Genomic DNA, 84,668 nt, shown 5'->3' with positions numbered 1-84,668 from the left:
ACGCTGGAGAACGGCAGCCTGCTTCCCAGCTGGCTGAACTTCGACGCAGCCACGCGCACGTTCTCAGGCACGCCACCGCAGGACTACAACGGCAGCCTGGCCCTGCGGGTCACCGCCAGCGACGGGACGCTCAGTGCCGCCTCCAACTTCACCCTGACGGTCACGCCGGTGAACGACGCGCCTGTGGTGGCACAGGCGCTGACGAACCAGTCAGTGGCTGAGGACACGCGCTGGAGCTACACGGTTCCGGCCAGCACCTTCACGGACATCGACGCGGACGCCCTGACGCTCTCGGCAACGCTGGAGAACGGCAGCCTGCTTCCCAGCTGGCTGAGCTTCGACGCGGCCACGCGCACGTTCTCCGGGACGCCACCGCGGGACTACAACGGCAGCCTGGCCTTGCGGGTCACCGCCAGCGATGGGACGCTCAGCGCCGCCTCCAGCTTCACCCTGACGATCACCCCCGTCAACGACGCGCCTGTGGTTGTCAGCCAAATACCGGACCAGTACGTCCGCCCAGGTACTGCCATGACCCCGTTCCGAGTTCCAACCGGAACCTTCACAGACGTGGACGGAGACGTCCTAACGCTCTCGGCGACGCTTGAGGACGGCAGCGCCCTTCCTGCGTGGCTAAGCTTCAACGCGACCACTGGCATATTCTCGGGTACGCCCACCGGCACCGGAGACCTCGTTTCGGTTAAGGTCAAAGCGAGTGATGGCAGCCTGTCGGTCGCGGACACCTTCGAGTTCCGGATCGGCCGCGTGCTAAGTGGCGGCAACGGTGCCGACACCCTCGCGGGAGGCGTGGGCGAGGACGTCATCTCTGGTGGCAATGGTGACGATCTGCTGCGCGGTGGCGAAGGTCGCGATCAGCTGTTCGGCGACAATGGTGCCGATCGCCTCGAGGGCGGGGCTGGCAACGACGTTCTGACCGGGGGGAATGGTGACGACTTGCTGATCGGCGGGAGCGGGCACGACCTGTACGTATTCGGAAAATCGAATGGTGCGGATCGGATCCAGGGAGGGTTCACGCTGGGCGAAGATTACCTGAAGCTGATCGATGGGGTCGCGATCCGGAGCGTGGCCACGGTGGGCGGGGACACGGTCGTACAGCTCACCAATGGATCGGTGACGATCGAGGGGCTGACGGGGGCGAATGCGGCGGCGCTGCTCGTCCCGAGCGGCGCACTCGGGGCGGACGGCTTCCTGCTGTGATGCCGTCGCCGACCTGATCCCCGTCCGGGCAACCCCACGGGTGTGGGCGTCCAGCGCGACGCCCACACCCGCCGGGCTTGGCTCAGGTGAGCTCGTTGCCGGCCTCGCACCGTGCGAAGGGCTGGCGTCCCCTCACGCGCTCCCCACTGGCCACCAGGCTCAGCCGCGTAACGTGCGGCTCGCCGAACACGTCCGCGTAGGTCAACAGGCCGACCACGTGCAGTCCCATCTCTCCCGCCAGCAGCCGCTCGGCCAAGCCGGAGCTGGCCTGCAGGTCCAGGCGCTGCAGGATCACCTGCCCGTCGCGGGCCGCCAGCACACTGGGCATTGCGTCAGCCGGGGAGCTCTGCAAATTCGGCAGTTCCGAGGCGGGGAAGGGCAGCACTGTGAGCTCGAGCCGGGCCGTCAAGTCGAGGGCAGGCGTGAGGCCGTGGTTGCGCACCTCTGCCCGCACGACGATCTCCTGACCCGGGGCGAAGCGCTGGAACGTGACCGAGCTCACGTCCACGTAGGCGCGCAGTTGCCGCGCGCTGGTGGCGCGCTGCAGGTCGGCGGTGGCGGCGGCGGCCCGGGCTAGATCGGCGGTAGCCCCGGCCTGCTTGGCGGCGAGGCGGCTAAGCCGGCTGGCCAGGCGCAGGACCAGGATGCACAGCACAACCAAGAGCAGGACTACCCAGATCAGGAGGGCGTCGTGGAGGCTGAGTTGGCGCAGGGCCGCGATGCCGTCCTCGATGGCAGCCGTGATAATGCGCCGGAGAGCCGGCCAGTCGAGGAACTGGTCAAGGAGAGCGAGGGCGCGGCGAGAAAGGTCGGAGAGGTCAGGCATGCGGGCGCGGGGCGTGAGGCGGATAGGCCAGGGTAGGCCAAAGACCTTGACGCTCTCACTCTGGAGCAGGTGGGCTCGATGGAGCGGTTCGGTCCGCTGCGAGGCATCGTGCGGAGCGGCAGGGTGCGTGAGGCGCTCCAACGGGTTGGTCGAGTGCAACTTGGCCCGGTGTGCTGCCGGGAAGCCCAGTGGGCCAGGACGTCGGTGTCCGTGGCGTCCATCAAGGCTGCCAGCTTCGGCACCTTGGGTCGGAGCTGATCGGATACCCGTCGCCACTGCTGACGAGCCGCCTCGGCGTCCTCCTGGGTGAAAGCGGTGACGATGAAGGCCGAGACGAGGCACCAGCCCTAGCGGCCGGCTGCCGCCAGCACCATGGTTCGTTTTGGGCATGCCCTTCGTGAACCAGCTCCCGATTGGTTCAATAAATATCACTTGACCATTTAAGACGAACCAGCATGATGTAAACCATCCAAACTGAACCGATGGGATCAGGGATGTTTGTTCGGGCCTACCTTCGCGCCAGCACTGACGAGCAAGACGCCACGCGCGCCCGTGCGCAGCTCGATTCCTTCGTGGAGGAACGGGGTTTGCGGATCGCGGCCTACTACGTGGAGAATGAGAGCGGTTCGAGCCTTGACCGGCCCGAGCTGTTCCGACTCCTCAGAGACTCGAGGCCCGGTGACGTGCTCCTGATCGAGCAGGTAGACCGCCTGTCGCGCTTAGACGAGGCTGACTGGAACACGCTCAAGGTCGAGATCACGGCGCGGCGCGTTCGCGTCGTCGCCCTGGACTTGCAAACATCGTACATGATGTTGACCGGGGCCGCGGTTGATGAGTTCACGGCCCGCATGTTCGAGGCCATCAACAGCATGCTTCTCGACATGCTGGCTGCGATCAGCCGTAAGGACTACATGGACCGGCGTCGCCGGCAGGCGCAGGGGCAGGCCAAGGCGAAGGCCGCGGGCCGCTACAAGGGCCGCCCTGAGGACGTGGAGCGCAATGCGTCGATCGCCGCGATGCTCGGCAAGGGGCTGTCTTGGTCTCAGATCCAGGCCGCCACCGGGTGCAGCCGGGCGACCATTTCCAAGATCGCGAAGCGGGCTGCCTGAACGCGGCGGGCTGGGCCGTTCCCTCCGAAGAGACCCAGCCCGCCGATGACTCAGGCGAGTGGCAGCTGGCTGATAGGGCTGCTGAGCTTACGTTGTGAGCGCTTGCGGTTTCCTTTAGGGTTCGCTTCGTCCTGCGGTAGGGAGCCGCTGGGTCAGACGTCCACTCAAGCGCACGATTCCTTGAGCCGCCGCAATGCCTCGCTACTGCTTTAGCTTGAAGATTGGCGACCGCTGTCTCGATGGAGGTGGTATCGAGCTTGCCGACGACACAGCTGCTCTCGCTCATGCTTGGCAGATCGGTCGTGTATTGCTGAGACTCCCTGATCGCTCGGATGATTGGGCTGAGGGGATCCTGATCATCGAGGCTGCGGACGGCGGAGACAGCTTTGCCTTACCGCTGTCAGATGTCGCGGCTGGGCGATGTCGCGCAAGAGCCCATTGAGTAGTGGCGGGCCGCGGCATGCCCTCGGGGGAGGATGCCCGGCCCGCCGGCCTCGCTGACGGTGGGCGCGCAGCGAGGCGGCTCGGTTTCTAGATTGTTACAGATTGCACGCAATTCGATCGTATGAGCTAGGCCGAACTGGCGTTTGTACGTGCCTTGTTCCCGCATGACTTGGGAGGGCGACCGCGACCGCGGCGAACCTGATCAGGGCCGCGCAGAGGATCGTGGTCCGGGTCGCAACTCTCACTGTCGTCGGTGGCGGTGAGACGGGCGACGCTGGCGGTGTGCTCCGCCATGACTCGGGCGATCTCAGCTCGCACCAGCTCCGCAACGCCAGGATCGGCAGACGCCTCGACAGGCGCGGTGACCGGCACCGGCACCGTCTCGTCGGAGAGAAGCGCGCCGACGCGATCGGCACCGAGCGACCGGATCAGATTGCGAACCATCCGGTCAATCTCACCCCGATGATGGGTGCCGGTGTGGCAGCAAGGGCATTCGGTCCGGGCCGCAGCCTCCTCCTGAGGCCGACGACGCGCCTCTTCGCTCGCCTGGAAATCGTCTAGCGCGGCACGCGAGCGGGCTTGAATCTCCGGGTCGTTCATCATCGCCTGCCAGCGCGCCCTCTTCTCGGCGGCGGCCTTCTGTCTCGCAAGAAGAGAGGTCATCGGGCACCTCCGACTCGAGCGTTGAGCGCGGCGAGGGCAGCGTTGTCACCAGATCGAGCGGCAACCATCAGCTCGGTCATGTTCGGAATAGTCTTCGCGTTACCGAGCGGGTTGCTAGCGAAATGGGCTCGAATTTCGGGATTTTCTCTCGCAAGCCTCATCACTTCGCTCGGAGTGAGCTTGCTGAGATCGGCCGGAGACTTGGGAACAACAGGCGTGGGCGGCCCGGCATTCGTCTCAGGCGCAGGGATTCCGACACCGAACCGAGCGGGATTGGCTCGCACCATGTTGCGGACAGCCGTGAACGGCGAAGTGAACGCGCCGTCACGATAATCAAACTCGCCGTCGTCACCCTTCCACAACGTGGAACCGTCCGAATTGACGATGACGCGGGAAGCAATGTCGTTGACGAGCGCGGTACGAGCGCTGTCTGAGAGTTGAGAATTCTTACCGGATAGAGCGGACCGAATGGCTTCAATCGCTACGGTCGTTGAAAAATCATTGTTCATTGAATTGCTTGATGGTGTTGGGGTTGTATAGATCGATGCCGCAGCGGACGACGCGCTTCACATATTCTGCGACGGACAGACCGCTCCTGGCAGCCTCCTCCTCGATACGTTTCGCGAGTTCAGGACCCGCAGAGAATGCGACCAATAGCGGTCGAGGATCATCGGTCATGCCGGCGCCTTGCCTTCGACACGGTGGCAGTACCGCCGAGATCGGCGAGCAATTTCATGATCGCGGCGCGGGCTATGGCTGATCGGCTGATGCCGAGCAACGCGGCGGCTGTGTCCAATCGGGCTACGGTGCCACTCGGTAATCGGCTGGTACAGGATTCAGGTAGGGCAGGGATCATGCAGCGGTCGGGGCCTTCCGCTGATCAGTGAGAGCGCCGGTTTCGCGTAGGCGGCTCAAGACAGCCCTGCGCATCCAAGCTGCCCGGGAAATTAGTTCGTCAGATGCGGCCTTGTCGATCGCCGCGACGAGGTTCGTCGGCAGATTCAGGCCGACGACGCGTTGTACGGTGTCGGTAGGTGTGGTCATGGTGATTCCGAAATGATTTCGTTTTTTGGAATGTGGGAGTGCTCAAAATGGATTAAGAAGAAACGTATTTGTTGACCGCAGCTTCCCATTACAGGAAGCCCACGCGGGTCGGATCGCCTCACGCCCTTGCGCCCCCGATTACTGGGGGACCCCGGAAACCCGCCGGGGAGGGGAGGCCGTTGCCGTTAGCGACGTGGCATGGGGCAATGCCCCCAGAGCCTCGTTCGGGTCCCCCGTGAGGGACTTTCGACCCCATGGGCGTCGCTAACCGCCCGGCCGCCGTGAGTGGGTTTCCCCACCCGCGGAAGGTACTCCTTACGGAGCACCCCACGCAGAATGTATAATATCTTTGTGGATGAATGTCAAATCTACATCAGCAATTACCGGGAAATATCGTTTCTTGCCGGCTCGTTCTCTCTCTGCATCCCTTCGAGAGGTAGGCGGCAATTTCAATGATTTTCTAGCAGGAGGATGGTCGAGATCGTCCCGGCCGTTCCGCCTCATCCTGTCGATCATCGATGCGTCACACGAGACGCACCGCGATCAATCCGGCCACCCACCCAACTCCCCAAACGCCAGGATCGCAGCCGGGGCGTTGGCGACCAGTCGGGCGTAGATCTCGGCCTCGCGATCGTGCGCTCGGATCGGCATCACGCGCGTGTCGGCCGCATCGTCGTCGGGATCGTTGGCGGCCATCAGGTAGAACGGAACGATGGATGGCGGGACGGGGACGGCGAGGTCGGCGCAGATGTCGTTGCCGTTGTCGTTGGCCGGCAGACGCGCACCCTGGTCCGGGGAATCGCCTGCCATCTCGGTTTCAATGACCGCGAAGGAGGCGTGGGTTTCGGCCGTCGCGACATTCACGAGAGAGGCCGAGACATCGATCCCGTTCTCCCCGCGGTCAGTCTCAACCGTGGTCGCGGTCGCGGTGCTGGACGCGATGTCGAGACTGTTCGTCGAGGCCGATGCCTCTTCCTCGTGCTCGGCGGGCTCGGCCGTGGTCGAGGGTTCAGCGCTGGACCCGATGTTGAGACCGATCGTCGGGGGCGGTGCTTCCGGGCTGCAAATTTCCGTCGGGAACAAGAGTCCCCCTATGTCTGTACCTGTCACCGACGAATTTTGGCAGGCAGCCGCAGCGTCCAGCTTGGCTATCTCGGCAGCAAGGTCGATCACGCTGGTACGGATGAGGTCGCGAGCCTTCTTGACCCCGATCTTGAGGGCTGCCGCTACTCGCTTCGTGTCCCGCGTGAGCGTGCGCGACGATTGCGGCTTGGCGCCTGCACCGCGACGACGGTTCTCGGAATAGGCCCGGTCATACTCCCGATCGTCAGAGGCCCGCACATCCGGCGGCCGGTCGATCGACACCAGGGAATTGAGTACGTTCGCCCTCACCTCATCCTCACGGATCTGGAGGGCTTCTGCGATCGTATCGACCCGAAGCACGGGCGTGGAGAGATCGGGCGTGCCACCGTACTCCGGCACGAACTCTACCGCCCACGCACGCACCAGCTCGCCAGGATCGTCACCGTAGCGAGCGGCCTTGAGGACCAACGCCCCGACCGCACACCGGACGTACTGCCCAGGCTTCACTACATCGAACGACCCCATGGCTCGGCGGTACGTGATGAGCCGTTCGAGGTCGTTGAGCCGGATGCGGATGTGGGGCTGAACCCACGGTCCCCAACCGCCGTCTAGGCCGTCGTTCCGGTCGAACGTGCGGTGGAGGCGTTCAGCGAAACGCCGTGCGCTATAGAGGCCGATCGCGGCGCCAGCGTCCGGAGCGGCGGGCGGCTGGCATTCGATTCCGTGATCAACCGCTTGTCCGTCATCAAAATCGGTGATATCAGGGATGTAGCTCAACTGTTCTGCGGCTCACCCGTGTTTGCGCCACGGGGAGCCGTCCTTTTTCATGTTGTTGATGATGGTCCTCCGAGGCAGTCAGGCCCCGGGGGCGATTTGTCGTGCCCGAAATTCAAGGAAAATCCCTGGAAATTCGAAATTAATTCGGCTTTTAAGTAGGCGGCAATTGAGTTATGGCAGGCATTACAGCCCGCTTGCACCGTCACCCCAACATTCCGAACCAACTCACGTCCCGACAACGCTGCTTCATGACGCTCAGGCCTTTGCATTCAAAACGTCGAAGTTGCGACCGCGGTCGGCGAAAATCTGGCGCAAGGCGTTTTCCAGAATCTTCTGGTTTGAGACGCCTTCCATCGCAGAGATAATGTTCAGCTCGCGCAGCGCAGCGCGGCTCATCCGGACGCTGGTATGAGGCTTTGTCGTTCTCGTCATCCTTCTCACTCCCGTATCAATCTCACTACGACATGACGTCATCTCAGGCATAGTACAGATCGGGAACAAATGCAAATCGACCCTCGATGTTTTGAATTGGGTCGGGACTTCGGCATCAGGATCCGTTCGAGTCACCGTAATGCTGCTTGACGAACCCGGTAGTAAGTCGGCTATCAGGATCGTGCGAAACAACGCATGACTTGGATCGTTAGATGAACGAGAGCACCCGACAAGATGCCGGTCACATCGGCCTCGCTGCCGATATCGTCGGCGCCTACGTATCGAGAAACAATGTTCCAGCTTCCGAGTTGCCGGCGCTAATCGCAGCCACGCACGCGGCCCTGGCGAAACTCGGCACACCCCCCGAACCCGTAGTCGAGAAGCCCACGCCCCCCGTCCCGATCCGCAAGACCGTCACCCCGGACCACATCATCAGCCTGGAGGACGGCAAGCCCTACAAGTCGCTCAAGCGGCACCTGACCACCCGCGGCCTCACCCCGGACCAGTACCGCCAGAAGTGGGGCCTGCCGCACGACTATCCGATGGTCGCCGCCACCTACGCCGCCCAGCGCTCCGAACTCGCCAAGAGCCTCGGCCTCGGCCAGATCCGGCGCGAGCGTGCGGCTGCCAAGCGTGCTGCCGAGATGCGGTCAACCCCTGATCCAGTCGTTTCCGCTCCGGCTCGTGGGCGCGGTCGGCCGAAGAAGGCCACCGCCTCGTAAGACCGATCATTCCCAGTTCTGCACCGTGTGCGGCAGTGAGGCTGAGGAACGAAAACCTCATGACAGCATTCCTAACAGCCTCTAGCTCGGCCGTAAGGACTGCCCGCCCATGACCCTTCTGATCATACTGATCCTCCTTATCCTGCTGTTCGGTGGCGGTGGCAGCTTCTACGGCGGCGGTCGGTACCGGACAGGCGGTCTCGGTATCGGCGGCATCTTGCTGATCCTCCTAATCGTGCTACTGCTCACGGGACGGATCACCGTCTGACTCCGAGTGACCAGTCGCCCGCCACAGTCTTGCGCCTCGGCGGGCGGGTGGTGTCAGTCAGCGCTCTAGACTTCTAATCTGCCCAGGAGTTCACGTCGTTTAGAAAGGCAGCTTGTCTGAAAGCTGCATCATGCGCTCATATGCGGCACGAAGGTTAGGATCTTTCGAATTACTTTCCTCCTTAATCCTATTCATAGAATGTTGAATCCATCTTTTTCCTTGTATATCAAGCTGCTCAGCCAGCGAGAGGAGCTTCGGCTTCTCAGGTTTGTTCTCACTTTCTGGGGCAAATATATTAGGCAGTTCATCAGTCTCGCTGGTGCCCGCTGAAGCTTCATTGCTGCACCGGGGCTGATTGATGGCGCTTGCTCGCGATAGATTCGACCTTGATGCGGCGTAGTTTTCGGCAATCATCGGGTAGTCGTGGGGAAGGCTCCACTTCTGTCGATATTGCTCGGGGGTAAGGCCGTGCGCGGCGAGATGGCGAATGAGCGTCTTGTACGGCTTGCCATTCTCAAGGCTGATGATGTGGTCTGGAGTAACAGTCCGTCGAATAGGGACCGGAGGCACAGGCTTCTCAGCCATGGGCGTGGACTGCGTCTCAAGCCTGTTTAGCATCGTGTGGACAGCCGAGAGCAGTCGCGGAATCTCAGTCGCGGGAATATGGTTGCGAGTCACATACGCCGATACAATATCGGCAGAGATCCCAAGCAGTCGCATATTCATATCCAACCTCACTGTGCGATTAAAGTGTAAGCGCCGCTCGCATCAGCCGCACGTGCATCTTCGGCATAGAATCGATCAAGAGCAGTGATCGCTGCAAGAAGTGCTTCCTGTGCCTTGAACGCCGCGTCGGCAAGTGGTGCATCACCCTCGCATCGCGACAGCCGTTCCATGTCGGTTAGGTAGGAAAGTGGTTCTATCATCGCCACGATCAGCGCATCGTCAGCGTTCAGGAAGCGAAACTGGGCAAGATCCAGGTGGGACATCAGCGTTCTCCCTGCTGATTGGTTTGGCGGGACTACTCAGTGAACGGAGACGGCGCGGGTAGCCTTAGCGAGCTGCCATGTGGCCTTGAGGGTGACGGACAAGGCCTCACCCCAAGTGCAGCCGAAGCGAGCTTGGTGGTTCTTCGCGGCAGCAGTGGCAGCCGTCATGATCGCGGCCTTGTCGTAGGCGCCAGCGACCACGAGAGGCCGGCGCTTTGCGGAGGTTGCTCGGATAAGACCCTGAGCGGCGAGAAGTCCGACCGGGCGCTTTGCGCGATCGGCCTGCATCGCCTTCATGGCGGTGGCCCAATGGAGGGAGCGAGTGGAAGCCATGGATTCGATTCCTGTCGGAAACAGATAGGAATTTACCTTTTCGAAACCGACAATCAACCCTTTTTGCGAAATTCCTTGCGATTTCCGACAGGAGTGGTAGGCGTCGATCATGACGCCTGCCCAGTCCCGCGCCGCCCGTGGCCTTCTAAAATGGACCCAAGATGACCTTGCCCGCGAGGCGAAGGTCAGCGTGGTCACCGTTAGGAATTTCGAAAATGAGAAGTCGAATCCGCAGCGAGCCACCGTTGAGGTCATGAAGCGATGTATTGAGGCTGCAGGTATCGAGCTGATCTCAGCGAACGGCGGAGGTCACGGCGTTCGTTTTAGAGACCCGCTAGTTGGCTGAATCGCAGTTATTCGACAAGCGCTACGTCTTTCGCATTCTCGGCGGCGTTGTCCTTGGAGTCTAGAGATCTCAGCGCAGAGACAACATCCCACACGTTCGACGCCTTCAGCATCTCCATAAATCGAGGAAGGTCGTCTCCTAGACGCTCTGCCAGGAACAATGCAGTATCCTCCGCCGCACGCTCACGCTCCTCCCGGAGGCGGTTGATTTCTGCCTCTATCGCCTCTTGTCCTCGAGCCCTGCGCGCCTCCGCCTTTTCGAACTTCGCTTGATCCTCCGGCGGCAACTTCGCCACCTTCCGCTTGCGCGCGTCTCGCTTTGACTCCTCCTGCTTCGTGCGACGCGTTTCATCGATGCGCGCCACGATCTCGCGAGCGTTGAGCCGCTGTCCTGCATCGAATCTGGCTATGACATCGGTGCGAATGTCGTCTGGCGTTGATTTCGCGGCGAGCGCATAGACGGTGATCGGGGGCAAAACCGAAACGATTTCGGGTTTGTCGGCAAATGTCTCCGCCGCTCGCATGTAATTCTGCGCCGTGCGGTCGCTCATGCCGAACTCAGCCTCAATCCAAGCGCCGAACATACCGTGACCAAGCTTCTTTTTCATTAAAATGAGATCGTTGCCGGTCTCCATGATCTGAGCACGGTTCCTTCGGTGAACTCGCTCAGCAACCTTGCGCGCCTCAGATGCGAGATCGCTCGGCAGCTGCTCATAGCTGAAATTCGAAGCATCCGCAGGGTGAATTTCTGGGTTCATGGCCGACCTATTCCTTTGTTGCCAGATCTTCCGCATGATCCGAAAATCAAATCTCGGGCATCATGCTTGCTAATCCATCTGTAGAGCATCTTTGGGAGATTTAATTCTCAGGACCCATCCATCGCCCCACAGCTCACGAGCAGGGATGCTCGTCATCACGTAGCCCAAAGTTCCATTGAGTACAGTCTGCGAAGATATGTATACTTTGTCGCCGATAATTACGCCTAACTCTGATTGAGATAGCTGAAGGCATTTTTTTATTAGGAGCGGACGCCACTCTCTATCGCGGTAATCCTTGGTTTCGATGCTGATGCAGTTCTTGACTTGCAAAGGTGAGATTCGGCCGCGCCAATTGCGGGGATTGCTCCTGCCGAGCGCCCATCGCTCCAGCCTCTCGATTACCTGAGGAGTCCACTCTGGAAATGGCGCGACAACATTGGGCCAGATCTCAAAATCGCTTGCTTTGACAACGAAGCGCACCATCAAGGATAGGCCCTCGCGGTATCCTCGCATATTGCCCGCAGCGGTGCATGTATTGTCAATCTTGGGCTCTGTAGTAGCCCAGATGAGATCAGGATTCGCGTTATGTCCACGAGAATTTCTGCTTGGAAGCAGTCTTCCGCTATGAAAAATAAAGGGCAGATGAGCGGTGTCTGTATAGTGATAAACTTTAGACATTCTTGCTATCCCGCAGAATCGAGTTGCCGCGCGAATTCAGCCATTCGTGAACGACGATTCAATAACCCCGGCGACGGCGCGAGAGCTGAACAAATGCAGGTCCATCGCCAGCGTGAATCAGCCTGCCGAAGGTCGAGATTGGAATTGCGCAGGTAGCAGCGGCGTCCGTCTCCGATAGGACGCGCACGCTCTCGCGCTCGCTAAAGAGCGAGTGCATAGAATTTCTCCACATAATAAGACCAGCCCTGTGCGGGCACTGCGACTGCTAGGAGCGATACTGCGAGGTGGCTTGAGCGCTCCCGACGCCCACTGAGATTGCAGGGACGGTCGGCTTTCGCAAGGTGGCACCCAGATACCAAACCATGATACAAATGCGCGAACGGTTGCCGATTCGATGCAATGAAATCAATAACTTAGGGCGCTCAGCATCCAGCGAGGTGCTGGACAGCCCCGGCACGAAGCGGCTGCCGTCGCCGCAGATCGGGGTGAGGGCGCAGGCCGAGCTGTGGGCCCGGCCGACCGAATCGACGCTCCTCACCACGACCCTGATCGCCGGCACCGCCCGCTGGAGCGCCTGGGGCCGGGTGTCGTGGGGGATCAGGCTGCCCGACCTCGGCGAGGCCTATCTCGGGCCGGAAGCCGCGCTCTACGCCGACCGGACCGGCTACCGGAAGTGGAGCCTCGGCCTCCACGCTACCGATTTCGGGTTGCCACCCTTGATCGCGGCGCCGCCGGCCCTCTCCGAGATGCGCTTTCGCGTCTCAGCCGGCTGGGTCTACGAGGAACAGATCCGGCGCCCGGGCATCTACGGCACCGTCACCGCCTGGCTCCCCCTTTGAGGTGCTCAACGCATCGAGGAAGCTTGCCGCATCCGCCACGATGGCGCCCCTGCGCGCCGGCGGCATCCTGGCCAGCGTGCGGTAGGGCATCGCGAGGCGCGGATTGCGGCTCAAGGAGCCCTCGTTCGCGATCAGGAAGTTCCAGTACAGGTAGTTGAACGGGCAGGCGGCCGGGCCGGACTTCTCGCGCACGTCGTAGGCGCAGCCGCGGCAGTAATCCGACATCCGGTCGATGTAGGCGCCGGACGACGCGTAGGGCTTCGAGGCGAGGAGGCCGCCATCGGCGAAGAGCGCCATGCCGTGGACGTTGGGCAGCTCGACCCACTCGTAGGCGTCGGCATAGACCACCAGGAACCATTCCTCGACCTGGGCCGGCGCGATCCCGGCGAGCAGCGCGAAATTGCCGAGCACCATCAGGCGCTGGATGTGGTGGGCGTGGGCGTGGGCCTTCGTGTCGCGCACGCATTCCGCGAGGCAGGCCATCCGGGTCTCGCCGGACCAGTAGAACCACGGCAGGTCGCGGGTGGCGTCGAGCGCGTTGGTCTGCGGATAGTCCGGCATCTTCGCCCAGTAGAGCCCGCGCACGTATTCGCGCCAGCCGAGGATCTGGCGGATGAAGCCCTCGACCGCGTTGAGCGGCGCCGACCCGTCGCGCCACCGTTCCTCCGCGGCGCGGCAGACCTCCTCGGCGTCGAGGAGGCCGAGATTGAGGGCCGGTGCGATCAGGCCGTGATAGAGGAACGGGGTGCCGGCCCGCATCGCGTCCTGGTAGTCGCCGAAGTCCGGCAGGCAATCGTCGAGGAAGTGCCGGAGCGCCGCGAGCGCATCGGCCCGGGTCACCGGCCAGGCGAAGCCGTCGAGGTCGCCGAAATGGTCGGGGAAGCGGCGGGCGACGAGGGCCATCACCTCGCGCGTCACGGCGTCGGGCGGGAAGCGCCGGCGCTCCGGCACGGCGTGGCCCGGGGGCAGGCGGCGGCGGTTGTCGTGGTCGAAGTTCCAGCGCCCGCCCGCGGGCTCGCGCCCCTCCATCAGGAAGCCGGTGCGCCGGCGCATGGCGCGGTAGAAGGTCTCCATCCGCAAGGATTCGCGCCCCTCCGCCCAGCGGGCGAAGATCGGGCGCGGGCACAGGAAGCGGGTGTCGTCCCGGATCTCGACCGGGATTCCGAGGGCCTCCTCCCAGCCCCGCATCATCGCCTCGACCCGCCACTCGCCGGCTTCGGTCACCACGATCCGGTCGGGACGGTGGCGGGCGACCGCCCGGGTCAGCTCAGCGGTGAACGAGCCGGCATTGTCCGGATCCTCCAGGGCGACGTAGTCGACCGCGATGCCGCGGGCGCGCAACTCGGCCGCGAAGTGGCGCATGGCGGAGAGGACCAGCACCAGCTTCTGCTTGTGGTGGCGCACATAGGTCGCCTCGTCGGTGACCTCGACCATCAGCACCGTGTCGGCGCCGGGATCGAGGTCGGTGAGGGTGGCGAGCCGGGGATGGAGCTGGTCGCCGAGGACGAGGCGGAGCGTGCGCAGCGGAGGCGCCCCCAAGGCCTTACCCCTTCGTGCGCAGCCGCGAGCGGCCGCCATCGACGCCGATCACCTGGCCGGTGATCCAGCCGGCCTCGTCCGAGACCAGGAAGGCGGCGAGCGCGCCCGTATCCTCCGGCCGGCCGAGGCGCGGGACGGCGTGCATCGCCGCGATGCCGTTCGCCACCGTCTCGTTGGCGGTGAGCGAGCGGGCGAGGTTCGTCCGGGTGAGGGAGGGCGCCACGACGTTGACCCGCACCTGCGGCGCCAGCTCCGCGGCGAGGCTCAGGGCCAGGCCCTCGACCGCCCCCTTGGCCATCGCCACCGAGGCGTGGGCGGCGAAGCCCTGCGCGGCCGCGACGGTGGAGAACAGCACGACGCCGCTCGTTCCCTCGCCCGCCCCCGCCTTGAGGCCCGGGGCGGCGGCCTGCACCGCCAGGAAGGCGCCGAGCGCGTTAATGCGGAAATCGGCCTCGATCTCGGCCGGCTTCAGGCGCCCGACCGGCTTCAGGTTGATGGTGCCGACGGCGTAGACGAGGCCGCTCAGGGCCTCGCCGGCCTCGGCGCTCGCGCGGGCAAACAGGCCGGGATCGGTGACGTCGCCCGCCGTCACGGAGGTCTCGCCGAGCTCCGCCGCCAGGGCGTCGAGCGCGCCGGCATCGCGGGCGACGAGGTGCAGCGCGTGCCCGCGGGCGCGGAGCGCATGCGCCGTCGCCCGGCCGATGCCGCCGGTTCCCCCGTAGATTATCGTGCGCGCCATTGCGGCCCCCGTTCCGCTGCCCATAACTCTAGCTAGGGCGAACGGGCGTGCCGGCGCCGGGGGCGGGGCGGGCCGAACTGACGCAGGGGCCGGTGGGATTCGCCGGCGGGCCGGGCACGGCCGCGCCGGGAGTGGTCGGGTAAGGAGTCGCGACGTGAAATTCGCCTTCGCGGGGATCGACTTCCTCGGCGGTGTGTTCGAGGCGCTGGCGGGTGCGGGCTGGCAGCCGATCAAGCTGTTCACCCGTCCCTGCGACGGGATCTACGACCACAACGACGCGGTCGTGGCCCTGGCCCGGCGGCACCGGGTGCCGATCCAGCTCTCGCGCATCCGCGTCGCCGACATCGAGGCGCTCTCGGCCGAGCACGGCCGCGACTGGGCGCTCGTGGTGGCGGGCTACCCCTGGCTGGTCACCGGCTGGCCCGGACGGGTGCGCTACGCCCTCAACATCCACCCCTCGCCGCTGCCCGACGGGCGCGGGCCCTACCCGCTGTTTCGCGCCATCCTCGACTCCTACGAGAGCTGGGGCGTGACCGCCCACGTGCTGGCCGAGGAGGGGTTCGACACCGGCGACATCCTGGCCCAGGAGCTCTTCCGGCTCTCGCCGGAGGAGACGCACGAGACCCTGCTCTCCCGCTGCCAGATGGCGGCGATGCGGCTCGCCCGCGGGCCGATCGCCCGGGAGCTGCCGGCCCGCTGGCGGGCCGCCGAGCCCCAGGGCGACGGCGCCTACTGGCCGCGGGTGAGCGACCTCGACCGCACCCTCGACTTCCGCCAGCCGGTCGACGCGATCCTGCGCCGGGTCCGGGCCTTCGGCGCCATCGAGACCCTGGCGCGGGTCAACGACAGCCGCATCTTCGTCCTGGAGGCGCAGGGCTGGACGGAAGCGCACCGCCACGTCCCCGGCACCGTCGTGCACCATTACCGCCGCCAGATCGTGGTCGCGGCCCGCGACGGCTACGTGCAGATCACCCGCTGGAGCAACATCGCCCTTCTCGACGCGGGCCAGACCGGGCGCTGACCGATGCCGAAGATGCGCCGCAAGGGCGACCTGCCGCAGAAGGTCTGCGCCCAGTGCGGCCGGCCCTTCGCCTGGCGCAAGAAGTGGGAGCGGGTCTGGGACGAGGTGCGCTACTGCTCGGATGCCTGCCGTCGGGCGGCGCATCGCGGCGAGCCGGCCCGCCCGCCCGACCCGCGGCCGTCCCGGTGAGTCAGGCCTCGAGGTGACGGGCCGGGATCAGGCGCCAGACCAGGCCGCCGCGGGGGCCGAGCAGCATCGAGGCCAGGTAGAGCGCGCCGGCAGCGAGCACGATCGCCGGCCCGGTCGGCACGCCGCCGTAATAGGAGACGAGGAGCCCCGCGACGCTCGCGATGAGCGCCGTGACCACCGCCGCCGGCATCAGGCCGGTGAGGTCGAGGGCCCAGAACCGCGCCGTGATCGCCGGCAGCAGCATCAGGCCGACCGCCAGCAAGGTGCCGAGCGCCGCGAAGCCACCGACGAGGTTGAGCACCACCAGCGCCAGGAAACAATAGTGCACCGGCCCGCTCGCCCGGCCGACCGAGCGCAGGAAGAGCGGGTCGACGCATTCCATCACCAGCGGCCGGTAGGCGACGGCGAGGCCCGCCAGCGTCACCGTGGCGATGCCGCCGAGGAGCAGCAGGGCGTCGTCGTCGAGCGCCAGCACCGTGCCGAACAGGATGTGCAGGAGGTCGATCGAGGAGCCGCGGGCCGAGATCAGCAGCACGCCGGCGGCGAGCGAGATCAGGTAGAAGGCCGCCAGGCTCGCATCCTCGCGCAACACCGTCGAGCGGGCGACGAACCCGGACAGGAGCGCCACCGCGAGGCCGGCGACGAGGCCGCCCAGCGTCATCGCCGGCAGCGACAGCCCGGCCCACAGGAACCCGACCGCCGCGCCCGGCAGGATCGCGTGGCTCATCGCCTCGCTCATCAGGCTCATGCGCCGGAGGGTCAGGAAGACGCCGACCGGGGCGGCGCCGACCGACAGGGCGACGCAGCCGGCCAGCGCCCGGCGCATGAAGGCGAACTCGACGAAGGGGGCCGTCAGGAGGTCGATCACGCGGCATGCCCATGGGTGTGGTGATCGTGGCCCTGGTGGTCGTGACCGTGTCCGTCGTGTCCCGGTCCCTCGTGACCCGGTCCGTCGTGCCGGTGGGCGGCGGCCGGCGCGCGGCAGACCGGCGCCTCCTCGTCCCAGGCCTCGCAGAGCCGGCGGGCGCGCCGCAGGTTGTCGGCGGTCAGCACCTCGGGCGTCGCGCCCCAGGCCACCGCCTCGCGGGCGAGGAGCAGGGTCGCGGGAAAATGCCGGCCGACCTGGTCGAGGTCGTGCAGCACCGCCACCACGGTGCGCCCTTCCGCGTGCCAGCCATGCACCAGCCCGAGCAGCTCGTCGGTGGTGCGCGCATCGATCGCCGCGAAGGGCTCGTCGAGCAGGATCACCCGCGCGTCCTGCAGCAGGACGCGGGCGAACAGGGCGCGACGCAGCTGCCCGCCGGACAGGGTGCCGATCGGCCGGCGCTCGAAGCCGGTGAGCCCGACCGCCGCGAGCGCCGCCTCGACGGCGCCCCGGTGGGCCTTGAGCGAGCGCCAGGGCCCGACCCGGCGCCACAGCCCCATCGCCACGAGGTCGAACACCCCGATCGGGAAGGACCGGTCGATCTCGGCGGCCTGGGGCAGGTAGGCGATGTCCCGGCGCGACAGCCCCGGCCGCAGGACCTCGCCCTCGAGGGGGGCGATCTCGCCGATGATGCCCTTGAGCAGGGTCGACTTGCCGGCGCCGTTCGGTCCGACCACCGCGGTGAGCGACCCGGGCGCGATCGTGCCGTCGAGGTGATGGACTGCCGGATGACGGGCGTAGCCGAGGGTCAGGCCCCGGAACCCCAGGGCGCCGCCCGGCGCGGAGACGGGTGCGTTCACGCCATCGCCCACCCGATCAGGGCCCAGACGCCCGCCGCCAGCAAAGCCGCGACGGCGAGACGCGGCCCGATTCCCTGCCGCAGCAGGGAGAACGGCGCCGGCAGGCGGCGCGGGACGGCAGCGTCGGCCCGGGCGAGGGGGCCATGGTCATGCGGCATCGGCGAATCGTCGCTCGGGCCCGGTCGGCGCCGCGCCCTCGGCGGCGGGCATCCCGGACCCCATATGGAGGGCGGCCGGCGGCCGCCCAAGCGCCGATCGTTACACTGTAACAGGCAAGGCCTGTCAACCGCCGCCGGGTTGGAGTAGGCGGGGTGGAGCCGGATGCGGCGGGAGGTTATCGCATGGACGGGCACGATACCTGCGGGCACCACGGGCACGGCCCCGCGGCGCACGGCCCCGCCCGCACGGCGGAGCTCGTCGCGCGGGCCGAGCGGCTGGCGCAGGACCTCGGCCTGCAATTCACGGCGCTGCGCCGGCGCACCCTCGAGGTGGTGGCCGAGGAGGGCAGGCCGCTCGGCGCCTACGACATCGCCGAGCGCCTGAGCGCGCCCGGCAAGCGCGTCGCCGCGGTCTCGGTCTACCGCGCCCTCGACTTCCTGACCGAGCACGGCCTCGTCCACCGCATCGCCAGCCGCAACGCCTTCGTGCCCTGCGAGCACGGCCACGGCGCCGGCGAGAGCGCGGTCTTTCTCATCTGCCGCAGCTGCGGCAGCGTCGACGAAACGATCTCCGCCGAGATCGAGCGCAGCCTCGACCGCACCCTCGCGCAGGCGGGCTTCAAGCCGGCGAGCCGGATCGTCGAGATCGAGGGCGAGTGCGGAACGTGCCAGGGGCGGCAGGAGGCGGGATGAGCGTGCGCGCCGCGCCGCGCCGTCGGTCGCCCTGGCCAGTCGTGGACATCCGGCCGTGCGCGCGTCGCTCGCCGGCCCGCATCGCCGGCGGCTCGGACGCGTGGAAGCTCGGACGTCCGGGACCGGGCGCCGCTTGATCGGCGTCACGCTCTCCCATCCGCGACGGCAGAGCGCTTTCCCGGGCGCGCCGCTCAGGCCTCACGACATCCACAGCTACGGCCAGAGCCCGGTCGGCTTGCCGATGGGCGAAGGGCTGCCGAGATTGGAGATCGGGCCTCTTCCTTGAACCGACCTTGCCGGTCGCAGAAGCGCGCGACATGAGAGGATGCGGTCTCTCGAGCCGCAGCGAAGGTCACGGCACGACCCGCTCAACCACCGTGCCTCGGGTCATGCGGCGTCGCGGGCCTGTTGGGTCAGCGACAGGATCAACGTCTCGTCAAGTCGGTCCGCATCGGCCAGCTTCACGCCGAAATGATCGTGATCCGCGTGGACCACGGAGCCGTGGCGCGCACGACCATCCCCGAAATCGATCGTCACCACGCTGTCAGGCTGCAGATCCTGGCCGGGCAAGCACACCTTCGCACCACCCAGGGACACATTCTGGAGGCGGGCTTCGCGCAGCGTTCCCCGGACGGCCACCCGGATCGTGGCACCGGACTCAAGCCTCGCATCGGATCGACGCTCGGAGATGGCCTGCACGACCTCCTCGAGCTGCGTGCCGAACATCCCGGCTTCGGCCAGCAATTGCTCGGCGAGTTGGGAAACCTCGGTCGCGAGGCGGTCGGTCTCGCTCGCGGCTGCCGGTAGCGTACCCAGTTCCTCGATTGCCGAGTGCGTGCGGTCGGCGGAGATCTGGACGGTCCGGTTGATCTCCATCGTCGTCGCACTCTGCTCCTCGACCGCGCTCGCGATCGCCGAGGCCGCGACGTTGATGGTTGAGATCGTCTCATCGACGCGGCTCATCGCCGAGAGCACGTCGCCGGACGCCGTGCGCAAAGCCGCGACCTGTTGACCGATCTCTGCCGTCGCCTTGCTGGTTTGCTCGGCCAGGCCCTTCACCTCGCTTGCCACGACGGCAAAACCCCGGCCCGCACTCCCTGCACGTGCCGCCTCGATGGTCGCATTCAGCGCCAGGAGATTGGTCTGCGCCGCGATGTGGCTGATCAGGTCGGTGAAGCTGCCGATCCGTGCACTGGCTTCGTCGAGGAGCACCGCGAGCGAGCGGGCCGCCTGAACCTCCTCCTGTGCTCGCCGCACCACCGCGTTGGACTGGGCGGCCTGTGTTGCAATCTCGGCGATCGAAGTGGTGAGTTGCGTTACAGCGGCAGCAGCTCCGGAGATCTCCGAGATCGAGCCTCGAAGGCTGATGACGGATTGATCGAGCTGATCTCGGGTCGAGCCAGCATGACCGCGAACCTGCTTCGTCGAAGCCCCCATGACGTCGGCAAGCCCCCTGAAACGCTCCATGGCATGCTGGGTTGCCGATGTGATGCGATCCGAGATCTCCACCATGTAGGCGACCCAAGCGTCCCGCTCGAGCGCACGATCGGCACTGGCTGCCGCTACGACTTGAGCTGCAGTGCGGTCGCGGTAGTGAACGACCGCACGCGCGAGATCGGCGATCTCGTCGCGGCCGCCCGCTTCCGGCACACAGGCGGCGACATCTTGGTCCGCCAGGACGCGGATGCGGCGGGCGAGGTTATCGAGCGCCCGCACGATCGACCGGCTCAGGAGCCATGCGACCATGAAGGCTGCCGCCGTGATCGTGAAGCCGACGGCACCCGCGACCAGTATGGCGTTGTGGAAGCCATCGATGCGCGCCTTCAGGAGCCGGTCGAGCTCGTCGGTTCCAGCCACCTGCAGGCGATCGTTCGACGCGATCGCCGCGGCCATCGCGCTCTCGAAGACCGCTGTTTCGTTCTGCGTCTGGCGACCGGCCTCACGGGCCTGCATGAGGGCGTCGGATGCCGAGAACAGGGTCCTGGAAGCATCTTGGAAGCCGACCAGCGGTCCGGCGAGCGCTTGCTTGGTCCCTCCCGCATTCGCCGCGAATGCCTTGGCAAGGGAGCGTTCGACGCCTTCGAAATTGGCCCGGAGCTTGCCCAGATCGATGAGTGTCGCGGCATACTCGGCCTTGGAGAGACTGGCCGTCCCTCTCTGCTCCCGGGCGTGGCCGAGCAACCGCCAGCTCAGTTCGAGCATCTCGGGCAGCCGGACCACCGCCGCATCCATGACGTAGAACGAGTCGAGGTCGGGATCGAGCAACAGGTTCGACCCATCACCAATGGCGTCGATGAGGGCGTGAGCAGCCGCAATCTGAGCGTTACGGTCAGAGCCGGACAGGACCTTGCCGAGATCGGCAGCCACAGCCGCGGCCTTGTTCGCCTCGGCGAGAACGAGGCTCGTTGCGCGCTCGGTGCGCAGCTTCTGCGGATCGAGAGCCATGCCGGGAGGCCCGGCCGCGACATCCATCATGACGGGCCATACCGCTCTGATCTGCGTGACGCCGAGCCTCTCGGCGTCAGCGAAGCGAACGTTCGTCATCGCCTGCTGCACGTACAGCATGGCGAAGATCCCGATCGGCAGCAGGAACAAGCTCACAGTCGCGATCAGCTTACGTCGGATCGTGAACGGAATCATCAAAGGTATCCCCCCACCCAATCAGGCGTGAGTGCGCTATCGTGAAGATTGCACTGATGTGCTGAGCAACTATGAACGCGCACTTGATTATTTTTCGCCGCAGCCGCGCAAATGAAATAAAAAATATCACGCCCCTCGTTGCACAACAGGCAATCCGGCAAATTTGGATGATTTTACGTCAGGAGCACAGCAGCCGAGGGTGCCGATTGCCTCCGTTCGAAGGCAGGTTCCCGGCCGGCTCATCCGACCGGGAGGCGTCTGGGTCACCAAGCCCGACTGCACTCCGGGCCGGGCGATGTCACGCTCGAGCATCCCGTCACTGAAATTCATTCCTCGTCCACCGACAAGCCAGAGAGCGGACGGACGGGTCGTCGGCACCGGGTCGCAGGCCGCCGACCGGATGGTCAAGCTGACTGCGTATCGTCTGTGCCGACTTCGACCGGCCGGCGGGTGTCGCTGTGCCCAGAGCGGACGGGCTGCGTGGTCCGGCGCCGAGCGCCCAATCGTCCGGCCGATGCCCATGCCTCGCTCGAGTCGGAACCTGGCGTCATGGGCATGATTTCGGCGCTGCGCGCCGCCCATGGCCGCGCACGGCTAGATACAATTTCTGATTGATTTCTTGGCTGATGTTTGAGTCCGAGCCGAAAGCATCCTGACAAGTAATTTTCAATATGGATCTCCAAAATCTTGTCACAACGTACGTTAGGTTATGGAGTGTTTACTATTTATTGCATATTCTCATTTCTAATTTGATACTAAAATTCGATATACGCAAATTTTACGCGTCGAATATTGAACCAATACGCCGCCAGCTCGTTAGTAGGCGCACAAGACGTGATAACGGGGCCTCACGAATGCTTTGGAACAGCCGAGCGATGCGCATCCTCGTCGGTGTGCTGCTGCTTGGAGCGGCCACCCTGGCGATCCTGCCGGCCATCACCGGCTATACCAGCCTCGACGGGACGGTGAATGCCCGCTTCACCGTCGTCGCCGCCCCGATCGAGGGCGTGGTCTCGGCGACGCCGCCGAAGGTCGGCACGGCGGTTCCGGAGAGAGAGACGCTGTTCCAGATCAGGAACGAGCGCATCGCCCGCACGGCCGAGGCGCAGCTGGAGGCGGATCTCGGCGCGACCCGCGAGCGGCTGCGCGCCCTCGAGGGCCAGATCGGCGCGCTCGCCGCCATCAAGACCGACCTCGCCGGCCGGCTGAAGGAGTACCAGCAGGCCAGCATCATCGGCGTGCAGCAGGAGATCGTCATCCGCCAGCAGCGGATCACGGCCGCCCAGGCGCAGCAGGTCTCCGCGCAGGCGGACCTGGTCCGAAAGACGACCCTCGGGGCGACCGGCGTCGTGGCCGGAAGCTCCGTCGAGCAGGCGCGCGCCGCGTCCGTCGCGGCCACCAGCGAGCAGGCGATCGCCCGGGCCGACCTCGAGCGCCTGACCCGCCAGCTGGAGGCCCTGCGGAAGGGCACGTTCGTCGGCGAGGGCCGCAACGACGTGCCCTACTCGCAGCAGCGCCAGGACGAGGTGGCGATCCAGCTCGCTAACGTGCAGATGCAGGCACGGGCCGAGCGCGCCCGCCTCCAGCAGCTCGAGCGTCAGATCGATCTCGAGCGCGACCGCAACGACCGGCTCTCGACCGCCGTCGTACGCGTCCCCTTCGACGGCGTGGTCTGGCGCAACAACGTCGTGGCCGGCTCCAACGTGGTCGTCGGCAACGAGCTCATCCGGCTCCTCGACTGCCGGGACCTCTTCGTCGACATCCTGGTCAACGAGGTCGATTACGACGACATCCGCCCCGGCGTGGCCGCGGAGGTCCGCCTGCTCGGCAGCAGCCAGATCATCGCCGGCACGGTCCTCTCGGTGCGCGGATCGAGCGCGGCCGTCGAAGAGACGGTCCTGGCGGCCGTCCCGCCGGAGAGCCGCGGCAAGAGCGCCCGCATCCGCGTGGCGCTCGAGCCCAACGCCATGCAGCGCGATTTCGCCAATTTCTGCCAGGTCGGCCGCTCGGTGCAGGTCCGGATCGCGCGCGCCGCCAAGCGGTATCGTCTTCCAAACCTGGTGAAGAGCCTGTGGTTCAGTATCTCGTAAACTTCGCCCCGACCCTCGCCGTCGCGGCGTTCTTCTTCCTGTTCAGCCTGAACTGGCCGCGGCATGCGACGTGGTCGCGCGCGATCACCTGCATGGTCGTCCTCGCGGTCGCCGTGCGCTACCTCGTCTGGCGCTTCTTCGCCACGGTGCTGCCCTATCCGGCGGATGGGAGCTTCGGCTTCGTCTGGACGTGGTTCGTCTTCCTCGTCGAGCTGGGTGCCTTCGCCGACATCCTGCTGTTCCTCGTCGCCATGAGCCGGTACGTGGACCGCAGCGCCGAGGCGGACCGGCTCGAGCGGGAGGTCTTCGCGGCCGACGCGCTCGCCGACCTCCCCACCGTCGACGTCTTCATCCCGACCTACAACGAGCCCCTCGACGTCCTGGAACGCACCATCGTCGGCGCGCTCGCCCTGGATTACCCGAAGGACAAGTTCAAGGTCTACGTCCTCGACGACAAGCGACGCCCATGGCTGAAGGAGTATTGCGAGCAGAAGGGCGCGATCCACGTCACGCGCCCTGATAATTCGCACGCCAAGGCCGGCAACATGAACAACGGCCTGACAGTCTCGTCGGGCGATTTCATCGCGATCTTCGACGCCGATTTCGTGCCGTACCGCAACTTCCTGCGCCGCACGGTGCCGTTCTTCCGGGACCCGACGATCGGCATCGTCCAGACGCCGCAGCATTTCTTCAACAAGGATCCGGTCCAGTCCAATCTCAGCCTCGAGAAGGTCTGGCCCGACGAGCAGCGGCTGTTCTTCGACGAGATGGCCGCGAGCCGCGACGCCTGGGACGTCAGCTTCTGCTGCGGCTCCTGCTCGATCGCGCGGCGGTCGGCCGTCGAGGAGATCGGCGGCTTCCCGCACGATTCGATCACCGAGGACCTGCTCACCACCCTGGCGCTCCTCAACCGGGGCTACAAGACGCGCTACCTCAACGAGCGCCTGTCGATGGGCCTCGCGGCCGAGAACCTGAAGGGCTACTTCGTCCAGCGCGGCCGCTGGTGCCGCGGCGGCATCCAGACGATCTACCTGCACAACGGCCCGCTGCGCGGCCCCGGCCTGACCCTGTTCCAGCGGTTCATGTTCCTGCCGCTGTCCTGGCTCGTCCAGTACACGGTGCGCTTCGTGATCCTGGTGGTCCCCGCCGTCTATCTGTGGACGGGGGCCGCACCGATGTACTTCACGGGGACCGAGGACATCATCTGGTACCAGCTGCCCGTCCTGCTGGCGTATTTCCTGCTGATGGGCTGGCTCACCCCGACGCGATACCTGCCGCTCGTCTCCTCGGCGGTGGGGGCCTTCGCGACCTTCCGGATGCTGCCGGTCGTCGTCTCCAGCCTGGTCAAGCCGTTCGGCGTGCCGTTCCGCGTGACGCCCAAGGGATCCGGCAACGAGGACTCGCAGTTCGACGCCTACACGTTCTTCTCGATCGCCTTCTGGATCGCCGTCACGGCGTTCGGGCTGATCGTCAATGTCGTTCCTGAGTGGTCGCGGATCGGGGAGGGCGAGTTCTCGGTCGTGTCGGCCTACTGGGCGGTCGTCAACATCGCGGTCCTGATGGTGGCGTCCCTCATCTGCTTCGAGACGCCGCGCCCGCTCCTCGACAGCTTCGCGACCGACGAGCTGGCCAGGATCACGTACGGGGCCGCGACGCTGCCGGGGAGGGTCACCAGCCTGTCGCTCGTCGGCGGCATCGTCGAGCTGGATGCCGAGCCGGCCGCCGCGCCGAGCCATGAGATGATCGTCGAGATGGAGCGCTTCCCGCGCCTGCGCTGCACGATCGAGGCGGTGATCCGCCGCCGGGGGCGGGGCGTCGCGATCCGGTTCGGCTACACGCTGGAGGGCGAGTGCCGGGACGAGATGATCGTGAAGCTCTACACGGGCAACTACTCGCAGGACATCCACGAGCTCGACAAGTCGGCGATCGCCAGCGGCCTGTGGTCACGGATGTTCGGCCGCACGGCGCGCAAGGCAGCCTGAGGCGTGAAGGACCGGTTCGCGTCTCTCAATAGGCGTTCTTGAACGCGCTCCGGGCCATCACCGTCATCACCAGGATCCGGAGGTCGAACCACAAGGACCAGTTGTCGATGTAGAACAGGTCGTGCTCGACGCGCCGCCGCATGTCGGCGTCGGTCAGGGTCTCGCCGCGCAGCCCGTTCACCTGCGCCCAGCCGGTGATGCCCGGCCGCACGTTGTGGCGCCGCGCGTAGAGCGCGATGCGGCGCTCGAAGCTGCGGTCGTGGGCGACGGCGTGGGGGCGCGGGCCGACCAGGGACATGTCGCCCAGGATCACGTTGAGGAGCTGGGGCAGTTCGTCGAGGTTGGTGCGGCGCAGGATGCGGCCGATCCGGGTGATGCGGTCGTCGTTCCGCGTCGCCTGCCGGAACGCCGAGCCGGCCTCGACCCGCATGCTGCGGAACTTGAACACCCAGAACGCTTCCTGGTTGAAGCCGTAGCGCTTCTGGCGAAACAGGCTCGGGCCCGGGCTGTCGAGGCGGATCAGGACCGCGATCAGCAGCAGCAGGGGCGAGAGCGCCACCAGGCCGAGGGAGGCCACCACGACGTCGAAGGTGCGCTTGGCGGCGATCTCGAGGGCCGTGAGGGGCGCGCGGCCGACATTGATCCCGGTGAGCAGCCCGACCCGGCCGACCCGCACGTCGCTGAACCGGTCCATCACCCGGCCCGGCCGCAGATGCAGCGCCACCGGCACCCGCAGGAAGGCGTCGACGCAGGCCTCCAGGTCCTCGACCTCCGCCCAGGGCACCAGCACGAAGACGTCGTCGGGCCGCAGGAACCGCACCACCGACACGCTGAGATCGAGGTCCTCGGCGAGCTGGGTCCGGCGCGCCTCCGGCTCTGTGCCCGGGGCAGCCGAGCGCAGGGTGCTGACGCCGATCACCCGCAGGCCCAGGGCGGCCGTGTCGTGGGTGGCGTAGAAGCTCGCCACGTCCTCCTCGTAGCCGATCAGGTGGATGCGGCGGGCGGAATCGGAGCGGGGGCTGATCAGCCGGCGCACCAGCGCCACGGTGAGGAAGCGGGTCGCCACGAGAACCGGAAGCCCGGCCAGGAAGGTCGCGAGCGCGGCGGCGCGGGAATGGTCGCCGGTGGTCTTGCTCAGGAAGCCGAGGACCAGCACCACCGCCCAGGCACCGAGCCACAGGCTCACCGTCCGGCGCAGATGCGGGGCGCGGGCGAGGTAGTTCTCGATGCTGTACTCGCCCCGGGCGGCGTTCGGCAGCACCACGAACAACCCGAGAAAGAGCCCGACCGCGAGCGAGGGGCCGAGATCGGGCTGCTGCTCGTAGGAGACGAGGTGGTAGATCATCTCGCAGGCCAGCCCGCTGAGCGCGACGGCGGCGAGCTCGGCCAGCGCCGCGCCCCCGGCGATCGCGAGGCGCAGGGCGGCCCGGCCGCGGCGGGGCAGGAGCGCCGTCCAGACCGCGCGCGCCTCGGACGAGGCGAGGTTGGCGGTGCCGTCGTCGGAGAACCGTTCGTGTCGCATGGCGAGATGACCCGTGACCCCGTCTGTGCCGGCCTGGGACGGGGCGGGCGGATGGCGTGTCGTTTCCGCACGCATCCCGGGCCCTCGCCGGCTGGTTGACCGTTCGGCAGCAAGCCCGGGACCGGCGGCATCCCAGCCCTGCGGTCGCGGCGGGGACGCGCGGGTCGCGCGGGTGTATGGGAAGCTGGCCGAATCCCGGGTCTCACGGGTGGAACGGCGCGACGCGGCCGACGGGAGGGCCGCCGGGAGGAGCCCTGAAGCGATGGATGCGCGTGCGAGCGACGGCGGGATGGCCGTGGAGACGTCGGCCGGCGGGTTGTCGCGGGCGGAGCCGGCTGCCAAGGCCGTGGCGCCGGCCGGTCCGGCGGGGCCGACGGCGGTGGTGCTCGGGGCCTTGAGCCTGTCGCACCTCCTCAACGACATGATCCAGTCGCTGCTGCCGGCGATCTACCCGCTCTTGAAGCAGGCCTACAGCCTCGATTTCGGCCAGATCGGTCTCCTGACCCTGGCGTTCCAGCTCACCGCCTCGCTGCTGCAGCCGGTGGTCGGGCTGTTCACCGACAAGCGGCCGCTGCCGTTCTCCCTTGCCGCCGGCATGCTGGTGTCGCTCTGCGGCCTGCTGCTCCTGGCGAGCGCCGGGACCTACGGCCTCCTGATCGTGGCCGCCTGCCTCGTCGGCCTCGGCTCGGCGATCTTCCATCCCGAAGCCTCGCGGGTGGCCCGCCTGGCCTCCGGCGGGCGCTACGGCCTGGCGCAGTCGGTGTTCCAGGTCGGCGGCAATGCTGGCACGGCCCTCGGCCCGCTGCTGGCCGCCTTCATCGTGGTGCCGCGCGGGCAGGGCAGCGTCGCGGTGTTCGCGGTCGCGGCGCTCGCCGGCTTCGTGGTGCTCGGCCTCGTCGGGCGCTGGTACCGCGACCGCCTCCGGGCGGGGGCGGCGCGGGGCAAGAAGGGGGCGGCGCAGGGCGGCGCCCTGCCGCGGGGCAAGGTCGTCGTCACCATCGCGCTGCTGCTGGTGCTGATCTTCTCGAAGTTCTTCTACATGGCGAGCCTGAGCTCGTACTACACCTTCTACCTGATCCACCGCTTCGGCGTGTCGGTGCCGCAGTCGCAGCTCTACCTGTTCGTGTTCCTGGGCGCGGTCGCCGCCGGCACCGTGCTGGGCGGGCCGATCGGCGACCGGTTCGGCCGCAAGCTGGTGATCTGGGGCTCGATCGTCGGGGTCCTGCCCTTCACCCTGGTGCTGCCCCACGCCAACCTGTTCTGGACGGTGGTGCTCACCGTGCCGATCGGCCTGACCCTGGCCTCGGCGATGCCGGCGATCGTGGTCTACGCCCAGGAGTTGCTGCCCGGGCGGGTCGGCCTGGTGGGCGGCCTCTTCCTCGGCTTCGCGTTCGGGATGGGGGGGCTGGGCGCCGCGGTGCTGGGCGAGGTCGCCGACCACACCAGCATCGAGTTCGTCTACGGCGTCTGCGCGTTCCTGCCGGCCGTGGGACTGCTCGCGGCCTTCCTGCCGCGGCTCGATCCGCCCAAGGCCGCCTGACGATCAAGGCCGCCTGAGACCGGTTCGGACGGAGAGGCCCGGGGCGTCCTTGCGCCCCGGGCCTCGAGTCGTGCCCGACGTCCTACTCGGCCGCCTGATCCCGGGCCACGGTCTGGATCGTCTCGAATCCTTCGAATTGCGGATGGCCGAGATAGAGCGGCCGGGTCCCGGGGGCGCGGCTATGCGCCTTGCGGAACTGCTCAGACCGCGTCCAGGCCTCGAAGTCGCCCCGCGAGGCCCAGACGGTGTGCGAAGCGTAGAGCACGTGGTCCTCGGCCTCCGGTCCGCGCAGCAGATGGAACTCGACGAAGCCCGGCATCTCACCCAGGTGGCTGTCGCGCCCGAGCCAGACCTGCTCGAAGTCCTGGGCGGCCTCCTTGTAGACCTTGAACCGGTTCATGGCGATGAACATGAATGGCATCCTTCCGGCGCGCACGGCCCCGGCCGAGGAGATGGGGGCCGCCGCGCCGACGGCAAGGTGACGGGGCCGGTCGGCCCCGGAACCTTTCGGCTCCAAGCTGAGTGAGCCGCGCAACTCAGTATTTTTTTCACCTTTGTTCCCTTGGGGAATTCGCTCGGAGCGTGTAGACGGGAGTTGGGTTGCATGGCAGACCCGCATCCGCGCCTGCAGCGTGGCAGCAGCACGGCACGGGCGGGTGGGGAAGGGCGGCCTGCGGCGTGCGCCGGCCGGCTGGAATTCTCCGGCGAGGCTGGCGTGGCGTTCCGGATCGGGACGCTTGCGGGCCTCGGCGGCCGAGACCGAGACGGTCCTGCCTCGATGAGGTGGACGAGAATGGGGTGCGCGGGCAGGAGGCGAGGCTTCTTCGCCGCCGGCCCGAGAGGGACAGATCCGCGGGGTGGCCGGGCCGGGGCGCACCGGCCGTCGCGCGGGGCATGAACGACGCGGGACGGCGGCCCTCGGGAACCGGGGAGGGGGCTTCCGGCAGGCCAGAACGAAGACGTTGAGGACCGATGCCCAAGCAAACCACTGAGGTCGACCGGCTCGTCGGCGTCCGCATCACGGCCCTGCGCAAGGCCAAGGGTCTGAGCCAGACCGCTCTCGGCAACGCCGTCGGCGTGACCTTCCAGCAGGTCCAGAAGTACGAGAAGGGCCAGAACCGGGTCGGCGCCGGCCGCCTGCGCGAGATCGCCCGGCTGCTCGAGGTTCCGGTCTCGGCCTTCTTCGAGGACCAGACCGGCCCCGAGACCGGTGACGACAACGTCTTCGGCTTCCTGAGCGCGCAGGGCGCGATCGAGCTCCTGCGCGCCTACGTGCAGATCGAGGACGAGCAGCTGCGCCGCGAAGTCCTGGCGATCGTGCGCTCCGCCGCCCGCCTCGGCCGGGCCGCCGCCGCGAGCGGCGACGGGCCGGCCGCCGCCTAGCGACCTCGTCTGGCGGCCTCTTGGCCGTCATCTTGGCCGTCAGCGCAGCCCGACCAGGTGGAAGAAGCTGCCGCTGACCCGGCCGCGCCGGTGCCCGGCCGGCCCGAGGGGACGGCCTTCCGCGTCGGTCACCTCCGCCAGGGCCTCGGCCGGCCCGGGGACGCCTGTGACCTCGCTGGCATAGTGGAATTCGTGCCCGACGAGGCGCTGCCCGGCCGCGCCGAGCGCCCCGTCCGCGAGCAGCGTCGCGATCCGGTAGCCGAGATGCAGCCGGCGCTTGGCGTAGGAGGTCGCGACCGGCAGGAGGCCGGCCATGCGGTGGGTCGCGCCCTCGGCATCCTCCAGGCTCTCGCCCAGCACCATGTAGCCGCCGCACTCGCCGTGGATCGGCCGGGTCCCGGCGAAGGCCCGCAGGCCGTCGAGGAAGCGGGTCGCGGCGGCGATCCGTCCGGCATGGAGCTCCGGATAGCCGCCGGGCAGCCAGCAGGCGTCGCAATCCGGCGGCGGCACCTCGTCGGCGAGCGGCGAGAACGGCACGATCTCGGCCCCGGCCGCCCGCCAGCCGGCCTCGAGATGGGGATAGACGAACGAGAACGCGGCGTCGCGCGCGACCGCGAGGCGCCGGCCCGGCGGCGGCGGAAGCCGCCCGGGCTCCGACCCGCGCCGGGGCTCCGGCACCCGGCCGCCGGCGGCGGTCAGGACGGCGTCGAGATCGATCGAGGCCTCCGCCAGATCGGCCAGCCGGTCGAGGCGGGCCTCCAGGTCGTCGGTCTCGCCGGCCTGGATCAGGCCGAGATGGCGCTCGGGCAGGACGAGGGCGGCCTCCCGCGGGACGGCGCCGAGCACCGGGATGCCGATGCGGGACAGGCCCGCCTCGACCAGGCGCCGGTGGCGCGGGCTCGCGACCTTGTTGAGGATCACCCCCGCCAGCGTCAGGCGCGGGTCGTAGGACCGGACCCCGAGGGCGGTGGCGGCGGCCGACTGGGCCGCGCCCGAGACGTCGAGCACCAGCACCACCGGCCAGCCATAGCGCGCCGCGACGTCGGCATTGGCGCCGCTGCGGCCCTCCTCGGCCACGACGCCGTCGAACAGGCCCATCGAGCCCTCCGCCACGACCAGCTCGGCCGCGTCGCCGGCGGCGCCCGCCACGGCATCGAGGAGGGCGCCGTCCATCGCGAAGCTGTCGAGGTTGTAGCTCGGCCGGCCGGTGGCGGCGGCGTGGAAGGCGGGGTCGATGTAGTCCGGCCCGCATTTCGCCCCGGCGACCGCCAGCCCCCGGCGGCGCAGGGCCCGCAGCAGGGCGAGGGTCACGGTGGTCTTGCCGGAGCCGGAGCGGGCGGCGGCGACGAGGAGGCCGCGGGCGGGACGTGCGGTCACGGGGTGCTGTCTCTTCCGATGGCGCGCATTCACCGCGCCGGTCCGCGGTGATACCACGCCGCATGGACGCGACACGACCACGGGAGACCCTGCGCCGCGGCTGGACCACCGGCGCCTGCGCGGCGGCCGCCGCCAAGGCCGCCTATGCGGGGCTCGTGACCGGCGCCTTCCCGGACCCGGTCGAGATCCCGCTGCCGAGCGGCGCCCGGCCCGCCTTCGCCCTGGCGCGGGCCGAGGCCGTGGAGGGCGGCGCCCGCGCCGGGGTCGTGAAGGATGCCGGCGACGATCCCGACGTGACCCACGGGGTCCTGGTCCTCGCCACCGTGAGGCCGGGGCCGCCGGGCTCCGGCGTGACCTTCCGGGCCGGCCCGGGCGTCGGCACGGTGACCCGGGCCGGGCTGCCGCTGCCGGTGGGCGAGCCGGCGATCAACCCGGTGCCCCGGCGGATGATCGCGGCGGCGATCGCGGAGGCCGCCGCCGGCCTCGGCGGTCCGCCGGACGTCGTCGTGGAGGTCGCGATTCCCGGCGGCGAGGCGCTGGCGCTGAAGACCCTGAACCCGCGCCTCGGCATCCTCGGCGGCCTGTCGGTGCTCGGCACGACCGGGGTGGTGGTGCCGTATTCCTGCGCCGCCTGGATCGACACGATCCACCGCGGCATCGACGTCGCCCGCGCCGGCGCCCTCGACCACGTCGCGGGTGCCACCGGCTCGACCTCGGAGGAGGCGGTGGCGCGCCTGTACGGCCTGCCGCCCCAGGCCCTGATCGACATGGGCGACTTCGCCGGCGGCATGCTGAAATACCTGCGCCGCCACCCGGTCCCGCGGGTGACGGTGGCGGGCGGCATCGCCAAGATGGCGAAGCTCGGGCACGGCCTCCTCGACCTGCACTCGCGCTCGGGGCCGGTCGACCTCGCCTGGCTCAGCGAGCGCGTGACGGAAGCCGGGGGCGACATCGACCTCGCCCGGCGGGCCGCTGGGGCCAACACCGCCCTCGAGGTGCTGCGCCTGGCGCAAGGCCGCGACCTGCCGCTCGCCGACCTCGTCGCCCGCTACGCCTGGGCGACGGCGGCTCGTGCGCTGGCGGGCTCGGGCAGTTCGCTCGAGGTCGTGGTGTTCGACCGGGAGGGCGGGCTGGTCGGGCGGGCGCCGTTTCATCCGGTGGGGTGATGGCGCACATCATGCCAGACATCCGCCCTTGCTTCCGTGGCGACTCACGGACATTGGGATAAATCGATGGCGCTCATGCTTACTTCAGTGACATTCTCCAATCCCTTCAAACTTCGTCGACCGAAAAATATAGAGATATTTATTCAGATTATTCTTGTCGTTCTTTTGTTGGCATTGATATTTGAATTTTTTGAAGCGCATTCGTCATTCGATTGCCGGGATGTGTATCGCCCTGTGGGCAACGATTGCTATCCGTGGGGGATGACGGAAGGTCCGCTCGAAGGCGGCAGTTGGAATTACAGCAACAAGGAGATCTATCTCAAATCTCACATCATTCTGATCGTATCCGTCGCGGTCGCAATCTCCGCGCCATTCCTCCTGCGGAGCCTGTGGCACACGTTGTCTGCGATGGCGCTGATCGTCCTGTTCGACACCTATGCAGCGGAATGGGTGGCGGGACTGTTTTGAGCGTCGGCGCTTTCGATCGGCTCCGGGGTCGTTACGACCCGGAGCCCGGCCGAAACCGCCGGTCGTAATCCGCCGCGTAGAGCGCGCTCTCCCGGAACTCCGTCGCCCCGAGGGCCGGCCCGACCAGGATCAGGGCCGTCCGCTCCAGCCCGGCCGCTGCGACCTGCTCGGCGATGTCGGCGAGGGTCCCGCGCAGCACCCGCTCGTCCGGCCAGGTGGCGCGAAACACCACGGCCGCCGGGCAGTCCGGCCCGTAATGCGGCACCAGCTCGGCCACCACCGCCGCGATCACGTGGATCGACAGGTGGATGGCGAGCGTCGCGCGGGTCGCCGCAAAGGCGGCGAGGCGCTCGGTCTCCGGCATCGCCGAGGCGCGGCCGCTGGTGCGGGTCAGCACCACCGACTGGGCCACCTCCGGCACGGTCAGCTCGCGCCCGAGCACCGAGGCGGCGGCCGCGAAGGAGGGCACGCCCGGGGTGAGGTCGTACGGGATCCCGAGCCGGTCGAGGCGGCGGGTCTGCTCGGCCACCGCGCTCCAGATCGAGAGGTCGCCGGAATGCAGCCGCGTCACCTCGAGCCCGCCCGCGTGCGCCTCCGCCATCGTGGCGATGATCGCGTCGAGGGAGAGCGGTGCGGTGTCGACGATCCGGGCGCCCGGCGGGCACCAGGACAGGATCTCGGGCGCGACCAGGGAGCCGGCATGCAGGCAGACCGGGCAGCGGGCGATGAGGTCGCGGCCCCGCACGGTGATGAGGTCGGCCGCGCCCGGCCCGGCGCCGATGAAGTGGATCATGACGGGAGATCGTCTCCGCTGGCGGCGAGCGCGCAGGTGGCGCCCGCGCTGGCGATGCGGGGCAGGACGAGGCGGGCGTCCGGGCCGGCGGCGGCGAGCGCCGCGGCCTCGGCGAGCGAGCCGACGCCGCGCGAGGCCTCGATCCGCGCCGAGCGGGTGACGACCCGGCGGCCGGCCTCGCGCAGGGCCTCGACCGCGACGGCGACGACCGGCACGCCCAGGGTCTCGGCCGCGGCCCGGATGGCGGAATCGCCCGCGCGGTCGGCCGCCGTGGCGAGCGCCGAGAGGCGCGCGCCGGCGAGGTCCGCCTGCCGCAGGCCCGCCGCCACCAGGGTCAGGATCTCGTCCGGCGTCGTGGCGTGGCGGAAGCCGATGCCGGCGACGACGGGGCGGAGCGCCCCGGTGGCGGGCGAGCGGGCGGGACCGCGGAGCACCTGCGGCGGCGGGGCGGCGCCCGGCACCCGCGCCTGGATGGTGAGGGGCGTCACGGCTTCGTCAGCGCCCATTGCGTCACCGGCATTGCCGGGCGCCAGCCGGTGAGATGGCCGACCGGCTCCGCCCGGGCGACGGAGAGCCGCCGCAGGGTCCCGCCGCGCTCGGAATGGAGCCGCAGCAGCAGGGCCTCGCTCTCCAGCGTCACCGCGTTGGCGACGAGGCGGCCGCCGACCGGCAGGGCCTCAAGCACTGCCGCGACCAGCGCCGGGTCGGAGACGCCGCCGCCCAGGAAGGCCGCGTCCGGCGCCGGCAGCGCGGCGAGCGCCTCGGGTGCGCGGCCGACCACGACCGCGAGGTCGGGCACGCCGAGGTCAAGGGCGTTGCGGCGGATGCGGGCGGCGCGTTCCTCCCGCGCCTCGACCGCGACCGCGCGGCTCGCCGGATGGAGCAGGCACCACTCGATGCTGATCGACCCCGAGCCGGCGCCGACGTCCCAGAGGAGCTGGCCGGCGCGGGGGCGCAAGGCCGCCAGGGTGACGGCGCGGATCTCGGCCTTGGTGAGCTGGCCGTCGGTCTCGAACCAGGCATCGTCGAGGCCGGGGCTGAGCGGGATCACCCGGGCGTCCGGTTCCGCCACCACCTCGACCGCGATGGTGTTGAGCGGGTCGATCTCGCCCTCCGAAAACTCCGCCGCGAGGGCGCTGCGGCGGCGCTCGCGCGGGCCGCCCATCGCCTCGAGCACGGTGAGGCGCGAGCGCGGGAAGCCGCGCGCGGTCATCAGGGCGGCGAGCTTGTCCGGCGTCGCGCCGTCCCAGGACAGGACGAGGAGCCGGGCGCCGGGCTGGAGATGCGGGATCACCCGTTCGAGCGCCCGCCCGTGCAGGGTCAGGCAGGCGGTCTCGGCGAGCGGCCAGCCGAGACGGGCGGCGGCCAGGCTGAAGGCGGAGGCTTGCGGGTAGGCCGCGATCTCGCCGGCCGGCACCAGCCGGGCGAGCTCGGCGCCGACGCCGTAATGGAAAGGATCGCCGGTGGCGAGCACGCAGGTCGGCTGCCCGCGGCGGGCGAGGATCGCCGGATAGGCCTCGGCGAGCGGGCTCGGCCAGGCCAGGGTCTCGGCGGAAAGCGGCGCGGCAAGCTCCAGATGGCGGCGCCCGCCGACCACCAGCCCGGCGCGGTCGAGGGCGGCGGCGGCAGCGGGCGAGAGGCCGGCCCGCCCGTCCTCGCCGATGCCGACGATGAAGAGCCAGGGTGTGGCGCTCGACACGGAGCGGGCCTCAGGCGAGAAGGCGGCCATGCGCATCCTCCTCCTGGGCGGCACCACCGAGGCCGCCGGCCTGGTCCGGCTGCTCGCCGACCGTCCGGATTACGACGTCACCCTGTCCCTCGCCGGGCGCACGGCGGCGCCCGTCGCCCTGCCGGCGCGCACCCGCATCGGCGGGTTCGGCGGCGCCGACGGGCTCGCCGCGTATCTCCGCGAGCACGGCATCGCGGCGCTGGTGGACGCCACCCATCCCTTCGCCACGATCATCTCCCGCAACGCCGCGGCGGCGAGCCGGGCCGCCGGGGTGCCGTTGCTGGCCTTGCGCCGCCCGCCCTGGGCCCGCCGGCCCGGCGACGAGTGGCACGAGGTCGACAGCGTGGCGCAGGCCGTGCCGGCGCTGGGCACCGCCCCGCTTCGCGTGTTCCTGACCGTCGGCCGCCTGGAACTTCCCGCCTTCGCGGCGGCGCCGCAGCACCGCTACCTCGTGCGCACCATCGAGCCGGTCGGCGACGCGCTGCCGGGGATCGCCGTCACGGCGATCGAGGCCCGCGGGCCGTTCGGCGCCGAGGACGAGGCCGCGCTGATGCGGGATCACGGCGTCGCGGTGCTGGTGACCAAGAATTCGGGCGGGTCCGCGACCTACGGCAAGATCGCGGCGGCGCGGGCCCTGCGCCTGCCGGTGGTGATCGTGCGCCAGCCCGTCCCGCCGGACGGGCCGCATGTCGCCGATCCCGACGCCGCCCTGGCCTGGCTCGACGCTCATCGGGCGACCGACCGCGGGGTGTAGACGAAGGGCTCCCGGCCGTCGCGCGGGATCAGCCGGGTGGCGCTCGCCCCGATCATCACCAGGGTCGCCATGTCGGCCTCGGCGTGCCGCGCCTTCGCAAGCGGCAGGACGCGGACCGCCTCGTCGGGCCGGCCGACGGCGCGGGCCAGGATCACCGGCGTATCGGGGGCCCGGTGCTCGGCCGCGAGGTCGAGGGCCGCGCCGAGCTGCCAGGGCCGGGCCCGCGAGACCGGGTTGTAGAGCGCGACGACGAGATCGGCGGCGAGCACGGCGTCGAGACGCGCGGTGATGACCTCCCAGGGCTTCAGGTTGTCCGACAGCGAGATGGCGCAGAAGTCGCCGCCGAGCGGCGCGCCGACCCGGGCGGCCGCCGCCAGCATCGCGGTGATGCCGGGCTCGACCGTGATGGGAAGCGAGCGCCAGGCCGGGTTGCCGGCCTCCAGCGCCTCGAACAGGGCCGCCGCCATGGCGAAGACCCCGGGATCGCCCCCCGACACCACCGCGACCCGCCGGCCTGCCGCCGCGAGTTCGAGGGCGTGGCGGGCGCGGTCGACCTCGACCCGGTTGTCGCTGGCATGGCGCGTCAGGCCCGGCCGCTCCGGCACCCGGGCGACGTAGGGGACATAGCCGATCAGGTCCTCCGCCGCGTCGAGGGCGGCTTGCGCGGCCGGCGTCAGGTAGCGCGGGTCGCCGGGGCCGAGGCCGATCACCGTCACCGATCCGCTCACGGCCGGCGGCCCTCGCCCGGCACCAGCACCATCGAGAAGTAGGGCGCGCGGTCGTCCGGCTTCTGGCTGAGCGGCACCACGCACTCGCCCGCCATCGTGCCGCGCTCGACATAGACCGCGCGGGCGATCAGCCCGGCCTCTGTCAGCGCCGCGCGCACCTTCGGCAGGTGGCGGCCGAGCTTCATCACCACCGCGGCGTCGGTCGCGCTGAGGCGCGCGACCAGCGTCGCCCGCGGCAGGGTGGCGGGCAGCACGGTCAGCACGTCGTCGCCCCAGGTGATCGGGGTGCCGGCCCTTGTCCAGCAGCCCGACATGCCGGTGACGCCCGGCACCACCTCGACCCGGAAGCGGTCCTTCAGGCGCCGCCACAGATGCATGAACGAGCCGTAGAAGAACGGATCGCCCTCCGAGAGGATCGCCACGTCGCGGCCCGCCCCCAGCACCTCGGCGAGGCGCATCGCCGCATCGTCGTAGAAGGCGGCGAGCGCCGCCACGTAGGCCGGATCGTCCGGCGGCAATTCGGTGGTGTAGGGGTAGGGCAGCGGCCATTCCCGGGCGGGATCCTGCACGACCGCATCCGCGATGGTGCGGGCGTTGCCGCGCTTGCCGGCCTTGCAGAAATGCACGAGGTGGTGGGCGCGCTCCAGCACCCGCACCGCCCGCACGGTGAGGTAGTCCGGATCGCCCGGTCCCATCCCGACGCCGTAGAGGGTGCCGGTGACGGACGCCACCGGGGCGGCGGGGATCTCGGCCGGGTCGCTCGTCATGACGTCGGACGCGCCGTGCATCACTCGGCCTCGCTGGCCAGCGCGTTGACGGCCGCCGCCGCCATGGCGCTGCCGCCGCGCCGGCCGCGCACCACCAGGAACGGCACCCGGCCGTCCTGTGCCAGCGCGTCCTTCGACTCGGCCGCACCCACGAAGCCGACCGGCACGCCGATCACGGCCGCCGGCCGCGCCACGCCCTCGTCCAGCATCTCGAGCAGGCGGAACAGGGCGGTGGGCGCGTTGCCGACCGCCACGACCGCGCCGGCGAGCCGGTCGCGCCACAATTCCATCGCGGCGGCGGTACGGGTCGTGTCGAGGGTTTTCGCGAGGTCCGGCACGCGCGGGTCGGAGAGGGTGCAGATCACGTCGTTGCCCGCCGGCAGGCGTGCGCGGGTGACGCCGTCGGCGACCATCCTGGCGTCGCACAGGATCGGGGCACCGCGGCGCAGCGCGCCCTCCGCGGCGTCCGCGAAGTCCGGCGACAGGTCGATGTCGGCGGGCAGGTCGGTCATCCCGCAGGCGTGGATCATCCGCACCGCCACCCGCTCCGCGGTTCCGTGGAAGCGCGACAGGTCGGATTCGGCGCGGATCATCGCGAAGGAGCGCGCATAGATGGCGGCGCCGTCGCGGATGTAGTCGAGGCGCGGGTTCATGCAGGCTCCCGGAATGCGTCTCTCAGGCCGGAATGGTCTCGGACGCTCTCTAGCCGCTCCAGCACGGCATCGAAAGTGAGGGTCAGATCGGTCTCGGTCCCGGCGTGGCCCTCCGGCACCACCCCGTAGCGACCATCCGGCCGGCCGACCAGCGTCAGGGTGGCGGGCCCGGGATGGGCGCAGCCCTTCGGGCAGCCGGAGACGTGGGCGGTGGCGCCGAGCCGCGCCAGATGCGCGAAGGCGGCGGCGAGGCGGGGGGCGTCGCCCTGCGCCGGCGTGCCGCCGGAGGCGCAGGCCGGCGCCCCCGGGCAGGCGGCCACCGCCCGGCGCGGGTCGGCCGGATCGACGATCAGGCCGGCGGCCCCGGCCGCGCCCCGCTGCGCCTCGGCGGCGGCCTCGTCGCGGGCGATGAGGGCAACGCCGCGGCTCGGCGTGAGAGCGAGGTGGCCGTCGCCGTGGGACTCGCTCCAGCCGGCGAGGCGGTCGAGGAGAGCGGCGTCGCAGCGGCCGAAGGGGAGCTCGGCGAGGAGGGCGCGGGCGTGCCGGCCGGGGGGATGCGTGGTGGTGGCCGGGGCAGGCTCGCCCGGCGCGAGGCCGGAGAGGAGAGCGTCGCGCTGCGGCACGGGGAGCGCGCGCATGCGGCGGGCGCCGGAGGTGGCGAGGCCTAGCAGGAGGGTGCGCACGGTGGCGAGGCCGGTGGAGGCGGGCAGGGGCGCGAGCCAGGTCGGGCCGTCGGGGGTTGCGACGGCGAGTTGGAGCACGGTCGCCCGCGTCCCCGGCGCATCCGCACGCAGATTGCTACGTTGAGCCGAGCGCATGTCCCCTCTCCCCGCGGGCGGGGAGAGGGCTGTGTTCCCGTTCAGGGAACGCAGCGAGCCGCGAACCGCAGGTTCGCCGCGAGGGTGAGGGGGAGGTGCCGGAAGAGCCACATCCGTGGACACCCCCTCACCCTCGCGCTTCGCGCTTCCTTCGCCCCAGAAGGGGGCGAAGGCCTCTCCCCGCCCGCGGGGAGAGGGGAAATCCGGCGTTCCATCCGGCAGACATCGTCCATGCGGCGTAGTCGTCACCCGCACCCACAGATCCGCCTCGACCGGCCCGAGCCCGCCCGCCTCATCTTCCACCGCCACCAGCGTCTTGGCCGGCAGGCCTGGCACCTCCCGCCCGATCGCCTCCAAAGCCGCCACGACCGCGAGGCAGGCCGCCCCGGCGAACGGTGCGCTGAGCGTCAGGCGCTGCGGCCCGCCGTCGTGGCGCACGTCGCCGAGCCCCGCTTCGCCCAGGATCGCGACGACGTGGGCGTGGCTCTCCGCCGTCACCCCGCGGATCTGCAGGTTGCCGCGGGCCGTCACGTCGAGGAGGCCGTTGCCGCCCTCCCGCGCCGCCCGCGCCGCCGCCCGGGCCTGGGCTGCGGAGAGGCGCCCGGCGACCGGGTGGAGGCGCACCAGCATTCCGTCGCCGGTCGGCATCGGACGGGCGAGGCCTGGGCACCAGCCGCGCCGGGGTGCCGGCTTCACCGGGACGGCGCTCATTCGGCGGCCTCGCGCGGCTCGAGGGCCGCGAGGGAATTGCGCCGGCTGCGCCAGAGGCCGCGCCGGCGCATGTCGGCGAAGCGGTCGCGGAGCGCCTGGGCGACGCCGGGATTGGCCGCCTCGATCGCCGCGAGCGTCGCGGGGTCGCCCAGATAGGCGTCGTAGAGCCGGTCGAGGTCGGCATCCGCCACCGCGTCGGTGGCAGCGGCCATGACGAAGACGGCATCCAGCCCCTGCGCCAGCTCCTGGACACCACGCCAGCCGTGGCGCAGCTGCGCGGCGATCCAGCGCGGATGGGCGAGGCGGCCGCGCACCAGCCGGGTGACGTCCTCGCGGGCGGTGCGGGCCCGGGGCGCCTCGGGGCGGCTGGTGTCGAGGCTGTAGAGGACCGGCGCCGCGCCGAGGGAGGCGGCGGCCGCAGCGAATCCTCCCATCGCGTCGGCGCCCGCGTCGCCGTCGAGGAGGTCGCGCTCGGCGACGTCGAAGGCGTGGAGATAGGCATCCGCCGCCGCGACCCGGGCGGCGAAGTCGGCGTCCGGGGCGCCCGCGGCGTGCGACGGGCCCGTGGCCGCGGCGGTGGCGTCGAGATAGGCCCGGGCGAGATCGTCCCGCCCGGTCCAGTCGCCGTCGAGGGCGAGCGCGGCCGTGCCGGCGCCGTAGCGGCCGGGGGCGGCTCCGAACACCCGCCCCGGCGCCTCGCCCCGGCGGCGGGCGGCGGCCAGCGGGTTGTCGGCATCGTCCTCCTCGCGGGCGGCGACCGCCCGGGCGGCCCGGTCGAGGAGGGCCAGCGTGTCCGGGAACGTATCGCGGAAGGCCCCGGAGACCCGCACCGTCACGTCGATCCGCGGCCGGTCGAGGAGGGCGAGCGGCAGCACCTCGAATCCGGTCACCCGGGTCGAGGCATGGTCCCAGACCGGGCGCACGCCCATGAGCGCGAGGGCCTGGGCCACGTCCTCGCCGCCGGTGCGCAGGGTGGGCGAGGCCCACAGGTCCATGACGAGGCGGGCCGGGTACTCGCCCTCGTCCTGCAGATAGCGGCGCACCACCTCGGCCGCGGCCTTCTCGCCGAGCATCGCGGCGGCACGGGTCGGCAGGGCGCGGGGATCGAGGGTGGCGAGGTTGCGGCCCGTCGGCAGCACGTCGGTCCGGCCGCGGGCGGGCGAGCCGGCAGGGCCCGGTGGCACGAAGCCGCCGTCGAGGGCCGCGAGCAGGCCCGCCCGCTCGGCGGGGCCGCATTCGGCATGAACGTCCGGCGCTTGCCCGAAGACGTGCAGACCGTCGCGCGTGGTCACTTCGGCGAGGTCGCACAGATGCGCGTCGAGGGCGGCGAGGGCGTCCGGCATCGCCGTGGCGCGGTCGATCCCGGCGGCGGCGAGCAGCCCCGCATCCCCGGCCCGCTCCAGGATCCCGCGGGCGATGAGGGTCGCCCGGCGCGGATCGAGCACGGCGGCGGCGGAGTATTCCTCGACCAGCTCGCGCAGGGTGGCGGCCTCCGGGTCGAGCCCTGCCGCGGCGGTCTCCGGCGGCAGATGACCGATCGTGACGGCGCCGATCCGGCGCTTGGCCGGCGCCGCCTCGCCGGGATCGTCGACGATGAAGGGGTAGATCACCGGCAACGCCCCGACGGCCAGCGCCGGCCAGCAGGAGGGCGAGAGCGCCACCGCCTTGCCGGGCAGCCACTCGGTGGTGCCGTGGGTGCCGAGATGGATCAGCGCGTCGCACGATTCGCGCAGCGCCAGGTGGAAGGCGAGGTAGGCGTGGCACGGCACCGCGTCGGGGTCGTGGTAGCCGGCCTTGCGATCGCCCCTTTGGCCGCGGTCGGGCTGGAGCGCCACCAGCACGCGACCCGCCCGCACCGCCCGGAACCGGAAGGCGCCGTCCCGGCAGGCCGGGTCGTCGGCGGGCGCGCCCCATTCAACGGCCAGCGCCGCGCGGGCCTCAGCCGGCAGGCGGATGCGCCAGGCCTCGTAAGCCGAGAGCGGCACGGCGAGCGTCGGCGCGTCCTCGGTGAGCCGGCGCATGAGGGCGTCCGGCTCCGGGACGTCCGCGACCGCGTAGCCCTCGGCGGCCAGCAGGTCGAGGATCGCCCTGGCGCTCGCCGGCGTGTCGAGCCCGACCGCGAAGCCGGCCCGCCCGCCCCGGGCCGGGTAGTCCGACAGGACGAGGGCGAGGCGGCGCTCGCTGCGGGGCATCGCGGCGAGGCGGGCCCAGGCGGCCGCCCGGTCGGCGGTCGCGGCGATCCCGGCGAAGTCCGGCACCGCCCGGCGCTCGCGGAACCCCTCGACCTCCCGCGCCTCCTCCTTGTGGGAGATGGGGAAGCCGGCGAGCCGCCCGTCGAATTCCGGCAGCGCCACCTGCATCGCGAGGTCGGCGGCGTTCAGGCCCCGGTCGGAGGCCGCCCAGGCCTCCCGGCCCGAGCCGACCGTGAAGGCCTGGATCACCGGGCACGCGGCCGCGTCGAGGACGAAGCCGGCATCGTCCCGGGCCGAGAAGGCGGTGGCGGCGACGATCACGGCGGGGCGCTGGGCCATGATCGCCTCGCGCACGACGGCCACGGCCTCCGGGTCCTTCAGGCTCGCGACGGCGACGATGGTGGGGCTGAGCCCTCGCTCCCACAGGGCTGCCGCCAGGGCGGTAGCGGGCGCGGTGTCGCCGCCGAGGATCGCCGAGCGGTAGACGAGGACCAGGGCGCGGGGCAGGGGCGCGGCGGCGCCCGACCCGTCGCGGGCGCCGCAGCCGGGGCACCAGACGAAGCCGCGCGGCAGGGCGCGGGGCGGCTCCGCCGCGACCGGCCGGCCGAGCTCGGCGGCGATGCGGGTGAGCAGCCGTCGCAGGTTCTCGGCCCCGCCGGCGCGGAAATAGGCGTCGAGGGTGTCTCGGAGATCCGGCGCCACCGTCGAGACGGCGTCGAGGCGCGGATCCGGACGGTCGTCCCCCGGCAGCACCGCGAGCGGAATGCCATGCGCCCGGCAGGTCTCGGCGACGCGCTCGATGCCGTAGCGCCAGTAATCGAGCCCGCCGAGGCAGCGCACCAGCACGAAGCGGGCGCGGGCGATCACCGCATCGGCGTAAAGGTCGACGGAGAGCGGGTGGCGCAGCTGCGCCAGCTTGGCGAGGCGCAGGCTCGGCCGGTCGCCCGGCAGGGCGGCGTAGGCCTGGCCAAGGCCGGCGAGGTCGGAATCGGTGAAGGACAGAGCCACGACGTCGCCGGGCGCCTGGCCCAGATCGACCGCCGCCTCGCCCTCGTCGAGGGAGACCGTATCGATGCGCAGGAGGTGCATCGGCGGGTCCTAGATCAGCCTCATCCGGATCGGCACGCCGCCGACCAGCTCGTAGCGCTCGTCCTGGCGCTCCTGCCAGGCGAAGAACTCCTGCACGCTCCAGCGCCGCCGCGCGGGCTCCGACATGCGATGCCCTCCCGGGGCTCGGGTGTTTCTCTGGTTCTCGAACGACGTGGCGAGAACGATACGGCGTTTACAGGCCACGTTCCAAGACGAAGCACGTGTCTCTCCTCTCCCCGCGGGCGGGGAGAGGGCTGTGTCTCCGTTCAGGAGACACAGCAAGCGGAGGCACAGCCGGAGCGAGGGTGAGGGGGAAGTGCCGGAGGAGCCTCATCCGGAGGCACCCCCTCACCCTCGGCTGCCGCCTCGCTGTGTTCCCTAGACGGGAACACAGCCCTCTCCCCGCCCGCGGGGAGAGGAGGAATGCGCGCGTCTCTCGGTGTAGTCCGCTTTGATGTAGACCCGGCTCTAGCCCTTCAACGCCGCCGCCACCGCCTCCTTGTCGAAGCCGGTCAGCCCGATCACCACCAGCGTCCCGTCCTTGTGCTCGCCCGGGCGCCAGGGCCGGTCGTAGTGGTGCGCGATGCGGCGGCCGACGCCCTGGACCACGAGGCGCATCGGCTTGTCGGCGACGGCGCAGAAGCCCTTGATCCGCAGGACGCCTGCCACCTCGGCGGCTTTCGCCACCCGGCCGGCCAGGTCCTCGGGCGAGCCCGCGGCCCGCACCGGGAGCGCCACGCTCTCGAAGTCGTCGTGGTCGTGGTCCTCTTCCGTCTCGTGGTGCGAGGGACGGGCGGCGAGGTCGCTCTCGGCCGCCGCGTTGATCCCGAGCAGCACCCGCGGATCGAGGGCGCCGTGGGCCGTCTCGACGAGCTTGACGGCCCGCGGCAGGTGCGCCTCGACCTCGGCGCGGACCCGGGCCCGCTCGCCCTCGTCGAGGAGGTCGGACTTGTTCATCACCACGAGGTCGGCGCAGAGGAGCTGGTCCTCGAACACCTCTTCCAGCGGGTTCTCGTGCTCGACGCTGGCATCCGCCGCGCGCTGCGCCGCCAGCGCCTCCGGATCGTCCGCGAAGGCGCCCGAGGCCACCGCCGGGCCGTCGACCACCGCCACCACGCCGTCGACGGTGACCCGGGAGCGGATCGCCGGCCAGTTGAAGGCCTGGACCAGGGGCTTCGGCAGGGCGAGGCCGGAGGTCTCGATCAGGATGTGCTCGGGCGGCTCGGGCCGGTCGAGGAGCTTGTTCAGCGCCGGCACGAAGTCGTCGGCGACGGTGCAGCAGATGCAGCCGTTCGGGAGCTCGACCACCGCGTCGGCGTCGCAGCCCGGGATGCCGCACTCGGCGAGCAGGCTGCCGTCGAAGCCGACATCGCCGAACTCGTTGACGATGATCGCCAGCCGCCGCCCGTCATTGTGCTCGACGGCGTGGCGCACCAGCGTCGTCTTGCCGGCGCCGAGGAAGCCGGTGACGATGGTGCACGGGATCTTGTTCAGGATGGTCATGAGGCAGCCGGCGCGGGAGGGAGGCGGGCGACGACCCCTTTGCGGAATTCCTGCGGGCGCTCGCGCCAGGGCACGATCCCGTCGGGGGTTCCGGCATAGAGGCCGATGCCGTCGAGGATGATTGCGGCGGAGGCGGCCGGATCGAGGTCGCCGTAGACGTAGGTCCAGCGGCCCGGGCTCGCGACCGCGACGGTGCAGGGCCGCTTGCAGACCGAGAGGCATTCCACCGGCTCGATCCGGACATTCGCCCCGGGCCGCTCTGCGAGGGCCGCCGTCAGCGCCTCGTGCAGGCGGGCCCCGGCGCGGGGGCCGTCGCCTGAATCGGCGGCGTCGCGGCAGGTGGTGCAGACGTAGAGGATGACGGGCTCGCTCACGCGGTCACCCCTGTCTGGCGTGCCACGCCCTGACGTCCTTCGACCGCCCCCCAGGCCCAGCCGAAGGCGAGGCCGAGCACCGCCCAGAACGCGAAGGCGATCGCCAGCGAGCGGGCGGTGAACTGCGCCGCGAAGACGGGCGGCATGGCGGAGATTTCTTCCGGCCCGTGCGGCGCGCCCCAGACGTGCGGGGCGACGATGAGGGCGAGGCCGAGCGCCACCGCGGCCGGCCCGCGGCGGATCGCCACCAGGTAGAGGCCGGCGGCGGTAGCCAGCGCGGTCGCCACCCACCAGAGCTGGCGCGCTTCGAGAGCCGCGGCGGCCATGCCGGGCAGTTCCGGCGGCAGCCCGATCGCCGGGGCGAGACTGGCGGAGAGGAAGCCGCCGATGCCGAATGTCAGCGCCTCGGACGGCGTCACGGTGCGGCCGGCCGCCACCAGCACGGCGCCGAGCAGGAGCGCGTAGCCGACGCCGCTCACCAGGGTGGCGAGCGCCGTGAAGGCGAGGCGCGGCAGGCCGGGCGCCGGCTGCCACTGCGCCTCGTCGGCACCGTGGTCGTGCCCGGCATGCGCCAGGACGATCAGCGGGTTGGCGAAGGCGTGGACCGGTGCGGGAGCGGCCGCCGTCTCGTACTTCTCCGCCGCCAGGATCAGCGGCGAGGTAAGGGCGAATTGCAGGGCCGAGGCCACGCACGCGGCCAGGAAGCCGGCGACCAGGGCCGCGGCGAGCAGACGTTTCGTCATCGGGAGTTTACCTGCACGACCCAAGGGCCTCGGGCCCGCACCCCGGTCAGGGCGCAGGCCGCGCGGCTTCACACGGTTCGGCCCTGGTCAGTGGCAGGGGAAGTTGTGGGCGTGGCGCCAGTCGTGCGCGGCGTTGTGCAGGGCGACCACGGGCGCGAAGCCGGAGACGAAGAGCAGCCCGACCCCGAGGGCCGCGGCCAGCAGCACGGCGCTCAGGCGTTCGCCGGCGAGGGCGGGGGAGAGGGACCGGGTGATCGCGACCATGACGAACTCCTGCCGCCCCACCGGCGGCGTCGAGACACGAGGGATGACGGCAGGTCTCCTGGCTCACGGCCTCTCGGGGTCCACCGCCTTCCCGGATCGCTCCAGTGGCCGATGGCGGACCGTGTTCGACCGCTCACAGTTGCGGGGGCAGCCGCGGCCCGCCGGGCCGAGCCCGGTTCCCGCGTTCCCTTTTCACCTCGCTTGCGAGGCACCGTCGGGCGCGACCGTAGACGCAAGCCGGCGGGCTTGCAATCGGCGCCCTGCCCCGCGACACCTCCGGGCCCGACATTTCCCGGGAAGGAGACCCGCGTGCAGGATCCGGAACATGCCGCGCCGCGCCTGACCCTGGTGCTGGGTGGCGCCCGCTCGGGCAAGAGCCGGTACGCGGAAGGGCTGATCGAGCTGCGGCCCGGCCCCTGGCGCTACGTCGCGACGGCGCAAGCCTGGGACGACGAGATGCGCGCCCGCATCGCAGAGCATCGCGCCCGCCGTCCGGCGCCCTGGGAGACGGTCGATGCGCCACGAGACCTGGCCCAGGCGATCCGGCAGGGGCCGCGCGGGCAGCCGGTTCTGGTCGACTGCCTGACCCTGTGGCTCACCAACGCGATGCTGGACGAGGCGGCCGACCTCGCGGCGGAGGTCGACGCCCTGGTCGAGGCGTGCCGCGGAGCCGCCGGCCCCCTGGTGCTGGTCTCGAACGAGGTCGGGTTCGGCATCGTGCCGGAGAACGCGCTGGCCCGGCGCTTCCGCGACGAGGCCGGGCGTCTGCACCAGCGCCTCGCCGCCATCGCCGACCGGGTGGTGCTGGTGGTGGCCGGACTGCCGATGATCGTCAAGGGAGACGCAGAGTGAGCGACGACGAGGCGGCGCGCCACCGCGCCAAGATGGAGAAGCGCAAGGCGGTGCAGGACGCCGAGGTGGCGGGCAAGACGATCGAGAAGGGTCTGCTCATCGTCCATACCGGCCCCGGCAAGGGCAAGTCGACGGCCGCCTTCGGGCTGATGCTGCGGGCGCTCGGCCGTGGCTGGCGCGTCGGGGTGGTGCAGTACATCAAGGGCGCGTGGGAGACCGGCGAGCGCTTCGCCCTCGACCGCTTCGGCGATCAGGTGGAGTGGCACACGATGGGGGAGGGCTTCACCTGGGAGACCCAGGACCGCGACCGCGACGTGGCGGCCGCCCGGGCCGCCTGGGCGAAGACCGAGGCGCTGATGGCCGATCCGAGCATCCGGCTCCTGATCCTCGACGAGCTCAACATCGCGCTGCGCTACGACTACCTGCCGCTCTCGGAGGTGGTGGGCGTCTTGAGCCGGCGCCGGCCGGACCTGCACGTCGTGGTGACCGGCCGCAACGCCAAGCCGGATCTGATCGCCGCCGCCGACCTCGTCACCGAGATGGGCCAGGTCAAGCACCACTTCGCGGCGGGGGTGAAGGCGCAGGAGGGCATCGAGTTCTAGGGCAGGGGTTCCGATTGACGTCGACGGTCGTCCGGGCGTAGAGCGTTCCGCCATGGCCAGCACCCTCCATTCCGGACTCTATTACGCGCCGCTTACCTAGCGGCGGAGTGCGCGTCATCTCTCAACCGCTGCGACGTGTCGGCGGTTGAGGCTTCTGAGGAATTCCAGGCCCGCCGACCTCGCCCACCCCCGAGGTCTTCCGTGCCGTCCTCCCCCGTCCCGCGTCCCGCCCTCGGCCTGATCGGCTTCGGCGCCTTCGGCCGCCTCGCCGCCGAACACCTGGCGCCGCTGTTCTCGCTGCGCGTCCACGATCCCTTCGTGCCCGACGCGGCCTTCGCGGCTTTCGACCTCTTGCCGTGCGGCCTGGAAGAGGCCGCCGCCTGCCCGGTGGTGATCCTGGCGACCCCCGTCTCGACCCTCGCCGAGGTGGTCCGCGCGATCGCCCCGCACCTGCAGCCGGGCGCCCTCGTCCTCGATGTCGGCTCGGTGAAGGTGCGGCCGGCCGCGATCATGCGGGCGGGCCTGCCGCCGGGCGTCGACATCGTCGCCACCCACCCGCTCTTCGGCCCACAGAGCGCGCGGGACGGCCTGCGCGGCCTCAAGATCGCGGTGTGCGCCGTACGGGGCGACCGGGCGCGACGCGTCGGCGCCGTCCTGCGCCGGGCGTTCGGCCTCGACGTGATCCTGACGACACCCGAGGCGCATGACCGCGAGGCCGCCGCCGTGCAGGGCCTGACCCACCTGATCGCCAAGGTGCTGGTGGCGATGGAGCCGCTGCCGACCCGGATGACGACGCGCAGCTTCGACCTGGTGATGCAGGCGGTCGGCATGGTCCGGCACGACGCCCCGGAGGTCTTTCACGCCATCGAGCGCGAGAACCCCTACGCGGCCGAGGTGCGGCGGCGGTTCTTCGATCTGGCGGCGCGGATGGATGGGGGCTCGGCGTCCATGGCCGGCCCCGCCGAATGAGGCCGGTCGCCGCGCTCGCCGTTCCCGGTCGGGGGTCCGCGGGCTCGGCGACCACGGGACGCCGTCGTCGGGCCTGCTCTGTCGCCGGTGCCGGGACTGCTTCAATTCACGAGCTTCGGCTTTTTCGCGCCGTAGATGTTGTTGCTGCACTTTGCTGCGGGATTCGACGCATGGTATCTTGAATCGTTGTCGAGTTCCAGGCGCGCAACGACGATCCTTATGCACGGCGCCTCCCAGACTGTCTTGTTCTCGAATTCGACCTGGCTGCTGGGGGCGTAGATCGTGCCCTCGGCATACGCTCCGAAACGCGAATAGATGTCATGATCGTTCGTGTTCCTGCGGTCGGACCATATGACAATTCCGGCATATGGTCCGGTTTTCGAGGCCTTCAGTTCGAAACTCGTGTTTGAGTGGAAAAATATATCGCTTCCGGCGCCTTCAAGATATATTAGAACACTATCTCCGAATATCGAGGCGCCATTCGACAGGGTAAATTCGCCTTTTATGACATACACACCTGGCTTGAAGGTCACCCTGGCGTCATCGATCGTGAGGCCGCTGCAGAAGGCGAGATCCGGATCGATCGTGGTCGTGCCGCCTCTGATCAGTTTTTGACCACCACATTTGGCGTTCGTCGGGGGCGAGAGCGCAGCATAGGGATCGTCGACCGCCTTGGCGCCGGTGATCGGCGTCGGTGTCACCCTGGCCGAGCTGCTCTTGTGGACGCCGCCCGTCACCATGATGCTCTTGACATTGACGTAGGATCCACTCCCAAGCTCCAGGGCACCGGAGCTCTTCGAGTTGACCTGTATGGAACACTCGGGTGCGTCGATCTAGGCGCCAGGATCGATGTCGAGGGCATCGCTGTGCGTCGGATGAAGCACCAGTATGCAGAGCGGCTGACTCCCCAGCATCGCCACGGAGCTGCGGGACAAGCTCCAGTGGTCGGAGCCGAACATCTTCGCGAAGGCGGTGCGAAAGGCATTTCCCTTGGTCGGGGTCATCGATGCGGTCGCCCGGACCGCGTTGATCGAGCCGACTTCGGTGAAACGCCCGTTCTCCCAGTGTCCGAAGACGAGGTCGTCGCGGTTGATCAGACTCTTGGAGAGCGGTGCGTTTCTCAGCGCCAGATCTTGTGCGGCTGTCAGCGCCGAAGCGCGGTCCGTGCTGTCGATAAAGGTTGCCGCGGCGAGCGCGGCCGCTTCCGCGATCGTCAGAAGCCGGTTGTTCTCGCGGTAGGCGAAGCCCACGTCGATGACGAGTCCCGCCACGGCGGCAGCGATGAAGAGGAGCGGAGCCGCCATGACCGCTCCCGCGCCGCTGCGATTGCTCCAGAACGCGATCATGGCCGGACCCAGCCTGCTGCGATGATTTACAAGCTTCGCATGGCCGCCCTCGCGGCAATGCTGCCAGGAAACCATTCCGACATCGGGATTATCTTCTTGGCCTGCTCGACCGGAATGGTGATCGAAACGATGACATCCTTGTCCGTCGTCGCCGGGTCGGTTTGCGTCGTGATCTCGACCGTGACGGCAACCCCGAGATCCTTCAGAACATTGCGCTCGACGAAGGATTTCGCATCAGATATCGTCATGTAGCCGATCGATACACCTCGTGCGGCATCTCGCGCGTAACTGTCGATCATGTTCTGCGCCCTGAGATGCATTCCGACCGTGATGATGAACAACGATATCGCCAGAAACATCGGAGCGACCGCAGCGAATTCGACCGCGGCTGATCCGCCGTCCGCCTTGCGGAGTCCGGCGAGGCTCGCTTTCTGCCAATACAGGTTGCGCATGACGTTCCGCACCGTCCGACATCGGTGTTTGTCTGAATGAATGCTACGGTGTGTCGCAGAGGTTAAGTCATTATGAATGTCTTACCGTAGGGAATTTCATCTAACGGCAAGGTGAGCGTCGGATTGCAACTTAATGATTGCCTGCATTCTCCGGTTGATCGGTTCAGCTCAGGCATTGGCATGGTGTTTGTGCGGTGCCCGCGGACGCTCTTTCGTGATCGGATGATGTCGCGCCGATCGCTCAACGTGGCGCAAGGCGGTTCGACCATACGCTCCAGCTCGTCCAGGTCGGTGATGTGGCGGTCGACCACCGTCTCATCGGTCAGCGGCCACAGCGTCTCGGCTGGGTGCAACTCGGGTGAGCAGGGCGGCAGGGCCGAGTCTCACCGCTGCCGGCAGGACGTGCCCGCCTCGACCTCGTGACCGAAGTCGGCCCACAGCCGCTGCTCGAAGGACGGCTTGGACAAGGTCATGGAGAGAGACCGTCCTGCCCCGCAACGGGGCCGGCGCCCGGACCGGGTGACCGGCTTTCGCCCGGAGAGCGCGCGGGACGGCCTGCGCGACCTCAAGATCGCGGTCTGCGCCGTGCGGGGCGACCGGGCGCAGCGCGTCGGCGCCGTCCTGCGCCGGGCGTTCGGCCTCGACGGGATCCTGACAACGCCGGAAGCCCACGACCGCGAGGCTGCCGCCGTGCAGGGCCTGACCCACCTGATCGCCAAGGTGCTGGTGGCGATGGAGCCGCTGCCGACCCGGATGACGACGCGCAGCTTCGACCTGGTGATGCAGGCGGTCGGCATGGTCCGGCACGACGCCCCGGAGGTCTGTCGCGCCATCGAGCGCGAGAACCCTTACGCGGCCGAGGTGCGGCGGCGGTTCTTCGATCTGGCGGCGCGGATGGATGAGGAGTTGGGGGAGGACGAGGCCGTGCTGGAACGTCGGATCCGCGTCTCGCGCATTCCCCTCCCCAGGCGATCCCGGGCTTGCCCGGAATCGCTGCAAGTTGTGGGGAGGGGTTATGGGGATCGAAGATCCCGCGCCTTCTTGGTGTCCTGGTGAGAGCAACCTCGTCGTGCACCCGCGGGGGCGAACCTAATCCCCCGCTGCCTCCTCCGCCGCCCGCGCCCGCTCGCGGCGCCGCTCCATGGTGCGGACCGAGAACACCGAGGCCTCGTAGAGGAGCAGCATCGGGATCGCGAGGGAGAGCTGGCTGATCACGTCCGGCGGGGTCAGCACCGCGGCGGCGACGAAGACCAGCACGATGGCGTAGCGCCGGCGCTCCTTCAGGAACTTCGAATCGATGATCCCGACCTGCCCCAGCAGGGTCAGGATCACCGGCAGCTGGAACGCGATCCCGAAGGCGAAGATCAGCGTCATGATGAGCGAGAGGTACTCGTCCACCTTCGGCAGGAGCTCGATCGTGGCCTCGCCGGGCTGGCCGATCTGCTGCAGGCTGACCGAGAACCGGATGAGCAGCGGCATCGCCAGGAAGTAGACGACGAGGGCGCCGAGCACGAAGAAGATCGGCGTCGCGACCAGGTAGGGCAGGAAGGCCCGGCGCTCGTTGCGGTAGAGGCCCGGCGCCACGAAGGCGTAGAGCTGGGTGGCGACGACCGGGAAGGACAGGAAGCCGGCGCCGAACACGCTCAGCTTGATGTTGGTGAAGACCTGCTCGAGGAAGTGGGTCGCGATCAGCCGCGCCTTCTCGGCCCCGACGACGCTCACGTAAGGATAGACCAGCACGTTATAGATGTGCTGGGCGAAGAAGAAGCAGACGAAGAACATCACCCCGAAGGCGAGCATCGACTTGATCAGCCGCGAGCGCAGCTCGATCAGATGCTCGATCAGGGGTGCGCGCGAGGCCTCGATCTCGGCTTCATCGGCCTCGGTGATCATGGGGTGTGGCCCGTGCTGGCGACGTCGTGGGGAGGGGCGGAGGTGGCGCGGGCCGCGTCGGCCACGCGGGCCGCGTCGGCCTTGAGCTGCGCGGTGGCGGCCGCCAGGGCCTCGCTCGTGGGTTTCTCGGGCGCCGGCGCGGGGGTGGCCGGATCCGTCGGCACGGCTGGAGGCGCCGGATGGGCCGGCTCGGGCGGCGCGATCATCGGCAGGTCCGCGGAGGCGAGCGGATCGGACGACGGCATCGGCAAAGTCGCCGGCTTCGGCACCCCGTCGACGGCGCTCTTCAGCTCGTTGCGGATGGTCTGGACCGGGTTGAAGCCGGTCGTGCCCGCCGAGGCGACGCTGCGGTTGATGCCCTCGACCTCGCGGCGGACATCGTCGAGCTCGGCCTCGCGCATCGCCTCGCTGAACTGGCTCTGGAACTCGCCGGCCATGCGCTTGAGCTTGGCGGTGACCTGGCCGACGGTGCGCAGGGCGCGGGGCAGGTCCTTGGGGCCGATGACGACGAGCGCGACGCCGCCGATCAGCATCACCTCGCCCCAACTCATATCGAACATGGCGTGACGGCCCTGCGACTCGCGCGGCGCTACCCGGGCGGGCGCCTCGCGCGGGCTGTCTAGCACGCCGGTGCGCCGACGCCAGTCACCCCCGAGCAGGTTCCCGATCTGTGTGATGCGGTCTTCGGGCGGCACCCGGGAACCTGCGCCGCACCGCGTTCCTCGCGCGCCGGGCGCTCAGGGCCCGGCTGCCGTGCGGCGACGATCAGACGACCTTGCGGTCGACGTTGGTCAGCGGCTCGCCGTGCGGCGGGATCGGCCGCACCGGCTCGGTCGCGGTGGCCGGCGGCACCACCGGCGGCGCCACCTGGACCGGCGGGACCTGCGCGTGGGGAACCTGGGCCGTCGTGGTCGGGGCCTGGTCCTCGTCGGCCATGCCCTTCTTGAAGGCCTTGATGCCCTTGGCGACGTCGCCCATCAGCTCGGACACCTTGCCGCGCCCGAACAGCAGCATGACGATCACGCCGACGACGATCCAGTGCCAGATACTCGCGCCGCCCATGGTTCTCTCCTGCGCAGCGTCAGCTTCGCTGCCGCACTCTACCGGGGCATCCCGCGACACCCCAAACCTTTGATCCCGCACGCTCTCTATCGCCGCAAGGCTGTCCGTCGCGGCCCGGAGCGCTGCCGGTCCGGCCGGAACCTAAGGACGGCGAGGGGCGAAAACAAGCGTTTCCTCGGGGGTTGGCGCAATGCCCCACCCGAGAATGTCAGTCCGCCGCGTCCTCGCCGGGGGCGAGCGGATCCTCGTCGGGCACCGCGGTGTCGCTCGGCTGGCGCAGCCGGACGCCCGCCGGCAGCCGGCCTTCGATCAGGCCGAGGCCCTTGAGCTCGTCGAGCCCAGGCAGGTCGGAGACGGCGTCGAGGCCGAAATGGTCGAGGAAGGCCGGGGTGGTGCCGTAGGTCACCGGCCGTCCCGGCGTGCGACGCCGGCCGCGCAGGCGCACCCAGCCCGTCTCAAGCAGGAGGTCGAGGGAGCCCTTGGAGGTGGTGACGCCGCGGATCTCCTCGATCTCGGCCCGGGTCACCGGCTGGTGGTAGGCGACGATCGCCAGGGTCTCGAGGGCGGCCCGCGACAGCTTGCGCGGCTCCGGGCTGGCGCCCCGCAGGCACGGGGCGAGGTCCGGCGCAGTGCGGAAGGCGTAGCCGCCGGCGACCCGCGCGAGGGTGATGCCCCGGGGCGCGTAGGTGCGGGCGATCTCGGCGAGCAGGGCCGGCACGTCGGTGCCGGGGGGCAGGCGGGCGGCGAGATCGGCCTCGGTCATGGGCGCAGGCGCGCAGAAGATCAGCGCCTCGGCCAGGCGCACGGAGTCCGGCGGGGCGGGCTCGGGCGGACGGGCGGGCCGGGCCACGCTCATGCCCCGGCGGTGCGGATCTGGATCGGCGCGAAGGGCCGCTCCTGGCGCAGCAGGATCTGGCCCTCGCGGGCGAGCTCCAGCACCGCCGACAGGGAAGAGGCCCGCACGGTGGCGCGGCGCTTCGGGTCGGCGAGATACTGGGCGAGATAGGAATCGAGATCGGTCCAGTCGTCCCGTCGGCCGATCAGCCGCCCGAGGGCGGCGCGGGCATCGACCAGCGACCACACGCTGCGCGGCGGCAGCGTCACTTGCGCCCGCGCCCGCTCCTGGCGCTGGCGGGCATAGGCGGCGATCAGCTCGTGCAGGGTCGCGCCGAACGGGCCCGGGGCGGCGGAGGCGGGCTCGGGCAGGGTGGCGCCGCGCCCGAAGACGTCGCGCCCGAGCTGGGCCCGCCCAGCGAGCATCGCGGCGGCGGCCCGGATCGCCTCGAGGCGGCGCAGCCTCGAGGCCAGGGCCTCGGCGAGGTCGCCGGCGGCGGGACCGGGATCGCGGGGCGGCGCCGGCAGCAGCAGGCGCGACTTCAGGTAGGCGAGCCAGGCCGCCATGACGAGGTAATCCCCCGCCAGCTCCAGCCGCAGGCGGCGGGCCTCCTCGACGAAGGCGAGGTACTGCTCGACGAGCGCCAGGATCGAGATGCGGGCGAGGTCGACCTTCTGGCGCCGGGCGAGTTCGAGCAGGAGGTCGAGCGGGCCCTCGAACCCGTCGACGTCGACCACGAAGGCCGCGCCTTCGGGGGCCTCCGGCCCAGCCTCCTCGAACGCGTCCCGGTCCGTCACGTCAGGCGGCAGCGGCGAGCCCGGCATCCAGGCGGGCGCGGGCCTCGGCCGGGTCGAAGGCCGCGGCCGCCGGCACCAGGCGGGCGAGGGCGGCCTCGGCCCGGCGCAGCGCCTCGCCGGCGAGGACGGGGGCGGCGGCCACGACCTCCTCCATCTCGGCCCGGACGCCGTTGCAGTGCAGGCCGACGTCGCAGCCGGCCCGGAAGGCGGCCGCGGCGCGCGCGCGGAAGGTGCCCGCCAGCGCGTTCATCGACAGGTCGTCGGTCATCAGCAGGCCGTCGAACCCGATATGGCCGCGCACGACCTCGCGGATGATCCGGTCCGAGGTGGTGGCCGGGTTGTCGGGATCGATGGCGCGGAAGACCACGTGGGCCGACATCGCCATCGGCAGGTCGGCGAGCGCCCGGAACGGCCGGAAGTCGTGCGTCTCGAGCTCGGCGAGGCCCGCCTCCACCACCGGCAGGGCGTGGTGGCTGTCGGCGCCGGCGCGGCCGTGGCCCGGCATGTGCTTCATCACCGGCAGCACGCCGCCGGCCATCAGGCCCTCGGCCACCGCCCGCCCGAAGGCCGCGACCACGCCCGGATCGGTGCCGTAGGCCCGGTCGCCGATCACGTCGTGGGCGCCCGGCACCGGCACGTCGAGGACGGGCGCACAGTCGACGTTGATGCCGACGGCCGCGAGGTCGTGCGCCATCAGGCGGGCGCCGAGGCCGGCGAGGGCCGGCCCGCCCTCGGGGCCGCCGGCCCGGAAATAGGCCCGGCCCGACGGGTAGGCCTGCCAGTGCGGCCGCGTCATGCGCTGCACCCGGCCGCCCTCCTGGTCGATCAGGATCGGGGCGTCGGCCCGGCCGACGGTCTCGCGCAACGCCGCCGTCAGGGCGCGGACCTGCTCGGGAGTCTCGACGTTGCGCTTGAACAGGATGAAGCCCCAGGGCCGCACCTCGCGGAAGAAGGCGGCCTCCTCGGGGCTCAAGGTCGGGCCGGCGCAACCGAGGATCAGGGCAAGGCTCGTCATCGACGGCGGGTCTCGTCGTTGGAGGCGGGAACAGGATTCGCGCGCTCCCGCCCGGTGCCCATGCGGGCGCCGAAGACCGGGAAATCGCAAGCGGGAAGACCGTGAATCTAGGTGATTCGCCGGGCCGCGGCTGTCGGCGACGCGCCACAGCCGTCGGGTTTCATGGGGGCGCCGCCCGGCACGGGCGGTGCTCAAGCCGCGTCCGGTACCGTCAGTTCTTGGCCACGAAGCAGGCAGCGCCCGCGGCCTTCAGCTTGCCGCAGAGGCTGTCGGCGCTCTCCTTCGCCATCGGCCCGACGCGGACGCGATAGATCGACTTGCCGTTGACCTCGGCCTGCCGGATCAGAGGCGATTGGCCGCCGAGCACGGCGCCGTAGCGCTCCTGGGCTTGCCGGAAGGCGACCTCGGCCTCCTTCTCGGTGGCGCGCACCGAGAGCTGCACGGAGAAGCCGCCGACCGGGGCCTGGGCGGCCGGCACCGCCTGGGTGGTGGCCGGCGGCTCGGCGGAGGCGACGCGCTGCACCGGCTTCGGTCGCGGCGTCTCCGCGGCGGGGGCAGGGGGCTCGGCGGCCGGCGCCGGGGCGGCGATCGGCACCATCCGCGCCGAGCGCGGCGTCACCGGGGCCGGATTCGGCGTGGAGCCGGTCGCCTCGGCCGGCAGCGTCATCGTGGGAATGGGCGAAACCTCGGGCCGGGCAGTCGCGGCCTGCGCGGCGGCCTGCGCCGCGCGCTGGGCCTCCGCCGGCGACGGCTCGGGCCGGACCGACACGGTGCGCACCCGGCGCGGCTCGCCGAGGGATTCGGTGAGCGCGTTGCCCGGGACGGCGGGCGTGCCCGCCTCGGCCGCGAGGCTGCGGGCCGCCTGCTTCACGTCGAGGGGCTGCTCCTCGCGGTTGACGATCCGGATCGGCGCGTCCTTGGACTGCGCGTCCTTGGCGCTGCGCTCGTAGATCTGCTTGTTCTGGTCCGGGATCTCGACCCCGCCGGCGTTCTGGGGCGCCACCTTGAGGGGCGCCTGGTCGGCCATCACCAGGATCGGCGCGCCGGAACGGTTGGGATGGAGGGCGCGCCAGGTCAGCGCCCCGCCGACCGCCACCGCCACGATGCCGAGCGCCGTGCCCACGAGGGCGATGCGCCGGCGGCCCCTGGGCCGCGGCTCGCCGGCCGGGGCGGGCTCTCCCTCGTCGGGCAGGGACGCCGCATCGGCCACGGTCTCGCGCTCGACCGCCGCGAGGTACTGGTTGAACGCGGCGGCCGGCGTGTGCGCCGGCGCCGGGGCGTGATTCGATGCGTCCATGATCGGCTCGCTGCGGGAGGCGGAAAGACCACCGACCGAGGCCGGCACCTCGCCGTAGCTCGGCAGCACCGGCTCGACGCGGCCGCGGGCCTCGGCCCGGCTCGCCTCGCTCGCTTCCTTGGCCTCGAGCAGGGCGCGGAAGGGATCGTCCTGGCCGACGATGCGGGCGAGTTCGGCGAGGGGATCGGGCCGGGCGCCAGAACGGGCGTGGTCCTGGGAAACGTGGGTCGGCTGCCGATCCTGCTCGTAGCCGTCGTAATCGACGGGAACCCGGGAAGCATTCGTCGTCATGGCAGCACCATCCTGTTCGCCCTCGCGTCACCTCACCGCGCCCGGAGCCGGCTCGGCGACACCGGCCGCCGACCCCGCATATGGGGGAGGCGGCCGTCAGATCCCACGCTCGCGTCCCGCCACGGCGGCTCCCGACGGTACCCCGCGGCGTCCCGCCGCGGCGCGCCGCGTCGGCCCGACCCCGGAGGAGCCGGGAACCGGCGCCGCAACCTCAGCGCATCTCGTCGGGCGCCGTGACGCCGAGGATCCCGAGATTGGCCGCGAGCACGCCCTTGAGGGCGCCGACGAGGGCCAGCCTCGCCTGCGTCGACAATCTGTCGGTTTGATTAACAAACCGTAATTGCGGCAAGTCTTTGCCCTTGTTCCAGAAACTGTGGAACGCGCTGGCCAGCTCGTAGAGGTGGAACGCCAGCCGGTGCGGCTCGTGGGCGGCCGCCGCGGCCTCGATCACCCGCGGCACCTGGGCGATCAGGCGCATCATCTCGACCTCGCCCGGATCGGTCAGGCCCGACAGGTCGGCCGCCGCCAGCGCCTGCGGCGACAGGTCGAGGTCCGGGAAGGCCTCGCGGGCCTGGCGGAAGACCGAGGCGGCGCGGGCATGGGCGTACTGGACGTAGAAGACCGGGTTGTCCTTCGACTGCTCCACCACCTTGGCGAGGTCGAAATCGAGGGTGGCGTCGTTCTTGCGGTACAGCATCATGAACCGCACCGGATCGCGCCCGACCTCGTCGATCACCTCGCGCAAGGTCACGAACTCGCCGGCCCGCTTCGACATCTTCACCGGCTCGCCGCCGCGAAGGAGCCGCACGAGCTGGCACAGCTTGACGTCGAGGACGGCACGCCCGTCCGAGACCGCCTTCACGGCCGCCTGCATGCGCTTGACGTAGCCGCCATGGTCGGCGCCGAGCACGTCGATCAGCTCGACGGCGCCGCGCTCGATCTTGGAGCGGTGATAGGCGATGTCGGAGGCGAAGTAGGTGTAGGTGCCGTCGGATTTCAGCAGCGGCCGGTCGATGTCGTCGCCGAAGGCGGTGGCGCGAAACAGGGTCTGCTCGCGGTCCTCCCAATCCTCGGGCAGCTGGCCCTTCGGGGGCGGCAGCCGCCCCTCGTAGACGAGGCCCTTGGCGCGCAGGTCGTCGATCAGGGCCGCCACCGCGCCTCCGTTGCCGCCGCCCTGGAGCGTGCGCTCGGAGAAGAACACGTCGTGACGGATGCCGAGCGCAGCCAGGTCCTCGCGGATCCGGTCCATCATCCGGTCGATGGCGACATCGCGCACCAGCGGCAGCCACTCGGCCTCGGGCCGATCGAGGAGCGCCGTGCCGTGCGCCTCCGCGAGCGCCCGGCCGACGGGCTTCAGGTAGTCGCCGGGGTAGAGACCTTCGGGAATCGTCACCGCCTCGCCCAGGGCCTCGCGGTAGCGCAGGAAGGCCGAGCGGGCGAGCACGTCGACCTGGGCGCCGGCGTCGTTGATGTAGTACTCGCGCGTCACGTCGCGGCCGGCGGCGACGAGGAGGTTCGCCAGCGCGTCGCCGAAGACCGCGCCGCGGCCGTGGCCGACATGCATCGGCCCGGTCGGGTTGGCCGAGACGTACTCGACGTTGACGCCCCCGGGCGCCTTCGCGCCGCGGCCGTAGGCCTCGCCCTCGCGCAAAGCCGCGCGCACCACCTCGGCATGGACGGACGGGTCGAGCCGCAGGTTGATGAAGCCCGGCCCGGCGACGCTCGCCTCGGTCACGCGGGGGTCGGTGCGCAGCTCGGCCGCCAGCGCCTCGGCCAGGGCCTTCGGGTTGGTGCGGGCCTCCTTGGCGAGCACCAGGGCGGCGTTGGTGGCGAGGTCGCCGTGGCTCGGGTCGCGCGGCGGCTCGACCACGACGCGGGCGCGGTCCAGCCCCTCCGGCAGGGTGCCGGCGCGGGTGAGCGTCTCGAGCGCCTCGTCGATGCGGGCCTCGAAGGCGGCGAAGATGTTCATGCGTTGACCAGTTCTGCAAAGTTCGGGCCGATGCGGCGAGGGACCGCGTCCGGCGCGCCGGGCTCTTCTCACGGCGGGGCGGGCGCCTGCAAGCGGAGCGGTTCGGCCGGGTCGCAGGGTCCTCCCTTGTCGCCGCCGGGCCGATGCTGCAAAGCGTCCCGGCGTACCGGCCGAAGCGTCAGTTCGGCCCTCGAAACGATTCGGACCGCGCCATGCACGACATCCGGGCCATCCGCGACAACCCGGCCGCCTTCGACAAGGGCCTGACGAGCCGCGGGCTGGAGCCGATTTCCTCGCAGCTGATCGCCCTCGACGACGCGCGCAAGGCGGCGATCTCGGCGGCGCAGGGCGCGCAGGAGAAGCGCAACGCCTTGTCGAAGGAGATCGGCGCGGCCAAGAAGGCGAAGGACGAGGCGCGGGCGCAAGGCCTGATGGCCGAGGTCGCGCGGCTCAAGGAGGAGGCGCCGGCGCTCGACGCCGCGGCGGAGGCCACCGCCAGGGCGCTGACGGAGCGTTTGGCGGCGATCCCCAACACCCCGAACCCCGACGTGCCGGAGGGCCGCGACGAGCACGACAACGTCGAGTTGCGCCGCTTCGAGGGGCGCGGCCTCAGCCAGGAGAGCCGCCAGCACTTCGAGCTCGGCGAGGCCATGGGCCTGATGGATTTCGAGACCGCCGCCAAGCTGTCGGGCTCGCGCTTCGTGGTGCTGAAGGGGCAGCTCGCCCGGCTCGAGAGGGCGCTCGGCCAGTTCATGCTCGACCTGCACACCGGTGAGCACGGCTACACCGAGGTGGTGCCGCCGCTGCTCGTGCGCGACGAGGCGATGTTCGGCACGGCGCAACTGCCGAAGTTCCGCGACGATCAGTTCGCGGCGATCCAGGGCTCGCCCGAGATGGCGCAGGAGAGCGGCGCGCCGAATCGCTGGCTGATCCCGACGGCCGAGGTGCCGCTCACCAACCTGGTGCGCGAAGCGATCCTCGCCGAGGACGAGCTGCCGCTCCGCTTCACCGCGCTCACCCCCTGCTTCCGGGCCGAGGCCGGGGCGGCGGGGCGCGACACCCGCGGCATGCTGCGCCAGCACCAGTTCAGCAAGGTCGAGCTGGTCTCGATCACCGCGCCCGAGCGCTCGGGCGAGGAGCACGAGCGCATGGTGTCCTGCGCCGAGGCCGTGCTGAAGCGCCTCGAGATCCCGTTCCGAACCGTGACCCTCTGCACCGGCGACATGGGCTTCGCCTCGGCCAAGACCTACGACATCGAGGCTTGGCTGCCGGGGCAGAAGACCTATCGCGAGATCTCGTCCTGCTCGGTCTGCGGCGAATTCCAGGCCCGCCGGATGGAGGCGCGCTACCGCCCGCGGGAGGGCAAGGGCGTGGGGTACGTCCACACCCTCAACGGCTCGGGCGTCGCGGTCGGCCGCGCCCTGATCGCCGTGATGGAGAATTACCAGAACGCCGACGGCAGCGTCACGGTCCCGTCGGCCCTCGCGCCCTACATGGGCGGGATCACCCGAATCGACGGCGCGGCCGGGCTCACGCGAACCGAAGGACAGCGCTGATGCGCATTCTCGTCACCAACGATGACGGCATCCACGCGCCGGGCCTGCGCTGCCTGGAGGAGATCGCTGGGCAACTCTCGGACGACGTCTGGGTCGTGGCACCGGAGACCGACCAGAGCGGCGTGTCGCACTCGCTGTCGCTCAACGATCCCCTGCGCCTGCGCCAGGCCGGCGAGAAGCGCTTCGGGGTCAAGGGCACGCCCTCCGACTGCATCATCATGGGGATCCGCCACATCCTGAAGGAGCACGGGCCCGACCTCGTGCTCTCGGGCGTCAACCGCGGCCAGAACGTCGCCGAGGACGTGACCTATTCGGGCACCATCGCGGGTGCCATGGAGGCGACGATCCTCGGCGTGAAGGCGATCGCGCTGAGCCAAGCCTACGGCGCGGGCGGACGGGCCAACGTCAAGTGGCACACCGCCGCCCATCACGGCGCGTCGGTGGTCCGGCGCATCCTCGAGGTCGGGATCGAGCCCGGCATCCTGGTCAACGTCAACTTCCCGGATTGCGAGCCGGAGGCCGTGAAGGGCATCGCGGTGGCGGCGCAGGGCGTGCGCAACCAGGCACTGCTCTCGATCGACGAGCGGGTCGACGGCCGCGGCAACCCGTATTTCTGGCTCGCCTTCGCCAAGGCGCGGTTCGAGCCCGGCCACGGCACCGACCTGAAGGCGATCGCCGATGGCTGCATCTCGGTGACGCCGCTTCGCCTCGACCTGACCGACGAGCCGACGCTGACGCGCTTCGCCCAGGCCTTCGCGTGAGCGGCACCGGCCGCTCCTTCATCCCGGGCCTGGAGCCGGAGCCCGAGGACGCGGCCGGTGGCGTCGAGGCCGCGGCCTTCGTGCTGGGCCTGCGGGCGCGCGGGGTGCGCGACGCGGCGGTGCTCGGGGCGATGGAGCGGGTGCCGCGGGAGGCCTTCGCGCCGCTCGCCTTCCGCGATCTGGCGCGGCGCGACATCGCCCTGCCGCTGCCCTGCGGCCAGACCATGACGGCGCCGAGCGTCATTGCCACGATGCTGGCGGCGCTCAGTCCCCAGGGGGCGCGGGTGCTGGAGGTGGGCACCGGCTCGGGCTACGCCACGGCGCTGCTGGTGCGCCTCGGGGCCGCCGAGGTGGTCAGCCTCGAGCGCTACGCCACGCTGGCCCGCAACGCCCGCTCGCGCCTCGATGCGCTGGGCTTCGGCGCCGCGACCGTGGGCCTCGCCGATGGCTGCGCGCCGCCTCCGACGGCCGGCGGCTTCGACCGCATCCTCGTCAACGGAAGCCTGCGCGACGTGCCGCAGGACCTGATCGAGCGCCTGAACCCGGGCGGCCGCCTCGTCGGGGCACTCGGCACGCCCGCCGGCCCGCGCCTCGTCGCCATCGCGCAGGAAGCCGACGGCCCCTGGCGGCAGGTGCGCGAGACGCCCCTGCGGATCAGCCCGCTGACGCCGGGGCTGGCGGCGATCCTCTAGCCCCGGCGGTGCCGCGATCCGGCCGCAAAGTGACGCCCCCGGGGCCGCCCCGCAACGGAAGCTTAACCTGAATCCGCTTTGAATCCGCATCATACGGTTGCGTGGATGTACGGGTGCGTCGATGCCGGATCGCGGGACAGGCAAGGGGATGCGGGCGCTGTCGCGCTTCGCCCTCATCGGGCTGATCGGGGGCGCTTCGGCGGCCTGCAGCACCGATGCGGTGCGGCTCGACCCGTTCTCGAACCCGTTCTCATCGAGCGCGAGCGGGGAGCCGGGCGCCACCGGCAGCCTGCCGGAGGGCGGGGCCGTTTCGGCGCCGGTACGCACGGCACCGATCCAGTCGCGGCCCCTGTCGGCGCCGCTGGCCTCGACGCCGCTGTCGAGCCGGCAGGCTTCCGCCGCGGTGCAGACGCCGCGCGTCGCCGCCGCGGCTCCGGTGACCGGCGGTCCGGCCGGCTGGTCGGCGGCGGGCGGGACCACCATCACGGTCGGTGCCAATGACAGCCTGAACCAGATGTCGACCCGGTTCGGCGTGCCCGCCGCGGCGATCCTGCAGGCCAACGGCCTGACCGGTGCCGCCCAGGTCACCCCCGGCCGCCAGATCGTGATCCCGGTCTATCATGCCTCCGGTGCGCCCGCGATGAGTGCCCGGACGGTGCCGCCCGCGCCGGCGCCGCGGATCCCGGTGGCCGAGACCCGCCCGGCCGAGCCGGTGCGCCAGGTCGCCGAGGTCGCGCCCCGTCGCGAGCCCGCCCGCCGCGAGGCCGAGCCGGCCCCCGAGCCGGCCCGCAAGGCCCATGCGCGCCCCGGCCAGGCCGAGGCGAAGCCGGTGGCGCCGGCCGCCGCCGAGCGCGCCGCGAAGCTGACCCATCGCAAGCCCGAGCCCCGCGAGGAGCCCGAGGAGAAGGTCGCCGCCAAGCCGCAGCGGCCGGAGCCGAAGCTCGTCGCCAAGCCCGAGCCGAAGCCTGCCGCCAAGGTGGCGGCGCGCCAGGCCCGGGACGACGACGAGGAGGAGACCGTCGCGGCCAAGCCGGCGCGGCCCGAGCCGAAGAAGCCGGAGCCGAAGCTCGCGGCCAAGCCCGAGCCGAAGCCCGCCGCCAAGGTGGCGGCGCGCCAGGCCCGGGACGACGACGAGGAGGAGGTCGTCGCGGCCAAGCCGCAGCGGCCGGAGCCGAAGAAGCCGGAGCCGAAGCCCGTCGCCAAGCCCGAGCCGAAGCCCGAGGTGAAGAAGGTCGCCGAGGCGCCGAAGCCGGAGCCGAAAAAGCCGGAGGTCCGCAAGCCCGAGCCCAAGCCCGAGCCCAAGCAGGCCGAGGCGCCCAAGGACCCACCGAAGCCCGAGGTGAAGAAGGTGGCGGAGGTGAAGCCCGCGCCGAAGCCCGAGCCGGCCAAGCCCGTGAAGGTCGCGGCCCTGCCCGAGAAGGCGCCCGAGCCCGCGCCCGCCCCGGCCGTCGCCCCGGCTGCCCCGGCGCCCGATCCGGCCTCCTCGTTCCGCTGGCCCGCCCGCGGCCGGGTGATCTCCGGCTATGGCTCGAGCGGCAACGAGGGCATCAACATCGCGGTGCCCGAGGGCACGCCGGTCAAGGCCGCCGAGGAGGGGACAGTGGCGTATGCCGGCAGCGACGTGAAGGGCTACGGCAAGCTGGTCCTGGTGCGGCACGCCAACGGCTACGTCTCGGCCTACGCCCATAACGGCGAGATCGACGTGCGGCCCGGCGAGAAGGTGAAACGCGGCCAGACCATCGCCAAGTCCGGCGCCTCCGGCAACGTCACCTCGCCGCAACTGCACTTCGAGATCCGCAAGGGCGCGACCCCGGTCGATCCGGTGCCGCACCTCGCCAGCAACTGAGTTCAAACTCATCGTGAGTGGAGGCGGGGCGCGCGAGCGTCCCGCCTTGTTCATGGCCGGCGTCGAACGGGGCTCAGTCCAGCCGCTGCCCCAGCCGCCCGGCGAGGTCCTGGATGTACTGGAAGGCGGTGCGGCCCGAGCGGGCCCCGCGGGTGGTCGACCATTCGAGCGCCTCGGCCCGCAGCCGCTCCGGCGCGACGGTGAGCCCGTAGCGCGCCGCGTAGGCGTCGATCATCGCCAGGTACTCGTCCTGGCTGCACTTGTGGAAGCCGAGCCAGAGGCCGAAGCGGTCCGAGAGCGAGACCTTCTCCTCCACCGCCTCGCCCGGATTGATCGCCGTCGAGCGCTCGTTCTCCATCATGTCGCGCGGGAGCAGGTGGCGCCGGTTCGAGGTGGCGTAAAAAAGCACGTTGTCGGGTCGGCCCTCGATGCCGCCGTCGAGCGCGGCCTTGAGCGACTTGTACGAGGTGTCCTCGGCGTCGAAGGACAGGTCGTCGCAGAACACCACGAAGCGGTGCGGATCCGGGCGCAGCAGCCCCATCAGGGCGGGCAGGCCCTCGATGTCCTCGCGGTGGATCTCGACGAGCTTGAGCGGCCGCTCCGCGAGCCCGCGGGCATTGATTGCGGCGTGGACCGCCTTGACCAGCGACGACTTGCCCATGCCGCGGGCGCCCCACAGGAGCGCGTTGTTCGCCGGCAGGAAGCGGGCGAAGCGCTCGGTGTTGTCGAACAGGATGTCGCGCATCCGGTCGATGCCGCGCAGGAGATCCATCTCGACCCGGTTGACCCGCGGCACCGGCTGCAGCCGGCCGTCGGGCTGCCACACGAAGGCGTCGGCGGCCGCGAAATCGGGCGCCGGGATCGCCGGCGGGGCGGCCCGCTCCAGCGCCGCGGCGATGCGCAGCAGGACGGGAAGCCAGTCGGCCTCGGGGAGGGGCGTGCGGGTCGGGTCGGTCATCGCGGCGGAACTTTGCTCCTGCGCAGGGGCGGACGTGCGGGTGGCGCCTCTTAATCCCAAGCGGTCGCGGACGAAAACCCGCTGCAAAGGGGGAGGGCAGCGCCGTTCCCCGCCGTTGCTTTCGGGTCGCCCCTGGCTATAGTCCGCGCGCTTTTGCAAGGCCGCCGGGTGCCCGCGCGGCCTGATTTCGCCTTGTTCGGGAGACCTTGAGAGTGATCACGCCCGCCTTCGCGCAGGGAGCCGGGGCAGCCGGCGGCACGGACATCCTCGTGCAGGTCGTCCCCTTCATCCTGATCTTCGTGATCATGTACTTCCTGATCCTGCGCCCGCAGCAGCGCCGGGCCAAGGAGCACCAGGACATGGTCAAGAACGTGCGCCGCGGCGACACCGTGGTGACCACCGGCGGCATCGTCGGCCGGGTCGCCAAGGTGACCGAGGCCCCGGAGATCGAGGTCGAGATCGCCCCGAACGTGAACGTCAAGGTGGTCCGCACCATGATCGCCGAGGTCCGGGCCAAGGGCGAGCCGGTCAAGGCCGCCTGAGCCAACGCCTGACGCAAGGGCGGCCGGGCGGACATCGCCCGGGCGCCCTATCTGAATCACATTCGAGACCGGTTGGGACGCCGCGGATGCTCCGTATCTCCACCACGAAGGCCGTCGCGACGCTCGCCGTGATCCTGCTCGGCCTGACGCTCGCCGTGCCGAGCTTCTTCTCGGCCGACCAGCGGAAGGGCTTCGTCAATTCCCTGCCGTCCTGGTTCCCGACCTGGATCGTGCCGACCCGCGCCATCGTGCTCGGCCTCGACCTCCAGGGCGGCTCGCAGATCGTGCTGGAGGTCGACCGCAACGACCTGATGCGCTCGATGGCGCAGGGCCTGCGCGACGACGTGCGCGGCGCGCTCCGCGCCGAGGGCGTCCAGGCCGACGGCGGCATCCAGCTCACCCCCCGCGGCGTGCAGCTGCGGGTCTCGGACCCGGCCAACCGCGCCAAGCTGATGCCGAAGCTGCGCGCCCTGTCCCAGCCGGTGACCGACGCGGTGATGGGCCAGACCGGCGCCAGCACCCTCGACGTGAGGGAGGAGCCGAACGGCACGATCCAGCTCGCCTTCACGGATGCCGGTCTCAACGCCCGCACCCGCCGGGCCGTCACCCAGGCGATCGAGGTGGTGCGCCGCCGCATCGACGTGACCGGCACCACCGAGCCGTCGATCCAGCAGCAGGGCGCCGACCGGATCCTGGTCCAGCTGCCGGGCGTGCAGGACCCGCAGCGGATCGAGGCCCTGCTGCAGGGCACCGCCAAGCTCGAGTTCCGCCTCCTGGCCGACAGCCCGGCCGGCGATGTCGACATGCTGCCGTCCCGCGACGCCAACGGCCAGAAGGTGCCGGTCGAGCGCCGGGTCCTCGCCGACGGCGCCGACCTGACCGACGCCCAGCCGGGCTTCGACCAGAAGTCGAACGAGCCGATCGTCAACTTCAAGTTCAACCTGCGCGGCGCCCAGCGGTTCGGACAGGCGACGAGCGAGAATGTCGGCCGGCCGATGGCGATCGTGCTCGACAACGAGGTCGTGTCGGCGCCCCGCATCCTGCAGCCGATCACCGGCGGCCAGGGCCAGATCTCCGGCCGCTTCACGGTGCAGCAGGCCAACGACCTCTCGGTGCTGCTGCGCGCCGGCGCCCTGCCGGCCAAGCTCACCATCATCGAGCGCCGCACCGTCGGTCCGGGCCTCGGCCGCGACTCGATCGAAGCCGGCAAGAACGCCACCATCGTGGCAACTATCCTGGTCGTGGTGCTGATGTTCGCGGCCTATGGGGTGTTCGGCCTCTTCGCCAACATCGCCCTCGTGGTCCATGTCGGCCTGATCCTCGGCCTGATGTCGGTACTCGAGGCCACCATGACGCTTCCAGGCATCGCCGGTATCGTGCTGACCATCGGCACCGCGGTCGATTCGAACGTGCTGATCTATGAGCGCGTGCGGGAAGAGGTGCGGGCCGGCCGCTCGATCCCCTCCGCGCTTCAGGCCGGCTTCGACCGCGCCTTCGCGACCATCGTGGATTCGAACTCCACCATGGCGATCGCCGCGGTGATCCTGTTCTTCCTCGGCTCCGGCCCGGTGAAGGGCTTCGCGGTGGTGTTCATCCTCGGCATCCTGACCACGGTCATCACCGCCGTGACCCTGACCCGGATGATGATCGCCCTGTGGTACCAGCGCCTGCGGCCCAAGACCCTGCCGATCTGATCGTTGTTTCACGGGCGGCTCGCGGGCCGCCCGCCTCCGTGCTGCGCTCCCGGGCGCGCCGACACATCCATTCCGAGACCGACGATGCGCCTCCTCCGCCTCTGGCCCGACGAATCCCACTTCGACTTCATGCGCCTGCGGCGCTTCAGCTTCCCGCTTTCGGCGTTCATCTCGATCGCCACGGTGGTGCTGTTCCTGCAGATCGGGCTGAATTTCGGCATCGACTTCAAGGGCGGCACCCTCGTCGAGCTGCGGCCGAAGCCCGGCGTCACCTCCGATGTCGGCAGCGTGCGCCACACCGCCAACGGCTTCGGCTTCGGCGAGACCGAGGTGCAGGAATTCGGCCAGGGCTCGATCTCGGTGCGCTTCCCGCTCCAGGCCGGCGGCGAGACCGGGCAGACCCTGGTGATGCAGAAGGCGCACGAGGCCTTCGACAAGGACTACGCCTTCGACCGGGTCGAGACCGTCGGCCCCCGCGTCTCGGGCGAGCTGGTCCAGTCGGGCACGATCGGCGTCGTGCTGTCGGTCGTGGCGGTGCTGCTCTACCTGTGGTTCCGGTTCGAGCGCGAACTGGCATTGGGGGCCATCGTCGGCACCCTGCACGACATCGTCATCACGGTCGGCCTGTTCGTGATCACGCGCATCGAGTTCAACATGACGTCGATCGCCGCGATCCTCACCATCGTCGGCTACTCGCTCAACGAGACGGTGGTGGTGTTCGACCGCACCCGCGAGCTGATGCGGCGCTACAAGACCATGCCGACCGAGCAGCTGCTCAACCTGTCGATCAACTCGACCATGTCGCGCACGGTGATGACCGCGATGTCCACCGCCCTGTCGCTGCTGGCCCTGGTGCTGTTCGGCGGCGAGGCGATCAAGGGCTTCTCGGTGGTGATGCTCGCCGGCGTGGTGATCTGCACCTACTCGGCGATCTTCGTCTCGACCCCGTTCCTGATCTATATCGGGTTGCAGGCCGGCGGCGCCCGGACCCAAACCCGCGACCCTTCGGCCCTGCCCCAGGCGGCCGAGTAGTGGCCGCGCCGGAGCGCCAGCACGACGGCTTCGTCCCGGGCCGTCACCCGATCGACGCCTATGGGGGCGGGGGCTTCCGCTTCGCCGAGATGTCGCATCGCGGCTCGATCCTGGCCCTGCCCTCCGGCGTGCGGGCCTGGGACGTGACCGAGCCGGACGGGATCACGCCGGACACTCTGGCGCCGCTCGTCGCCGAGGCCGGGGCGATCGACCTGCTGCTCCTCGGCACCGGGACCGACATCGTGTTCGTGCCCGATTCCCTGCGCCGCTACCTGAAGGAGGCGGGGATCGGCCTCGACGTGATGCAGACCGGCGCCGCGGCGCGAACCTACAACATCCTGATGGCCGAGAACCGCAAGGTCGCCGCCGCCCTGATCGCGGTCCCATGAGGGTCGCGGCGAGATGAGCGAGGCGGAACCCCGGGATCCGGCCTGGGCCTACGCCCATTGCGAGGCGCTGGTGCGGGAGGGCGACCCGGACCGCTGGTACGCCAGCCTCTACGCGCCCGCCGACAAGCGGCCCCATCTCCACGCGCTCGCCGCTTTCAGCCTGGAGGTGGCGCGGGTGCGGGAGGCCGTGTCGAGCCCGATGCCGGGCGAATTGCGCCTGCAATGGTGGCGCGACGCGCTCCAGGGCGAGGCGCGGGGCGACGTCAAGGCGCATCCGGTGGCGGCGGCCCTCGACGACACCCTGGTCAAGGCGCGCCTGCCGCGTCAGCCCCTCGTCGACCTGATCGACGCGCGGGTGTTCGACCTCTACGACGACCCGATGCCCTCGACCCGCGACCTCGAAGGCTATTGCGGCGAGACCGCCTCCTGCCTGATCCGCCTTGGCAGCCTGATCCTGGCGAACGGCTCCGAGCCCGGCGGCGCCGCGGCCGCGGGACATGCCGGCGTCGCCTACGCGGTGACCGGGCTGCTGCGGGCGCTGCCCTGGCACGCCCGGCGCGGCCAGGTCTACCTGCCGGCCGACGTGCTCTCGGACCATGGCGTCACCCGCGAGGACATCGTGGCGGGGCGCGGCGGCCCGGGGCTGCTGGGCGCCTGCGCCGACATGCGGGCGCTGGTGCGCCGCCACCTCGCGGCCTATGTGGCGGAGCGGGCGAGCGTCGCGACGGTCGCCGCCCCGGCCTTCCTGCCGGTCGCCCTCGTGGAGGGCTACCTCGCCCGGATGGAGCGGCCGGGCTACGACCCGCTCGCGAGCGTCATCGAGGTGCCGGCCTGGCGCCGGATCTGGCGGCTGTGGCGGGCGGCACGGTCCGTGGCGTGACCGAGGGAGCCTGGCGCGGCGTGCGGGCCACAACCCGCGACGAACGACTAAACCCCTCGAACACATCCACAAAGCCATCCCGGGCTCGCCGCAGGCGAGAACCTGGGATCCGTAGCCGCTGACGATTCAGAACCAGGCGGGTCGCGGTTCGCCTCTTCCTCGAACGTCGCCGGTCATGGATCCCGGGTTCCGCTGCGCGGCCCCGGGATGACTGGGAGGGATCGAGAATCGTTGGCCCAAACACCTTTGGCGCGCCGTCCGTCGCGCCCCGGAGGGCCTACTCCGCCGCCTCGGCCGGCAGCGGCGCCGGCTCCTCGCCGAGCCATGCGCTCAGGGACGCCCGCGCCCGGTCGGTGAGCGCCCGCTTCTTGGCCTGCGCCTTCTCAGGGCCGCGCAGGCGCTTGCCGTCCAGGGCCTTCGGGGCGCGGTCGAGGGGCGGGAAGAGGCCGAAATTGACGTTCATCGGCTGGAACGAGCGCGGCGCTCCCTCATCCTCGGCTGAGACGTGACCGCCGGTGATGTGGCCGATCAGCGCCCCGAGCGCCGTGGTGGCGGGGAGCGGCGCCAGCGACTGACCGCGTCGCTCCGCGGCGGCGAAGCGGCCGGCCATGAGGCCGATCGCGGCGCTCTCGACGTAGCCCTCGCAGCCGGTGATCTGGCCGGCGAAACGCAGGCGCGGCGCGGCCTTGAGGCGCAGCGTCGCGTCGAGGAGGCGCGGGCTGTCCAGATAGGTGTTGCGGTGCAGCCCCCCGAGGCGGGCGAACTCGGCGTTCTCGAGGCCCGGGATCGTGCGGAAGATCCGCACCTGCTCGGCGTGGCGCAGCTTCGTCTGGAAGCCGACCATGTTGTAGAGCGTGCCGAGCGCGTTGTCCTGGCGGAGCTGGACGATGGCGTAGGCCTTGACCGTCGGGTTGTGCGGGTTGGTGAGCCCGAACGGCTTCATCGGCCCGTGGCGCAGGGTCTCGGGGCCGCGCTCGGCCATCACCTCGATCGGCAGGCAGCCGTCGAAGTAGGGGGTCGAAGCCTCCCACTCCTTGAACGACGTCTTCTCACCCTCGACGAGCGCCGCGATGAAGGCCGCGTATTGCTCGCGATCGAGGGGGCAGTTGATGTAGTCGGCGCCGGTGCCGCCCGGACCTGCCTTGTCGTAGCGGGACTGGAACCAGGCCTTGCCCATGTCGATCGAGTCGCGGTGGACGATCGGCGCGATGGCGTCGAAGAAGGCCAGCGATTCGGCGCCCGTCAGCCCGCGGATGCCCTCGGCGAGGCCCGGCGCGGTGAGCGGACCGGTCGCCACGATCACGCTGTCCCAGGATTCCGGCGGCAGGCCGTCGATCTCCTCGCGCACGATCCGGACGTTCGGATGCGCCGCGAGCGCCGCCGTCACGGCGCGGCTGAAGCCCTCGCGGTCCACGGCCAGCGCGCCGCCGGCGGGCACCTGGTTGGCATCGCCCGACCGCATGATCAGCGAGCCGAGGCGGCGCATCTCCTGGTGCAGCAGCCCGACGGCGTTGAGCGCCGCGTCGTCGGAGCGGAACGAGTTCGAGCAGACGAGCTCGGCGAGATCCTGGGTCTGATGCGCCTCGGTGCCGCGCAGGGGCCGCATCTCATGCAGCACCACGGGCAGGCCGGCCTCGGCGATCTGCCAGGCGGCTTCCGACCCGGCGAGGCCGCCGCCGACGACGTGAATGGGGTCTGATCCGGACATGACGCGGCATATCGGATCGGGCGCCGCCGATGCAACACCGCCGATGCGCGTCAAGAACCGGAGCGGCAGGGCCCGGACAAGCGAACGCCCGCCGGAAGGGGCGGGCGCGCGAGACGATCGGTGGCCGGAGGGCCGTAATCGACTTGGGTACGCTGGACTCGGTGACGCGGGTACTTGGTCCTGTGGTGACGCTTACGCGACCGAGCGGGCGATGCCCTGGATCTCGAACCGGCTGATGCCGAGATCGTCGAGCTCGCGGTCGGACAGACGCGACAGCTCGTGCACGGTCTCGCGGTAGCGGAGGTAGGAGCGGATCTTGCTGAGGATGAGAGAGACGAACATCGGTTTTGACCTCTGAACAGGCATCCGGTGCGAACCGTTTCGGCACCGACCGCCTGTTTCTGTTGCAACGCACCATATGGGAAATGGCTGCGCTGATGGGAGGCGAGGTCGCGTAAGCCAGCCATGCACGAGTCACATGCAGCGCGCAGGGAATCGTCAACCAACCCCTGTGCCTGCCGATTTGGCAGCACTCTGGCGCATGACGCGCAGGGATTCCTGGGCTTTAGGCATTATGCTGCACACGCGAAGTGCGGCGGCGCGGGGGCCGGCTTTCTGCGTGCCGCGGCGGGCTGAGCGCAACGATGCGGCAGCCGATGGCGGCCCGATGTGCAGTGCGTTGGTGAGCATGGGGCGCCGGCCGGCGAAGGTGTGTCGAGAGCCGGGACAGCCCCGCAAAAGGCGCGAGGAGAGGCCTGCGCCCGAGCGAGGCTCAGTGCAGCCGCGGCGCCACAAGGAACGTCGCACGATCCGCCGAGACCACCGGCACGCTCAGGGTCCGGCCGTCCCGGTGGATGGTGAGCGGCACGGCGACGCCGGCCGGCCCGAGGGCCCAGACGGCGCGGAGAAAACCCGCCAGGTCCTTCACCTCGGTCTGGCCCACCGCCAGCAGGATGTCGCCGGCGCGCAGATCGGCGGCCTCGGCCGGGGCGCGGGGCGAGAGGCCCATCACCACGACCTGGTCGTCCATCTCGGTGGCGTAGAGGCCGAGCCAGGGGCGCGGCGGGCCGGCGACCCGGCCGAGGGTCGTCAGGTCGGCGAGGATCGGCTTCAGGAGGTCGATCGGGACCGCCATGTTGATGGCGCGGCTGTCGCGGCCGCTCTGCTGCAGCTGCAGCGAGCCGATTCCGGTGAGCTCGCCGGCCGCGCCGATCAGCGCCGCCCCGCCCCAGTGCGGGTGGGAGGGCGCGGTGAAGATCGCCTCGTCGAGGAGATATTCCCAGTAGCCGGCGAATTCCTGCCGGGCGACCACTTCCGCGGCGACGGCCCGGGAGCGGCCGCCGGCTCCGGCCATCACCAGCCGGTCGCCGATGCGGAGGGACGCGGCGCTGCCGAGCGCCAGGTGAGGCAGGTCGAGGCGGCCGAGCGCCTGGACCAGGCCGAAGCCGGTGGCGGCGTCGTAGCCCACCACGTGCCCCTGCGTGGTGCGACCGTCATGGGCGGTGAGCCAGACGCTCTCGGCCTCGGTGATGAGGTAGCCGATGGTGAGCACCAGGCCGTCCTCGCCGATGACGACGCCGTTGCCGGCCCGCTCGGTGCCGAGGATCTCGGCGGTGTAGGCGCCCTCCGGCACCCGGGCCGACAAAGCCACGACGGCGGTCAGCGTGCGGTCGAGGTCGTAGGAATAGGCGGCCGGGCGGGGCTGCACCGCGGAGGGGATCTTCCAGTCGCCGGGCGCCGCCATGATGGTCTCCTGACGGGGTCCGAGCGCCCCGTGCCGTCTCTCGTCCGGCGGGGATCGTCGCCCCGCCCGTTCGCTCCCGTTATAGGTCGCGCGACCGCGCCCGACAGGCGGCGGCCGGCAGGACGAAGGACGCCCGGCTCGCGGAGCCGGGCGGGAGGAGGGGGTCTCGTCGCGGGTCGGAGGCTTCAGTACTTGCGCACCAGCGGCGCCGGGATCGGCGGGGGCTCGGCCGCCGCGACGGTGTAGAGCGGGGCGATGACGCGGAACCACCCCTCGGTCGAGTAGGCCTCGCGGTTGGTCGGCAGGCCGGTGGCAGGCGAGATCTGCCGCGCCGAGGTGGCAACGTCGCGGGCGACCCACGCCTGGACGGAGAACTTGCCGAAATCGTATCCGACGAGGCCGCCGAGGGCGAAGCGACCGCCGCCGCCGCCCACCACCGTGCCGCAGGTGGCGAAGTTGCCGGCGCAGGGAGCGCCGAGGGGAAGGGGGCCGCGATTCGGCAGGTTGGCGGTGCCGTACCCGATGGCGCCGATCTCGAACTTGCCGAACTTCTTGGTCGCGGTCAGGTCGAGGTTGAGGGCGTCGGTCGGGAACTGGCTGCCGAAGAAGCCCGGGATGCCGTTGCGGCCGCCGAAGCGGGCCGGAACGTCGTAGAAGTTGTAGGTGAGGTTGGCGGTGATGTTCCAGCCGTCGCCCGTGTAGCTGATGCCGAAGCCCTGGCGGTAGGTGTTCGAGGCCAGGATCGGGAGGCCGCCGCCGCGGCCGGCATTCAGCTCGTTGAGGTACACGCCGGCCAGGTAGCTGACGCCGACATTGTTGCCGAGATCCCAGGCGAAGATGCCGCCCAGGAAGGTGCCGACATTGATGCTGGTGTCGCGACCGCCCGCCGCGCGGGAGAAGGTGAAGACCGTCGGCGGGGCGATCACCGCCTCGAAGCGGGCGCCCAGAACCTTCCAGGGCGTCGACCAGACCAGGACCGGGACGTTGACGGCGGTGTCGGTCGAGGTCGCGTTCGGGCCGTCGGGGCTGCGATACGTGAAGGTGTTGATCGCGTAGACGCCCTCGGGCAGCGGCGCACCGATCGCCAGGCCGACCTGCTCGCCCGGCACCGTCGTGGTCTGCGCGTAGGCCCCATTCGCCGTGACGCCCAGCGACAAGGCGGCCGCCCCCGCGGCCAGCCAGGATTTGACCATGGTTTTTCCTTCCCTAACAAACGCAGGGCGGGATCTCGCAGAACATCACGCCAGATCTGCGCGCACTCTGCAGTGCGCTTGAATCGGCACGGCTTGAGGCCCGTTTCCCGCCCATCGGCACAGTCTGAACACCGATAGTGTTCTGCCAAAACGGTCCCGAGCGCCAGCCCTCTGCTCGGCGGAAAGGCAAACGACGAACGAGCGTTGCGCAAATGACGCAATTTTGTCCTGCACCAAAGAATTTGTACTTTGGTACAACCGCCGCGTGACCGGACGAAAATCGTCGGCTTGGTGCGGCGCACAAGCGGCTTTCGCACCCGTGCGACCGCAATTCGCAGGTGTTTTGCCGGAAAACTACTCGGCGGCCTGCTTGCTGGCCGCGGCCTTGCGGGTCCGGGCGGCCCGGGGGGCGGCTGCCGGTGCGGCCGGGCGGCGGGCCAGGACCTCGCGCAGGAAGCGGCCGGTATGGCTCTCGTCCGCGGCCGCGATGTCCTCCGGCGTGCCCTGCGCCACGATGGTGCCGCCGCCGTCGCCGCCTTCCGGCCCCATGTCGATCACCCAGTCGGCGGTCTTGATGACTTCGAGGTTGTGCTCGATCACCACGACGCTGTTGCCCTGGTCGACGAGCTCGTGCAGCACCTCCATCAGCTTGGCGACGTCGTGGAAGTGCAGGCCGGTGGTCGGCTCGTCGAGGATGTAGAGGGTGCGGCCGGTGGCGCGCTTCGACAGCTCCTTGGACAGCTTCACGCGCTGGGCCTCGCCGCCCGACAGCGTCGTGGCCTGCTGGCCGACCCGGACGTAGCCGAGGCCGACCCGGGCCAGGGTCTCGAGCTTCTCGCGAATCGCCGGCACCGCCTTGAACAGCTCGGCCGCCTCCTCGACGGTCATGTCGAGGACGTCGGCGATCGATCGCTCGCGATACTTCACCTCCAGCGTCTCGCGGTCGTAGCGCTTGCCCTTGCAGACGTCGCAGGTGACGTAGACGTCGGGCAGGAAGTGCATCTCGATCTTGATGACGCCGTCGCCCGAGCAGGCCTCGCAGCGCCCGCCCTTGACGTTGAACGAGAACCGCCCGGGCTGGTAGCCGCGCGCCTTGGCCTCGGGCAGGCCGGCGAACCAGTCGCGGATCGGCGTGAAGGCGCCGATATAGGTGGCGGGGTTCGAGCGCGGGGTGCGGCCGATCGGCGACTGGTCGATGTCGATGACCTTGTCGAGATGCTCCAGCCCCTCGATGCGGTCGTGGGGCGCCGGGTGCTCAAGGGCGCCGTTGAGCTTGCGCGCCACCGCCTTGTAGAGCGTGTCGACCACGAGGGTCGACTTGCCGCCGCCCGAGACCCCGGTGATGCAGGTGAAGGTGCCCAGCGGGATCGCGGCGGTCACGTCCTTCAGGTTGTTGCCGCGGGCGCCGACGAGGCGCAGGGTCTGGACCTCGCCCTTCTCCTTGGCGGCCGGGTTCTGCTTGCCCTTCCGGCGCATCTTCGGCACCCGGACCGAGAGCGCGCCGGTGAGGTACTTTGCGGTGAGCGAGTTCGAATCGGCCAGAAGTTCCTTCGGCGTGCCTTGCGCCACGATCTGCCCGCCATGGATGCCGGCGCCGGGGCCGACATCGACGACGTAGTCGGCCTGCAGGATCGCGTCCTCGTCGTGCTCGACCACGATCACCGAGTTGCCGAGGTCGCGCAGGCGCTTGAGGGTGCCGAGCAGCCGCTCGTTGTCGCGCTGATGCAGGCCGATCGAGGGCTCGTCGAGGACGTAGAGGACGCCGGTCAGCCCCGAGCCGATCTGCGAGGCGAGCCGGATGCGCTGGCTCTCGCCGCCCGACAGCGAGCCGGAGCCGCGGGCGAGCGTCAGGTATTCGAGGCCGACATCGACCAGGAAGGTCAGCCGGTCGCGGATCTCCTTGAGGATGCGGGCCGCGATCTCGTTCTGCTTCTGGGTCAGGTGCTCCGGCAACTCGCCGAACCAGCGGTGGGCCTCGCGCACCGACAGCACCGTGGCGTCGCCGATGTCGAAGCCGGCGATCTTGACCGCCAGGGCCTCGGGCTTCAGCCGCTTGCCGCCGCAGGCCGAGCACGGCGTCTCGGCCATGAACCGGCCGATCTCCTCGCGGGCCGCGTCGCTGTCGGTCTCCTTGTAGCGCCGCTCCAGGTTCGGGATCACGCCCTCGAAGGGCTTGGAGACCTCGTAGGCACGCAAGCCGTCATTGTAGGCGAAGCGGACCTCGTCGCCATCCGAGCCGTAGAGGACCACCTGGCGGGCGGCCTCGGTGAGCTTGGCCCAGGCCACGTCGGTGCGGAAACGGTAGTGCCGGGCCAGCGCCTCCAGGGTCTGGCCGTAATAGGGCGAGGTCGACTTCGCCCAGGGCGCGATGGCGCCGCGGGAGAGGCTCAGGGCCTCGTCGGCGATGACCAGCGTCGGGTCGATCCGCATCTCGTGGCCGATGCCGCCGCAGGTCGGACAGGCGCCGAAGGGATTGTTGAAGGAGAAGAGCCTGGGCTCGATCTCAGGGATGGTGAAGCCGGAGACCGGGCAGGCGAAGCGGGACGAGAACGTGATCGGGTCGGGCGCCTCGGCCCCCTCCGGCGCGTCCGCGAAGGCGACCACCGCGATGCCGTCGGCGAGTTCGAGCGCGGTCTCGAACGAATCGGCCAGCCGCGAGGCCATGTCGGCCCGCACCACGATCCGGTCGACCACCACGTCGATGTCGTGCTTGAGCTTCTTGTCGAGCCTCGGCACGTCGTCGATGGCGTAGTACTCGCCGTCGATGCGCAGGCGCTGGAAGCCCTTCTTCTGGAACTCGGCGATCTCCTTGCGGTACTCGCCCTTGCGGCCGCGCACCACGGGGGCCAGCAGGTAGAGCCGGGTCTTCTCGGGCAGCGCCAGCACCCGGTCGACCATCTGGCTGACGGTCTGGCTCTCGATCGGCAGGCCGGTCGCCGGCGAGTACGGGATGCCGACCCGCGCCCACAGGAGGCGCATGTAGTCGTAGATCTCCGTGACCGTGCCGACCGTCGAGCGCGGGTTCTTCGAGGTGGTCTTCTGCTCGATCGAGATCGCCGGCGACAGCCCGTCGATCTGGTCGACGTCGGGCTTCGCCATCATCTCGAGGAACTGGCGGGCATAGGCCGAGAGCGATTCGACGTAGCGGCGCTGCCCCTCGGCGTAGATGGTGTCGAAGGCGAGCGACGACTTGCCGGAGCCGGACAGCCCGGTGAACACGACCAGCTTGTCGCGCGGGATCGTCAGGTCGACGTTCTTCAGGTTGTGCTCGCGGGCGCCCCGCACCGCGATCACGCGGCCCTCCGCGGACCGGTCGAAGAGCTTGTCGAGAGAGGCCATGCAGGAAGGCTCCGGGCCGACGACGACACGGCCAGGCTTGATGGGATCCGGGGACCGGCCGGGAGCCCGCGATGCCCAGAACCCTGTCGCGAGACCACTGCCGATCGTGAGGTGACCAGATGGGGCGCGGGAGCTCCCGAGCCAAGTCTGGGACAAGGACTAGAACAAACTGCGTACAGCGGCAACCGCCGCGTTGTCACAAGCTGAGCGGCGCGTTGTCGATCACCTCCTTCATGACGAAGAAGGTCCGGGTCTGGCGCACCCCGGGCAGGGCGATCAGCGTCTCGCTGTGCAGCCGGTTGAAGTCGGCCATGTCGGAGACGCGGATCTTCAGGAAGTAGTCGAAGTCGCCGGCGACGAGGTGGCAGTCGAGCAGCGTCGGCATGGCGAGGGCCGCGGCCTCGAAGGCGGAGAAGCTCTCGGGCGTCGAGCGGTCGAGGACGACGCCGACGAGGACCAGAGAGCCGCGTCCGACCTTCTCGGGCGCCACCACGGCGCGCACGCCGCGGAGAAACCCCTCGTCGAACAGGCGCTGGGTGCGGCGATGGCAGGTCGCCGGGCTGGTGTTTACCCGCCGGGCGAGATCGGCATTGCCGATCCGGCCATCCTCTTGCAGCGCACGAAGAATTTTCACGTCGATGCGATCGAGCCCATCGGGCATGAACGATCCTTCCGCACAACCGCCTCTATGCGGAAGGTTCTATCACGCCATCAATCCTCGCGGCGCCCCACGCGTCGAAAATCGCGCAATTTCGAGAGCACCTTCCGCCCGATCGCGGGTACCTTGGCGGCGGCTTCCACCCGAGGACCCCGCGATGATCCCGTCGATGCTGTCGCAGTTCGAGCGCTACCCCCTGACCTTCGGGCCGACCCCGATCGAGCATCTGCCGCGCCTGACCGCCCATCTCGGCGGCGACGTGCAGATCTACGCCAAGCGCGACGACTGCAACTCGGGGCTGGCCTTCGGCGGCAACAAGCTGCGCAAGCTCGAATACATCGTGCCGGACGCGATCGCCTCGGGCGCCGACACCCTGGTGTCGATCGGCGGCGTGCAGTCGAACCACACCCGCATGGTGGCGGCGGTGGCGGCCAAGATCGGCATGAAGTGCCGGGTGATCCAGGAGGCCTGGGTGCCGCACGAGGACGCGGTCTACGACCGGGTCGGCAACATCATGCTGACGCGGATCATGGGCGCCGAGTCGCAGCTCGTCGATGACGGCTTCGACATCGGCATCCGCGACAGCTGGAAGCGGGCGATCGAGGACGTGAAGGCGAAGGGCGGCAAGCCCTACCCGATTCCCGCCGGCGCCTCGGTGCACAAGTTCGGCGGGCTCGGCTATGTCGGCTTCGCCGAGGAGGTGCGCCGGCAGGAGGCCGAGATGGGCCTCCACTTCGATTACGTTGTCGTCTGCACCGTCACCGGCTCGACCCATGCGGGCATGCTGGTCGGCTTCAAGCCCGACGGCCGGGCGCGGAACGTCATCGGCATCGATGCCTCCTGCACCCCGGCCCAGACCAAGGCGCAGGTGCTGGAGATCGCCCGGAACACCGCCGCCCTGGTGGGTGCGGGCGAGATCGTCGCGGACGACGTGGTGCTCAAGGAGGACTACGCCTATCCGGTCTACGGCGTGCCCTCGAAGGAGACCGTGGAGGCCATCCGCCTCGCGGCCCGGCTCGAGGCGATGATCACCGACCCGGTCTACGAGGGCAAGTCGATGCAGGGCCTGATCGACCTCGTGCAGACAGGCTTCTTCCCGAAGGGATCGAAGGTGCTCTACGCGCATCTGGGCGGCGCGCCGGCCCTGAACGGGTACAGCTACACGTTCCGCAACGGGTGAGCGGCTACGATCTGCCGCTTATCCTTCTCGCAACCTCATCCGAGATGCTGGTCGATTTTCGATCGCCAGCACCTCAGGATGAGGTCGCGAGTGGGATTGACGATCCCGCAGCGACGAAGCCCGGCCGCATCCCGCGCGCCGGGCTTCGTCGTCTCCCGTCACCGCACCGCCGCGGTCACTTGTCGGTGCACAGGCCCGCGGCCGAGAGACGGCGGTGGTGGCGCGGGTCGCAGTCGGTGGCGAGGAACGAGGCCCACTCGGCCTGGGTGCCGTAGAAGGCGTTGCGGTCGACGTCGCCGCGCACGCCCGGCACCCGGCCGGTCGAGGTGAACTGCCACAGCATCCAGTCGCGGTTGGCGTAGCGCTGCTCCGGCTCGGCGGCGGTCGAGCGGACCCAATGGGGATAGTCCGGCAGCTCGCCCTCCAGCACGTCCTTGTGGAAGGTGATGTCGGTGTAGATGATCGGCCGCTTGCCGGTATAGGCCTCCATCTCCCGCAGCATGTACTCGGTCATGGCCAGGGCCTGGGCCTTGGGCAGCTTCTTCGGGCAGGTCTGGGAGTGGCCGTTCCATTCGACGTCGAGGACCGGGGGCAGGGCGGTCGGGTCGTTGGGGACGTTGCGCTTGAACCAGTCCATCTGGTCCTTGGCCGAGCGGCACCAGAACACGAAGTGGTAGGCGCCCCGCGGCACGCCGGCCCGGCCGGCGCCGTCCCAGTTCTCGCGGAACCGGTCGTCGATGTGGTCGCCGCCCTCCGTGGCCTTGATGTACGCGAACTGGGTGCCCGCGCCCTTCACCGAGGTCCAGTCGATCGGACCCTGCCACTTCGAGACGTCGATCCCCTGGATCGGGTGCTGCTTGGCCCGGGCGACGCCGGGATGGGGCTTCACGTCCCCCTTGGTCGGGTAGAAATCGGCGCCCCCGCCGGCGCAGGCGGTCAGTGCGGCAAGGCTCGCCGCGGCGAGCGCGCGCTTGCCCCAAGTCAAGCCCCGCGACAGGGCGGAGGACCATGGGGCGGGGGTGACGATCGACTCCATCGGCATCGGGGCGCGACCTGGCTTGACGCGGAACACTATGGCTATTCGATGCGGTGGGGCCGGTTAATGGAAGCTTGACGGGATCTGAACGGAATTCCGAAAACCGTGGCGCGAAAGCCACGTGGCGGCGGCCCGGGGCTCGCCCGGGCCTCGGCCATCGGGCATAAGCCACGGGCGAGGCTGACATTTGTCGAGGCGTGGCGTGGCCAAGGTTCTGTTCACCATCGGGTACGAAGGCGCCGATTCTGAGCGTTTCGCCGCTTCCCTGCGCGGGGCGGGCGTGGCGACCCTAGCCGATGTGCGGGCGGTGGCCCTGTCGCGCAAGCGTGGCTTCTCGAAGAGCGCGCTCGCGGCCGGGATGGCCGAGGTGGGAATCGGGTACCAGCATCTGCGCAGCCTCGGCACGCCGAAGGCCGGCCGCGAGGCGGCCCGCGCCCACGATGCCGGGCTGATGCGGCGGATCTACTGCGACGAGGTTCTGGACACCGCCGGCGGGCAGGCCGCCCTCGACGAGCTGGCGGCCCTGGCGGCCGCCGGGCCGACCTGCCTGCTGTGCTTCGAGCGCGACCCGGAGCGCTGCCACCGGCGGGTGTTGAGCGAGCGGCTGGCGGGAAGAGGGTTCGAGGTGGTGGATCTGTTTACGTGAAGCGGCCGGAACCGCTCGCCGAAAGGAGTTGGGCCGGCGAGCGTGATGTCAGGCGCCGCTCGATGTGCTAGCCTGATGACATGAGCAAAGCGCGCGCCGACAAGTCGGGAAAGCAGCACACGAAGCGTGTCCTCGGGCTCGAGGCTTTTGAGAAGATCAGCGCCGTGGAGGGGATATATTTGACTGCGGAAATGAAGCGCGATCTCCTCTCTTTCGAGGAACGTGGTATGAGTTCTGAGGAGCGCACGCAATTCATTGCCGAGAAATACGGGCGCAAGCCAGCATGACCGTATTATGTACGAGGCTATCTCCGATCCGTATTGCTATTCCGGCTCGACTGTCCTCATCAATATTCCTGGCCTGACCGCGCGGGCCGAGCTGGATCGGTTCGAGGCAGTCGCGACCGCTCGCCGCTTCCAAGAGCCAATGCCGGCAGGACGCTGGGGTTTGCGGCATTACTGCACCATCCATCACCATATTTTTCGAGATGTCTATTCGTGGGCAGGCCGGTTGCGCACGGTGCGCATCTCCAAGGGCGACAGTGTTTTCTGCTACCCGGAACGCATTGACGCCGAGCTGCGCCGTGTGTTCACCGAGCTTCGGCGGAACAATGTGGTGCGCCAAAGAGATAGGGCGGGCTTCGTCACCGGCGCCGCTCACGTCCTCGCAGACTTGAACGCCATCCATGCCTTTCGTGACGGCAACGGCCGCGCGCAACTCGCGTTCATGACGTTGCTCGCGGCGCAAGCCGGACACCCGCTCGATCTCAAGCGACTCGATCCGCCTGCATTCCTTTCAGCCATGATCGCCAGCTTCCAAAGTGATGAAGAGCCACTGAAGGCTCAGCTCGCAAACCTTATCGCATGACCAGATGCCGTCCTGCTGGTCGGAGCCACTCCCTGACGGTCGAATTCCACGCGACATGGTTGAGCGGACGAGCCGATGCAGGCTGGGTCAGCCCTCACCCACCCGCGGCATCGGCGCCGGGGCCTCGCCCGGCAGGGCCCGCAGCAGGCCCGGCCGCCGGCGACGCTGCGCCGGCACGCCCTCGGCGTGGGCGGCCTCGATGTTGCCGTAGAACTGGTCGGCGCTCGCCTCCCAGGTGTAGCGCAGAGCCTCCGTGCGGCACGAAGCCCGGGGGATGGTGAGCGCCGCGCGGGCCGCCGCACCGAGATCGTGGTCGAGGATGCCGGCCGCGGTGCCGCCGATCACGTCGAGGGGGCCGGTGACCGGGTAGGCCGCCACCGGCAGGCCGCTCGCCAGGGCTTCGAGCAGCACGATGCCGAAGGTGTCGGTCAGGCTCGGGAACACGAAGGCGTCGGAGGCCGCGTAGACCCGGGCCAAGGCCTCGCCGGTCAGCGTGCCGAGGAAGCGCGCGCCGGGATCGATGCCGGCGAGCCGCGCCCGGTCCGGCCCGTCGCCGACGACGAGCTTGGTGCCCGGGAGAGCGAGGCGCAGGAACGCCTCGACGTTCTTCTCGACCGCGAGCCGGCCGACGAACAGGAGGAACGGGCGGGGCAGCCCGGCCAGGGCCTCGGGCGGCGCCTCGCCGTCGCGGGGGCGAAACAGCGTGGTGTCGACGCCGCGGGTCCAGCGCATCAGCCGGGTGAATCCGCGGGAGGCCAGGTCGCGCTCCAGCGAGGGCGTGCTCACCATCGTGCCGCTCGCGGCGCCGTGGAACCGGCGTAGCCAGGCGTAGCTCCAGCGTTCCGGCACGGGCAGGCGGGCGGCGAGGTATTCGGGGAAGCGGGTGTGGTAGCTCGTGGTGAAGGGGCGCCCCTGCGCCAGGCAGACCCGGCGGGTGGCGAGCCCGATCGGCCCCTCGGTGGCGATGTGGACGTGGGTCGGCGCCAGGGCCGGGAAGCGGGCGGCGGCGCCGCGGGCGGTCACGAGCGACAGCCGGATCTCCGGATAGCCCGGCAGCGGCACGCTGGCGAAGTCGAGGGGCGTCAGCATCACCGGGTCGTGGCCGCGCCGGCGGCCCGCCGCGACCATGTGCTCGAGGGACCGCACCACGCCATTGACCTGGGGGTGCCAGGCGTCGGTCGCGACGAGGAGCCTCACGCGACCGCCCTGGCGCTGGCGGTGCCGGCGGCCGGGTGCTCCGGCAGGGTGCGGGCGGCGGGCGCCAGCTCCTCGACCGGGGCGACCGGACGGCCCTGGGAGGTGAGGGGAAGCGCCGCCTCGGCGTTCGCCCGCGTCCACTCGGCGAAGCGGATCACTTCCATCGCGCCATCGTAATGCTCGACCACCGCCGTGCAGGATTCGACCCAGTCGCCGGTGTTGAGATAATGCATGTCGCCGACCATGCGGCTCGCCGCGTGGTGGATATGGCCGCAGATCACCCCGTCGGCCTCGGCCCGGCGGGCCTCGGCGATCAGGAATTCCTCGAAGCGGCCGATGAAGTTGACGGCGTTCTTCACCTTCAGCTTGGCCCAGGCCGAGAGCGACCAGTAGGTCAGGCCGAGGCGCCGGCGGACCCAGTTGAGGTGGGTGTTGACGAAGAGCGCCGCCGTGTAGGCGCCGTCGCCGAGCAGCGCGAGCCAGCGGGCATGGCGCACCACGAGGTCGAACTGGTCGCCGTGGATGACGAGGTAGCGCTTGCCGTCCGCCGCCTCGTGCAGCACCTGGTCCTGGATCTCGATGCCGCCGAAATGCATGTCGAGGAAGTCGCGCAGGAACTCGTCGTGGTTGCCCGGCACGTAGACCAGGCGCGAGCCCTTGCGCACCTTGCGCAGCAGCTTCTGCACCACGTCGTTGTGCGCCTGCGGCCAGTACCAGCCTGAGCGCAGCTTCCAGCCGTCGACGATGTCGCCGACCAGATAGATCTCGTCGGCATCCACCGCGCGCAGGAAGTCGAGCAGCAGCTCGGCCTGGCATCCCTTCGTTCCGAGGTGGATGTCCGAGAGGAAGAGGGTTCGCACGCGAAGCGCGTCGGCGTCCTCGGCCACGTGCAATCTCCTTGGCGGCGTCTCGCGCCAGCCAAACCCCATTCGCGTATCACTTTGATGACGCGGGTCCGGATCTCGGGAGCACGGCCGGGGATGAGGGCCGGAATTCGTTGGCGGAGACTTAAAGGCAGCATGCGGATGGCGCAGATCAGCCGCCCGCGGCCGCCCCTATCTCGGCCGTCACGATTCGTGGTTGTGAAGGGTGCGCCTTGGCCGTTCGCCGCCGCGCATTCTCCCCCTTGCGTTCCCCAAGAAAAGCGCCCCGCCCATGGCAGCCCCCCTCGTCGTCCCCGGCCGGTCGGTCACCGGATCTGGCGCGTCGGGTCGCGAGGCCGCCCGACCCTATCTCGGCATCGGGCTCAAGGTTCTCTCGGCGCTGGCCTTCACGCTGATGTCCGCCGGCGTGAAGACGCTGGCCGACCGGTTCCCGACCGGCGAGATCGTCTTCTTCCGCTCCTTCATCGCGATCGCGCCGCTGCTGCTCTGGCTGCGCTGGCAGGGCAGCGTGCGGGACGCGGTGCGGACGCGGAACCTCAAGGGCCATGTGCTGCGCAGCATCATCGGCGCCTGCGGCATGTTCGCGGGCTTCGCCGGCCTCTCGTTCCTGC

General features: G+C 70.0%; 87 protein-coding genes, 2 pseudogenes and 1 riboswitch (1 of these 90 only partly in view). Of the genes and pseudogenes, 35 read left to right on the top strand and 54 right to left on the bottom strand.

Features of this window, described 5'->3' with window-relative positions; all coding sequences use genetic code 11:
- The coding region (locus EU555_RS04735) for a putative Ig domain-containing protein (RefSeq protein WP_167858431.1) at positions 1-1,215 on the top strand (1,215 nt) is incomplete at its 5' end.
- An 82-nt stretch (positions 1,216-1,297) separates the two neighbouring features.
- On the opposite strand, the gene EU555_RS36020 is transcribed toward EU555_RS04735, so the two are convergent.
- Together EU555_RS36020 and EU555_RS04730 are read right to left on the bottom strand one after the other, a co-directional pair.
- A complete protein-coding gene (locus EU555_RS36020) occupies positions 1,298-2,041 on the bottom strand; it encodes a hypothetical protein (RefSeq protein ID WP_167858421.1) in 744 nt (247 codons plus the stop codon).
- A 129-nt stretch (positions 2,042-2,170) separates the two neighbouring features.
- A pseudogene (locus EU555_RS04730) lies at positions 2,171-2,412 on the bottom strand (transposase); the annotation flags it as partial.
- A 123-nt stretch (positions 2,413-2,535) separates the two neighbouring features.
- Between EU555_RS04730 and EU555_RS04725 the strand changes: the two are divergent.
- Both EU555_RS04725 and EU555_RS37675 read left to right on the top strand, forming a co-directional pair.
- Entirely contained in the window at positions 2,536-3,150 is a 615-nt protein-coding gene (locus tag EU555_RS04725) for a recombinase family protein (protein ID WP_135413438.1), read from the top strand.
- Between the two features lie 193 nt (positions 3,151-3,343).
- The gene (locus EU555_RS37675; RefSeq protein ID WP_425375083.1) at positions 3,344-3,592 is read left to right on the top strand and encodes a DUF6894 family protein; all 249 of its coding nucleotides are present in this window, start codon (positions 3,344-3,346) and stop codon (positions 3,590-3,592) included.
- A 128-nt stretch (positions 3,593-3,720) separates the two neighbouring features.
- On the opposite strand, the gene EU555_RS04720 is transcribed toward EU555_RS37675, so the two are convergent.
- From EU555_RS04720 to EU555_RS36015, 5 genes are all read right to left on the bottom strand, one after another.
- Positions 3,721-4,257, bottom strand: a complete 537-nt coding sequence (locus EU555_RS04720; protein WP_135413436.1) for a hypothetical protein — start codon at positions 4,255-4,257, stop codon at positions 3,721-3,723.
- Positions 4,254-4,766 carry a hypothetical protein gene (locus EU555_RS04715; protein WP_135413434.1) on the bottom strand — a complete coding sequence of 171 codons (513 nt, stop codon included), beginning with the start codon at positions 4,764-4,766 and terminating at the stop codon, positions 4,254-4,256. Before EU555_RS04715 ends, EU555_RS04720 begins: the two co-directional genes overlap by 4 nt.
- Positions 4,756-4,935 carry a hypothetical protein gene (locus tag EU555_RS04710; RefSeq protein WP_135413432.1) on the bottom strand — a complete coding sequence of 60 codons (180 nt, stop codon included), beginning with the start codon at positions 4,933-4,935 and terminating at the stop codon, positions 4,756-4,758. The genes EU555_RS04715 and EU555_RS04710 overlap by 11 nt, the downstream gene beginning before the upstream one ends.
- Positions 4,936-5,844: 909 nt before the next feature.
- Entirely contained in the window at positions 5,845-7,161 is a 1,317-nt protein-coding gene (locus EU555_RS04700) for a hypothetical protein (protein ID WP_135413428.1), read from the bottom strand.
- Between the two features lie 255 nt (positions 7,162-7,416).
- A complete protein-coding gene (locus tag EU555_RS36015) occupies positions 7,417-7,593 on the bottom strand; it encodes a hypothetical protein (RefSeq protein ID WP_167858429.1) in 177 nt (58 codons plus the stop codon).
- Between the two features lie 212 nt (positions 7,594-7,805).
- Here EU555_RS36015 and EU555_RS04695 point away from each other — a divergent pair, with 212 nt between their 5' ends.
- Together EU555_RS04695 and EU555_RS04690 are read left to right on the top strand one after the other, a co-directional pair.
- On the top strand, positions 7,806-8,315 hold the full coding sequence (locus EU555_RS04695) for a Ros/MucR family transcriptional regulator (RefSeq protein WP_135413426.1): 510 nt from the start codon (positions 7,806-7,808) through the stop codon (positions 8,313-8,315).
- Between the two features lie 109 nt (positions 8,316-8,424).
- On the top strand, positions 8,425-8,583 hold the full coding sequence (locus EU555_RS04690; protein ID WP_135413424.1) for a DUF3309 domain-containing protein: 159 nt from the start codon (positions 8,425-8,427) through the stop codon (positions 8,581-8,583).
- Between the two features lie 99 nt (positions 8,584-8,682).
- On the opposite strand, the gene EU555_RS37585 is transcribed toward EU555_RS04690, so the two are convergent.
- From EU555_RS37585 to EU555_RS04675, 3 genes are read right to left on the bottom strand one after another with little or no spacing between them, the layout of a single operon-like run.
- Positions 8,683-9,303 (bottom strand): Ros/MucR family transcriptional regulator, encoded by a 621-nt coding sequence (locus EU555_RS37585; RefSeq protein WP_342636461.1) that lies wholly within the window; start codon positions 9,301-9,303, stop codon positions 8,683-8,685.
- Between the two features lie 14 nt (positions 9,304-9,317).
- Positions 9,318-9,572, bottom strand: coding sequence for a hypothetical protein (locus EU555_RS36010; protein ID WP_167858428.1), 255 nt, complete (start codon positions 9,570-9,572; stop codon positions 9,318-9,320).
- Between the two features lie 36 nt (positions 9,573-9,608).
- Complete coding sequence (locus EU555_RS04675) at positions 9,609-10,016, bottom strand: hypothetical protein (RefSeq protein WP_245524138.1); 408 nt, start codon at positions 10,014-10,016, stop codon at positions 9,609-9,611.
- On the opposite strand from EU555_RS04675, the gene EU555_RS04670 reads away from it, so the two are divergent.
- The gene (locus tag EU555_RS04670; RefSeq protein WP_135413418.1) at positions 10,015-10,251 is read left to right on the top strand and encodes a helix-turn-helix transcriptional regulator; all 237 of its coding nucleotides are present in this window, start codon (positions 10,015-10,017) and stop codon (positions 10,249-10,251) included. The two genes, EU555_RS04675 and EU555_RS04670, sit on opposite strands and share 2 nt — an antisense overlap.
- 7 nt (positions 10,252-10,258) lie before the next feature.
- Here EU555_RS04670 and EU555_RS04665 read toward each other — a convergent pair whose 3' ends face one another.
- A complete protein-coding gene (locus tag EU555_RS04665; RefSeq protein WP_167858427.1) occupies positions 10,259-11,008 on the bottom strand; it encodes a DUF3102 domain-containing protein in 750 nt (249 codons plus the stop codon).
- Positions 11,009-11,077: 69 nt separating this feature from the next.
- A complete protein-coding gene (locus EU555_RS04660) occupies positions 11,078-11,491 on the bottom strand; it encodes a hypothetical protein (protein ID WP_135413414.1) in 414 nt (137 codons plus the stop codon).
- A 632-nt stretch (positions 11,492-12,123) separates the two neighbouring features.
- On the opposite strand from EU555_RS04660, the gene bcsS reads away from it, so the two are divergent.
- Complete coding sequence (bcsS, locus tag EU555_RS04655) at positions 12,124-12,525, top strand: cellulose biosynthesis protein BcsS (protein WP_425375082.1); 402 nt, start codon at positions 12,124-12,126, stop codon at positions 12,523-12,525.
- On the opposite strand, the gene EU555_RS04650 is transcribed toward bcsS, so the two are convergent.
- Together EU555_RS04650 and EU555_RS04645 are read right to left on the bottom strand one after the other, a co-directional pair.
- The gene (locus EU555_RS04650; protein ID WP_205820762.1) at positions 12,448-14,103 is read right to left on the bottom strand and encodes a cryptochrome/photolyase family protein; all 1,656 of its coding nucleotides are present in this window, start codon (positions 14,101-14,103) and stop codon (positions 12,448-12,450) included. The two genes, bcsS and EU555_RS04650, sit on opposite strands and share 78 nt — an antisense overlap.
- Positions 14,069-14,803 carry an SDR family NAD(P)-dependent oxidoreductase gene (locus EU555_RS04645; protein ID WP_135413412.1) on the bottom strand — a complete coding sequence of 245 codons (735 nt, stop codon included), beginning with the start codon at positions 14,801-14,803 and terminating at the stop codon, positions 14,069-14,071. The genes EU555_RS04650 and EU555_RS04645 overlap by 35 nt, the downstream gene beginning before the upstream one ends.
- Before the next feature lie 154 nt (positions 14,804-14,957).
- Here EU555_RS04645 and EU555_RS04640 point away from each other — a divergent pair, with 154 nt between their 5' ends.
- Positions 14,958-15,824 carry a methionyl-tRNA formyltransferase gene (locus EU555_RS04640; RefSeq protein ID WP_135413409.1) on the top strand — a complete coding sequence of 289 codons (867 nt, stop codon included), beginning with the start codon at positions 14,958-14,960 and terminating at the stop codon, positions 15,822-15,824.
- Positions 15,825-15,827: 3 nt separating this feature from the next.
- Entirely contained in the window at positions 15,828-16,013 is a 186-nt protein-coding gene (locus EU555_RS04635) for a DUF2256 domain-containing protein (protein WP_135413407.1), read from the top strand.
- Position 16,014: 1 nt separating this feature from the next.
- Here EU555_RS04635 and EU555_RS04630 read toward each other — a convergent pair whose 3' ends face one another.
- The 3 genes from EU555_RS04630 to EU555_RS36005 are packed head-to-tail and all read right to left on the bottom strand — an operon-like array spanning position 16,015 to position 17,896.
- The gene (locus EU555_RS04630; protein WP_167858434.1) at positions 16,015-16,839 is read right to left on the bottom strand and encodes a metal ABC transporter permease; all 825 of its coding nucleotides are present in this window, start codon (positions 16,837-16,839) and stop codon (positions 16,015-16,017) included.
- A 38-nt stretch (positions 16,840-16,877) separates the two neighbouring features.
- Complete coding sequence (gene aztA / locus EU555_RS04625; protein ID WP_135413403.1) at positions 16,878-17,738, bottom strand: zinc ABC transporter ATP-binding protein AztA; 861 nt, start codon at positions 17,736-17,738, stop codon at positions 16,878-16,880.
- Positions 17,735-17,896 carry a hypothetical protein gene (locus tag EU555_RS36005; protein ID WP_167858420.1) on the bottom strand — a complete coding sequence of 54 codons (162 nt, stop codon included), beginning with the start codon at positions 17,894-17,896 and terminating at the stop codon, positions 17,735-17,737. The genes aztA and EU555_RS36005 overlap by 4 nt, the downstream gene beginning before the upstream one ends.
- Before the next feature lie 183 nt (positions 17,897-18,079).
- Here EU555_RS36005 and EU555_RS04620 point away from each other — a divergent pair, with 183 nt between their 5' ends.
- Positions 18,080-18,589, top strand: coding sequence for a Fur family transcriptional regulator (locus EU555_RS04620; protein WP_135413401.1), 510 nt, complete (start codon positions 18,080-18,082; stop codon positions 18,587-18,589).
- Between the two features lie 387 nt (positions 18,590-18,976).
- Here the strand turns inward: EU555_RS04620 and EU555_RS04615 are convergent, their stop codons facing one another.
- Positions 18,977-21,229 (bottom strand): methyl-accepting chemotaxis protein, encoded by a 2,253-nt coding sequence (locus EU555_RS04615; RefSeq protein ID WP_135413399.1) that lies wholly within the window; start codon positions 21,227-21,229, stop codon positions 18,977-18,979.
- 875 nt (positions 21,230-22,104) lie between these two features.
- Here EU555_RS04615 and EU555_RS04610 point away from each other — a divergent pair.
- Positions 22,105-23,319 carry an HlyD family secretion protein gene (locus EU555_RS04610; RefSeq protein ID WP_245524137.1) on the top strand — a complete coding sequence of 405 codons (1,215 nt, stop codon included), beginning with the start codon at positions 22,105-22,107 and terminating at the stop codon, positions 23,317-23,319.
- Positions 23,301-25,301 (top strand): glycosyltransferase, encoded by a 2,001-nt coding sequence (locus EU555_RS04605; protein WP_135413395.1) that lies wholly within the window; start codon positions 23,301-23,303, stop codon positions 25,299-25,301. Before EU555_RS04610 ends, EU555_RS04605 begins: the two co-directional genes overlap by 19 nt.
- Before the next feature lie 25 nt (positions 25,302-25,326).
- Here EU555_RS04605 and EU555_RS04600 read toward each other — a convergent pair whose 3' ends face one another.
- Positions 25,327-26,823, bottom strand: a complete 1,497-nt coding sequence (locus EU555_RS04600) for an undecaprenyl-phosphate glucose phosphotransferase (RefSeq protein WP_135413393.1) — start codon at positions 26,821-26,823, stop codon at positions 25,327-25,329.
- 262 nt (positions 26,824-27,085) lie between these two features.
- Here EU555_RS04600 and EU555_RS04595 point away from each other — a divergent pair, with 262 nt between their 5' ends.
- Positions 27,086-28,363 carry an MFS transporter gene (locus EU555_RS04595; protein ID WP_245524136.1) on the top strand — a complete coding sequence of 426 codons (1,278 nt, stop codon included), beginning with the start codon at positions 27,086-27,088 and terminating at the stop codon, positions 28,361-28,363.
- 82 nt (positions 28,364-28,445) lie between these two features.
- On the opposite strand, the gene hmuQ is transcribed toward EU555_RS04595, so the two are convergent.
- Positions 28,446-28,775 (bottom strand): heme-degrading protein HmuQ, encoded by a 330-nt coding sequence (gene hmuQ, locus EU555_RS04590; RefSeq protein ID WP_135413391.1) that lies wholly within the window; start codon positions 28,773-28,775, stop codon positions 28,446-28,448.
- Between the two features lie 560 nt (positions 28,776-29,335).
- On the opposite strand from hmuQ, the gene EU555_RS04585 reads away from it, so the two are divergent.
- Positions 29,336-29,746, top strand: a complete 411-nt coding sequence (locus EU555_RS04585) for a helix-turn-helix domain-containing protein (protein WP_135413389.1) — start codon at positions 29,336-29,338, stop codon at positions 29,744-29,746.
- Between the two features lie 39 nt (positions 29,747-29,785).
- On the opposite strand, the gene EU555_RS04580 is transcribed toward EU555_RS04585, so the two are convergent.
- Positions 29,786-31,123, bottom strand: a complete 1,338-nt coding sequence (locus EU555_RS04580; RefSeq protein ID WP_135413387.1) for a cobyrinic acid a,c-diamide synthase CobB — start codon at positions 31,121-31,123, stop codon at positions 29,786-29,788.
- Between the two features lie 62 nt (positions 31,124-31,185).
- On the opposite strand from EU555_RS04580, the gene EU555_RS04575 reads away from it, so the two are divergent.
- Positions 31,186-32,289, top strand: coding sequence for a cobalt-precorrin-5B (C(1))-methyltransferase (locus tag EU555_RS04575; protein WP_135413386.1), 1,104 nt, complete (start codon positions 31,186-31,188; stop codon positions 32,287-32,289).
- 66 nt (positions 32,290-32,355) lie between these two features.
- On the top strand, positions 32,356-32,757 hold the full coding sequence (locus EU555_RS04570; RefSeq protein WP_135413384.1) for a hypothetical protein: 402 nt from the start codon (positions 32,356-32,358) through the stop codon (positions 32,755-32,757).
- Between the two features lie 31 nt (positions 32,758-32,788).
- On the opposite strand, the gene cobM is transcribed toward EU555_RS04570, so the two are convergent.
- From cobM to cbiE, 3 genes are read right to left on the bottom strand one after another with little or no spacing between them, the layout of a single operon-like run.
- Positions 32,789-33,550 (bottom strand): precorrin-4 C(11)-methyltransferase, encoded by a 762-nt coding sequence (gene cobM / locus EU555_RS04565; protein WP_135413382.1) that lies wholly within the window; start codon positions 33,548-33,550, stop codon positions 32,789-32,791.
- Positions 33,547-34,056, bottom strand: coding sequence for a cobalamin biosynthesis protein (locus tag EU555_RS04560; RefSeq protein WP_135413380.1), 510 nt, complete (start codon positions 34,054-34,056; stop codon positions 33,547-33,549). Before EU555_RS04560 ends, cobM begins: the two co-directional genes overlap by 4 nt.
- The gene (gene cbiE / locus EU555_RS04555) at positions 34,035-35,279 is read right to left on the bottom strand and encodes a precorrin-6y C5,15-methyltransferase (decarboxylating) subunit CbiE (RefSeq protein WP_135413378.1); all 1,245 of its coding nucleotides are present in this window, start codon (positions 35,277-35,279) and stop codon (positions 34,035-34,037) included. The genes EU555_RS04560 and cbiE overlap by 22 nt, the downstream gene beginning before the upstream one ends.
- Here cbiE and EU555_RS04550 point away from each other — a divergent pair.
- Positions 35,278-36,033 (top strand): cobalt-precorrin-6A reductase, encoded by a 756-nt coding sequence (locus EU555_RS04550; RefSeq protein WP_135413376.1) that lies wholly within the window; start codon positions 35,278-35,280, stop codon positions 36,031-36,033. The genes cbiE and EU555_RS04550 overlap by 2 nt on opposite strands.
- On the opposite strand, the gene cobJ is transcribed toward EU555_RS04550, so the two are convergent.
- From cobJ to EU555_RS04505, 9 genes are all read right to left on the bottom strand, one after another.
- Positions 36,006-36,761 carry a precorrin-3B C(17)-methyltransferase gene (cobJ, locus tag EU555_RS04545; protein WP_135413374.1) on the bottom strand — a complete coding sequence of 252 codons (756 nt, stop codon included), beginning with the start codon at positions 36,759-36,761 and terminating at the stop codon, positions 36,006-36,008. The two genes, EU555_RS04550 and cobJ, sit on opposite strands and share 28 nt — an antisense overlap.
- Entirely contained in the window at positions 36,758-37,528 is a 771-nt protein-coding gene (locus EU555_RS04540; protein ID WP_245524143.1) for a precorrin-2 C(20)-methyltransferase, read from the bottom strand. The genes cobJ and EU555_RS04540 overlap by 4 nt, the downstream gene beginning before the upstream one ends.
- A 20-nt stretch (positions 37,529-37,548) precedes the next feature.
- Positions 37,549-38,181, bottom strand: a complete 633-nt coding sequence (locus tag EU555_RS04535; protein ID WP_135413370.1) for a precorrin-8X methylmutase — start codon at positions 38,179-38,181, stop codon at positions 37,549-37,551.
- Entirely contained in the window at positions 38,178-39,710 is a 1,533-nt protein-coding gene (locus EU555_RS04530; RefSeq protein WP_135413368.1) for a nitrite reductase, read from the bottom strand. The genes EU555_RS04535 and EU555_RS04530 overlap by 4 nt, the downstream gene beginning before the upstream one ends.
- Entirely contained in the window at positions 39,707-42,991 is a 3,285-nt protein-coding gene (gene cobN / locus EU555_RS04525; RefSeq protein WP_135413366.1) for a cobaltochelatase subunit CobN, read from the bottom strand. The genes EU555_RS04530 and cobN overlap by 4 nt, the downstream gene beginning before the upstream one ends.
- Positions 42,992-43,459: 468 nt before the next feature.
- The gene (gene cobW / locus EU555_RS04520; protein WP_135413364.1) at positions 43,460-44,494 is read right to left on the bottom strand and encodes a cobalamin biosynthesis protein CobW; all 1,035 of its coding nucleotides are present in this window, start codon (positions 44,492-44,494) and stop codon (positions 43,460-43,462) included.
- Positions 44,491-44,868, bottom strand: coding sequence for a DUF1636 family protein (locus tag EU555_RS04515; protein ID WP_135413362.1), 378 nt, complete (start codon positions 44,866-44,868; stop codon positions 44,491-44,493). Before EU555_RS04515 ends, cobW begins: the two co-directional genes overlap by 4 nt.
- Positions 44,865-45,611, bottom strand: coding sequence for a CbtA family protein (locus EU555_RS04510; RefSeq protein ID WP_135413360.1), 747 nt, complete (start codon positions 45,609-45,611; stop codon positions 44,865-44,867). Before EU555_RS04510 ends, EU555_RS04515 begins: the two co-directional genes overlap by 4 nt.
- An 87-nt stretch (positions 45,612-45,698) precedes the next feature.
- Positions 45,699-45,875 carry a CbtB domain-containing protein gene (locus tag EU555_RS04505; protein WP_135413358.1) on the bottom strand — a complete coding sequence of 59 codons (177 nt, stop codon included), beginning with the start codon at positions 45,873-45,875 and terminating at the stop codon, positions 45,699-45,701.
- 31 nt (positions 45,876-45,906) lie between these two features.
- A riboswitch (cobalamin riboswitch) is annotated at positions 45,907-46,106 on the bottom strand.
- Positions 46,107-46,214: 108 nt separating this feature from the next.
- Between EU555_RS04505 and cobU the strand changes: the two genes are divergently transcribed.
- The 3 genes from cobU to EU555_RS04490 all read left to right on the top strand — a co-directional run bounded on the left by cobU (position 46,215) and on the right by EU555_RS04490 (position 48,298).
- Entirely contained in the window at positions 46,215-46,727 is a 513-nt protein-coding gene (cobU, locus tag EU555_RS04500; protein ID WP_135413499.1) for a bifunctional adenosylcobinamide kinase/adenosylcobinamide-phosphate guanylyltransferase, read from the top strand.
- The gene (gene cobO, locus EU555_RS04495; protein WP_135413356.1) at positions 46,724-47,329 is read left to right on the top strand and encodes a cob(I)yrinic acid a,c-diamide adenosyltransferase; all 606 of its coding nucleotides are present in this window, start codon (positions 46,724-46,726) and stop codon (positions 47,327-47,329) included. Before cobU ends, cobO begins: the two co-directional genes overlap by 4 nt.
- Positions 47,330-47,530: 201 nt before the next feature.
- Positions 47,531-48,298 (top strand): prephenate dehydrogenase/arogenate dehydrogenase family protein, encoded by a 768-nt coding sequence (locus EU555_RS04490; RefSeq protein WP_135413354.1) that lies wholly within the window; start codon positions 47,531-47,533, stop codon positions 48,296-48,298.
- A gap of 101 nt (positions 48,299-48,399) precedes the next feature.
- Here the strand turns inward: EU555_RS04490 and EU555_RS04485 are convergent, their stop codons facing one another.
- The 3 genes from EU555_RS04485 to EU555_RS04475 form a co-directional block, all read right to left on the bottom strand.
- Complete coding sequence (locus EU555_RS04485; protein WP_135413352.1) at positions 48,400-49,038, bottom strand: hypothetical protein; 639 nt, start codon at positions 49,036-49,038, stop codon at positions 48,400-48,402.
- Positions 49,039-49,131: 93 nt separating this feature from the next.
- Positions 49,132-49,644: a pilus assembly protein TadG-related protein gene (locus EU555_RS04480; RefSeq protein ID WP_135413350.1), complete on the bottom strand. Its 513-nt coding sequence runs from the start codon at positions 49,642-49,644 to the stop codon at positions 49,132-49,134.
- A gap of 26 nt (positions 49,645-49,670) precedes the next feature.
- Positions 49,671-50,096 carry a TadE family protein gene (locus tag EU555_RS04475; protein ID WP_135413348.1) on the bottom strand — a complete coding sequence of 142 codons (426 nt, stop codon included), beginning with the start codon at positions 50,094-50,096 and terminating at the stop codon, positions 49,671-49,673.
- A gap of 528 nt (positions 50,097-50,624) precedes the next feature.
- Here EU555_RS04475 and EU555_RS04470 point away from each other — a divergent pair.
- A pseudogene (locus EU555_RS04470) lies at positions 50,625-51,152 on the top strand (prephenate dehydrogenase dimerization domain-containing protein); the annotation flags it as partial.
- Positions 51,153-51,185: 33 nt separating this feature from the next.
- Here the strand turns inward: EU555_RS04470 and tatC are convergent.
- The 8 genes from tatC to argS all read right to left on the bottom strand — a co-directional run bounded on the left by tatC (position 51,186) and on the right by argS (position 59,255).
- The gene (gene tatC, locus EU555_RS04465; protein WP_135413346.1) at positions 51,186-51,989 is read right to left on the bottom strand and encodes a twin-arginine translocase subunit TatC; all 804 of its coding nucleotides are present in this window, start codon (positions 51,987-51,989) and stop codon (positions 51,186-51,188) included.
- Positions 51,986-52,549, bottom strand: a complete 564-nt coding sequence (gene tatB / locus EU555_RS04460; RefSeq protein WP_135413344.1) for a Sec-independent protein translocase protein TatB — start codon at positions 52,547-52,549, stop codon at positions 51,986-51,988. The genes tatC and tatB overlap by 4 nt, the downstream gene beginning before the upstream one ends.
- A 205-nt stretch (positions 52,550-52,754) precedes the next feature.
- Positions 52,755-53,051 carry a twin-arginine translocase TatA/TatE family subunit gene (locus EU555_RS04455; protein WP_135413342.1) on the bottom strand — a complete coding sequence of 99 codons (297 nt, stop codon included), beginning with the start codon at positions 53,049-53,051 and terminating at the stop codon, positions 52,755-52,757.
- 208 nt (positions 53,052-53,259) lie between these two features.
- Positions 53,260-53,907, bottom strand: coding sequence for an SMC-Scp complex subunit ScpB (gene scpB, locus EU555_RS04450; protein ID WP_135413340.1), 648 nt, complete (start codon positions 53,905-53,907; stop codon positions 53,260-53,262).
- The gene (locus tag EU555_RS04445) at positions 53,904-54,710 is read right to left on the bottom strand and encodes a segregation and condensation protein A (RefSeq protein ID WP_135413338.1); all 807 of its coding nucleotides are present in this window, start codon (positions 54,708-54,710) and stop codon (positions 53,904-53,906) included. Before EU555_RS04445 ends, scpB begins: the two co-directional genes overlap by 4 nt.
- The gene (nagZ, locus tag EU555_RS04440; RefSeq protein ID WP_135413336.1) at positions 54,685-55,698 is read right to left on the bottom strand and encodes a beta-N-acetylhexosaminidase; all 1,014 of its coding nucleotides are present in this window, start codon (positions 55,696-55,698) and stop codon (positions 54,685-54,687) included. Before nagZ ends, EU555_RS04445 begins: the two co-directional genes overlap by 26 nt.
- Before the next feature lie 211 nt (positions 55,699-55,909).
- A complete protein-coding gene (locus tag EU555_RS04435; protein ID WP_135413334.1) occupies positions 55,910-57,286 on the bottom strand; it encodes an SPOR domain-containing protein in 1,377 nt (458 codons plus the stop codon).
- Positions 57,287-57,497: 211 nt separating this feature from the next.
- Entirely contained in the window at positions 57,498-59,255 is a 1,758-nt protein-coding gene (argS, locus tag EU555_RS04430) for an arginine--tRNA ligase (protein ID WP_135413332.1), read from the bottom strand.
- Positions 59,256-59,467: 212 nt separating this feature from the next.
- Here argS and serS point away from each other — a divergent pair, with 212 nt between their 5' ends.
- The 4 genes from serS to EU555_RS04410 all read left to right on the top strand — a co-directional run bounded on the left by serS (position 59,468) and on the right by EU555_RS04410 (position 64,110).
- Positions 59,468-60,811, top strand: a complete 1,344-nt coding sequence (serS, locus tag EU555_RS04425) for a serine--tRNA ligase (protein ID WP_135413330.1) — start codon at positions 59,468-59,470, stop codon at positions 60,809-60,811.
- Entirely contained in the window at positions 60,811-61,572 is a 762-nt protein-coding gene (gene surE / locus EU555_RS04420; RefSeq protein ID WP_135413328.1) for a 5'/3'-nucleotidase SurE, read from the top strand. The genes serS and surE overlap by 1 nt, the downstream gene beginning before the upstream one ends.
- Complete coding sequence (locus EU555_RS04415) at positions 61,569-62,264, top strand: protein-L-isoaspartate O-methyltransferase family protein (protein WP_425375081.1); 696 nt, start codon at positions 61,569-61,571, stop codon at positions 62,262-62,264. Before surE ends, EU555_RS04415 begins: the two co-directional genes overlap by 4 nt.
- A 148-nt stretch (positions 62,265-62,412) precedes the next feature.
- Positions 62,413-64,110, top strand: a complete 1,698-nt coding sequence (locus EU555_RS04410; RefSeq protein WP_245524134.1) for a peptidoglycan DD-metalloendopeptidase family protein — start codon at positions 62,413-62,415, stop codon at positions 64,108-64,110.
- A 73-nt stretch (positions 64,111-64,183) separates the two neighbouring features.
- Here EU555_RS04410 and EU555_RS04405 read toward each other — a convergent pair whose 3' ends face one another.
- Entirely contained in the window at positions 64,184-65,068 is an 885-nt protein-coding gene (locus tag EU555_RS04405) for an ATP-binding protein (protein ID WP_135413325.1), read from the bottom strand.
- Positions 65,069-65,280: 212 nt separating this feature from the next.
- Here EU555_RS04405 and yajC point away from each other — a divergent pair, with 212 nt between their 5' ends.
- From yajC to EU555_RS04380, 5 genes are all read left to right on the top strand, one after another.
- Positions 65,281-65,610 carry a preprotein translocase subunit YajC gene (gene yajC, locus EU555_RS04400; protein WP_135413323.1) on the top strand — a complete coding sequence of 110 codons (330 nt, stop codon included), beginning with the start codon at positions 65,281-65,283 and terminating at the stop codon, positions 65,608-65,610.
- Between the two features lie 86 nt (positions 65,611-65,696).
- Positions 65,697-67,304, top strand: coding sequence for a protein translocase subunit SecD (gene secD, locus EU555_RS04395; protein ID WP_135413321.1), 1,608 nt, complete (start codon positions 65,697-65,699; stop codon positions 67,302-67,304).
- 84 nt (positions 67,305-67,388) lie between these two features.
- Positions 67,389-68,336, top strand: coding sequence for a protein translocase subunit SecF (gene secF / locus EU555_RS04390; RefSeq protein WP_135413319.1), 948 nt, complete (start codon positions 67,389-67,391; stop codon positions 68,334-68,336).
- Complete coding sequence (locus EU555_RS04385) at positions 68,336-68,725, top strand: Mth938-like domain-containing protein (RefSeq protein ID WP_135413317.1); 390 nt, start codon at positions 68,336-68,338, stop codon at positions 68,723-68,725. The genes secF and EU555_RS04385 overlap by 1 nt, the downstream gene beginning before the upstream one ends.
- 13 nt (positions 68,726-68,738) lie before the next feature.
- On the top strand, positions 68,739-69,605 hold the full coding sequence (locus tag EU555_RS04380; protein ID WP_135413316.1) for a phytoene/squalene synthase family protein: 867 nt from the start codon (positions 68,739-68,741) through the stop codon (positions 69,603-69,605).
- A gap of 277 nt (positions 69,606-69,882) precedes the next feature.
- On the opposite strand, the gene trmFO is transcribed toward EU555_RS04380, so the two are convergent.
- The 6 genes from trmFO to EU555_RS04350 form a co-directional block, all read right to left on the bottom strand.
- Positions 69,883-71,313, bottom strand: a complete 1,431-nt coding sequence (trmFO, locus tag EU555_RS04375; RefSeq protein WP_135413314.1) for a methylenetetrahydrofolate--tRNA-(uracil(54)-C(5))-methyltransferase (FADH(2)-oxidizing) TrmFO — start codon at positions 71,311-71,313, stop codon at positions 69,883-69,885.
- Between the two features lie 192 nt (positions 71,314-71,505).
- On the bottom strand, positions 71,506-71,655 hold the full coding sequence (locus tag EU555_RS04370; protein ID WP_082173034.1) for a DUF1127 domain-containing protein: 150 nt from the start codon (positions 71,653-71,655) through the stop codon (positions 71,506-71,508).
- A gap of 430 nt (positions 71,656-72,085) precedes the next feature.
- A complete protein-coding gene (locus EU555_RS04365; RefSeq protein ID WP_135413312.1) occupies positions 72,086-73,057 on the bottom strand; it encodes a S1C family serine protease in 972 nt (323 codons plus the stop codon).
- A gap of 185 nt (positions 73,058-73,242) precedes the next feature.
- Positions 73,243-74,250: a transporter family protein gene (locus EU555_RS04360; protein WP_135413310.1), complete on the bottom strand. Its 1,008-nt coding sequence runs from the start codon at positions 74,248-74,250 to the stop codon at positions 73,243-73,245.
- 354 nt (positions 74,251-74,604) lie between these two features.
- A complete protein-coding gene (gene uvrA / locus EU555_RS04355) occupies positions 74,605-77,589 on the bottom strand; it encodes an excinuclease ABC subunit UvrA (RefSeq protein WP_135413308.1) in 2,985 nt (994 codons plus the stop codon).
- Between the two features lie 196 nt (positions 77,590-77,785).
- Complete coding sequence (locus EU555_RS04350; RefSeq protein WP_135413306.1) at positions 77,786-78,250, bottom strand: Lrp/AsnC family transcriptional regulator; 465 nt, start codon at positions 78,248-78,250, stop codon at positions 77,786-77,788.
- A 166-nt stretch (positions 78,251-78,416) separates the two neighbouring features.
- Here EU555_RS04350 and EU555_RS04345 point away from each other — a divergent pair, with 166 nt between their 5' ends.
- Complete coding sequence (locus EU555_RS04345; protein ID WP_135413495.1) at positions 78,417-79,427, top strand: 1-aminocyclopropane-1-carboxylate deaminase; 1,011 nt, start codon at positions 78,417-78,419, stop codon at positions 79,425-79,427.
- 175 nt (positions 79,428-79,602) lie between these two features.
- Here EU555_RS04345 and EU555_RS04340 read toward each other — a convergent pair whose 3' ends face one another.
- Complete coding sequence (locus EU555_RS04340) at positions 79,603-80,463, bottom strand: glycoside hydrolase family 25 protein (RefSeq protein WP_425375085.1); 861 nt, start codon at positions 80,461-80,463, stop codon at positions 79,603-79,605.
- A gap of 202 nt (positions 80,464-80,665) precedes the next feature.
- On the opposite strand from EU555_RS04340, the gene EU555_RS04335 reads away from it, so the two are divergent.
- The 3 genes from EU555_RS04335 (at position 80,666) to EU555_RS04325 (ending at position 81,976) form a co-directional block, all read left to right on the top strand.
- Positions 80,666-81,109, top strand: a complete 444-nt coding sequence (locus EU555_RS04335; protein ID WP_135413302.1) for a DUF488 domain-containing protein — start codon at positions 80,666-80,668, stop codon at positions 81,107-81,109.
- A gap of 80 nt (positions 81,110-81,189) precedes the next feature.
- The gene (locus EU555_RS04330) at positions 81,190-81,396 is read left to right on the top strand and encodes a hypothetical protein (RefSeq protein WP_135413300.1); all 207 of its coding nucleotides are present in this window, start codon (positions 81,190-81,192) and stop codon (positions 81,394-81,396) included.
- Positions 81,397-81,403: 7 nt separating this feature from the next.
- Positions 81,404-81,976 (top strand): Fic/DOC family protein, encoded by a 573-nt coding sequence (locus tag EU555_RS04325; RefSeq protein WP_135413298.1) that lies wholly within the window; start codon positions 81,404-81,406, stop codon positions 81,974-81,976.
- 87 nt (positions 81,977-82,063) lie between these two features.
- On the opposite strand, the gene EU555_RS36815 is transcribed toward EU555_RS04325, so the two are convergent.
- Together EU555_RS36815 and EU555_RS36810 are read right to left on the bottom strand one after the other, a co-directional pair.
- Entirely contained in the window at positions 82,064-83,173 is a 1,110-nt protein-coding gene (locus EU555_RS36815) for a glycosyltransferase family 4 protein (RefSeq protein WP_135413296.1), read from the bottom strand.
- On the bottom strand, positions 83,170-84,060 hold the full coding sequence (locus EU555_RS36810) for a UDP-2,3-diacylglucosamine diphosphatase (protein WP_135413294.1): 891 nt from the start codon (positions 84,058-84,060) through the stop codon (positions 83,170-83,172). The genes EU555_RS36815 and EU555_RS36810 overlap by 4 nt, the downstream gene beginning before the upstream one ends.
- A 268-nt stretch (positions 84,061-84,328) precedes the next feature.
- Between EU555_RS36810 and EU555_RS04310 the strand changes: the two genes are divergently transcribed.
- Positions 84,329-84,668, top strand: the beginning of a protein-coding gene (locus EU555_RS04310) for a DMT family transporter (protein WP_135413292.1). It continues 641 nt past the right edge of the window; 340 of the gene's 981 nt are visible here — the first part of the coding sequence; its start codon is at positions 84,329-84,331; its stop codon lies beyond the right edge, outside the window.

The organism is Methylobacterium nonmethylotrophicum (genome assembly GCF_004745635.1).
GTDB classification, from domain to species: Bacteria; Pseudomonadota; Alphaproteobacteria; order Rhizobiales; family Beijerinckiaceae; genus Methylobacterium; species Methylobacterium nonmethylotrophicum.
Note: the sequence above shows the minus strand (reverse complement) of the source record. Positions and strands in the feature narration are given on the sequence as shown.

Excerpts from the sequence above, each read along its gene's own strand:
- EU555_RS36020 (WP_167858421.1), bottom strand. The coding sequence starts at position 2,041 with ATGCCTGACCTCTCCGACCTTTCTCGCCGCGCCCTCGCTCTCCTTGAC.
- EU555_RS04725 (WP_135413438.1), top strand. The coding sequence starts at position 2,536 with ATGTTTGTTCGGGCCTACCTTCGCGCCAGCACTGACGAGCAAGACGCC.
- EU555_RS37675 (WP_425375083.1), top strand. The coding sequence starts at position 3,344 with ATGCCTCGCTACTGCTTTAGCTTGAAGATTGGCGACCGCTGTCTCGAT.
- EU555_RS04720 (WP_135413436.1), bottom strand. The coding sequence starts at position 4,257 with ATGACCTCTCTTCTTGCGAGACAGAAGGCCGCCGCCGAGAAGAGGGCG.
- EU555_RS04715 (WP_135413434.1), bottom strand. The coding sequence starts at position 4,766 with ATGAACAATGATTTTTCAACGACCGTAGCGATTGAAGCCATTCGGTCC.
- EU555_RS04710 (WP_135413432.1), bottom strand. The coding sequence starts at position 4,935 with ATGACCGATGATCCTCGACCGCTATTGGTCGCATTCTCTGCGGGTCCT.
- EU555_RS36015 (WP_167858429.1), bottom strand. The coding sequence starts at position 7,593 with ATGACGAGAACGACAAAGCCTCATACCAGCGTCCGGATGAGCCGCGCT.
- EU555_RS04695 (WP_135413426.1), top strand. The coding sequence starts at position 7,806 with ATGAACGAGAGCACCCGACAAGATGCCGGTCACATCGGCCTCGCTGCC.
- EU555_RS04690 (WP_135413424.1), top strand. The coding sequence starts at position 8,425 with ATGACCCTTCTGATCATACTGATCCTCCTTATCCTGCTGTTCGGTGGC.
- EU555_RS37585 (WP_342636461.1), bottom strand. The coding sequence starts at position 9,303 with ATGCGACTGCTTGGGATCTCTGCCGATATTGTATCGGCGTATGTGACT.
- EU555_RS36010 (WP_167858428.1), bottom strand. The coding sequence starts at position 9,572 with ATGTCCCACCTGGATCTTGCCCAGTTTCGCTTCCTGAACGCTGACGAT.
- EU555_RS04670 (WP_135413418.1), top strand. The coding sequence starts at position 10,015 with ATGACGCCTGCCCAGTCCCGCGCCGCCCGTGGCCTTCTAAAATGGACC.
- EU555_RS04675 (WP_245524138.1), bottom strand. The coding sequence starts at position 10,016 with ATGATCGACGCCTACCACTCCTGTCGGAAATCGCAAGGAATTTCGCAA.
- EU555_RS04665 (WP_167858427.1), bottom strand. The coding sequence starts at position 11,008 with ATGAACCCAGAAATTCACCCTGCGGATGCTTCGAATTTCAGCTATGAG.
- EU555_RS04660 (WP_135413414.1), bottom strand. The coding sequence starts at position 11,491 with ATGGTGCGCTTCGTTGTCAAAGCAAGCGATTTTGAGATCTGGCCCAAT.
- EU555_RS04650 (WP_205820762.1), bottom strand. The coding sequence starts at position 14,103 with ATGGCGGCCGCTCGCGGCTGCGCACGAAGGGGTAAGGCCTTGGGGGCG.
- EU555_RS04645 (WP_135413412.1), bottom strand. The coding sequence starts at position 14,803 with ATGGCGCGCACGATAATCTACGGGGGAACCGGCGGCATCGGCCGGGCG.
- EU555_RS04635 (WP_135413407.1), top strand. The coding sequence starts at position 15,828 with ATGCCGAAGATGCGCCGCAAGGGCGACCTGCCGCAGAAGGTCTGCGCC.
- EU555_RS04630 (WP_167858434.1), bottom strand. The coding sequence starts at position 16,839 with ATGCGCCGGGCGCTGGCCGGCTGCGTCGCCCTGTCGGTCGGCGCCGCC.
- EU555_RS36005 (WP_167858420.1), bottom strand. The coding sequence starts at position 17,896 with ATGCCGCATGACCATGGCCCCCTCGCCCGGGCCGACGCTGCCGTCCCG.
- EU555_RS04620 (WP_135413401.1), top strand. The coding sequence starts at position 18,080 with ATGGACGGGCACGATACCTGCGGGCACCACGGGCACGGCCCCGCGGCG.
- EU555_RS04615 (WP_135413399.1), bottom strand. The coding sequence starts at position 21,229 with ATGATTCCGTTCACGATCCGACGTAAGCTGATCGCGACTGTGAGCTTG.
- EU555_RS04610 (WP_245524137.1), top strand. The coding sequence starts at position 22,105 with ATGCGCATCCTCGTCGGTGTGCTGCTGCTTGGAGCGGCCACCCTGGCG.
- EU555_RS04600 (WP_135413393.1), bottom strand. The coding sequence starts at position 26,823 with ATGCGACACGAACGGTTCTCCGACGACGGCACCGCCAACCTCGCCTCG.
- EU555_RS04595 (WP_245524136.1), top strand. The coding sequence starts at position 27,086 with ATGGATGCGCGTGCGAGCGACGGCGGGATGGCCGTGGAGACGTCGGCC.
- hmuQ (WP_135413391.1), bottom strand. The coding sequence starts at position 28,775 with ATGTTCATCGCCATGAACCGGTTCAAGGTCTACAAGGAGGCCGCCCAG.
- EU555_RS04585 (WP_135413389.1), top strand. The coding sequence starts at position 29,336 with ATGCCCAAGCAAACCACTGAGGTCGACCGGCTCGTCGGCGTCCGCATC.
- EU555_RS04575 (WP_135413386.1), top strand. The coding sequence starts at position 31,186 with ATGGACGCGACACGACCACGGGAGACCCTGCGCCGCGGCTGGACCACC.
- EU555_RS04570 (WP_135413384.1), top strand. The coding sequence starts at position 32,356 with ATGGCGCTCATGCTTACTTCAGTGACATTCTCCAATCCCTTCAAACTT.
- cobM (WP_135413382.1), bottom strand. The coding sequence starts at position 33,550 with ATGATCCACTTCATCGGCGCCGGGCCGGGCGCGGCCGACCTCATCACC.
- EU555_RS04560 (WP_135413380.1), bottom strand. The coding sequence starts at position 34,056 with ATGGGCGCTGACGAAGCCGTGACGCCCCTCACCATCCAGGCGCGGGTG.
- EU555_RS04550 (WP_135413376.1), top strand. The coding sequence starts at position 35,278 with ATGCGCATCCTCCTCCTGGGCGGCACCACCGAGGCCGCCGGCCTGGTC.
- cbiE (WP_135413378.1), bottom strand. The coding sequence starts at position 35,279 with ATGGCCGCCTTCTCGCCTGAGGCCCGCTCCGTGTCGAGCGCCACACCC.
- EU555_RS04540 (WP_245524143.1), bottom strand. The coding sequence starts at position 37,528 with ATGACGAGCGACCCGGCCGAGATCCCCGCCGCCCCGGTGGCGTCCGTC.
- EU555_RS04535 (WP_135413370.1), bottom strand. The coding sequence starts at position 38,181 with ATGAACCCGCGCCTCGACTACATCCGCGACGGCGCCGCCATCTATGCG.
- EU555_RS04530 (WP_135413368.1), bottom strand. The coding sequence starts at position 39,710 with ATGAGCGCCGTCCCGGTGAAGCCGGCACCCCGGCGCGGCTGGTGCCCA.
- cobN (WP_135413366.1), bottom strand. The coding sequence starts at position 42,991 with ATGCACCTCCTGCGCATCGATACGGTCTCCCTCGACGAGGGCGAGGCG.
- cobW (WP_135413364.1), bottom strand. The coding sequence starts at position 44,494 with ATGACCATCCTGAACAAGATCCCGTGCACCATCGTCACCGGCTTCCTC.
- EU555_RS04510 (WP_135413360.1), bottom strand. The coding sequence starts at position 45,611 with ATGACGAAACGTCTGCTCGCCGCGGCCCTGGTCGCCGGCTTCCTGGCC.
- EU555_RS04505 (WP_135413358.1), bottom strand. The coding sequence starts at position 45,875 with ATGGTCGCGATCACCCGGTCCCTCTCCCCCGCCCTCGCCGGCGAACGC.
- EU555_RS04485 (WP_135413352.1), bottom strand. The coding sequence starts at position 49,038 with ATGGTGACGGGCGGCGTCCACAAGAGCAGCTCGGCCAGGGTGACACCG.
- EU555_RS04480 (WP_135413350.1), bottom strand. The coding sequence starts at position 49,644 with ATGATCGCGTTCTGGAGCAATCGCAGCGGCGCGGGAGCGGTCATGGCG.
- EU555_RS04475 (WP_135413348.1), bottom strand. The coding sequence starts at position 50,096 with ATGCGCAACCTGTATTGGCAGAAAGCGAGCCTCGCCGGACTCCGCAAG.
- tatC (WP_135413346.1), bottom strand. The coding sequence starts at position 51,989 with ATGATCACCGAGGCCGATGAAGCCGAGATCGAGGCCTCGCGCGCACCC.
- tatB (WP_135413344.1), bottom strand. The coding sequence starts at position 52,549 with ATGTTCGATATGAGTTGGGGCGAGGTGATGCTGATCGGCGGCGTCGCG.
- EU555_RS04455 (WP_135413342.1), bottom strand. The coding sequence starts at position 53,051 with ATGGGCGGCGCGAGTATCTGGCACTGGATCGTCGTCGGCGTGATCGTC.
- scpB (WP_135413340.1), bottom strand. The coding sequence starts at position 53,907 with ATGAGCGTGGCCCGGCCCGCCCGTCCGCCCGAGCCCGCCCCGCCGGAC.
- EU555_RS04445 (WP_135413338.1), bottom strand. The coding sequence starts at position 54,710 with ATGCCGGGCTCGCCGCTGCCGCCTGACGTGACGGACCGGGACGCGTTC.
- nagZ (WP_135413336.1), bottom strand. The coding sequence starts at position 55,698 with ATGACGAGCCTTGCCCTGATCCTCGGTTGCGCCGGCCCGACCTTGAGC.
- EU555_RS04435 (WP_135413334.1), bottom strand. The coding sequence starts at position 57,286 with ATGACGACGAATGCTTCCCGGGTTCCCGTCGATTACGACGGCTACGAG.
- argS (WP_135413332.1), bottom strand. The coding sequence starts at position 59,255 with ATGAACATCTTCGCCGCCTTCGAGGCCCGCATCGACGAGGCGCTCGAG.
- serS (WP_135413330.1), top strand. The coding sequence starts at position 59,468 with ATGCACGACATCCGGGCCATCCGCGACAACCCGGCCGCCTTCGACAAG.
- surE (WP_135413328.1), top strand. The coding sequence starts at position 60,811 with ATGCGCATTCTCGTCACCAACGATGACGGCATCCACGCGCCGGGCCTG.
- EU555_RS04410 (WP_245524134.1), top strand. The coding sequence starts at position 62,413 with ATGCGGGCGCTGTCGCGCTTCGCCCTCATCGGGCTGATCGGGGGCGCT.
- EU555_RS04405 (WP_135413325.1), bottom strand. The coding sequence starts at position 65,068 with ATGACCGACCCGACCCGCACGCCCCTCCCCGAGGCCGACTGGCTTCCC.
- secD (WP_135413321.1), top strand. The coding sequence starts at position 65,697 with ATGCTCCGTATCTCCACCACGAAGGCCGTCGCGACGCTCGCCGTGATC.
- secF (WP_135413319.1), top strand. The coding sequence starts at position 67,389 with ATGCGCCTCCTCCGCCTCTGGCCCGACGAATCCCACTTCGACTTCATG.
- EU555_RS04380 (WP_135413316.1), top strand. The coding sequence starts at position 68,739 with ATGAGCGAGGCGGAACCCCGGGATCCGGCCTGGGCCTACGCCCATTGC.
- trmFO (WP_135413314.1), bottom strand. The coding sequence starts at position 71,313 with ATGTCCGGATCAGACCCCATTCACGTCGTCGGCGGCGGCCTCGCCGGG.
- EU555_RS04370 (WP_082173034.1), bottom strand. The coding sequence starts at position 71,655 with ATGTTCGTCTCTCTCATCCTCAGCAAGATCCGCTCCTACCTCCGCTAC.
- EU555_RS04365 (WP_135413312.1), bottom strand. The coding sequence starts at position 73,057 with ATGGCGGCGCCCGGCGACTGGAAGATCCCCTCCGCGGTGCAGCCCCGC.
- EU555_RS04360 (WP_135413310.1), bottom strand. The coding sequence starts at position 74,250 with ATGGTCAAATCCTGGCTGGCCGCGGGGGCGGCCGCCTTGTCGCTGGGC.
- uvrA (WP_135413308.1), bottom strand. The coding sequence starts at position 77,589 with ATGGCCTCTCTCGACAAGCTCTTCGACCGGTCCGCGGAGGGCCGCGTG.
- EU555_RS04350 (WP_135413306.1), bottom strand. The coding sequence starts at position 78,250 with ATGCCCGATGGGCTCGATCGCATCGACGTGAAAATTCTTCGTGCGCTG.
- EU555_RS04345 (WP_135413495.1), top strand. The coding sequence starts at position 78,417 with ATGCTGTCGCAGTTCGAGCGCTACCCCCTGACCTTCGGGCCGACCCCG.
- EU555_RS04340 (WP_425375085.1), bottom strand. The coding sequence starts at position 80,463 with ATGGAGTCGATCGTCACCCCCGCCCCATGGTCCTCCGCCCTGTCGCGG.
- EU555_RS04330 (WP_135413300.1), top strand. The coding sequence starts at position 81,190 with ATGAGCAAAGCGCGCGCCGACAAGTCGGGAAAGCAGCACACGAAGCGT.
- EU555_RS04325 (WP_135413298.1), top strand. The coding sequence starts at position 81,404 with ATGTACGAGGCTATCTCCGATCCGTATTGCTATTCCGGCTCGACTGTC.